This is a genomic window from Kitasatospora sp. NPDC051164, assembly GCF_044455625.1.
GTDB lineage: Bacteria > Actinomycetota > Actinomycetes > Streptomycetales > Streptomycetaceae > Kitasatospora.
Genome location: NZ_JBITFB010000008.1, coordinates 187,940 through 298,920, shown reverse-complemented (window position 1 = coordinate 298,920; position 110,981 = coordinate 187,940). Strand labels below are relative to the sequence as shown.

At 71.2% G+C, this 110,981-nt stretch carries 117 protein-coding genes and 2 pseudogenes (2 of these 119 running past the window's edge); 47 read left to right on the top strand and 72 right to left on the bottom strand.

The features are described from left to right. On the bottom strand, positions 1-1,558 hold the 5' portion of the coding sequence (locus ACIBEC_RS15060; protein ID WP_360507226.1) for a M9 family metallopeptidase. It extends 743 nt beyond the left edge of the window; only the first 1,558 of its 2,301 coding nucleotides appear in the window; its start codon is at positions 1,556-1,558; its stop codon lies off the left edge, out of view. A gap of 330 nt (positions 1,559-1,888) precedes the next feature. After that, positions 1,889-2,461, bottom strand: a complete 573-nt coding sequence (locus tag ACIBEC_RS15055; RefSeq protein WP_360507229.1) for a DoxX family membrane protein — start codon at positions 2,459-2,461, stop codon at positions 1,889-1,891. Between the two features lie 210 nt (positions 2,462-2,671). On the opposite strand from ACIBEC_RS15055, the gene ACIBEC_RS15050 reads away from it, so the two are divergent. Beyond that, positions 2,672-3,268 (top strand): TIGR03086 family metal-binding protein, encoded by a 597-nt coding sequence (locus ACIBEC_RS15050; RefSeq protein ID WP_360507231.1) that lies wholly within the window; start codon positions 2,672-2,674, stop codon positions 3,266-3,268. A gap of 147 nt (positions 3,269-3,415) precedes the next feature. Further along, the gene (locus ACIBEC_RS15045) at positions 3,416-3,868 is read left to right on the top strand and encodes a hemerythrin domain-containing protein (RefSeq protein ID WP_360507234.1); all 453 of its coding nucleotides are present in this window, start codon (positions 3,416-3,418) and stop codon (positions 3,866-3,868) included. Between the two features lie 108 nt (positions 3,869-3,976). On the opposite strand, the gene ACIBEC_RS15040 is transcribed toward ACIBEC_RS15045, so the two are convergent. Together ACIBEC_RS15040 and ACIBEC_RS15035 are read right to left on the bottom strand one after the other, a co-directional pair. Then, the gene (locus ACIBEC_RS15040; RefSeq protein ID WP_360507237.1) at positions 3,977-4,762 is read right to left on the bottom strand and encodes a VOC family protein; all 786 of its coding nucleotides are present in this window, start codon (positions 4,760-4,762) and stop codon (positions 3,977-3,979) included. Between the two features lie 318 nt (positions 4,763-5,080). After that, entirely contained in the window at positions 5,081-5,530 is a 450-nt protein-coding gene (locus ACIBEC_RS15035) for an SRPBCC family protein (protein ID WP_360507240.1), read from the bottom strand. 125 nt (positions 5,531-5,655) lie between these two features. Between ACIBEC_RS15035 and ACIBEC_RS15030 the strand changes: the two genes are divergently transcribed. From ACIBEC_RS15030 to ACIBEC_RS15010, 5 genes are all read left to right on the top strand, one after another. After that, a complete protein-coding gene (locus ACIBEC_RS15030; RefSeq protein ID WP_360507243.1) occupies positions 5,656-6,126 on the top strand; it encodes a MarR family transcriptional regulator in 471 nt (156 codons plus the stop codon). A gap of 105 nt (positions 6,127-6,231) precedes the next feature. Continuing rightward, positions 6,232-6,912, top strand: a complete 681-nt coding sequence (locus ACIBEC_RS15025) for a TetR/AcrR family transcriptional regulator (RefSeq protein ID WP_360507247.1) — start codon at positions 6,232-6,234, stop codon at positions 6,910-6,912. 193 nt (positions 6,913-7,105) lie between these two features. Continuing rightward, complete coding sequence (locus ACIBEC_RS15020) at positions 7,106-8,641, top strand: MFS transporter (protein WP_360507250.1); 1,536 nt, start codon at positions 7,106-7,108, stop codon at positions 8,639-8,641. A gap of 242 nt (positions 8,642-8,883) precedes the next feature. Then, positions 8,884-10,494, top strand: a complete 1,611-nt coding sequence (locus tag ACIBEC_RS15015; protein WP_360507253.1) for a cytochrome bc complex cytochrome b subunit — start codon at positions 8,884-8,886, stop codon at positions 10,492-10,494. Between the two features lie 29 nt (positions 10,495-10,523). Next, a complete protein-coding gene (locus ACIBEC_RS15010) occupies positions 10,524-10,964 on the top strand; it encodes a PPOX class F420-dependent oxidoreductase (RefSeq protein WP_360507255.1) in 441 nt (146 codons plus the stop codon). 153 nt (positions 10,965-11,117) lie between these two features. On the opposite strand, the gene ACIBEC_RS15005 is transcribed toward ACIBEC_RS15010, so the two are convergent. Then, positions 11,118-11,321, bottom strand: a complete 204-nt coding sequence (locus ACIBEC_RS15005; RefSeq protein WP_360507258.1) for a hypothetical protein — start codon at positions 11,319-11,321, stop codon at positions 11,118-11,120. Continuing rightward, entirely contained in the window at positions 11,318-11,587 is a 270-nt protein-coding gene (locus ACIBEC_RS15000) for a DUF1876 domain-containing protein (protein ID WP_360507261.1), read from the bottom strand. Before ACIBEC_RS15000 ends, ACIBEC_RS15005 begins: the two co-directional genes overlap by 4 nt. Positions 11,588-11,754: 167 nt before the next feature. Here ACIBEC_RS15000 and ACIBEC_RS14995 point away from each other — a divergent pair, with 167 nt between their 5' ends. The 4 genes and pseudogenes from ACIBEC_RS14995 to ACIBEC_RS14980 all read left to right on the top strand — a co-directional run bounded on the left by ACIBEC_RS14995 (position 11,755) and on the right by ACIBEC_RS14980 (position 14,522). Beyond that, positions 11,755-12,633 carry a YndJ family protein gene (locus ACIBEC_RS14995; protein ID WP_360507264.1) on the top strand — a complete coding sequence of 293 codons (879 nt, stop codon included), beginning with the start codon at positions 11,755-11,757 and terminating at the stop codon, positions 12,631-12,633. Next, positions 12,630-13,141 (top strand): annotated as a pseudogene (locus ACIBEC_RS14990) (DUF1990 family protein). The gene ACIBEC_RS14995 and the pseudogene ACIBEC_RS14990 overlap by 4 nt, the downstream one beginning before the upstream one ends. A gap of 41 nt (positions 13,142-13,182) precedes the next feature. Next, positions 13,183-13,812: a hypothetical protein gene (locus ACIBEC_RS14985; RefSeq protein WP_360507267.1), complete on the top strand. Its 630-nt coding sequence runs from the start codon at positions 13,183-13,185 to the stop codon at positions 13,810-13,812. After that, positions 13,809-14,522, top strand: a complete 714-nt coding sequence (locus tag ACIBEC_RS14980; RefSeq protein WP_360507270.1) for a hypothetical protein — start codon at positions 13,809-13,811, stop codon at positions 14,520-14,522. Before ACIBEC_RS14985 ends, ACIBEC_RS14980 begins: the two co-directional genes overlap by 4 nt. Positions 14,523-14,590: 68 nt before the next feature. On the opposite strand, the gene ACIBEC_RS14975 is transcribed toward ACIBEC_RS14980, so the two are convergent. The 3 genes from ACIBEC_RS14975 to ACIBEC_RS14965 are packed head-to-tail and all read right to left on the bottom strand — an operon-like array spanning position 14,591 to position 16,500. Beyond that, positions 14,591-15,358: a zf-HC2 domain-containing protein gene (locus ACIBEC_RS14975; protein WP_360507272.1), complete on the bottom strand. Its 768-nt coding sequence runs from the start codon at positions 15,356-15,358 to the stop codon at positions 14,591-14,593. Further along, positions 15,355-15,957 (bottom strand): sigma-70 family RNA polymerase sigma factor, encoded by a 603-nt coding sequence (locus tag ACIBEC_RS14970; RefSeq protein WP_396287933.1) that lies wholly within the window; start codon positions 15,955-15,957, stop codon positions 15,355-15,357. The genes ACIBEC_RS14975 and ACIBEC_RS14970 overlap by 4 nt, the downstream gene beginning before the upstream one ends. Before the next feature lie 3 nt (positions 15,958-15,960). After that, a complete protein-coding gene (locus ACIBEC_RS14965) occupies positions 15,961-16,500 on the bottom strand; it encodes a hypothetical protein (RefSeq protein ID WP_360507278.1) in 540 nt (179 codons plus the stop codon). Here ACIBEC_RS14965 and ACIBEC_RS14960 point away from each other — a divergent pair. The 7 genes from ACIBEC_RS14960 (at position 16,382) to ACIBEC_RS14930 (ending at position 23,560) form a co-directional block, all read left to right on the top strand. Then, entirely contained in the window at positions 16,382-17,086 is a 705-nt protein-coding gene (locus ACIBEC_RS14960) for a thioredoxin family protein (RefSeq protein WP_396287932.1), read from the top strand. The genes ACIBEC_RS14965 and ACIBEC_RS14960 overlap by 119 nt on opposite strands. A 168-nt stretch (positions 17,087-17,254) precedes the next feature. Then, a complete protein-coding gene (locus ACIBEC_RS14955; protein WP_360507283.1) occupies positions 17,255-17,989 on the top strand; it encodes an alpha/beta hydrolase in 735 nt (244 codons plus the stop codon). A 205-nt stretch (positions 17,990-18,194) separates the two neighbouring features. Next, positions 18,195-18,650, top strand: coding sequence for an OsmC family protein (locus tag ACIBEC_RS14950; protein ID WP_360507286.1), 456 nt, complete (start codon positions 18,195-18,197; stop codon positions 18,648-18,650). Then, entirely contained in the window at positions 18,647-20,113 is a 1,467-nt protein-coding gene (locus ACIBEC_RS14945; protein ID WP_360507289.1) for an NAD(P)/FAD-dependent oxidoreductase, read from the top strand. The genes ACIBEC_RS14950 and ACIBEC_RS14945 overlap by 4 nt, the downstream gene beginning before the upstream one ends. 167 nt (positions 20,114-20,280) lie before the next feature. Further along, positions 20,281-21,375, top strand: coding sequence for an exo-alpha-sialidase (locus ACIBEC_RS14940; RefSeq protein ID WP_360507291.1), 1,095 nt, complete (start codon positions 20,281-20,283; stop codon positions 21,373-21,375). A gap of 172 nt (positions 21,376-21,547) precedes the next feature. Beyond that, positions 21,548-22,327 (top strand): GNAT family N-acetyltransferase, encoded by a 780-nt coding sequence (locus ACIBEC_RS14935; RefSeq protein WP_360507294.1) that lies wholly within the window; start codon positions 21,548-21,550, stop codon positions 22,325-22,327. Positions 22,328-22,525: 198 nt separating this feature from the next. Continuing rightward, positions 22,526-23,560 carry a LacI family DNA-binding transcriptional regulator gene (locus ACIBEC_RS14930; RefSeq protein WP_360507297.1) on the top strand — a complete coding sequence of 345 codons (1,035 nt, stop codon included), beginning with the start codon at positions 22,526-22,528 and terminating at the stop codon, positions 23,558-23,560. Positions 23,561-23,639: 79 nt separating this feature from the next. On the opposite strand, the gene ACIBEC_RS14925 is transcribed toward ACIBEC_RS14930, so the two are convergent. The 3 genes from ACIBEC_RS14925 to ACIBEC_RS14915 form a co-directional block, all read right to left on the bottom strand. Further along, positions 23,640-24,674, bottom strand: a complete 1,035-nt coding sequence (locus tag ACIBEC_RS14925; protein ID WP_360507300.1) for a sphingomyelin phosphodiesterase — start codon at positions 24,672-24,674, stop codon at positions 23,640-23,642. A 239-nt stretch (positions 24,675-24,913) separates the two neighbouring features. Next, positions 24,914-25,432, bottom strand: coding sequence for a GNAT family protein (locus ACIBEC_RS14920; RefSeq protein ID WP_360507303.1), 519 nt, complete (start codon positions 25,430-25,432; stop codon positions 24,914-24,916). A gap of 355 nt (positions 25,433-25,787) precedes the next feature. After that, the gene (locus ACIBEC_RS14915) at positions 25,788-26,258 is read right to left on the bottom strand and encodes a molybdopterin-dependent oxidoreductase (protein WP_360507306.1); all 471 of its coding nucleotides are present in this window, start codon (positions 26,256-26,258) and stop codon (positions 25,788-25,790) included. Between the two features lie 271 nt (positions 26,259-26,529). Between ACIBEC_RS14915 and ACIBEC_RS14910 the strand changes: the two genes are divergently transcribed. Then, on the top strand, positions 26,530-26,895 hold the full coding sequence (locus ACIBEC_RS14910) for a YciI family protein (RefSeq protein WP_360507309.1): 366 nt from the start codon (positions 26,530-26,532) through the stop codon (positions 26,893-26,895). A gap of 160 nt (positions 26,896-27,055) precedes the next feature. Further along, the gene (locus tag ACIBEC_RS14905) at positions 27,056-28,294 is read left to right on the top strand and encodes a DUF6596 domain-containing protein (protein WP_360507312.1); all 1,239 of its coding nucleotides are present in this window, start codon (positions 27,056-27,058) and stop codon (positions 28,292-28,294) included. Here the strand turns inward: ACIBEC_RS14905 and ACIBEC_RS14900 are convergent. Next, positions 28,260-28,727, bottom strand: coding sequence for a MarR family transcriptional regulator (locus tag ACIBEC_RS14900; RefSeq protein ID WP_360507371.1), 468 nt, complete (start codon positions 28,725-28,727; stop codon positions 28,260-28,262). The two genes, ACIBEC_RS14905 and ACIBEC_RS14900, sit on opposite strands and share 35 nt — an antisense overlap. A gap of 126 nt (positions 28,728-28,853) precedes the next feature. On the opposite strand from ACIBEC_RS14900, the gene ACIBEC_RS14895 reads away from it, so the two are divergent. Then, on the top strand, positions 28,854-29,636 hold the full coding sequence (locus ACIBEC_RS14895; protein WP_360507315.1) for a class III extradiol ring-cleavage dioxygenase: 783 nt from the start codon (positions 28,854-28,856) through the stop codon (positions 29,634-29,636). A 34-nt stretch (positions 29,637-29,670) separates the two neighbouring features. Here ACIBEC_RS14895 and ACIBEC_RS14890 read toward each other — a convergent pair whose 3' ends face one another. Both ACIBEC_RS14890 and ACIBEC_RS14885 read right to left on the bottom strand, forming a co-directional pair. Continuing rightward, positions 29,671-30,318, bottom strand: coding sequence for an NAD(P)H-binding protein (locus ACIBEC_RS14890; RefSeq protein WP_360507318.1), 648 nt, complete (start codon positions 30,316-30,318; stop codon positions 29,671-29,673). Positions 30,319-30,962: 644 nt separating this feature from the next. Further along, complete coding sequence (locus tag ACIBEC_RS14885; protein WP_360507321.1) at positions 30,963-31,448, bottom strand: hypothetical protein; 486 nt, start codon at positions 31,446-31,448, stop codon at positions 30,963-30,965. 150 nt (positions 31,449-31,598) lie between these two features. Between ACIBEC_RS14885 and ACIBEC_RS14880 the strand changes: the two genes are divergently transcribed. Continuing rightward, complete coding sequence (locus ACIBEC_RS14880; protein ID WP_360507324.1) at positions 31,599-31,853, top strand: GntR family transcriptional regulator; 255 nt, start codon at positions 31,599-31,601, stop codon at positions 31,851-31,853. Between the two features lie 92 nt (positions 31,854-31,945). Here the strand turns inward: ACIBEC_RS14880 and ACIBEC_RS14875 are convergent, their stop codons facing one another. From ACIBEC_RS14875 to ACIBEC_RS14845, 7 genes are all read right to left on the bottom strand, one after another. Further along, the gene (locus ACIBEC_RS14875; protein ID WP_360507326.1) at positions 31,946-32,305 is read right to left on the bottom strand and encodes a hypothetical protein; all 360 of its coding nucleotides are present in this window, start codon (positions 32,303-32,305) and stop codon (positions 31,946-31,948) included. A gap of 34 nt (positions 32,306-32,339) precedes the next feature. Beyond that, complete coding sequence (locus ACIBEC_RS14870) at positions 32,340-33,245, bottom strand: radical SAM protein (protein WP_360507328.1); 906 nt, start codon at positions 33,243-33,245, stop codon at positions 32,340-32,342. Positions 33,246-33,526: 281 nt separating this feature from the next. Next, the gene (locus ACIBEC_RS14865) at positions 33,527-33,823 is read right to left on the bottom strand and encodes a hypothetical protein (protein WP_360507331.1); all 297 of its coding nucleotides are present in this window, start codon (positions 33,821-33,823) and stop codon (positions 33,527-33,529) included. Then, positions 33,820-34,335 (bottom strand): NUDIX domain-containing protein, encoded by a 516-nt coding sequence (locus ACIBEC_RS14860; RefSeq protein ID WP_360507334.1) that lies wholly within the window; start codon positions 34,333-34,335, stop codon positions 33,820-33,822. The genes ACIBEC_RS14865 and ACIBEC_RS14860 overlap by 4 nt, the downstream gene beginning before the upstream one ends. A 546-nt stretch (positions 34,336-34,881) precedes the next feature. Beyond that, positions 34,882-35,142, bottom strand: coding sequence for a hypothetical protein (locus ACIBEC_RS14855; protein ID WP_360507336.1), 261 nt, complete (start codon positions 35,140-35,142; stop codon positions 34,882-34,884). Continuing rightward, on the bottom strand, positions 35,139-35,423 hold the full coding sequence (locus tag ACIBEC_RS14850; protein ID WP_360507339.1) for a hypothetical protein: 285 nt from the start codon (positions 35,421-35,423) through the stop codon (positions 35,139-35,141). Before ACIBEC_RS14850 ends, ACIBEC_RS14855 begins: the two co-directional genes overlap by 4 nt. Before the next feature lie 2 nt (positions 35,424-35,425). Then, entirely contained in the window at positions 35,426-35,983 is a 558-nt protein-coding gene (locus tag ACIBEC_RS14845; protein ID WP_360507342.1) for a hypothetical protein, read from the bottom strand. A 48-nt stretch (positions 35,984-36,031) separates the two neighbouring features. Between ACIBEC_RS14845 and ACIBEC_RS14840 the strand changes: the two genes are divergently transcribed. After that, entirely contained in the window at positions 36,032-37,372 is a 1,341-nt protein-coding gene (locus ACIBEC_RS14840) for a tetratricopeptide repeat protein (RefSeq protein WP_360507345.1), read from the top strand. A 55-nt stretch (positions 37,373-37,427) separates the two neighbouring features. Here ACIBEC_RS14840 and ACIBEC_RS14835 read toward each other — a convergent pair whose 3' ends face one another. The 33 genes from ACIBEC_RS14835 to ACIBEC_RS14675 form a co-directional block, all read right to left on the bottom strand. Next, entirely contained in the window at positions 37,428-37,712 is a 285-nt protein-coding gene (locus tag ACIBEC_RS14835) for a hypothetical protein (RefSeq protein ID WP_360507348.1), read from the bottom strand. Continuing rightward, entirely contained in the window at positions 37,709-37,909 is a 201-nt protein-coding gene (locus ACIBEC_RS14830) for a hypothetical protein (RefSeq protein WP_360507351.1), read from the bottom strand. Before ACIBEC_RS14830 ends, ACIBEC_RS14835 begins: the two co-directional genes overlap by 4 nt. A gap of 705 nt (positions 37,910-38,614) precedes the next feature. Next, positions 38,615-39,415, bottom strand: a complete 801-nt coding sequence (locus tag ACIBEC_RS14825) for a sigma-70 family RNA polymerase sigma factor (protein WP_360507353.1) — start codon at positions 39,413-39,415, stop codon at positions 38,615-38,617. Between the two features lie 476 nt (positions 39,416-39,891). Then, entirely contained in the window at positions 39,892-41,718 is a 1,827-nt protein-coding gene (locus ACIBEC_RS14820; protein ID WP_360507355.1) for a DNA polymerase, read from the bottom strand. Between the two features lie 72 nt (positions 41,719-41,790). Further along, a complete protein-coding gene (locus ACIBEC_RS14815; RefSeq protein WP_360507358.1) occupies positions 41,791-44,226 on the bottom strand; it encodes a phage/plasmid primase, P4 family in 2,436 nt (811 codons plus the stop codon). Beyond that, positions 44,213-44,728 (bottom strand): hypothetical protein, encoded by a 516-nt coding sequence (locus tag ACIBEC_RS14810; protein ID WP_360507361.1) that lies wholly within the window; start codon positions 44,726-44,728, stop codon positions 44,213-44,215. Before ACIBEC_RS14810 ends, ACIBEC_RS14815 begins: the two co-directional genes overlap by 14 nt. After that, positions 44,721-44,846 (bottom strand): hypothetical protein, encoded by a 126-nt coding sequence (locus ACIBEC_RS14805; RefSeq protein WP_360507363.1) that lies wholly within the window; start codon positions 44,844-44,846, stop codon positions 44,721-44,723. The genes ACIBEC_RS14810 and ACIBEC_RS14805 overlap by 8 nt, the downstream gene beginning before the upstream one ends. Positions 44,847-44,870: 24 nt before the next feature. Continuing rightward, complete coding sequence (locus tag ACIBEC_RS14800) at positions 44,871-45,188, bottom strand: hypothetical protein (RefSeq protein ID WP_360507366.1); 318 nt, start codon at positions 45,186-45,188, stop codon at positions 44,871-44,873. A 242-nt stretch (positions 45,189-45,430) separates the two neighbouring features. Further along, the gene (locus ACIBEC_RS14795) at positions 45,431-46,024 is read right to left on the bottom strand and encodes a DNA cytosine methyltransferase (protein WP_396287931.1); all 594 of its coding nucleotides are present in this window, start codon (positions 46,022-46,024) and stop codon (positions 45,431-45,433) included. Positions 46,025-46,076: 52 nt separating this feature from the next. Continuing rightward, the gene (locus ACIBEC_RS14790) at positions 46,077-46,769 is read right to left on the bottom strand and encodes a hypothetical protein (protein WP_360508120.1); all 693 of its coding nucleotides are present in this window, start codon (positions 46,767-46,769) and stop codon (positions 46,077-46,079) included. Between the two features lie 92 nt (positions 46,770-46,861). Beyond that, on the bottom strand, positions 46,862-47,653 hold the full coding sequence (locus ACIBEC_RS14785; protein WP_360508118.1) for a hypothetical protein: 792 nt from the start codon (positions 47,651-47,653) through the stop codon (positions 46,862-46,864). Between the two features lie 176 nt (positions 47,654-47,829). Next, positions 47,830-48,414 carry a hypothetical protein gene (locus tag ACIBEC_RS14780; RefSeq protein ID WP_360508115.1) on the bottom strand — a complete coding sequence of 195 codons (585 nt, stop codon included), beginning with the start codon at positions 48,412-48,414 and terminating at the stop codon, positions 47,830-47,832. Further along, positions 48,411-48,674 (bottom strand): hypothetical protein, encoded by a 264-nt coding sequence (locus ACIBEC_RS14775; protein ID WP_360508112.1) that lies wholly within the window; start codon positions 48,672-48,674, stop codon positions 48,411-48,413. The genes ACIBEC_RS14780 and ACIBEC_RS14775 overlap by 4 nt, the downstream gene beginning before the upstream one ends. Before the next feature lie 67 nt (positions 48,675-48,741). Further along, a complete protein-coding gene (locus ACIBEC_RS14770; protein WP_360508109.1) occupies positions 48,742-49,551 on the bottom strand; it encodes a LysM peptidoglycan-binding domain-containing protein in 810 nt (269 codons plus the stop codon). Positions 49,552-49,632: 81 nt separating this feature from the next. Further along, on the bottom strand, positions 49,633-49,851 hold the full coding sequence (locus ACIBEC_RS14765; RefSeq protein ID WP_360508107.1) for a hypothetical protein: 219 nt from the start codon (positions 49,849-49,851) through the stop codon (positions 49,633-49,635). A 10-nt stretch (positions 49,852-49,861) separates the two neighbouring features. Next, complete coding sequence (locus tag ACIBEC_RS14760; protein WP_360508104.1) at positions 49,862-50,140, bottom strand: hypothetical protein; 279 nt, start codon at positions 50,138-50,140, stop codon at positions 49,862-49,864. A 16-nt stretch (positions 50,141-50,156) separates the two neighbouring features. Then, positions 50,157-50,570, bottom strand: coding sequence for a hypothetical protein (locus tag ACIBEC_RS14755; RefSeq protein ID WP_360508101.1), 414 nt, complete (start codon positions 50,568-50,570; stop codon positions 50,157-50,159). An 88-nt stretch (positions 50,571-50,658) separates the two neighbouring features. Further along, positions 50,659-51,756 carry a hypothetical protein gene (locus tag ACIBEC_RS14750; protein WP_360508098.1) on the bottom strand — a complete coding sequence of 366 codons (1,098 nt, stop codon included), beginning with the start codon at positions 51,754-51,756 and terminating at the stop codon, positions 50,659-50,661. A 10-nt stretch (positions 51,757-51,766) separates the two neighbouring features. Further along, the gene (locus ACIBEC_RS14745) at positions 51,767-52,879 is read right to left on the bottom strand and encodes a hypothetical protein (RefSeq protein ID WP_360508095.1); all 1,113 of its coding nucleotides are present in this window, start codon (positions 52,877-52,879) and stop codon (positions 51,767-51,769) included. Between the two features lie 10 nt (positions 52,880-52,889). Then, positions 52,890-53,702 carry a phage distal tail protein gene (locus ACIBEC_RS14740; protein ID WP_360508092.1) on the bottom strand — a complete coding sequence of 271 codons (813 nt, stop codon included), beginning with the start codon at positions 53,700-53,702 and terminating at the stop codon, positions 52,890-52,892. A 45-nt stretch (positions 53,703-53,747) separates the two neighbouring features. After that, positions 53,748-56,108 (bottom strand): phage tail tape measure protein, encoded by a 2,361-nt coding sequence (locus ACIBEC_RS14735; RefSeq protein WP_360508089.1) that lies wholly within the window; start codon positions 56,106-56,108, stop codon positions 53,748-53,750. Between the two features lie 388 nt (positions 56,109-56,496). Beyond that, the gene (locus ACIBEC_RS14730) at positions 56,497-56,808 is read right to left on the bottom strand and encodes a hypothetical protein (protein ID WP_360508086.1); all 312 of its coding nucleotides are present in this window, start codon (positions 56,806-56,808) and stop codon (positions 56,497-56,499) included. 53 nt (positions 56,809-56,861) lie between these two features. Beyond that, positions 56,862-57,425: a hypothetical protein gene (locus tag ACIBEC_RS14725; protein ID WP_360508083.1), complete on the bottom strand. Its 564-nt coding sequence runs from the start codon at positions 57,423-57,425 to the stop codon at positions 56,862-56,864. Beyond that, the gene (locus ACIBEC_RS14720; protein ID WP_360508080.1) at positions 57,422-57,835 is read right to left on the bottom strand and encodes a hypothetical protein; all 414 of its coding nucleotides are present in this window, start codon (positions 57,833-57,835) and stop codon (positions 57,422-57,424) included. Before ACIBEC_RS14720 ends, ACIBEC_RS14725 begins: the two co-directional genes overlap by 4 nt. A gap of 13 nt (positions 57,836-57,848) precedes the next feature. After that, a complete protein-coding gene (locus ACIBEC_RS14715; protein WP_360508077.1) occupies positions 57,849-58,118 on the bottom strand; it encodes a hypothetical protein in 270 nt (89 codons plus the stop codon). After that, entirely contained in the window at positions 58,115-58,459 is a 345-nt protein-coding gene (locus tag ACIBEC_RS14710) for a hypothetical protein (protein WP_360508074.1), read from the bottom strand. Before ACIBEC_RS14710 ends, ACIBEC_RS14715 begins: the two co-directional genes overlap by 4 nt. Next, positions 58,456-58,998, bottom strand: coding sequence for a hypothetical protein (locus ACIBEC_RS14705; protein ID WP_360508072.1), 543 nt, complete (start codon positions 58,996-58,998; stop codon positions 58,456-58,458). Before ACIBEC_RS14705 ends, ACIBEC_RS14710 begins: the two co-directional genes overlap by 4 nt. Positions 58,999-59,191: 193 nt before the next feature. Next, positions 59,192-60,136 (bottom strand): major capsid protein, encoded by a 945-nt coding sequence (locus ACIBEC_RS14700; protein WP_360508069.1) that lies wholly within the window; start codon positions 60,134-60,136, stop codon positions 59,192-59,194. A 98-nt stretch (positions 60,137-60,234) separates the two neighbouring features. After that, on the bottom strand, positions 60,235-60,822 hold the full coding sequence (locus ACIBEC_RS14695) for a hypothetical protein (protein ID WP_360508067.1): 588 nt from the start codon (positions 60,820-60,822) through the stop codon (positions 60,235-60,237). Between the two features lie 11 nt (positions 60,823-60,833). Continuing rightward, positions 60,834-61,688: a hypothetical protein gene (locus ACIBEC_RS14690; protein ID WP_360508064.1), complete on the bottom strand. Its 855-nt coding sequence runs from the start codon at positions 61,686-61,688 to the stop codon at positions 60,834-60,836. Between the two features lie 122 nt (positions 61,689-61,810). Then, positions 61,811-63,232 carry a phage portal protein gene (locus tag ACIBEC_RS14685; protein WP_360508061.1) on the bottom strand — a complete coding sequence of 474 codons (1,422 nt, stop codon included), beginning with the start codon at positions 63,230-63,232 and terminating at the stop codon, positions 61,811-61,813. 75 nt (positions 63,233-63,307) lie between these two features. Beyond that, a complete protein-coding gene (locus ACIBEC_RS14680; protein ID WP_360508058.1) occupies positions 63,308-65,011 on the bottom strand; it encodes a terminase TerL endonuclease subunit in 1,704 nt (567 codons plus the stop codon). Further along, entirely contained in the window at positions 64,986-65,462 is a 477-nt protein-coding gene (locus ACIBEC_RS14675; protein ID WP_360508056.1) for a P27 family phage terminase small subunit, read from the bottom strand. Before ACIBEC_RS14675 ends, ACIBEC_RS14680 begins: the two co-directional genes overlap by 26 nt. Before the next feature lie 683 nt (positions 65,463-66,145). On the opposite strand from ACIBEC_RS14675, the gene ACIBEC_RS14670 reads away from it, so the two are divergent. Then, complete coding sequence (locus tag ACIBEC_RS14670) at positions 66,146-66,583, top strand: DUF3307 domain-containing protein (RefSeq protein WP_360508054.1); 438 nt, start codon at positions 66,146-66,148, stop codon at positions 66,581-66,583. 5 nt (positions 66,584-66,588) lie between these two features. Here ACIBEC_RS14670 and ACIBEC_RS14665 read toward each other — a convergent pair whose 3' ends face one another. The 6 genes from ACIBEC_RS14665 to ACIBEC_RS14640 all read right to left on the bottom strand — a co-directional run bounded on the left by ACIBEC_RS14665 (position 66,589) and on the right by ACIBEC_RS14640 (position 70,798). Next, on the bottom strand, positions 66,589-66,936 hold the full coding sequence (locus ACIBEC_RS14665; protein ID WP_360508051.1) for an HNH endonuclease signature motif containing protein: 348 nt from the start codon (positions 66,934-66,936) through the stop codon (positions 66,589-66,591). A 465-nt stretch (positions 66,937-67,401) separates the two neighbouring features. Then, positions 67,402-69,120: a recombinase family protein gene (locus tag ACIBEC_RS14660; RefSeq protein WP_360508048.1), complete on the bottom strand. Its 1,719-nt coding sequence runs from the start codon at positions 69,118-69,120 to the stop codon at positions 67,402-67,404. Further along, a complete protein-coding gene (locus ACIBEC_RS14655; RefSeq protein ID WP_360508045.1) occupies positions 69,117-69,536 on the bottom strand; it encodes a VOC family protein in 420 nt (139 codons plus the stop codon). The genes ACIBEC_RS14660 and ACIBEC_RS14655 overlap by 4 nt, the downstream gene beginning before the upstream one ends. 5 nt (positions 69,537-69,541) lie before the next feature. Further along, positions 69,542-70,093 carry a GNAT family N-acetyltransferase gene (locus ACIBEC_RS14650; RefSeq protein ID WP_360508042.1) on the bottom strand — a complete coding sequence of 184 codons (552 nt, stop codon included), beginning with the start codon at positions 70,091-70,093 and terminating at the stop codon, positions 69,542-69,544. Continuing rightward, positions 70,090-70,551 (bottom strand): group II truncated hemoglobin, encoded by a 462-nt coding sequence (locus ACIBEC_RS14645; RefSeq protein ID WP_360508040.1) that lies wholly within the window; start codon positions 70,549-70,551, stop codon positions 70,090-70,092. The genes ACIBEC_RS14650 and ACIBEC_RS14645 overlap by 4 nt, the downstream gene beginning before the upstream one ends. A 43-nt stretch (positions 70,552-70,594) precedes the next feature. Further along, complete coding sequence (locus ACIBEC_RS14640; RefSeq protein ID WP_360508037.1) at positions 70,595-70,798, bottom strand: hypothetical protein; 204 nt, start codon at positions 70,796-70,798, stop codon at positions 70,595-70,597. Between the two features lie 75 nt (positions 70,799-70,873). Between ACIBEC_RS14640 and ACIBEC_RS14635 the strand changes: the two genes are divergently transcribed. The 3 genes from ACIBEC_RS14635 (at position 70,874) to ACIBEC_RS14625 (ending at position 73,686) form a co-directional block, all read left to right on the top strand. Continuing rightward, a complete protein-coding gene (locus ACIBEC_RS14635; RefSeq protein WP_360508034.1) occupies positions 70,874-71,638 on the top strand; it encodes an SDR family oxidoreductase in 765 nt (254 codons plus the stop codon). A 62-nt stretch (positions 71,639-71,700) separates the two neighbouring features. Further along, entirely contained in the window at positions 71,701-72,099 is a 399-nt protein-coding gene (locus tag ACIBEC_RS14630; RefSeq protein WP_360508126.1) for a MerR family transcriptional regulator, read from the top strand. Positions 72,100-72,150: 51 nt separating this feature from the next. Then, complete coding sequence (locus ACIBEC_RS14625; protein ID WP_360508031.1) at positions 72,151-73,686, top strand: AMP-binding protein; 1,536 nt, start codon at positions 72,151-72,153, stop codon at positions 73,684-73,686. Between the two features lie 65 nt (positions 73,687-73,751). On the opposite strand, the gene ACIBEC_RS14620 is transcribed toward ACIBEC_RS14625, so the two are convergent. Next, positions 73,752-74,534, bottom strand: a complete 783-nt coding sequence (locus ACIBEC_RS14620) for a LuxR C-terminal-related transcriptional regulator (RefSeq protein WP_360508028.1) — start codon at positions 74,532-74,534, stop codon at positions 73,752-73,754. Positions 74,535-74,681: 147 nt separating this feature from the next. On the opposite strand from ACIBEC_RS14620, the gene ACIBEC_RS14615 reads away from it, so the two are divergent. Beyond that, the gene (locus ACIBEC_RS14615; RefSeq protein WP_360508025.1) at positions 74,682-75,497 is read left to right on the top strand and encodes a TIGR03084 family metal-binding protein; all 816 of its coding nucleotides are present in this window, start codon (positions 74,682-74,684) and stop codon (positions 75,495-75,497) included. A 49-nt stretch (positions 75,498-75,546) separates the two neighbouring features. Next, on the top strand, positions 75,547-76,161 hold the full coding sequence (locus tag ACIBEC_RS14610) for a hypothetical protein (RefSeq protein ID WP_360508022.1): 615 nt from the start codon (positions 75,547-75,549) through the stop codon (positions 76,159-76,161). Positions 76,162-76,178: 17 nt separating this feature from the next. Here the strand turns inward: ACIBEC_RS14610 and ACIBEC_RS14605 are convergent, their stop codons facing one another. The 3 genes from ACIBEC_RS14605 to ACIBEC_RS14595 form a co-directional block, all read right to left on the bottom strand. Then, positions 76,179-79,493, bottom strand: a complete 3,315-nt coding sequence (locus ACIBEC_RS14605; protein WP_360508019.1) for an error-prone DNA polymerase — start codon at positions 79,491-79,493, stop codon at positions 76,179-76,181. A 133-nt stretch (positions 79,494-79,626) separates the two neighbouring features. Further along, positions 79,627-81,372: a DNA polymerase Y family protein gene (locus ACIBEC_RS14600; protein WP_360508016.1), complete on the bottom strand. Its 1,746-nt coding sequence runs from the start codon at positions 81,370-81,372 to the stop codon at positions 79,627-79,629. Position 81,373: 1 nt separating this feature from the next. Continuing rightward, positions 81,374-82,192: a hypothetical protein gene (locus tag ACIBEC_RS14595; RefSeq protein ID WP_360508013.1), complete on the bottom strand. Its 819-nt coding sequence runs from the start codon at positions 82,190-82,192 to the stop codon at positions 81,374-81,376. Positions 82,193-82,395: 203 nt separating this feature from the next. On the opposite strand from ACIBEC_RS14595, the gene ACIBEC_RS14590 reads away from it, so the two are divergent. The 8 genes from ACIBEC_RS14590 (at position 82,396) to ACIBEC_RS14555 (ending at position 89,580) form a co-directional block, all read left to right on the top strand. Next, a complete protein-coding gene (locus ACIBEC_RS14590; RefSeq protein ID WP_360508011.1) occupies positions 82,396-83,097 on the top strand; it encodes a helix-turn-helix domain-containing protein in 702 nt (233 codons plus the stop codon). Further along, complete coding sequence (locus tag ACIBEC_RS14585; protein ID WP_360508008.1) at positions 83,094-83,831, top strand: SRPBCC domain-containing protein; 738 nt, start codon at positions 83,094-83,096, stop codon at positions 83,829-83,831. The genes ACIBEC_RS14590 and ACIBEC_RS14585 overlap by 4 nt, the downstream gene beginning before the upstream one ends. 104 nt (positions 83,832-83,935) lie before the next feature. Next, the gene (locus tag ACIBEC_RS14580; protein ID WP_360508005.1) at positions 83,936-84,508 is read left to right on the top strand and encodes a dihydrofolate reductase family protein; all 573 of its coding nucleotides are present in this window, start codon (positions 83,936-83,938) and stop codon (positions 84,506-84,508) included. A gap of 122 nt (positions 84,509-84,630) precedes the next feature. Beyond that, the gene (locus ACIBEC_RS14575) at positions 84,631-85,221 is read left to right on the top strand and encodes a DinB family protein (protein ID WP_360508003.1); all 591 of its coding nucleotides are present in this window, start codon (positions 84,631-84,633) and stop codon (positions 85,219-85,221) included. Between the two features lie 85 nt (positions 85,222-85,306). Then, positions 85,307-86,257, top strand: a complete 951-nt coding sequence (locus ACIBEC_RS14570) for a hypothetical protein (RefSeq protein ID WP_396287930.1) — start codon at positions 85,307-85,309, stop codon at positions 86,255-86,257. Positions 86,258-86,410: 153 nt separating this feature from the next. Further along, positions 86,411-87,532: an SUKH-4 family immunity protein gene (locus tag ACIBEC_RS14565; protein WP_360509369.1), complete on the top strand. Its 1,122-nt coding sequence runs from the start codon at positions 86,411-86,413 to the stop codon at positions 87,530-87,532. A gap of 139 nt (positions 87,533-87,671) precedes the next feature. Next, a complete protein-coding gene (locus ACIBEC_RS14560) occupies positions 87,672-88,676 on the top strand; it encodes a DUF2332 domain-containing protein (RefSeq protein WP_360509367.1) in 1,005 nt (334 codons plus the stop codon). 145 nt (positions 88,677-88,821) lie between these two features. Next, entirely contained in the window at positions 88,822-89,580 is a 759-nt protein-coding gene (locus ACIBEC_RS14555) for a MerR family transcriptional regulator (protein WP_360509365.1), read from the top strand. A gap of 126 nt (positions 89,581-89,706) precedes the next feature. On the opposite strand, the gene ACIBEC_RS14550 is transcribed toward ACIBEC_RS14555, so the two are convergent. Beyond that, positions 89,707-92,100: an FtsX-like permease family protein gene (locus ACIBEC_RS14550; protein ID WP_360509363.1), complete on the bottom strand. Its 2,394-nt coding sequence runs from the start codon at positions 92,098-92,100 to the stop codon at positions 89,707-89,709. Between the two features lie 37 nt (positions 92,101-92,137). Continuing rightward, positions 92,138-92,851: an ABC transporter ATP-binding protein gene (locus ACIBEC_RS14545; protein WP_360509361.1), complete on the bottom strand. Its 714-nt coding sequence runs from the start codon at positions 92,849-92,851 to the stop codon at positions 92,138-92,140. Positions 92,852-93,129: 278 nt separating this feature from the next. Here ACIBEC_RS14545 and ACIBEC_RS14540 point away from each other — a divergent pair, with 278 nt between their 5' ends. The 4 genes from ACIBEC_RS14540 (at position 93,130) to ACIBEC_RS14525 (ending at position 97,916) form a co-directional block, all read left to right on the top strand. Further along, positions 93,130-94,581 (top strand): histidine kinase, encoded by a 1,452-nt coding sequence (locus tag ACIBEC_RS14540; RefSeq protein ID WP_360509359.1) that lies wholly within the window; start codon positions 93,130-93,132, stop codon positions 94,579-94,581. Further along, positions 94,533-95,180, top strand: coding sequence for a response regulator transcription factor (locus ACIBEC_RS14535; protein ID WP_360509357.1), 648 nt, complete (start codon positions 94,533-94,535; stop codon positions 95,178-95,180). The genes ACIBEC_RS14540 and ACIBEC_RS14535 overlap by 49 nt, the downstream gene beginning before the upstream one ends. Before the next feature lie 367 nt (positions 95,181-95,547). Beyond that, positions 95,548-96,591 carry a 2-oxoglutarate and iron-dependent oxygenase domain-containing protein gene (locus tag ACIBEC_RS14530; RefSeq protein ID WP_360509355.1) on the top strand — a complete coding sequence of 348 codons (1,044 nt, stop codon included), beginning with the start codon at positions 95,548-95,550 and terminating at the stop codon, positions 96,589-96,591. A gap of 557 nt (positions 96,592-97,148) precedes the next feature. Then, on the top strand, positions 97,149-97,916 hold the full coding sequence (locus tag ACIBEC_RS14525; RefSeq protein WP_360509353.1) for a MerR family transcriptional regulator: 768 nt from the start codon (positions 97,149-97,151) through the stop codon (positions 97,914-97,916). A gap of 69 nt (positions 97,917-97,985) precedes the next feature. Here the strand turns inward: ACIBEC_RS14525 and ACIBEC_RS14520 are convergent, their stop codons facing one another. The 4 genes from ACIBEC_RS14520 to ACIBEC_RS14505 all read right to left on the bottom strand — a co-directional run bounded on the left by ACIBEC_RS14520 (position 97,986) and on the right by ACIBEC_RS14505 (position 103,955). Then, on the bottom strand, positions 97,986-100,181 hold the full coding sequence (locus tag ACIBEC_RS14520; protein WP_360509351.1) for a 3-hydroxyacyl-CoA dehydrogenase NAD-binding domain-containing protein: 2,196 nt from the start codon (positions 100,179-100,181) through the stop codon (positions 97,986-97,988). 57 nt (positions 100,182-100,238) lie between these two features. Further along, a complete protein-coding gene (locus ACIBEC_RS14515; protein WP_360509349.1) occupies positions 100,239-101,453 on the bottom strand; it encodes an acetyl-CoA C-acetyltransferase in 1,215 nt (404 codons plus the stop codon). Positions 101,454-101,583: 130 nt separating this feature from the next. Next, entirely contained in the window at positions 101,584-102,726 is a 1,143-nt protein-coding gene (locus ACIBEC_RS14510) for an acyl-CoA dehydrogenase family protein (RefSeq protein WP_360509347.1), read from the bottom strand. 2 nt (positions 102,727-102,728) lie between these two features. Then, entirely contained in the window at positions 102,729-103,955 is a 1,227-nt protein-coding gene (locus ACIBEC_RS14505) for a CaiB/BaiF CoA-transferase family protein (RefSeq protein ID WP_360509373.1), read from the bottom strand. Positions 103,956-104,242: 287 nt separating this feature from the next. Between ACIBEC_RS14505 and ACIBEC_RS14500 the strand changes: the two genes are divergently transcribed. The 5 genes and pseudogenes from ACIBEC_RS14500 to ACIBEC_RS14480 form a co-directional block, all read left to right on the top strand. Next, entirely contained in the window at positions 104,243-104,800 is a 558-nt protein-coding gene (locus tag ACIBEC_RS14500; RefSeq protein ID WP_360509345.1) for a GNAT family N-acetyltransferase, read from the top strand. 112 nt (positions 104,801-104,912) lie between these two features. Continuing rightward, positions 104,913-105,893: a hypothetical protein gene (locus tag ACIBEC_RS14495; RefSeq protein WP_360509344.1), complete on the top strand. Its 981-nt coding sequence runs from the start codon at positions 104,913-104,915 to the stop codon at positions 105,891-105,893. After that, positions 105,890-107,161: a histidine kinase gene (locus ACIBEC_RS14490; protein ID WP_360509342.1), complete on the top strand. Its 1,272-nt coding sequence runs from the start codon at positions 105,890-105,892 to the stop codon at positions 107,159-107,161. The genes ACIBEC_RS14495 and ACIBEC_RS14490 overlap by 4 nt, the downstream gene beginning before the upstream one ends. Continuing rightward, positions 107,158-107,931, top strand: coding sequence for a response regulator transcription factor (locus tag ACIBEC_RS14485; protein ID WP_360509340.1), 774 nt, complete (start codon positions 107,158-107,160; stop codon positions 107,929-107,931). The genes ACIBEC_RS14490 and ACIBEC_RS14485 overlap by 4 nt, the downstream gene beginning before the upstream one ends. 144 nt (positions 107,932-108,075) lie before the next feature. Next, a pseudogene (locus ACIBEC_RS14480) lies at positions 108,076-108,666 on the top strand (Pr6Pr family membrane protein); the annotation flags it as partial. Positions 108,667-108,724: 58 nt separating this feature from the next. On the opposite strand, the gene ACIBEC_RS14475 reads toward ACIBEC_RS14480, so the two are convergent. Next, positions 108,725-110,332, bottom strand: coding sequence for an ABC-F family ATP-binding cassette domain-containing protein (locus ACIBEC_RS14475; protein WP_360509336.1), 1,608 nt, complete (start codon positions 110,330-110,332; stop codon positions 108,725-108,727). Between the two features lie 532 nt (positions 110,333-110,864). Between ACIBEC_RS14475 and ACIBEC_RS14470 the strand changes: the two genes are divergently transcribed. Continuing rightward, positions 110,865-110,981, top strand: partial view of a hypothetical protein gene (locus ACIBEC_RS14470; RefSeq protein WP_396287929.1) — the 5' end (the start) only. 1,107 nt of this gene lie beyond the right edge of the window; only the first 117 of its 1,224 coding nucleotides appear in the window; its start codon is at positions 110,865-110,867; its stop codon lies beyond the right edge, outside the window.

Sequence of the window (110,981 nt, the reverse complement as noted above, 5' to 3'; positions counted from 1 at the left end):
GGCCGTCGAGGTAGTGGGTGTACTCGTGGTTGAGGTTCCAGATCTCGAAGGACGGACGGGCCCACTCGGCCTCGTAGCAGAGGAAGCGCGGCTGGTTGCCGGCCTTCGCCGGGTCGCCCTCCAGGTACATGCCGCCGTTGTTGGTGTCGATGCCGTAGATGGCGGCAGCCAGCACCTGGTAGTCGCGCGAGGAGTGGAAGACCACGACCTCGATCGTGTTGTTCCCGTCGTCCTTGACCGGGCCGTTGTCCTTGACCACCGAGTGGAAGTAGGCGTCCTGGCCGGTCAGGCTGGTGCAGGCGGTGCCCAGCTGGGTGCTGTCCAGCGCCTGGGCGATCAGCTTGATGCTCGGGCTGCAGGTGTGGTTCACCGTCAGCACGCCGGCCTTGAGCTGGTCGGCGGCGTTGCAGGTGCCGTAGTACGAGCAGTTGCCGGCGTCGTAGAAGCCGACCGCCTCGGCGACCGCGGCCCACTGGAAGACGGTGCGTCCGTTCGGCGCCGCCTTGTCCACCAGCCCCTTGGCCAGCGGACGGACCTTGGCCTGGAGCGCCGTGTCCTTCAGGAAGCGGCCGAGCTCCTTGGTCGCGTTGTAGACCAGCACCCCGAAGTCGCCGCCGAGCAGGTCGTTGTTGCGGGCGGCGAAGGTGGAGAGGGTGTCCAGGACGCTCGGGTCGGCCTCGACGGCCGCGTCGAAGCCGGCCAGCTGGTGGCCGCGGAACAGCACGGTGAAGACCGGGTTGACCGACCAGGCCATGCCGGCCGGGTTCCAGGTGGCGCTGTTGTAGTCGGTCAGCAGCTGCTTGACCACCGTGAGGTAGCGGACGTTCTCCTGCGCGCTGTCGATCAGGGTGACGGCCTCGCCCAGGATGGACCCGTTGCCCGCGGCGACGTCACGCGAGTGCGCGCTGCCGAAGAACGCGTCCAGACCGGAGCGGATCGCCGTCTGCAGGGCGGTGCCGTACGTGCCGACGTCACCCGGGTGGTACCACTGCGCGAAGTAGCCGGCGCGCAGGAAGAGCACCAACTGCTCGACGGAGGTGGAGTTGTCGCCCGGGTAGCTGCCCGCCGCGTCGCGCAGCGCGTACGCCACCGTGGTCATCTGCTCCTCGCGGAACGCGCCGCGCGCGTCACCGCCGGTGAGCTGGAAGAGGCTGTTGATGCACTGGATGTCGGCGGCCTTGATGTGCTGGACCAGGTCGCTGCCGGTCCGGCCGGTGAAGTCGCCGGTGGTACAGGCCTGTTCGGCCGCCGCGCCGAGCCGGAAGGACTTGGTGTTCGGCGCCGTGGACGCCTTCACCTCGGCCGGCCGGGTGTCCAGCGACAGCGGGGCGCGCTGGTCGGCGGAGGCGAACTGCCGCTCGCCGTCGCCGCGTTCGGGCGTGCCGGTGGCCGGCTGGGGCGCCGGTCCGGCGGGGGTGGTGGGGGCGGGCGCGCCGCCGGGGGCGGCGGGCGCGGCCTGGCTCTGCGGCGCGAACAGGCCGACCGCCAGGAACAGGGACAGGACGAGCGTCAACAATCGTGCCAGCTGCGGGAGTCGCAGCAGACGTGAGGGACTCACGTGAGGGCCTCCGGGCCGTCGTCGGCCGCGATCGGGGCGCGACCGGTGGGGGAATCGAGGACCGTTGGCGACGGCGCCGCGTGGGGGCGACTCCGTCGGGAACCGGTGGGGAGTGTGACATGTACCATGGCACACATCACATACCCTTGGGAACCCTGGGCGTTGTGCGCAGTTCGCGGGGAAAACGCGAGGAGACCGTGGTGACGAATCGTCACCACGGTCTCCAGGACGTTCAGTTGCCGCACAGCCGGCGAACCGGCCGTTCGCGGGGTGCTACGTGCGGAGCGCTCCGTGCAGCGCGCAGCGTGCGGGGCGCAGCGCGCCGAGCCGCTACTTGCGGAGCAGCAGGATCACGCCCGCCGTCGCGAGGCCGACCACGACGGCGGCCACGCCGTACGCCAGGCGGTGCGCCCGCACCACCGGCAGGAAGCGGTCCACCGCGTAGCGGCCCGGACCGGTCAGCGCGAGCGCGGCGGCGCCGGCCGTCAGCAGCAGCTCGTACTCGCTGCCCTTCGGGGCGAAGAAGCCGCCGCCCCAGGTGACAGCGATCGCGTTGACCATCGTGCCGACGATCGCGGCGCCCGCCAGCGGGGTCAACAGGCCGACGGCGAGGCCGAGTCCGCCCAGCGTCTCGGTGAGGCCGGCCACCACGGCCATGGCGTGACCGGCCGGGTAGCCGCTCATGGTGAAGAAGTGACCGGTGCCGTCGATCCCGCCGCCGCCGAACCAGCCGAACAGTTTCTGGCTGCCGTGCGCGGCCATGGTCAGGCCGAGGACCAGGCGCAGGAGCAGGAGTCCGACGTCATAGGCGTGCGGGGAGGTCGTCGCGGACCCGGAGTTCTCCCGGGCCGGGCTGACGGTGGGGCTGGTGGCGGCGGTCGTGCTCGGGCTGCTGCTCGGCATGCGCGTCTCCATCGATCGAGGGTCGGTCGTCGCCGGCCGGGGCCGGCGTGAGGGGGTGCGGTGAGGCAGCGGGCGGGGGTCGTCACCCCGATGCCATTGTTCAAATTTGAACTGGCCGCTCCCCCGACCGTACCGTGGAGTTCGAATTTGAACAACTGACGCTTCGTGGGCGACTCGCGACCCCCGCCCGAACCGGGGCAGGGTGGAGACATGGCTCAACGCAGGCAACACCAGCGGGGCGCGCGCACCGGCACCCCGTACCCCGAAGCCCTGGCCGCCTTCGACGAACGCGTCCGGCTGATCACTCCCGACCAGTGGGACTCCCCCACCCCGTGCGCCGACTGGTCCGTCCGCGACCTCGTCAACCACCTCACCGGCGAACAGCTCTGGGTGCCCGAACTGCTGATGGGCGCCACCATCGCCGAGGTCGGCGGCCGCTTCGACGGCGACGTACTCGGCGACGACCCCGTCGCCGCCTGGACGGACGCCGCCGAAGCCGCCCGACAGGCCTGGGCCGTCCCCGGCGCCACCGAGCTGACCGTCCACCTCTCCTTCGGCGACCTCTCCGGCCAGTACTACCTGGACCAGCTCACCACCGACCTGACCATCCACACCTGGGACCTCGCCGAAGGCATCGGACGGCGCACCCGGCTCCCCGCCGAGCTCGTCGACTTCACGCTCGGCGAGATCTCCGGCTACGGGGACCTCTCCGGCAGCGGGCTCTTCGACCCGCCCCTGCCGGTGACCGAGGACGCGAGCCCCCAGACCCACATGCTCGCCCTCACCGGGCGGCGGGACGCCGGGTGACCGGACGGCGGGGCAGCCAGGACGGAGAGTGACCGCACCACGGCGTGACCGGGACGGAGGGTGACCGGGAGCCCAGCCGGCCGAACCGCCCGACGCCGGATACTGGAAGGTACGGGGGTCAATTTCCGTGCGAGAGGCGGGCGCGCCATGAGCCGCAGGCCGGACATCCTCGGCGAGTTCACCGCCGACCACCGGGCGGTCACCGAACTGCTCGACGCGATCGAGGCCGCCCCGGCCGGCAGCCCCGGGCGCGGCCCCCTGGTGACCCGGCTGACCGACCTGCTGTTCGCCCACTGCGCCGCCGAGGAGGAACACCTCTTCCCGCTCGTGCAGCACGACGTGCCCGACGGCGGCGCACTGGTGTTCAGCAGCATCCACGACCACCTGGCGATCGGGCAGTACCTCTCCGACCTGCAGGCGCTCCGCCCCGACGACCCAGTCTTCGACACCCTGCTGCACGGCCTCGGCGACACCCTGCGGCGGCACCTGCTCAGCGAGGAGAAGCAGCTCTTCCCCGCCGCCCGCAAGGCCCTGCCCGCCGCCGAACGCGCCGCACTCGGCGACCGGCTACGGGCGGACCGCGAGGCGCTCGGCTCCTGACCCCTCCGGTCAGCCCTTCGCCGAGTCCTTCGCCGGCCCCTCGTCGTCCTTCGTCAGCCTTTGGTCAGCCCCTCGTCAGCCCCTCGTCAGCCCCTCGTCAGCCCCTCGTCAGCCCTCCAGGCTGATCACCGCGAAGCGGGCGCCCTCGTGGTCCTGCAGCCGGGCCACCCGCCCGTACGGGGAGTCGAAGGCGGGGCCGAGCACCGCGCCGCCCAGCTCGACCGCCCGGGCCAGCGCCCGGTCGGTGTCCGGGACGGCGAAGGACACCTCCCAGTGCGGTGGCATCCCCGCCGGGCCGCCCGCCTGCTCCCTGGCCAGCGCCGCGACGTTGTTCCCCTCGGCCCGCAGCACCACCCGGTCGTGCTCCCAGCGGACCTCGAAGCGCTCCGGGTCGCGGCCGTCCCAGCGGAACACCTCGCCGTAGAACAGCGCCGCCGCGAACGGGTCCGGGGTGCGCAGCTCGATCCAGACCGGCGCGCCGGGCAGCTCCAGCTTCCGGGCCCGGCCCAGCGGGCCCTCCCAGATGCCGAACATCGCGCCCGCCGGGTCCGCCGCGAAGGCCACCCGCCCGGCGTCGAAGCCCAGCGGGCCGACCGCCAGCGTCGCGCCGCGCTCACGCACCGCGTCGGCGGCCGCGTCGGCGCTCTCCGTCCCGAAGTAGCTGGTCCAGGCGAGCGGGATCGCCCCCTCACCCGCGACGCCGAGCCCGGCCACCGCCTCCCCGCCGACCACCGCGTGCACGTACGGGCCGAAGCGGTCCGGCCCGGCCTCGAACTCCCAGCCGAGTAGCGGCCCGTAGAACCCCTTGGCCCTCTCCAGGTCCCGGGCCATCAGGCTCACCCAGCACGGAACGGCCGCCACACAACGCACCCTGGCGGTCTCACCGCTGCCCATCGCGAACCTCCTCGCCCACCCGGCCGCCGGGCCCCTCCCGACTCCCACGGCCCACCGGCCGCCCGGGACGCCCACAGCCTAGGCCGCCACCCCGGACACCCCGGGGAAGCCATGCCCGGGATCAGCGCACCCAGTTCTTCAACGCCTCGGTGTCCTACGAGATGCCCACCGGGTCCGGCAGCCGAACGGTCCTGCCGAACGGGAGGGTCCGAGCGTTCGTTTAGCGCACCCCGTCGGGCTCGCTGAACACGGTGACCTCGGCGGAGTCCCGGTCGACCAGCGGAGCTGAGCCGACAGCCCGGTGGGCGACGCGAGGGGTCAGGCGTTCCGGACGACCTCGCGGGTGAGCTTGAGGGTGGTCTGGATGGCCAGCAGGTAGCCGCCGTGCATGCGGGTGGCGGCGGCTTCCTCGGCTTCTCCGCCGCCGAGGTCGAGTTCGCCGCGGAAGGTGAGGGTGAGGCCGTGCTCGTCCTCGTCGATGTCGTTGTGGATCACCCAGCGGGCGGCCTCGTCGTCGCGGAAGAAGCTGACGCGGGTCTTCGGGTGGAAGACGATCTCCTCGCGCACCCGCTCGCCGTGGAAGACGACCTCGCGGATCAGGCCTCTCTCGGTCCGCTCGAGCACGGTGCACTCGTCCATGGCGGCGACGACGGGCACCGCGTTCTCGGCCTTGCGCACCAGGCCGGCCCAGACGTCGTCCCGGGTGAGGTGCACCTCGTCGGGGTTGGCCGGGTCGTTGACGCGCACGGTCTCGCTGATGACTCGCATGACGGATCCCCCAGTTACTTGTTCGGCCAAGCAATTTGCTTGCATGGCCAAGTAAACGCTTGAGGCTTGCCCAGCGCAAGAGGCGGCCCCAGAAGAGAAGAACTGATTGCGCATACAATGAACCCATGCCTGAACTCCCGAACCCCCTCGCCGAGGCCGGCGGCATCAGCCAGGCCATCGCCCGGGTCTCCCGCCTGCACCGGGCGAACGCGGAGCGCCTGCTGCGCCCGCACGGCCTGCACGCCGGGCAGGAGCTGCTGATGATGCTGCTCTGGGAGCGCGGGGCGCTGCCGCAGGCCGCGCTGATCGAGGAGCTCGGCACGGACGCCTCCACCGTGACGCGGATGGTGCAGCGGCTGGAGCAGGCCGGGTTCGTCCGGCGCCGGCGCAGCGAGACCGACCGGCGAGCCGTGGTGGTCGAGGCGACGGCGGCGGCCTGCGCCCTGCGCGATCAGGTCGCGCAGTCCTGGCGGGAGCTGGAGGCGGTCACCCTGACCGGGCTGGACGAGGCCGACCGGGCCGCGCTGGCCCGCCTACTGGGGCGGCTGGAGCTCAATCTGAGCCCCGCCGTCGACGCCGGCGACCCCGCAGTGTGACGCAGGTCACATGGGTGGCGGAAATTCCGGGGACAGATTCCCCGTTTCCGACTACGTTGGCAGAAGCGGGGAGAACTTCCCCGGTATCCTGAAGGAGCAGTCGTCGTGACCACCGTAGCCGCCGAGTCGGTTCGTCCCGCGGGGAGTGTCCGCACGCCGAAGTTGCGTGCGGATGCGAGCCGGAACCGGGAGCGGATCGTGCTGGCGGCCCGGGAGGCGTTCGTCGAGCACGGTGCGGATGCGCCGCTGGACGAGATCGCCAAGCGGGCGGGGGTCGGCAATGCCACGCTCTACCGGAACTTCCCGGATCGGATGGCACTGATCCGCGAGGTGGCACTGCTGGTCAAGAACCGCATCCTGGCTCTCGCCGAGACGGCGACGGCGGAGGCGGACGCCGCTGACGGCGGTGGCCCGTTCGACGCTCTACAGCGGTTCGCGCACGCGACCGTCGCGGAGAAGGTCGGCGGTCTGTGCGCGCTGTTCACCAGCCATGTCGACCCGCACGACCCGGAGTTGACCGAGATTCGGGAGCGCCTGCGGTCCGCCGTGAGCGGACTGATGGAGCGCGCCCGGGCGGCAGGCGAGCTGCGGCCGGACGTCGACCACGGTGACCTGTTCATCGCGATGAGCCAGCTGACCCGACCGCTGCCGGGCACCTCCTGCCGGCTGCTGGACGAGTTCGTCCACCGGCACCTGCAGCTGTTCCTGGACGGCCTGCGCGCGCCGGCCCGTTCGGTCCTGCCCGGCCGGGCCGCGACCTTCGAGGACTTCCTGACCCAGAACTGACCGATGCACCACACCTGATCCGACCGGCACACCTGATCCGACCGGCGGCACCGGGCGACCCGCGCTCCTGGGCGGCGCCGACCCGGCCTGCCCCCGGCATGCCTTCGAGCACCTTTCACCGTACGGCAACCAGCCGTTCCCGTACGGCAGTTGACCGTTCACGCACACCACGCACCGTGAAGTGAGTACCCCCATGCCTCAAACCGACGCCCGACCGGCGACGCTGCCCGATCCCCGCCGCTGGAAAGCGCTGATATTCATCGGCCTCGCCCAGCTGATGGTCGTCCTCGACGCGACCATCGTGAACATCGCCCTTCCGTCCGCCCAGAAGGACCTGGGCATCACCGACGGCAACCGCCAGTGGGTGATCACCGCCTACGCGCTGGCCTTCGGCGGCCTGCTGCTGTTCGGCGGCCGGATCGCGGACCTCTGGGGCCGCAAGCGGACCTTCATCGTCGGCCTGAGCGGCTTCGCGCTGGCCTCCGCGCTCGGCGGCTTCGCGGTCAACACCGCGATGCTGCTCGGCGCCCGCGCCCTGCAGGGCGTGTTCGGCGCACTGCTCGCGCCGGCCGCGCTGTCGCTGCTTGCCGTGACCTTCACCGAGGCGAAGGAGCGCGCCAAGGCCTTCGGCATCTACGGTGCGATCGCCGGTGGCGGTGGCGCCATCGGTCTGATCCTCGGCGGCCTGCTGACCGAGTACATGAACTGGCGCTGGACCTTCTTCGTCAACATCCCGTTCGCCATCGCCGCCGCCGCCGGCGCGGTGCTGGTGATCCGCGAGCCCGCCGAGGGCCGCAACCGCAGCAAGCTGGACGTCCCCGGCGTGCTGCTGGTGACCACCGGCCTGGTCTCGCTGGTCTACGGCTTCACCAGGGCCGAGACCAGCGGCTGGACCGCCGGCAGCACCCTGGGCCTGTTCGCCGCGGCCGCCGTACTGCTGTTCGCCTTCGTGATGGTGGAGCTGAGGGTCAAGGCCCCGCTGCTGCCGCTGCGCGTGGTGCTCAACCGCAACCGCGGCGGGGTGTACCTGTCGCTGGGCATGGCCGTGATCGGCATGTTCGGTCTGTTCCTCTTCCTGACCTACTACCTGCAGATCGTGCTCGGCTACAGCCCGGTGCTGACCGGCGTGGCCTTCCTGCCGATGGTGGCGGGCATGATCACCGGCTCGACCCAGATCGGCGCCCGGCTGATGACCCGGATCCCGGCCCGCTACCTGATGGCGCCCGGCTTCCTGGTCGCCTCGGCGGGCATGTTCCTGCTGACCCACATCAGCCTGGACACGTCCTACCCGGCGCTGATCCTGCCCGGCCTGATCCTGATGGGCCTCGGCATGGGCACCGCGTTCATGCCGGCCATGAGCCTCGCCACGTACGGCGTCCAGCCGCGCGACGCGGGCGTGGCCTCCGCGATGGTCAACACCTCGCAGCAGGTCGGCGGCGCCATCGGCACCGCGCTGCTGAACACCATCGCGGCCAGCGCGACCACCAGCTGGCTGGCCTCGCACGCCACCGCCGCGGCCGCCGCCTCCCCGGAGGCCGCCAAGGCGCTGCAGTTCCAGGGCATGGTGCACGGCTTCTCGACCGCGATCTGGGTGTCCTTCGGGATCCTGGTGGCAGCCGCCGCCGTCGCCTTCACCTTCATCAACGCCGGTCGCCCCGACGCGACGTCGGGTGCGGGCGCCGGTGCGGGCGCCGCGAAGGCCGACGAGGTGCCGGTGCTGGTGCACTGACGCCCAGGGGTTTCACTCGGGTGCGTACGCGGCCCGTCCGGTGTCTCACGACACCGGGCGGGCCGCTCGCCGTTTCCGCCGCTTCACTGCTTCCGCCTCCGCCTCCGCCTCCGCCTCCGCCTCCGCCCGATGCTCACCTCACCCGACCCCGACTGGAAGTGGGGATGACCCCCCGTTTAGGGTGGACCCCAGTGCGAATCGGGGACATCTCCCCGTTTCCTTCGGACCGAGGTGCGTGCGACATGACCCGGAATCAGAGCCCAGGGCGGGGGCAGCGGGCCGCCGACTGGGCGGACGGCCGGCTGGGGATCTACACCCTGGCCAGGGCGAACCTCCGCAAGATCTTCCCGGACCACTGGTCCTTCATGCTGGGCGAGATCTGCCTCTACACCTTCCTGATCATCATCCTGACCGGCGTCTGGCTGACCCTGTTCTTCAAGCCGTCGATGGGCGAGGTGGTCTACGCCGGCTCGTACGTGCCGCTCAAGGGCATCGCGATGTCGGAGGCCTACGCCTCCACCGTGGACATCAGCTTCGAGGTGCGCGGCGGCCTGCTGATCCGGCAGATCCACCACTGGGCGGCGATCGTCTTCGTCGCGGCCATGTTCGTCCACATGATGCGGGTGTTCTTCACCGGCGCGTTCCGCAAGCCGCGCGAGATCAACTGGGTCTTCGGCTTCCTGCTGCTCTTCCTCGGCATGCTGGACGGCTTCTTCGGCTACTCGCTGCCGGACGACCTGCTCTCCGGCACCGGCCTCCGGTTCATCGAGGGCGCGATCCTCGCCGTCCCGCTGATCGGCACCTACGTCCAGATGTTCCTGTTCGGGGGCGAGTTCCCCGGCCACGACATCGTGCCGCGGTTCTTCACGATCCACGTGCTGCTGATCCCCGGCATCATGCTCGGGCTCCTGGTGGCACACCTGATCCTGGTCTTCTACCACAAGCACACCCAGTGGGCGGGCCCCGGCAGGACCGAGAAGAACGTCGTCGGCATGCCGCTGATGCCGGTCTACCTGGCCAAGGCCGGCGGGTTCTTCTTCCTGGTGTTCGGCATCATCGCGCTGCTGGCGGCGATCGCGACCGTCAACCCGATCTGGGCGTACGGACCGTACCGTCCCGACCAGGTGTCCACCGACGCCCAGCCGGACTGGTACATGGGCTTCGCCGAGGGCCTGATCCGGATCATGCCGGGCTGGGAGGTCGGCCTGTGGGGCCACACCCTCAACCTCGGGGTGCTCATCCCGTTCACCCTGTTCCCGCTGGTCCTGGGCGCCATAGCGGTCTACCCGTTCGTGGAGAACTGGCTCACCGACGACAAGCGGGAGCACCACCTGCTCGACCGGCCGCGCAACGCGCCCGTCCGCACCGCACTCGGCGCCGCCTGGATCAGCCTGTACCTGGTGGCGCTCGTGGCGGGCGGCAACGACCTCATCGCCACCCACCTGCACCTGTCCCTCACCGCGATCACCTACGCCGCCCGCGTCGGCTTCTTCGCCGTCCCGGTGATCGTCTTCATCGTCACCAAGCGCTGGTGCCTCGGGCTGCAGCGCCGGGACCGCGACAAGGTGCTGCACGGCCGCGAGACCGGCGTCATCAAGCGACTGCCGCACGGCGAGTTCACCGAGGTGCACGCCGGGCTCACGCCCGCCGAACTCCACCGGCTCACGGCACACGAGCAGCCGCGCCCCCTCGAACTGCCCGCCCCGGTGGACGAGAATGGAGTCGCCCACCCGGCAGGGGTGCTCACCCGCACCCGCGCGAGGCTGTCCCGCGGATTCCACGGCGAGCACGCACAGATTCCCAAGCCCACCGTCGAGGAGTACCGCGAGATCACCGAGGGCCACGGGCACTGACCCGCCCCCGACGCCAGAGGGAGGACATCGTGCACGACCGCACCGACCGACTCGCCGACAGCAGACACCTCCTGCTCACCACCTTCGACGAGGACGGCACCCGGATCGACTCCCAGCTCTGGGTGGTGCCGGACGGCACGGCGCTCGGGGTCTGGACCCCCGCCCACTCGGGCGAGGCCGAACGGATCCGCCGCCACCCCCGGGTGCTGATCGGCCCCTGCGACGCCCACGGGCGCCCGACCGGCCGCAGCGTCCCGGCCCGCGCCCGGCTCTGCGACGCCGACGCGACCGCGCGCTACCGCACCTCGCTGATCAACAAGTACGGCCTGACGGCCCTGATCGTGCTGGCCCGCAGCCGGTTCCGGGTCGGGCTGGACGGGACGGTCGGGATCCGGATCACCCCGAACACGCTGGAGCAGCGGCTGGTCGGGCCGGAGTGGCGGCCGCCGGGCACGTACTGCGTCAACTGAGACCGCCGCCAGGGCAGCAGAGCCCGCCGAGCGCCGGGACCCGGGGACAGGGTCCCGGCGCACGGCGTTTCCGGCGCACGGCGTTGTCGGCGTCGGCGTCGGGTTCGCCCGGGGGCCTGCGGCTCGGGGCTCGACAGCCCGGGCCCCGGCGGCTCAGGTGTCGTCGTCCGGCGCCCGCGCCAGGTCCCCGGGCTCGCAGGCCTCGCGGCCGGTCCCGACGTGGACGACCTTGATCGCCCGGTCCGGACCGCCGGGCACGACCTGCTGCTCGTGTCCGCAGCGCGGGCAGATCAGCGGGATCCGTGGACGGGACGGCGCCGGTCCGGTGCCGCCGCCGTCCGGGTGCGGGGCACTCACGTCAGCGGGTGGGTCGGGATCGGGCTGACCTCCTGGATCTCACCGTGGGCCTTGGTGAGCAGTTGGGAGGCGAGGTCGTTGAGCGCGCGGGCGCCCGCGACCTCTTCGCCGACCCGTAGCTGGTCCGGGTCGGAGGGGTGGCGGCTGCTGTAGCCGTGGGCGCGCAGTTCGGTCCCGTCGCCGAGCCGGAGCAGGGCGGCGGCGCTGGTGCGCGGACCGTCCTCACGGAACTCCATGTCGATGTGCCAACCGACCAGAGTCTGCATGGCGGATCACCTCCATCGGTTACTCCTCCAGAGTGCGCCGCACCCACCGTGAACACCAGGCAGCCGGGACCGGGCCTCCGTCGGGGGCAGGTTGAACGCGTTCAAGTCAGCGGCGTAGAGTCGGCCGCGAAGCTCATTTGAACGCGTTCAAGGGGGGTGTGTCCGCCATGGGCAAGGGCACCACCGAACTGGTGGACCTGCTGGTCCTGCTCGGCATGGGCGCCGTCGTCCCGCTCGGCCTCGCCCTGATCGACGAACCCGGGCTCGCCCGGGTCCGCCGCTTCTGGCCACTCGCCGCCGTACCCGGCGCGCTCTCGCTCTGGCTGCCGCGCGGCGGCCTCGCCGCCGGGCCCGCCGGCGTCTACGCCCTGGGCACCCTGGTCATCGCCCTGCACGCGCCGCTGCGGCTGGCCCGCACCCGCTCACTGGTGCCCGCCGAGATCGCCGTGCTCACCGCGCTCGCCTCGCCCTCGGTGGCCGGGGTCGCCCTGGTCGCCGAACGCTCCGGCTACCCGCTGTTCGGCTTCGAGCCGCACGTCCTGGCGCTCACCGTCCCGCACTTCCACTACGCCGGCTTCACCGCCGCCCTGGTCGCCGGGCTGGTCTGCCGCGCCGCCGCCCCGGCCGCAGGCCTCGGCTCCACCGCGACCTCCGCCGCGACCTCCACCGCGGCCCGCTGCGCGGCGCTCAGCGTCCCGGCGGGCACCCTGCTGGTGCTGGCCGGGTACTTCCTCGGCGACTGGTGGCAGTTCGCCGGGGCCCTCGTGCTGACCACAGGCATGTGGCTGGTCGGCCTGGTCACCTGGCGCGAGCTGCGCCCCCGCGGCGGCGACGCCGCCACCGCCCGACTGTTCGCCCTCTCCTCGGCCGTCCTCGCGCTCACCATGGTGCTCGCCCTCTGGTGGGCCCTCGGCCGGGCCGCCGGACTCCCCCACCCCACCCTGACCTGGATGGCCGCCACCCACGGCGTCGGCAACGCGCTCGGCTTCGCCCTCTGCGCCCTCCTAGCCTGGCGCCGGCTCAACACCCCGGAGGCCCACCGGTGAACGACTGCAGCTACCCCGAACAGGGCGCCAGCGCCACCGGCGCACTGCCCGACGGCTACCACCACCTGCGGCACCGGGCGCTGATCGGCCGCGGCCACGCCGTACTCGGGGTCGCCGGAGCCGCCCTGCTCGGCTGGCGGATGCACCGGCTGGCGGGCGTACGGATCGACACCGAGGCGGACCAGGCGGCCCCCGGCGTCGCCGTCCACTGCGCGATCGGCGTCGGCCCGCAGCGGGCCGGCGCCCCGAACCGGGTCCTGACCGCCGTCGACGGCCCGGACCGCTACGGCTTCACCCCCGGGACGCGGCACGGCCATCCGGCCCGCGGCGAGGAGACCTTCCTGGTCGAGATGGGCCGGACCAGGCAGTCTGGTTCACCGTCACCGCCTTCAGCCGACCCGTCGCCCGGCACGCCCGGCTGGCCGGCCCGCTGCTCCCGCTCGCCCACCGCGCCTTCGCCCGGCGCTGCGGGCGGGTGCTGGCCGGGATCGCGGCGGACGCGGCGTAAATGCCGTGCCCGGCGCAGCCGCCATCCGGCATGATCGCCGGATGATGTCGATGCAGCCGGTCCTGGAGATCTTCGCCCCCGACGACTTCGCGCTCTGGCCCACGGGCGAACACCAGCCCTGGGGATACCTGGTGCTGAACGGGGAGTTGACGCCGGCCGAGGTGGGCACGGCGGTGTGGCGGCTCACCGACTGCAACGACGTCGACCCCGACGAGGACGACGAGCGCGGTCCGCGCCCGGAGGATCCGCTGGGCGCCTTCCTGCACGGGCTGCTCACCATGCCGGACCTCTTCGCCCCCGGCGGGTTCCGGGTGACCGACCCCGCCACCGGCGCCGTCTTCCAACCGGGCTGCTGCACCGGCCTGGAGGAGTGGCGCCAGTGGCTGACCGTGGCCGACGGCACGGGCACGGCCTGGTTCGGCCACGACCCGGACGCCCGGGCCGAGTGCGTCGGCCGGGTCGTCCGGCTCACCCAGGACGCCGAGGACGCGAACAGCCCGGTCATCGAGCTGCCGCTGGACGAGTTGCGCCGGCTGCTCGCCGGCGCCGAACAGGACCTGCGCGACTTCCTGGCCCTGGCGACGGGTTGGGCCGAGCGGCAGCTGCCCGACCACGCCGCCGCCGTCACCGCCGCCCTCGCCCGGGCACTGGACCTGGAGCCACCGGCATGACCAGCTTCCACACCCACCGCGCCCGGGTGCACGACACCTCCCTCCCGCTGTACCGGCGGCACAGCGCGCTGCGGACCTGCCTGACCTGCTTCGCCCCCTACGGCCTGCGGGCGACGTACCACCACCTCACCGTCAGTGCCCGGATGCCCCGGTACCTGGAGACGGACCCGGACTCGCTGCTCCGCGCAGTGGAGGAGCTCCACGAGGCGCGGGAGCTGTGGCGGGCCCGGGCCGAGGAGTACCGGGCGCAGCGCCGGGCGCAGAAGCGGGCCGGACTGCGGGAGCCGCCGGTGACGCCGTGGTGGGACCGGTACCGCTACCGGTGGGGCTCGCCGGACACGGCGTGGCACCACGACCCCTTCCTGCACCCGCCGTTGAGCCTGCCCGACTACGTCCGGCGGCAGAACGCGCTGCTGGACGGCGCCGAGCTGCCCGGCTGCCCGGCCTGCGGGGAGGAGGGCCCGCCGGTGTCACTGCCGAGCTGCGACGGCCACGCCGAGCTGTGCCGCTCCTGCGCGCGGGTGCTGACGCCCTGCCCGTGCGGGCGTTGGCACAGCTTCGAGCCGACGCTCCGGGTCGGCTGGAGCCGCACGTGGCGGCGGGAGCACATGTCCGGCACCGGCGAGCCGAATCCGCACTGGCCCGGGGTCCGGGGGACGGCCCGGATCGAGCGGCTGGCCGCGTACCACTACGTGCACGGGCCGTACTGAGTCGGGCCGCGTAGGCGGGGCGGGTCGGGGAGGCGGGGCAGGTCGGGCCCTCGTGGGCGGGGTGCGGATCAGGCCTGGTGGGCGGGGACGGCGACCAGGAGGGCGCCGGTGGTCTGGACCCGCACCTCGAAGTGGTCGATGTCGCCCGGCTGGAGGGCCGCGCCGCCGGTGGTGCGCAGCACGCCGCCGTGGTCCCCGTAGCCGCTCGCCGGGACGGTCCAGGTGTTCACCGTCTGCTGTCCGCCGCTGTGCGAGACGGCGACCAGACTGCAGGTCAACGGGCCCTGGACACCGGAGAGTTGCATGCTGACCCGACTGCCCCAGGTGGCGCCGTCCACGCCGACGGTGGCGTGCGCGCCGGTGGCCTGGTCGGTGGCGCTGAACTGCTCGGCCACGGCGACCACGGCGGGGGTGCTGTCGGCGGTGAGCACCGCGGCCGTGACGGCGGGGCCCGCCGCCACCATCGCGGTCGCGGCCAGGGCCAGGACGAGTCGCCGCACCCGGCCCCGCCGCCGGACGGTGCCGACCTCGGCGACCAGCCGGTCCAGGAGCCGCGGGTCCGGGTGCGGGGCGGGGCCGGCCGGGTCCAGCCCGGCGGCCGTCGCGGAGGCCGCGTACTCGGCCAACAGTGGTTCAACGAAGCCGAGTTCGGACACCTGCTCGGCGCACTGCGGGCAGTCGGCCAGGTGCCGTTCGAAGGCGGCGCGCTCGGCGGGCTCCAGCAGGCCGAGGACGTAGGCGCCGGCATCGGTGTGCTCCGGGCCGCCGGGCACGCCGTCCGGCCCGCCCGGAATGTGCTCCGGGCGGCCGGGCTCGGGGCCGGGGCGCTTGGTCACGATGTCACTCCCCGTTCCTCCAGCGCGAGCCTGAGCGAGCGCAGTGCGTAGAACACCCGCGACCGTACGGTCCCGGCCGGGATGTCGAGTTCGGCGGCCGCCTCGTTGGCCGTGCGGCCCTTCAGATAGGTCTCGACGATGATCTCGCGGTGCGCCGGCGAGAGGTCGCCGAGCGCGTCCGCGACGGTCATCATCCGCAGTGCCCGGTCGAGCTCGTCCTCGGCGGGCAGCAGCTCCAGGGCCGACGCGTCCACCTCGCGGGGCCTGGCCCGGGCGCTGCGGTGCTCGTCGATCACGATCCGCCGGGCGACCGTGACCAGCCAGGGCCGCAGCGACCCCGCCGCCGGGTCGAGGCGGTGGATGTTGCGCCAGGCGCGGACCAGCGTCTCCTGGACGACGTCCTCGGCCCGCTGCCGGTCGCCGGCGACCAGGTGGAGCACGAAGCCGAAGAGCGGACCGGCGTGCTCGTGGTACAGGGCGCGCATCAACTCCTCGTCGGACGCCCTCGTGCCGTGGCCGGCCGTGCCGTCGACGGGGTGCTCCTCGGTCACCACTTCATCGTTGCGCACCCGGGCCTCCTGGTCGAGGGCGGTCGACATCGGTCAGTAGCCCGGGGTGCTGGGCATCGGGTTGGAGTTCGTGCCGGTGCCCGCCTTGCCACCGCTCGGGGTCACCGCGAACCAGGTGCCGCCCACGCCCTGGCCCTTGGTGTCGCCGGGCTTGGCGTCCGGCGAGTAGCGGTAGACCGGCCAGCCGTTGACGGTGACCTGCTTGGTGCCGTCGGAGCGGGTGACCGTGCCGACCAGCTTGCTGTCGATGCCCTTGACCGTGACGTCGCCGTTGACGTGCTCGGGCGGCCAGGTCGTGGCACAGCTGCCGTTGCAGTAGGACTCCGGCGGGTTGCTCTCGTCCTGGTCGAAGCGGTAGAGCGTGAAGCCGGCGCTGTCGGTGACGATCGTGCCCAGCTTGGGGTCGGTGGCGGTCTGCAGGGTCGCGCTCGCCGGGGCGGTCGGGCTGCCCGACATGCTCGGCGTACTGGACTTGCTGCCTCCGGACGACCCGCAGCCGGCGATCAGGGCGGCCACCGCGATGCCGGAGGCGGCCAGCACGGCGGCCCGGCGGGTGCGGGGTGTGCTGCGCATGGGGTGCCTCCCGCGGTCTGAACGGACTGGACACCCTTCTGTACGGGCGGTGGCGGCCGGTTGCTCAATGCCGTGCGCCGGATGGCCGCAGGCCGGCCACGGAATGCCGGACACCCCCGGAATACGGTGCCGAGCAGCACCGTTGTCGCGGGCACATGGCCTGTACCGCAGCCTCCGGAAGGGAAGGAATCGCGAGATGAGCAGCACGGTCGAGCTGACCAAGGAGAACTTCGACGACATCGTCCCCGGCCCGGAGGGCAAGGACTTCGTCTTCATCGACTTCTGGGCCGGGTGGTGCGGTCCCTGCCGCCAGTTCGCCCCGGTGTACGAGAAGGCGGCCGAGCGCCACTCCGACCTGGTCTTCGCCAAGGTGGACACCGAGGCGCAGCAGGAGCTCGCCTCCGCGTTCGGCATCCAGTCGATCCCGACACTGGCGATCATCCGTGAGGGCGTGCTCGTCTTCTCGCAGGCCGGCGCGCTGCCGGAGGCGGTGTTCGAGGACCTGATCGGCCAGGCCCGCAACCTGGACATGGCCGAGGTGAAGCGCAAGGTCGCCGAAGAGCAGGCGGCCGGCGGCCAGGCCTGAGCCGCGAGCGGTCGGCGGGGGCCCGGGGAGCGTCGTCCCCCCGGGCCCCCGCCGTGCCCGCTCCCCGCTTCCGGGACCACGGCCGCGGGTGCCGATCGGGATCCGCTCCTAGAGTCGTCGGTGACAGCGGCCTCCGCGGAGGCCCCGCCGACGAAGGAGTGATCCGCCATGAGCACGTTCGTACTGGTCCCCGGGTTCTGGCTCGGTGCCTGGGCCTGGGACGAGGTGGCCGCGCCGCTGCGCGCCGCCGGGCACCGCGTCCACCCGGTGAGCCTGCCCGGGGTGGCCGAACGGGCGGGCGAGTCCGGCGAGTTCGGCTTGGAGGAGCACATCGCCGACCTGGCCGACCTGCTGGTCCGCGAGGACCTGTGGGACGTCGTGCTGGTCGCCCACAGCGGCGCCTGCGCCCCGGTGGGCGGGCTCGCGGACCGGATGCCGGAGCGGATCCGCCGGGTGGTCTACCTGGACAGCGTCCCGCTGGTCGACGGCTCCGCGCTCCACGACCTCTGGCAGCCCGACTACCGGAAGATGGCCGAGGCCTCGGTGGTCGACGGCCGGTTCCCGATGCCGTCCTGGGAGTACCTGGACACCCACGGCGCCGGCCTGGGGGGCCTGGACGAGGCCACCCTGGCGCGGGTCCGCTCCCTCGCCACCCCGCACCCGGCCGGGGTGTACCGGGACGAACTCCGGCTGACCGGCGCCGGGGCCGCCCTGCCGCACGCGCTGGTGTCCTGTTCCTTCCCGCTCTCCCAGGTCCGCGAGCTGATCGCGGCGGGCCACCCGTACTTCGCCGGGATGGCCGCGCCGAACTGGGAACTGCGCGAACTGCCCACCGGGCACTGGCCGATGTTCTCCCGTCCGGCCGACACGGCGGCGGTGCTCGCGGAGCTCGCCGCGATCTGAGCCCCCGGCCTGTCCGCCATGCCCGGGCCTGTCCCCGCGTGTCCTGGGTGCCCCCGTGTGCCTTGGGTACCCCCGCGTGCGCAGGCCTGTCCCCCGCGTGCACGGGCGTGTCCCCTGCGCGTCCTGCGCGTGTCCGACCGTCGCCAAGGCACGCCCGACCCGGCAGGATGGGCCCAACGCCGTACCCGAGCGGAGAGCGAGACTCATGAGCGAGCAGACCGGCCGTACCGAACCGCCTGCCGCCGGGCCCGAGTTCGGACGGGTCACCACCGCGCTGGTCACCGGGAGCGCCGCCGACCCGCCGTACCACGTGGACGTCAAGGCCGGCACCCACGCGCTGACCTCGGACGAGCCGGTGCGACGCGGCGGCTCGGACAGCGGGCCGGAACCGTTCGCGCTGCTGCTCGCCTCCCTCGGCTCCTGCACCGCGATCACCCTGCGGATGTACGCCGACCGCAAGAAGTGGCCGCTGCAGGCGGTCCGGGTGAGGCTCGGGTACGAAACGGACGGCAGCCGGGGCCGGATCTCCCGCCGGGTCGCCCTGACCGGCGACCTGGACGGGGCCCAGCGCGCCCGACTGCTCGACATCTGCGAACGCACGCCCGTCACCCTCGCCCTGCGGGCCGGGGTGGCCATCGAGACCACGGAGGACCGGGCATGACCAGCACCGCCGAGGAGTACGACGTCATCGTCCTGGGGGCCGGCCCGACCGGCGAGAACGTGGCGGACCGGACGGTCGCCGCCGGGCTGCGCACGGTGATCGTGGAGGCCGAGCTGGTCGGCGGCGAGTGCTCGTACTGGGCCTGCATGCCGAGCAAGGCGCTGCTGCGCCCGTCGGCCGCGCTGGCCGACGCCCGCGCGGTGGCCGGCTCCCGGGAGGCGGTCGGCGACGGACGGCTGGACCCGGCCGCGGTGCTGGCCCGGCGGGACTCCTTCGCCTCGCACTGGAGCGACGACGGCCAGGTGCGGTGGCTGCGGGACACCGGCATCGACCTGGTCCGCGGCCACGGCCGGCTGGCCGGCGAGCGGACGGTGACGGTGGAGGCCGAGGACGGCAGCGAGCGGGTGCTCACCGCCCGGCACGCCGTCGTGGTGTCCACCGGCAGCCGTCCGGTGCTGCCCGGGCACGTGCCGGGGCTGACCGAGGCCCTCCCGTGGACCAACCGGGAGGCCACCGGCTCGCCGGCCGTGCCCGGGCGGCTGGCGGTGGTCGGCGGCGGGGTGGTCGGGGTGGAGATGGCCGCCGCCTGGCGGGCGCTCGGCGCCGAGGTGGTGCTGCTGGTGCGCGGCGAGGGGCTGCTGCCGCGGATGGAGCCGTTCGCGGGCGAGCTGGTCGCCGAGGGCCTGCGCAAGGCCGGGGTGGACGTCCGTTTCGGCACCGAGGTCACCGGGGTGCAGCGGGCGGACGGCTCCGGGCCGGTGACCCTGACGCTCAGGAGCGGCGCGGAGGACGGCGCGGAGGACGGCGCGGAGCTGACCGCCGACGAGGTGCTGTACGCGACCGGCCGGGCCCCGCGCACCGCCGACATCGGGCTGGAGCAGGTCGGGCTGAAGCCGGGCGACTGGCTGGAGGTGGACGACAGCTGCACGGTGCTCGGCGTGGACGGCGAGTGGCTGTACGCCGCCGGGGACGTCAACCACCGGGCGCTGCTCACCCACCAGGGCAAGTACCAGGCCCGGATCGCGGGCGCGGCGATCGCCGCCCGCGCCCAGGGGCGCCCGCTCGACACCGCGCGCTGGGGCGCGCACGCCGCGTCCGCCGACCTCGCGGGCGCGCCGCAGGTCGTGTTCACGCAACCGGAAGTCGCTGCCGTCGGCCTGACCCTGGCCGCCGCCGAGGAGGCCGGGCTGCGGGTCAAGACCGTCGACCACGACCTCGGCGCCGTCGCCGGGGCCTCGCTGTACGGCGACGACTACCGCGGCCGGGCCCGGGTGGTCTTCGACCTGGACCGCCAGGTGCTCGTCGGCGCCTCCCTGGTCGGCCCCGGCGTGGCCGAACTGCTGCACTCGGCGACCGTCGCGGTGGTCGGCGAGGTGCCCATCGACCGGCTCTGGCACGCGGTGCCCGCGTACCCGACGATCAGCGAGGTCTGGCTGCGGCTGCTGGAGGGCTGCCGGGGGTAGGGCCCCTGGGCGCAAGTGCGGCCCCCGGCCGGGCGAACGGCCTTCCGGGTCAAGGACGGCCTCCCGGGTGAACGGCGCGGCGAGATGTGACCACCGGTGGACGGCGGGACACTGGCAGTCGGGGGCCGTCCCGGGGGGCCGCGCTCGTGACCAGGGTGGTGTGAGGCATGACCGAAGTGCTGTTGGCCGTCGGAACCGAGAAGGGCCTCTTTCTCGGCCGCAGCCGCGACCGGCTGACGTGGGAGTTCAGCGGGCCGCACTTCCCGATGAACGCGATCTACTCCGTCTCCGTCGACCGCCGCGAGGGCCGCACCAGAATCCTGGTCGGCGCCGACAGCAGCCACTGGGGGCCCTCGGTCTGGCGCTCCGACGACCTCGGCGCGCACTGGTACGAGCCGCCGCAGCCGGCCATCCGCTTCCCCGAGTCCACCGGCGCCTCGCTCACCCGGGTCTGGCAGCTGCAGCCCGCCGGCGGCGAGGCCCCCGGCGTCGTCTACGCGGGCACCGAGCCCGCCGCGCTGTTCCGCTCCACCGACGGCGGCGAGACGTTCGCCCTGGTGGAGTCGCTCTGGGAACACCCCCAGCGGCCGCAGTGGGGCGCCGGCTACGGCGGCCAGGGCCTGCACACCATCCTCACCGACTCGAGCGACCCGCAACGGCTGCTGGTCGCCGTCTCCAGCGGCGGCGTCTACCGCAGCAAGGACGGCGGCGACAGCTGGGAGCCCTCCAACACCGGGCTGCGCGCCGAGTTCCTCCCGCAGGAGAGCCAGTACCCCGAGTTCGGCCAGTGCGTGCACAAGATCGCCCCGGACCCGGTCAACCCCGACCGGCTCTACCTGCAGAACCACGGCGGCGTCTACCGCAGCGACGACTGGGGCGCCAGCTGGCGCTCGATCGTCGACGGGCTGCCCGCCGAGTTCGGCTTCGCCGTCGCCGCCCACCCCCGCCGGGGCGACACCGCCTACCTCTTCCCGCTCGGCGGCTCCGACGACCGCATCCCGCCCGGCCGCCGCTGCCGGGTCTTCCGCACCACCGACGGCGGCACCAGCTGGCAGCAGCTCGCCGACGGCCTGCCCGGCGAGGACCACTACGGCATCGTGCTGCGCGATGCCCTGCGCACCGACGACGCCGACCCGGCCGGGATCTACTTCGGCAACCGGACCGGCGACGTGTACGGCAGCCGGGACGAGGGCGAGAACTGGTCGCTGCTGATCTCCCACCTGCCGGACGTGCTCTGCGTCCGCGCCGCGGTGGTGGCCTGAGCCCGGCGCCGGCCGCCGCGCTTCCCGACGGCCTGCCGCCCCCAAGTCCGCTGTCCGAAGCCCGCTGTCCCGACGCCCGCTGCCGGAAAACCGGTTGCCCCGAGCGCCCGGTTCTGGCCAGCATGAGCCGCCGACGAACGATCTCCGGCGAACTCGCGAAAAGGGGTGGGCCATGGCTGAGGCCGACTGGGTGGTCAGGCACGACGGCGACGGCAATCCGGTACTGCGCTACCAGCCGGGCGAGCGGGAGGGCCTGCCCTGGGCCGACCTGCTGCAGGTGCTGGACGAGTCGGTGGACGCGGCCGGGTTCATCCGGGCCGAGCTGCCCGGGTGGGTGGTCTCCGGCAGCCCCGAACTCGGGCAGCGCCTGGCGGCGGACGGCGCGACGGTCCTGCGGCACGCCCACACCTTCCGCCGGGACCTGCGCGCCGACCCCCCGCCCGCCGACTGGGCCGGGGCGCCGCTGCCCGACGGCCTGCGCGGGGGACTGCGCGACGGCCTGCGGGCGGTGCCCTGCGACCGGGCGCCCGAGGAGCTGTTCGAGGCCTGGCGGGCCGCCTTCGGGCCCGGTCACGTCGACCGCTTCCCGGGCGACGACGCCCAGGCGCTCTCCGACCGGCTCGGACTGCTGCTCGCCGGGAAGGCCATCGGCCCCGTCCTGTCGTCCAGCCTGCTCGCCGTGGACGCCGAGGACCGCGTGGTCGCTGCGGTGATCCTGACCGACCGCGACGGCCGGCCGTGGGTCGCCGAGGTCTTCCGCCACCCGCAGCGCGGCTACCGGGGCCTCGGCGCCGACCTGCTGCGCCGGGCGGTCGCGGACGCCGCCGCGCGCGGGATCGCCGACCTGCACCTGGCGGTGACCGAGGGCAACCCGGCCCGCCGCCTCTACGAGTCGCTGGGCTTCCTGCTGCAGGAGACCTCGCTGACGGTGCTCGTCCCGGACGCCGACTGAGCCCGGGTGCGCTCAGGACCGGGGCTGCTCAGGGCCGGGGCTGCTCAGGACCGGGGCTGCTCAGGGCCGGGGGTGATCAGGGCCGGGGGTGATCAGGGCCGGGCCAGTGACGGCCGGGCCGACTTCGGCAAGCCGATCGGGGACCGCCGGACCCACGGGAAACCGGCTGGTCGGACGCGGTGTGTAGGCTCAACGGTCATGGCAAGGGTGACACGGGACGATGTGGCGCGGGCGGCGGGGACGTCCACGGCGGTCGTGAGTTATGTGATCAACGACGGGCCGCGGCCGGTGGCGCCGGCGACCCGGGCGCGGGTGCTCGCGGCGGTCGAGGAGCTCGGCTACCGGCCCAACCGGGTCGCCCAGGCGATGGCGCGGCGGCGGACCAACCTGCTCGGGATGGTCGTGCCGGACGCCCGGCAGCCGTTCTTCGCCGGGCTCGCGCACGCCGTCGAACAGGCCGCCGCCGAGCACGGCCGGCTGCTGCTGATCGGCAACTCCGACTACGCCGACGAGCGGGAGGCGCACTACATCCGGGCCTTCCTCGGGATGCAGGTGGACGGCCTGATCCTGGTCACCCAGGACCCGGCCACCCCCGGGCTGACCGGCTTCGACGTGGCCGACGGCACCCCGGTCGTGCTGCTGCACCACCGTGCGGAGAGCGCCGACGGCGTCGCCGTGGTCGCGGACGACGAGGGCGGTGCCCGCGAGGTGGTCCGCCACCTGCTCGGGCACGGGCACGCCGAGGTGCACTGCTTCGGCGGCACCCGCGCGCTCAGCCCGCACGACCCGGTCACCGGGCGGACGGCCGGCTGGGTCGCCGCCCTGGAGGACGCCGGGCTGCCCACCGAGGGGCGGCTCACCCCGGCGCCGTTCGACCGCGTCCGGGCACACGCCGAGGCGCTCGCCCTGCTGGCCCGCCCCGACCGGCCGTCCGCCGTGTTCTGCGCGACGGACGACCAGGCGATCGGCCTGCTGCGGGCCGCCGACGACCTGGGGATCCGGGTGCCGGAGGACCTCGCGGTGGCCGGCTTCGACGACATCGCCGAGGCGGTGATCGCCGGGCCCGCGCTGACCACCGTCACCACCGCGCAGGACGAGATGGCCCGCGCCGCGCTGGAGCTCGTCCTCGGCGGGTCCGAGCGCCGCGCCACCGGCGCCCGGACCTTCCCGGCCCGACTGGTGGTGCGGCGCTCCTGCGGCTGCCCGGCACCGGACCGGGCAGCCCTGGACTGACCGCTGCTCGACCTCGCCGGGCGTCGGTTCAGCACCGCGCGTCGGTTCGGCCGCCGGGCGTCGGTTCGGCCGCCGGGCGTCAGTTCAGCTGGAAGGTGGCCTCGACCGGGTAGTGGTCGCTGGGCGCGTTGGTGTCGAGCTGCCCCGGCGCCCAGCCCGCCTGCGGGTCGAAGTCGACCTTCACGGTCGACATCCCGGTCGGCACCGGGCGGTCCGGGGCGTTGAGGTAGCCGATGTAGTCGAGGTCGTCCCGGTAGTCCTTGGGGAAGGTCTCGACGCCGGACATGTACTGGCACCAGGCGGAAACCGAGCAGTCCATGGTGGTCAGGTTCTGGCCCGGGTCGGTGGCCGGGGTGCCGAGCACGCCGTTCACCGCGTTCTGGGCGTTGGTGTAGTCGCCGCGGCCCCGGCCGTGGACGTACTCGACGTTGAGGTCGCCGCCGATCAGCACCGGCGCGCCGCTGCCGACGATCCCGTCCACCCAGGCGCGGATCTCGGAGAGCTGGCCGAGCCGGGTGGACTGGGTGGTGTCGGTGGAGACGTCCGACTCGTCGGCCTGGAGGTGGGTGCCGACCACCCAGGCGGCGCTGCCGTTCTTGGTCACCTTGACCAGCGCCGCGCCCTTGTTGGCGTGGTAGTCCCAGGTGCCGTACGTCGAGTTGGCGAAGACGTGGGCGTACTGGGCGGCGATCGGGTACTTGGAGAGGATCATCGTGCCGCCGTTGATGACGAACCACGAGTTGGAGCAGTTGCCGCTGATGCCCGTCCAGCCGCCGGAGCAGGTGCCGCCGACCACCGGGGTGCGGTACGGGTAGAGGTCGGCGAGCTTGGCGTTGATGTCGGCGGTCGAGCTGTTGTTGAACTGCTCGTCCAGGATGACGACATCGGCGTTGTGCTGACGGACGATCTGCTCGATCACCGGGGTGCGGCGGGCGGCCTGCTCGTTCTGGGTGCTGTCGACGACGGCGGTGCCGAGGTCGACGTTGAAGGCGAAGACGGACAGCGTGGTGGGGCTCGCCGGGGTGCCGGCGGTGGCGGCCGGGGCGGTACCGCCGACCAGCAGTGCGGCGGCGGCCGCCGAGGTGAGGGCGGTGGCCGTGCGACGCGAGAGCATGGGCGTTCTCCTGGGGATTCGTCTACCCTGCGGGGCCCGGCGCCGGGGTGGCCGGCGGTCGGGGACTGGCGGACGAACGCTAGCTACCGACCGGTACGTCGGGAAGAACGCCAGGAGATCAGTTCCGGCCGATCATGTGGCCGCGAGATGTCTGTACAGGTCCGGGCGAGTAGGCGACAAGATGTCTGTACACCCTTGCACCGCCCACGCGCCGCCCGCCGGGCCCGCGCGAACCGCCGTCAGCCGTCGAGCAGTTCGTCCGCGAGCAGATCCATCAGCAGGTTGTCGTGCCAGGTGCCGTCCGAACCGCGCTCGTACTGGCGCATGGTGCCGACCGTACGGAAGCCGACCTTGGTGTAGCAGCGGATCGCGGCGAGGTTGTCCGCGGCCGGGTCGATCACCAGCCGGTGGTAGTGGTGGTCGTGCACCAGGTACCGGGCCATGGTGCGCACCGCGTCCGTCCCCAGACCCAGGCCGTGCACCGTCGGATCGAGGTAGAGGTCCATCCCGGCGTGCCGGTACTCGTCGTCGTTGTTGGCGTACCACTGGATGGCGCCGACCACCTGGCCGCCCAGGTCGATCGCAAACGTCTCCGTGTCGGGTGATTCCAGGTCGTTGGCGACCTCGGCGGGCAGGTCGTCACCGCCCCGCCAGCGGGCGAACACCTCCGGCGTGCCGCGGATGGCCGCCAGGGCCGGGATGTCGTCGGTGGTGGCCGGTCGCAGCGTGACCAGGGCGCCGTGCAGAATCGTCCCCATATGGGGCATGTTGGCACGGAAACCCGGCTCCGGCGAGTGCTTTTACCGCATTGCCCGGACCCTCGCGACCAGGGATGATGCTGCGCCGTGGCCCACCTCGTCCTCGGCCTGTCGGGCATCCTCGGCTACGCCGCCGTGGTCATGATCCGAAAGAACTGGGCCCGGAGCTGGACACAGGCCGATTTCGACGCGCCCGCGTACGGCGTGCGGAACGTCGCGGCCGCCCTGGCGCAGGCCCCCCGGACGACGGGCGGCTGCCGATGCTGCGGCACCTGCTCGCCCACTACGCGGGCAAGGCCGGGCCGTACCGCATCGCGCCGGAGCAGTTCCGGGGTGCGACGTGCACTGCGGCGCGTTACGCGGTGGGGTGCGCCGGGTCGCCGAGGGGGCCGAGGGGGCCGAGCCAGACGGTGGTGACGGCACTGACGTAGCGGGCACCGCAGTGGTCGTCCGGGACGACCAGCTGCGGGCCGACGGCGTCCAGCGGCGCGCCGTTCATGCTGGTGGCCAGCAGGATCCGCCGGCCGCCGAAGTCCGGGTCGATCTCGGCCCAGGAGACCACCGCCCGGTGGCCGTCGGCGCCGACCACGGAGAGCAGGAAGCGCAGCCGCTGCTTGCGGCCGGAGAAGTCGATCCGGGGCCGGGCCTCGCGCAGTACGTCCAGCAGTGCCGGGCCCTCGTAGCCGTGCCGCTGCTCGCCCTCGGTCCGGCAGTCGAAGCTGACCTCGACCCGGTGGGCGGGGAGGTCGCGCAGTTGGTCGACGGTCAGCTCGGCGGGCCGCTCGAGGTGGCCGTGCAGCCGGATGGTGGGTCTCGCCGGGGTCATGGTGCTCCCTCTTCCCGGGCCGCTGCGCCGCGGCCCGGGAGGAGGACTACCCGAGGGACCGATCGGACATTCGCAGCTGCCAGGCTGAAGACGGATATTCATCGCAATTGCGATGACTGATCCCCTGTTCCGATCGAATCTGCGCTGCTGCCGACCTCGGGCGCGGAACCTGCGGAAAATTTTTCGTGGCGAGTGTCGATCCGGCGCCGGCCCGTTCGACGCAGGGGTGAGAGGCGGGGAGAGGCCCCGCCCGACCGACCGAGGAGTCACCATGCCGCGCTTCATGACACTGATCCGGATCGACGAGCAGGCCCGCGCCGACTGGGAGCCGGACCCGAGCTTCGAGCAGCGGATGGGGGCCCTATTCGAGGAGATCACCAAGGCCGGGGTGATGCTGGAGACCGCCGGGCTGACCCCGACCTCCCAGGGCACCCGGGTGACCTGGAACGACGGGAAGGTCGGCTACACCGACGGGCCGTTCACCGAGACCAAGGAGGTCGTCGGCGGTTACGCCATCCTGCAGTGCAAGGACCAGGCCGAAGCCCTGGAGTGGACCCGGCGCTTCCTGCAGACCCACCCGGCGGGGTGGAGCGTCGAGGCGGAGGTCCGGCAGATCGAGGAAATGCCTCAGCCGTAACGGTGAGTGCGTTTGCCTCCCCCGCCGTCGGCTGCTCTGATGGGTCGCCGTGACGGAGAGGGCTGCGAGAAACGGCACTGCGACGAACGGCACTGCGACGGAGGACACTACGCCGGACGGCGCTGCGCCAGCCAGGACCGCGGCGGCGGCCGTCGAGACGGTGTTCCGGATCGAGTCCGCGCGGATCATCGCCGGGGTAGCCCGGATCGTCCGGGACGTGGGCATCGCCGAGGAGCTGGCGCAGGACGCGCTGGTGGCCGCGCTGGAGCGGTGGCCGCAGGAGGGCGTCCCGGACAATCCGGGCGCCTGGCTGACGGCCACCGCCAAGCACCGGGCGATCGACCTGGTCCGCCGCCGGGAGGTCTACGCCCGCAAACTCGCCGAGGTGGGGCGGTCGGCGGAGGACGTGGCGCCCCCGGAGCCGGCCGAGCCGGACGACATCGACGACGACCTGCTGCGGCTGATCTTCACCGCCTGCCACCCGGTCCTGTCGGCGGAGGCGCGGATCGCGCTCACCCTCCGGCTGCTCGGCGGGCTGACCACCCCGGAGATCGCCCGCGCCTTCCTGGTGCCCGAGCCGACGGTGGCGCAGCGGATCGTCCGGGCGAAGCGGGCGCTGGCGAAGGCGGCGGTGCCGTTCGAGGTGCCGTACGGGGAGGACCGGGCGCGGCGGCTGTCGTCGGTACTGGAGGTCATCTATCTGATCTTCAACGAGGGGTACTCGGCGACGACGGGGGACGACCTGCTCCGCCCCCAGCTGTGCGAGGACGCGCTGCGGCTGGCCCGGGTGCTGGCCGCGCTGATGCCGGCCGAGCCGGAGGTGCACGGGCTGGCCGCGCTGCTGGAGTTCCAGGCCTCGCGCACGGCCGCCCGGACCGGCCCGGACGGCCGGCCGGTGCTGCTGGCGGACCAGAACCGGGCCCGCTGGGACGGGCTGCTGATCCGGCGCGGCTTCGACGCCCTGCAGCGGGCGGGTACCGGGCCGTACTCGGTGCAGGCCGCGATCGCCGCCTGCCACGCGAAGGCACGGCGCTACGCGGACACCGACTGGGCGACCATCGCCGCACTGTACGAGCGGCTGCTGGCGCTGTCGCCGTCCCCGGTGGTGGCGCTGAACCGGGCGGTGGCCGTCTCGATGGCGCGGGGTCCGGCCGCCGCACTGGAGTTGGTGGACGCGTTGGCGGCGGAGCCGGCGCTGCGCGGCTACCACCTGCTGCCGAGCGTGCGGGGCGATCTGCTCGCCCGGCTGGGGCGGGCGGACGAGGCCCGGGCGGAGTTCGAGCGGGCGGCGGAACTGACCCGCAACGAGCGGGAGCGGGAGCTGCTGCGGGAGCGGGCCGCGGGCCTTGGGCGCCCGAGGAAGACTAGGGGGTTTCGTCCAGGCGCAGCCGGGCGCTGACCTCGCCGAGGCCCTCGGCGAGGACGGCCAGCTGGTCGCGGGTGAGCACGTCGATCAGCAGCTCGCGGACCAGGGCGACGTGCCCGGGCGCGGCCTGGCGCAGCACCTCCCTTCCCTGGTCGGTGAGTTCGGCGAAGACGCCGCGTACGTCGCTGGGACAGGAGCGGCGGGAGACCAGGCCCATCCGCTCCAGCTGGGTGACCTGGTAGGTCAGGCCGCTCTTGGAGGTGACCAGCTTGTCGGCGAGTTCGGTCATCCGCAGCGAGTCGCCGGGGGCGGCGGACAGGTGCACCAGGATCTCGTACTGCTGGTGCGAGAGGCCGGAGTCCTCCTTGAGCTGGCGCTCCAGCCGGCGGTTCAGCAGGTTGCTCGCGGTGACGAAGCCCCGCCAGGCGGCCATCTCGTCCGGGTCCAGCCAGCGGGGTTCGTTCAGTGAGGACATGGATGAAGCCTACTCCTGTTGTTCAAATTCGAACAAAGGTGTACCGTCGATCGAAGTAGACGTTCAAATTTGAACTACCATCGAACGAACGGTCCCACCGGTCCCGAGGAGGACGCCATGAACACCGCGGCCCCCGAGCGCATGCCCGCTCTGTACCTGTCGCACGGCGCTCCGCCGCTGGCCGACGACCCGATCTGGCCGGGCGAGCTGGCCGCCTGGTCCGCCGACCTGCCCCGGCCCAAGGCCGTGCTGATGGTCTCCGCCCATTGGGAGGAGGCGCCGCTCGCCCTCGGCGCCGTCACCACCACACCGCTGGTCTACGACTTCTGGGGCTTCCCCGAGCACTACTACCGGGTCCGGTACGCCGCCCCCGGCGCGCCGGAGCTCGCCGAGCGCGTGCGCAAGCTGCTGCGCGCCCCCGGCACACCCGTCCAGGACATCCCCGACCGCGGACTCGACCACGGCGCGTACGTCCCCCTGGTGGAGATGTACCCGGACGCCGACGTCCCGGTGCTCCAGGTCTCGCTGCCCACCCTCGACCCGCAGCGGCTGCTGGAGCTCGGCCGCAAACTCGCCCCGCTGCGCGACGAGGGCGTGCTGATCGTCGGCAGCGGCTTCTTCACCCACAACCTGCGGGCACTCAGCAACGACGGCCGGGTCACCTCGGTGATGGCCGAGTTCGACGACTGGGGCCGGCGCGCCCTGGCCGCCCACGACCTGGACGCACTGCTCGACTTCGAGCGCAAGGCCCCCGCCGGGCGGCTCGCCCACCCGCGCACCGAGCACTTCGCCCCGCTGTTCGTCACCCTCGGCGCCGGCGAGGCCGACCTGGACAGCCAGCGCAGCGTCATCGACGGGTTCTGGATGGGACTGGCCAAGCGCTCGATCCAGCTGGGCTGAACGGACTCGACGGATCACAGCGAGCAGCAACGGATCACAGCGAGCAGCAGGTGAAGCGCTCGCCGATGTGCTCGGGCTGCTCGATCTCGTCCACCAGGACGACCGCGTAGTCCGGCACCGAGATCCGGCTGCGCCCCTCGGCGTCGGTGAGCAGCTGCTCCAGGCCGGTGCGGTAGCGGCCGGTCCGCTCCCCCGGGCCGATCTCGGCGGCCGGGCTGAGCACCGTCCAACGGAGGTCGGAGACCGTCCGGTAGTAGTCCAGCGCCGCGCCGTGCGCGTGCATGATCTGCAGGACCGTCTCCGGCAGCCCCGGGGTGTCCCAGACCCGTACGCCCGGCGCGGTCTCCAGACTGCCCGCACCGCCGACCGCGATCAGCCGGGGCGCCGCGCCGTCGAGCCTGCGCAGGCCCTCGACCAGGGCGCGGGCGGCGGGCTCGATCAGCGCCAGGTGGCCCGGGCCGTCACCGCCGCCGACGGCGCTCACCAGGACGTCGCAGCCGGCCGCCACCCGGGCCACGTCCGCCGGGTCCAGCACGTCCCCGCGCTCCACGGCGGCGGCCCCGCCCCGGTAGCGGTCCGGATCCCGGACCACGGCGGTGACCTCGTGGCCACGTACCGCCGCCTCCGCGACGACCGCACTGCCGATGCTGCCGTTGGCGCCGATCACGGCGATCCTGGCCATGGGGTACCTGCCTGGTGGCTCGGTGGGGGCTGCGTGTGCCGAAGGGCGTCGGACAGGGTCGATTATCGGGCGGATCCCCGGCGCCGGCCCGGGGCTTGGGCCTGTCGTGTGACGGCTTGGCGCAGCTGCGTTCGACGAGCGGCCGAAAGAACGGCCGAGAGTACGGAACGGCCGCCCGCGCACGTCCTCGTGGGACTGACGGGCGGCCATGGGCCAGTGGCCGGTACAGCCGGACGGCTACGCGTCCCCGGTGGCGGCGCGCTCGGCCTTGCTGCGCTCGACACAGAACTCGTTGCCCTCGGGGTCTCCGGAGGCTCTTGACTAGCTGTTCTGCGGCAGGGCCGCGAGAGCCCCGCCCGGATCGGTCCCGGACGGGGCGAGGGGGTTCTACTCGGGGCAGGACAGCGAGCATGCCCACACGGTGTGCCCGGGGCCGCTCGCGGCTTCCTGGTGGCCGATCGGGACCGGGATGGGGGCCGGGCCACCGCACCGGGCGCAGCGCACCGGAGCGAGGCGGGGCCACGTTTCGCCGAGGGCGTTCGCGTGGTCGTCCCGGTGGAACGGGTCACGGCTGCACGGAGCGCCGTCGTACTGCCCGGGGCGGGGGGAGCCGCATACGGGCTTCCTGGTGGCAGCGAGGGTCATCACGCCACCGCCCCGGCCATGGCGGGCGCGGCGTCGGTCAGCTCGGCCCAGCATTCGGCCGGGTCGGGAAGCTCGTAGGCCGTGGCGAACAGGGATACCCGTCGCGCCCGGCGAGCCTGCTCCTGGTCCTCCGCCTGATCCTTCCGGCGGATCATCTCGGCGTGGTAGGTGCGCTGCCACCGGGGCCAAGCCGCCTCGGCCAACCGGGCCCGTTCTTCGCGCTGCTGCGCCTCGGGGGTGCGCTCCCACAGCTCCAGCCACCGCGGAACCAGGCGACCAGGGGCGGGGAGCGGCATCGTGCGGGCGAGGACGTGCGCGGGGATCGGCCGAGCCGATGCGCAGATGACCCGCTTCGGCACAGTGAGCTGTACGGGCTCGGTGGGGCCGCAGATCACGACCAGGGGGCGGGGTCGGCGGTGCTGGCCCCGAGCCGACAGGACCAGGCGCAGGGCGGCCCGTAGGGCGAGGGCGATAAGGTGTCGCATGTCGGCAGCTCCTCGAAAGCTGTTTGGCGGGCCCCGGTGACTGGTCGCACAGTCCCGGGGCGTTTCTTTTCCCGAAAATACTAGGGTTCGCTATAGGTGTCTACAGACAACTACAGGCAGTGAATCCCCACCGCTGTGTACGGTCCTGGTGTGTTCGAGTTCGATGACAGCCGCCCGAAGTGGCCACAGATCGTGGCCGAGGTGCACAAGCGCATCCGCGAGAGGGCTTACGTGCCAGGACAGCGGATCACGGCGTTGGCGCTGGAACGCGAGTTCGGCGTGACTCGGGTCACCATGGGGAAGGTCATGGCGTCGCTTCGCCGTGACGGGTATGTGCGCACCGAGCACGGGATGGGGTCGTTCATCACGGGGAAGGTGCCCGCTCCGCCCGCTGGTACGGAGTAGGCCCCGCCCTGCCGGAGTTCACCAGCGGGACGGGGCCAAGGGGCGCAGCGAAGGCGGGGGGTCGTAATCCCAGGAACCGCCGCGCCCCGGTCTCACTCTATCGGCGCCCGGTCGGGGCCCTTCGCCCGGAGTTCGTCCAGCCTGCCGCGGAACAGAGTCTTCGCCGCCCACACGCCGTACTCCTGCGTGGGTACCGCCGTCTCAATCACGTGGTGCGCCCTCGCCTTGAGTTCGGCGCCCCAGATGACCGCGTGCTGTTGGGCACTGCGCCCGCACTCGTTGGGCTCGCCGGGCAGGCACAGCGGCAGATCCTCGCCGAGCTTGTTCGCCGAGTGGCGGACGTACCGGGCCACGTCGAGCCACTGATCCGGCGTCTTCGCCGGCCACCCGTTGGGCCCGTCTCCGGGCCACGGCATCCAGTCGTCGCCGTAGTGGTCGCCGTGGTTGTCCATGCCGCTCCCTGGTCGCCTAGATGGGGCTCCGATGCTATGCGGTCACGGCCCCGGGCGGGTCGCAGTGTCCCACCGAGGGCACGCACGGCTGACACGGCCCGCACATCGGAAGGAACTGTGGCGGGGTGCAGCTCTGCGCGGTGTCGCACTCGCGCCCGATCTCGGCGAGGGCGTCGGCGAGTCGGTCACCGGACCAGATCGCCGAAAGCGGCTGTTCGAGCACGTTGCCCACCGGCAGGAAGCGGCCGAGCACGCACGGCACCACGTCCCCGTTCGGCAGGATGGCGCACTTCTCGTGCGCGCAGTGCCCGCACAGGTCGGCCACCTTCGGTTGAACCCCGCGGCTCGCCCTGCCGAATGCCCGGGTCCGGTCGCCGCCGATCTCGACCACGCCGAGGCTCTGGAGATCGGTCACGGCCTGGTCGACGCGCTGCCCCGGGTTGACCGTGATCACCCCGCCGCGCACCGGGATGCCGAGGGCCACCGCCTTGGCGATGTTCGCCCGGGTCTTCCGGTGCGATCCGCGGTGCCGGGTCACGGTGTCGTGGTCGTCGGCCTGGTCGCTGTAGTAGGACGTTGCGAGGCTCGCCCCGGTCGACTTGAGCACGTCCCACAGCGCGGGCGTGATGTAGGTCATGTTCGAGAAGACCTCGACCGCGAGTCCCTTGCCCCGGGCGTAGATGATCAGGTCCCCGAGGTGCGGGTAAAGCGTCGGTTCGCCGCCGATGAACTGCACGTTCCGCGTGCCCATCTCGGCGAGCTGGTCGAGCACGGACCGCCAGTTGTCCGCGGTCATCTTGCCGTGCGTGCCCTGCGGGCCGGAGTCCGCGTAGCAGTGATCGCACTCCTCGTTGCAGAACCCCGTCACCTCCAGCCACGCGAAGTCGAGCGGCGCGGGCGGGCGGGACCGAACGTCGGTCTCGATTGCGGTGATGGTCACTGGTGCTCCCTCCGTAGAGTCGGCCGCCGGCTCGGGTGGCTCGGCGGTGTCTCGCTGGTGGTGCAAGGGCCCGCCCTGGTCGGTCTCGGTGGGGGCGACCAGGGCGGGCGGTGCTGTTCCTCACCCCGTGGGAGGGGCATCCCGTCGGACGGGCGAGGCGGGGCCGGGGTCGGTGCTCCCGTCCACGTCTGACGGGTAGGCCGTGCTCCGGATGCGTGATCCTCGCCGGGGAACAGCGGTTGTGCTCCCGCTGCACTCCGGAGTGCAGCGAGCCACCTGCCTTACAGCAGGGATCGGGCCCCGTTGCGGTAGAACGCTTCCTTCCGCCGCTTCGGGAAGTTGAGGGCAGGGCTCAGAACGGGCGGAGCCGTGCCGGGCGGAGTGCGCCCGAGGGGAACCACCAACGGCTCACCGGGGAACAGGTCGGCCCATGCCTCGGTGAGTACGGCCCCGTACCGGCCGCAGGTCTCACAGCGCCAGACCGGACCGTCCGGACCGTGTTCCGGCACCTCGGTGTGCGGGGTGACCGCCACCCGGTGGCGGGGCCCCTCGGGGCACTCGGGCGGACTGGTGGTCACGCGGCGACGTGGACCCCCGCGGGCTCGCCGATGAACAGCAGCGGCAGCCCGTGACCGGCCTCGCGGGCGTCGAGCGCGAAGCCGATGCGGTCGGCCTGGTACTTGGCGAGCTTGCCGGCGAACTGTTCCGGCTTGATCCATACCAGCTCTCGGATCTCGTCGTCCGCCCTCGCCGGGATGGACAGGCCCTCGGCCTCCTCGGCGGTCAACATCCCGCCGTCCACCACAACGTTCAACCCCTCGTTGGCGCCGGTCGCCTCGTTCGCCTCCATCTGGTCGACCGCGAGGGCGTGCGTCAGGGTCCGGCGCAGCCCGGTTTCCTCCAGCAGCTCCCGCGCGGCGGCATCGGCGATCTTCTCCCCCGCGTGGGCGCCGCCACCGGGCAGGATCGGCCGGTCCTTGTACGTGGTCTGCACCGTGAGTACGGCCCCGGTGTCCTCGCGGGTGATCAGCACCACGCATCCGAGGCGGCGGCGGGGCTGCATGTCGTGCTGAATTTCGTTGTGCGTCAAGGTAGTTCCCCATCATCGGTAGTAGAGGTTCGGCCCCGCCGCTCGGTCGTCCGTGGTCCACTGGTCACGTCACCGAGCGGCGGGGGCTGTGCAACCCGCCGGTTCAGTCGGCCGACGGGAATCAAGGGGGTCGCCCCGGCCCGAGTCCCGACAACCAGGACCAGGGCGACCGGCGCGAGCACCGCAGCACGCGCCCTTCCGCCGAACAGCCTCGGCGGGTACTGCCCCGTCCCGAGCCATGTCACGTGAATGGCCACGCTCGGGACGGGTGTTGGTGCCCGGGGGTGCCGCGGGGAGGAAAGCGGCAGCCCCGGGAGATCAGGGGGGACTACACCGCGGCGTCGACCTGCGCGGGGCGCTGGCGGCGGAGCGCACCGGCCCACGTGTTCAGCTTCGGCCCGAGGTGCAGACGGCGGACGTACCGCCGGTGGTGCCCGCGGCAAACGGTCATTCGCTTGCGCCGGGGGGTGGACGGTATCTCGGTCACCTCGGCCTCGGACCCACACGGCACGCACCAGCCGGCACGCCACCCGGACGGTTCGCCGGTCACCGGGCGGCCCGCCGTTCTCCGGCCTCGCGGCACAGCGCAGCACGGACCCGAGCCCGCGCACGTCGTCGGCGCTGCCACCCTTCGAGCCAGTCGGGGCCGTAGGACATGCCGATCATGGCGACCGCCAGGGCGACGAAGGACCACACCCACTTCCGCGCGTCGTTCGGGTCCGCCAGGGCGACGCCGAGCACGACACCAGCGGGCAGGGCACCGAGGCCGAGCGTCACCAGGCCGGTAACCAGGGTCAGCCGGGTCACGTCGGTTCCTCCGTGGGCGTCGTGATCATCGGCCGGTAGGCCAAGTGCCCGTAACTCCGGTGCTCCGGCTCGTCGGCCGCGTGCTCGAACGCCCACAGTTCGGCGGTCTCTCGCTCAATGTGCTCGCCCGAGTCCGCACCGCACGGGGTGCCGTCCTCGGCTTCGCCCTCGCAGTAGACCAAGTGCACTTCGTCGCGGTCGGGGTCCGGGCCGAACTTCCAGAGCAGGAAGCGGAACAAGCGCCGCTTGCCGATCTCGCGGGCGGGTACTTCGAGTACCACGGTCAACCAACCTTCTGTGTGCTGTCGGCGCTTTCGGTGGCCATGACCGCCCGTGCTCGCTCGTTGCTGGTCGGCACCCGCACCTTGAGCGGATCGGCCGTCCACGTCTCGCCGGGGCTCGGCCACGGGGAGAGGGTCCACCCGGTGTCGGTCGAACCCTCGAACTCGCCGACCCGTTCCGACTCCGTGTCCACCACCAGGTCACCGACCCTCGGCCGGAGCAACGGGGTAACGGGGCTCGACTTCGCGGCAAGCGATTCGAGTCCGACCCGGAGCACGTCCACCAGGTTGGCGACCGACTCGGGGCGAGCCCATCCGAGATCCACCAGGACTTCCCCAGTGATCAGCGATGCGCCCGGGACCACCCCGAGGGACGGGAGCGGGCACCCGGCCGCCGCGGCGACCTCGCGCAGCTCCGCGCACGCCTCGCGGGCGGCTTTGCGCTGTCGCTTAGTGATCTTGCGTAGCTTTCTGTTCGCCACGGTGACCCCTCGAACGTTGCCGGTTGGCTTGTTGTGCTCTACGCAACCGCATGACCACGCTCCGCGGTAGGCTCGCAACGCTTGCGCGATATACGACCCATAAAAGCGGAGCGGGGAGTTCCACCGATGGCGAAGCGACAGCCAAACCCTTCCCTGGCACGGCTCTTGACGGAAGCGCAGTTCACACAGGGAGCCTTTGCGCGGGCCGTCAACCTGGTGGGTACCGAGAGCGGTAGGCCGACGAACTACAGTCAGCCGAACGTCTCGCAGTGGGTGGCCGGAACAGAACCCGAGGCTCCGGCCCAGACTGCCATCCTTGAAGCGCTTGCCCGCCGGCTAGGTCGACTGGTGACACACTCCGAAGCCGGGTTCCCCTCGCCGCCCGATCTGCCGACCGGCCCAACGGGTACGGTCGAAGCACTGATCGAGTTGGGGAGGGCGGATATGGACCCCTCGCGGCGGAGCGTGCTCGGCGCGTCTCTCTTCGCTGTGGCGTTGACGGTCCCGGGGTGGCAGGACGTGCTAGCTCGCGCCGAGTCAATCCAGCGTGGCGAGACCATCCGGATAGGGATGCCCGAAGTGGCATCCGTGATCGCCATGACCGAGGAACTGAGCAGTATTGACGACAAGTTCGGGGGTAGAGCAGCGCGACCGATGGCGGCTAGCTACCTGGTAAACACGGTGGGGCCGTACCTACGTGCCGAGGCCCCAGAAGCCGTTCGACAGGCGATGATGTCGGCCGCCTCGGATCTCTGCTACCTCACGGGGTACATGGCGGTTGACGAAGGGCTGCACGGCCTCGCACAGCGCTACTACGTCAAGGCGTTGGAGTTGGCCGGTATCGCCGACGACCACCTGACCTACTGCACCACGCTCCGCGGCATGAGTGTGCAAGCCGTTGACCTCGGGCACGGGAAGCGTGCAATGCAGCTCGCGGACGCTGCCTCGGCTGCTTCCCCCGTAGCCGGTCCCCGGATGCGCGCGTTCCTCGCTGGCCAACAAGCACACTCGGCGGCACAGATCGGCGACACGGCAACGGCAATGCGGCTGATCGGCGAGGCAGAGCGGGCGATGGACCGAGCGGAGTCGGAGAGTAAGGCTTTCGGCTCCTACGACCCCTCATCACTCAACTACCACATCGGCCAAGTTCGTTACGAACTAGGCGACTTGACTGGTGCGGTCGAGTCGCTAGAGCTGTCCGACAAGCTGCGCCATGACGTCTACCGGCGCACCCGAGTCCGGTACGGTGCGCTGCTGGCCGAATGGCAGCTCAAGGCAGGAAAGTCCGAACAGGCATGGGCGACGTGGCACGGCGTCCTAGACGACTATCCGCTAGTCCAGTCGGGTCGAGCAGATGCGAAGATCCGGAACATGCTCGGCTTGCTCACCAGCCACCCCACCAACCCGGATGCCCGGGATCTCTACGAACGGGCCCGGACCCTGGTCCCGGTCCGCCTCGCCGCATAGCCGAGCCCGCCGAGGCCCCGCCGCTCTGCCACGGAGCGACGGGGCTTCGTCATGCCTACGCTGCGAGGCCGACCAGCTCGGCCACCAGAGCAGACGTGTGCCGGACCGTGGTCACCAGGGCGAGCCCGGCCGGGGTCGGCGCGTCCGCCTCGCGGTCGACCAGGTACACGCCCCATGCGGGTGCAGCTCGCCGGCCGCCCGGGATGCGCTGCACGGACACGCCGTACCGCTCGGTGATCCCGGCACGGACCAGCACACCGCCGAGGCGGAACGCCACGTCGTAGGCGTCGGCCTGGTCGTCACGGGACAGCAGGAAATGGCGCTCTCTGGTCATGGTCACGCTGCCACCACCAGGGGGTTGCCGGGGCGGTGCTGCCCGGCGTCACAGACGGTCCACGGGGCGTCGTGCATCCGCCAGAGCCCGGTGTCCGGGTCTTGCATCCACTCGACCATGCCAACCAGGCCCCGGCTGGTCGTCTCCCGTGCGACCAGCCTGAAACTGCGGTACCGGATGACGGTCGTCAGCCGCTTCGCCACGATTCCCCCTTGTGTTTCCAAAATCGGGGGCAGGTCGCCGCAGGTGCGTACGTGGGTCGCTGCCAGTACTCCGCTCGCGCCCGTGCACACCTCCAAGCCGCCCCCTCGGCCGTCCCCGTCACAGTTACGGGGAGTTACGTAGATAGTGGTGGATACCTGCCATTCGCTGCGGTGCGTGACCATTCGCTTACCTTAGAACACTCGTTCGATCCGCGGAAGGGGGTATTCCGGATGGGCTGACCTGGTGTGCACATGACGCATTTGTCCTAGTCCCCCCTTGGTTGTTAGGACGCTCACCAGGCGCCCAGGTTGCGCACGTCACACCAGATTCTCAAACTAGTTTTTGTACTGTCGTGTACACGGACGCAAAAAAGGGCCCCCGCCGAAGCGGGGGCCAGTAACACACAGTCAGTTCAAATCCAAACATCTCCTCGGCGAGTCGGGCACTCTGAGCAACCGTCAGCTAGAGGCTTGACGCTCCCGTATCGCTCCGTTCACGCGCCGACGGCCGAGGGAGATCCTGTGTCGGCGGGGTGCCGATCCTGCGCCTTGTGATGGAACGGGGGCCGGAGAGCAGTAGGGCAGCCTCGCCGGCTCGGCGGGTGACGGTCGAGACCGTGCGCCCCTCGGCGTCCCGCAAGTGGAGATCCACCAGAGCCCCGCAACGGGTGATCTCCAGCGTCCCGCCGTCTGCAGTCTCGATGGTCAGCACTCGCGGGCCCCCTCGGTGTACACCTCGGCGAACCGCAGCCCGCCCCTGTATCGGGCCATCTGCACTTGAGCCGGGGTCGCGCCGAGTTCCGCGGCTAGCTCGGAGTCGTCCACCGCCACGCGGTACAGCGCAAGGGGTGCGATTCCATACCCCGCCTTGAGCACGGTCCGTTGGCGCTCTGACAGGCGACCGAGGGCAAGGTGAACCCGCTCGCGGACCACCTTCCGGCGGTGTGCTGCCACGTCGCGCGGCTCGACCAGGTCCGCGGGCATCTCAATCTCGCGGGCGACCACGTCCCCGAGGCTCACCGATTCGCCCGTGATATCGACGTTGAACGGCCTGTCGAGCGAATCCATACCGGCCCAGGAGAGGCGAGCGGCGAACGCGAGTTCTCGGGAAAGCCGATCCTTGCCCATGGCCTCGGACGCGGCAATCTGCTCGGCTTCGTAGGGGTCGCCGGCGGCCTGCGCCAGTGCCTCCCCGAAGACCTTTGCGGCGTGCGGGCTCACTCCGCGCATCATTTCCTCTCGGCGGGCGTCGGCCATGGCGCCGAAAATAGAGCGGCCGATGAACGCCACGAACTCGGCCAGGGTCTCACCCTCGAACCGCTTGATTCCCTCCCAGACAGCCATGCGTCCGGCTTGTGCGTAGTCATCCACGGACGCCACGTCGCTACCCGCAACACGTCGGGCTCGACTCATCACCAGGTCTTCGGTTGCGGCGACCACGGCGGCGACCGCGGATATGTCGTTGTTCTTAGCGGCAGCAAGGGTCTCGGCAGAAAGCTCGATCATTGGGGGGCTCCGGTTCCTCGGGTTGGCTCCCCCTTGGAAGAGGGGGACGATATCCCGGGCCGGGGCTGAAAAAGGGCAGACTTCACCCCTTGACGGCTTTGGATTGATTTGGAAGAGGGCATAGAAATGCCCCGTCCCGGGCTAGCAGGACGGGGCGATGCATTCACTCGGTCGCTGCGATGCATTCGAACTTAGGATTTGAATTGCGCGCGGCCAATGTGGTTAAAGCAGGACAAGCTACTCACATACCGGGACATAACCTCGGGACTGTCACCATGAGCGTTATATTTCGTCACCCATGGCCAGATCGTTACGCCGAATATCACGCAGCGTGAGATCAGCGCTGCCTAGAGCCCCGAAACAGCCGCCAAAGTAATCTAACCGTTATCTAACAAGGCACAACCCTTTACCGGAATTAGGCGTCTCGATGGGGCTTGCATAGCTTCGGCAAGTGTGTATGGGGTTCGCTTGACAGATCAGTAATCAGACCCGTACAGGCTCCCCCATGACCGCCCGCCTATCTCTGCCTCGCCCTCGATCGGCACCCCCATGAGGGGCCACGTCATGCACCGCTCGACCTCCCGCGCCACGTCGGCAGCCTCGCCGGCCGGAGCCGAAAGGAGGCATTCATCATGAATAGGCAAACGCAACATATCGAGCAATCCGGCTTCCTCGATATTGAGAAGCGACTGCCCGAGCACGTCACGGGCCGCGCTTTGACACATATAATTTGTCACGGCGTAAACTCGGTCCCGGTCCAATGGAAGCCGTCGGCCGGTCACCGAAATGGACACCATTCCGGTTTCCATTGCCTCACGCTGCCACCTGCGGGCCGCTCGCTTGATCTCCGGGTACAGGCGGTCGTATGCCCGGATAGCCCGCTGTACGTCCTCGACCGGGACGCCGGACTGTCGTGCAATCGTCGCCGCCCCGCCGCCGTAGACCTTTCCGAGGCCGGTCGACTTGGAAAGCTTGCGTTGCTTCGGCGTGAATCCGTCACCGAAAAGAATGCTGGCAGTGTAGTCGTGCAGGTCCCGCCCATCAGAAATTGCGGACTTCATGGCCTTGACGTCTGCCAGGGCCGCCAAAACCCGGAGTTCGACGGCCTTGAAATCGCAGGAGATTACGACGTGCCCGGGGTCGGCGAGCAGCGCACGCCGGATCATCTGGTCCGTACTCGGGAGCGTCTGCAGTGCCGGGCGCGTGATGCTCATCCGGCCGGTTCGGGCTTGCAGGCTGTTGATGAACGGGTGGACCCGGCCGTCAACGTCGACCGTCTCAAGGAACGTGCTGGTGTAGGCCGATCGCCACTTGCCCGCCCGCTTGCTCTTGAGCACCGCGGCGGCGAGGGGGTTCGGGGTCCGCAAGCCCAGCGGCTCGCCCTGCAAGCTCAGATCGGCGAGGCCGTGCAACACGCTCTTGTCGACCCGCAGGGCGCCGCTCGCCGTCGTCTCGGTGAGCACTTCACCCATCCCGACCAACGCCGCGGAGAGCTGTGCAGTCGAGTTGACGTTGTCGACCCCGTACCGCCGAGCAGCCTCGGCGTAGGTCAGCGCGTCGGCGCCGAGCTGGTCGTCAAGCGTGAGGGTGTACGGCACGTCCAGCACCAGGCCCGTGCGCTGCATCGTGGTGCAGATCCGGGCTATCTCGTGCTCGTACGGCACCAGAGCCGGCCGAACCTCCAGCCGGGCGAGCTCGCGCCGTAGAATGGGCTCCAGCCTCGCCGTGAGGATCACGTCAAGTCCGGCGTAGAGCAGAAAAGTTGGGTCCGTGAGCGGAATTCCGGCCCACCCGGTCTCTTTGGTCAACCCGTGGGATCGGAAAACCGCCGTAAGCCCTGCCTGTGTGTCCGGCGCCGAGGGGTCGACCCAATACGCCGAAAGGGGTTTCAGGCCAACGCCTATGCCGCCTTCCTGTGGCTGCCTCGGGTCGATAAGTGCGGCGAGTAGACGGGTGTCCGTGGTGTGCGGTGCGAGGTCTTCGAGTGGGATTCCGGCATGCCGGTCCAGGACCAGCCAGTCAAACGGGGCGTTGTGGATGAGCATTTCCGGGATTCGCCGCAGGGCATCCCGGGCGTAGGACTCGAAGTACCCGCCTCGCTCCCACAGGATCACCCACGCCTCGCGGGCATCGCCGAATTGTACGGTGCGAATTCGGTAGCCGGGCGAGAAGATGTTGAGTCCGGTCGTCTCGGTGTCGACGGCGATAGGACCAGCGTGCCGGACCCGGTACAGCCATTCCCAGAACTCGCGTAGGTCGGCGGTGTCCTCGGGGACTCGAATGGTGACCGTCTCTCCGGCCACCTGGTGTCGGAAGGTCTGCATAACCCCCGAAAGAGGGCCGCCCGCACAAAGGCGGACGACCCTGTTTCGGGACTAGTCGGAGAAGATCCCCGGACCCTTTGCATCGGGGCTTGCACTGGCGAGCCGGAGCCCGACCAGGGCGATACCCTTCTTAGTCTTCTTACGGCTTACTCCGCGTTCCTCTAGCGCGTCGTAAAACGTCTTCCTGGTCCACCTCTCCTTAGCGGGCAGGTTCTCGGCTTCGCACCACGTCAAATACTCGTTGAATGCGTCGCTGCCGTTGAGCTGGTGGGAGTCGTCGGCGCGTTCCAGGATGCCCGGCAGGAAGCCCGCGAGGCTGTCGGACGTCTCCCTGTACTCCCGCGAGGCACCCGTGATGACCTGCGGGTCTCGCAAGCCCTCGCGGTACCATTCGCCGGCTCCGCGGACCGCCCACGCTGCGATGCCCTGGCGCTCCGCGGCAAGCTTGCGGGGAAGGTCGTAATCCCGCTCACCCGGCGCGAAATAGCGTAGGAAGGGAATCATGCGTACGCGCCGCCACAGGCCCTCATCCTGCGACCGGAATTTCGGCCGGTGATTGGTCGCCAACAGCAGCAGGAAGGCGGGCCGGAACTCGAAGAATTCCCGGTGCAGAAAACGCGCCTGCATCAGGTCGCCACCGGTCGAGCGCTTAATGATCGCCTCGGACATTGGACGCCCTGCCTCGCCCTCGGAAGCCATGACCAGGCGGGCCGCACGAAGGGCGGCGAGATCGTTCGGGATACCGCCCCCCTTCCGTTCCTCGAACGTGCTAAATGAAGTGGTCTTTGTGATGGCTCGGAACACGTCTGTAAGGGCGTCGAGAAACACAGACTTCCCATTCGCGCCCTTCCCCCACAGCACCATGAAAATCTGTTCCCGGGTGTGCCCGGTGATGCCGTAGCCGATCACGCGCCGAATGTAGTCAGGCATGTCCGGCGAGTCCGGGAACACCTCGGCGAGGAATCGGAGCCACCGCGGGCACTCTGCCTCGGGGTCGTAGTCGAGATCAAGGCAGTACGTCAGTAGGTCGGCCTGGTCGTGCGGTCCGAGTTCGCCGGTCTTGAGATTGACGACACCGTTCCGAAAGGCGATCAGATCGGGCCTCGCGTCGAACTCCTCGGCGGCAACGTGAACGCCGGGTATGGACTTGAGTTCGGTCATGAGATTGTCAATCCGAGTGGTCATGGTGTAGCCCTTGGCGGACTTCGGATCACCGGACAGAACAAGTGCGGCGCCCATGCGGTGGATTTCCTGCCGGACCCGCACATCAGAGCGCACCCATACCCGGCCGTCCCACACGTGGAATCCGAGTCCGGGGGCATACCGGATCGTGCCGCTCGACCAGGCGGCGAGGGCTGCAGCGTTGAGCGCGTCGGACTCGCCGTACTTGTCGACCAGCTCGCGGAGGATGCCCGCAGCGTCGGCGGCGCCGTCCTGGTCGAGTACGGCACCAGCCGAAGCCAACTCCCGCGAGGGGGAACGAACTTCGGCAGGCTCGACCACCGGCAGGGGGCGGGCAGTAGCGACCGCGCGGTGAAGCTCGGCCGGGAACCCGAGCGGGTCGGCCTCGCGCCACTCGGTCAAGTCCCCTACACCCTGCGGGATTTCGAGTACCAGCACCGTGACACCGTGCTCGGCGAGACCGTCGGCGAGACGGCGGGTGAACCCGGCCCCGGCTTCGTCCTGGTCGCCGGCGAGGATGACCAGCGAGCCGCGCAAGCCCTCGGCGAGTTCGGCGACCAGCTCGGGCGAGTGACTGAGCGAGGCACCCCGGATCGCCACCGAGTCGTACCCCACGGCCACCGCGGACAGTGCGTCGGACGGGCCCTCACAGACCAGCCACGTCCCGTACCCGCCGGCTCCGCGGAACACCCCGAAGGGCGACCAGCGGAAGCCGCGCGGGTTGGCGAGGCTCACCCATCGGGCAGGGTCGTCGCCGCTAAGGTCCCGCCCCTGCAGTCCGCGGGCGATCCCGTCGAAGCCGACCAGCGGCACCACCAGCCGGGGGTATGCGCGGTACCCGCGGGAGAGGTGCCGGAAGTCGGCGCCCTGGTGCCCGCTGTCGGCGCCGAGCTGCAGATCCGCGGCCGTCTCCGGGTCGATCCCGAAGCGGGCCCGGAGATACCCGAGGGCGATCCGGCCCGTGTGGTTGTCGTCGGCCTGGTCGACCAGGGCGGCCGAGGCTCGGTCGACATAGGCGGCGAGGGCCGCAACGTGTCGCACCTCGACCAGCTCGGGGCGGGCGCTGGTGACGGTCGCGCCGGGGCCGGTCGAGTCGAACAGGTCGGGCCAGTCGAGCCGAACGGCCCGGATCACGTCGTCCGTACGGCAGCCGGCTCGGCAGGTGAGCCGAACCGTGCCGTTGTCGCCGCGCCAGATTCGAAGGCTCGGCCGTGAGTCCTGGTGCGCGGGGCAGGCAGCGATGTACCCGCCGTCCTGGTGCTCGCTCACGTCGCCGAAGCGGCCGAGCAGATCAGCGAAAAGCACGATGCGCCCCCCGAATGTCGCTCAGCAGATCGGCGAAATCCGCGAGCGAGACAGTCACGTACCAACGGGCGGTGTCGATTCCGCGGGCGGTGTACTCGGCGCCGTACAGGCCGACCGCATCGTCTACGGGCATGCCGAGGGAATCCCGGATTGCCGTCCACGTGCTTACGGAGAAATGCACGCGAGCGGTAGCCGTGCCCGAGTTCCGGCGCTTGTGCACCACGGCGGAGAGAGGGAATCCGGCGTTGTCCGCCTCGGCGAGCCCCTGCCGAATCCACGTGGGGACGGCGGAGCCCTTAACGTCCTTACATTCGAGAATGAAAGGGGCCGCGTGGATATCGCCTACGTCTCGGGCGCCTTCCTGTGCGGCCCGGCGGATATTCTCGCCGTTCATGGGGGCGAGAAGCTTGCCCGCGGAGTCGACCAGGCCGAGGCGCCGGTTCAGGAAGTCCCGAACGGCGCTCTCCCATGCGGTGCCGCGTGCCTTGTTCGGATTACTCATCGTCGCCGCCTCGCCCCCAGATGATCGCCACCACGCCGAGGAACACGGCACAGAAGATGACTCCCGCCATTGCGGCGATCATGAAAAAGGCGAAAGGCTCATCGGTGATCACGATCATGATTCCCCCTAAGAATGCTGGTGATTAGTCGCAGTCGAACCCGTCCGGGTCGTCTTCGTCGTCGCCGTACAGGTCCGCCACGTCGGGCAGGACAAGCCGCACGTGCTCGCTGGAAATCCACTCGGCTCGCAGGCTCTTACGCCGGGTGAATCCGGATTCGGTGCCGGTCGGCCGGACCAGCAGCATCGGGCGGAGACGGCCGTCAACCAACTTCGTGGTGACCCGCTCCACAATTGCGTCAGCGAGCCGCACGCGGTTGCCCTGGCGGGCCGCATAGGCAATCAGGTCGCCGGGGTGCAGCTCCTCGCCGGCGTAGTCCACAATGACGCCACGCTTACCCATTTAGTCGTCCTCCTGGTAGTCAAGTAGTGAGGTGAAAGCCGCGTATGCCTGTTGCGGCTGCACGGCGTTTCCAATGGCCTTGAGCTGTTGGCCACGGGTGAGGCCGGGCACGTCGGTGACCCAGCCCGGGACAAAGCCCATGAGCCACTCGGCGAAACGGGCCGTGACTCGGATGCCGCCTCGCGGACCCTTTTCCGTCGGTGCCGGAGCGGCGAACCCGAAGAGGGTTTCCCAACGGCGGATCACGGGGTGGTATGCGCCCCACCATGCGGGAGGTGAATAACGAGAGTCCGGAGATTCATCCCGCCCGCCCGATTCGGCGAGTGCCCCGGGCCGCCCGTCCCGTCGGAGTCTTGAGGAACCGCGACACAAAACCACCTATCCCGGTGGTGTGCGGCTCCGATATCCGACGCTCGAATGCAACTCCATCGAGCGTCATACCCGACCGAGGAAAGCCCGGCGAGGACTTCCGCGAGCCCACGACGGGAAATCGCGGAAACGTTTTCCAGGAAGACGACTCGGGGTCGTAGAACGCGAATCGCTTCAAGAACGGTGTACCAGAGGCCCGACCGCTCATCTTCCAACCCCTTTCGAAGTCCGGCGTTGCTGATCCCCTGGCACGGGAAACCGGAAGTGATAATGTCGACCTCGCCGATTAGCGAGGCCCAGTCGATTTCGGTGATATCGCCGAGGTTCGGGGCGTCGGGGTAGTGCTCGGCGAGCACCGCGGACGCTGCAGGGTCGATCTCGGCGACGTATCGGACCTGGTCAGAGGTGATGTGCTCGGCGACCAGGCCGAGGGCGCCGACCCCGGCGCACAGCTCAAGGATTGGCATTCAGATCCCCCCAGAGGGGCCCCGAGGAATTACCCCCGGGGCCCCGGCCGGCTCAGAACTTCGGGTCCGCCACGGCGTCGTTCCAGGACTTAAGAACCCGGATTACGGGCTTGACGTACGAAACGTCCCGGCCACGCTTAGTGGTGTATTCCACGCGCTCCAGCTCCAGCGAGCACAGAGCCTCGCCGCCGATTCGGTCGAGCGCGTTTTCCACCTCGTAAAGGACCTCGGCGAGCTTCCACGAACCGGACTGGAATCGGAAGATTCCGAGATTCGGGTCATCGGCCAGACGGAAAAGCACGGAGATAGACGGGGACGGACCCCGCTTGACCTTCGCCGCCGCCTTTCGGTCGACCATCAGCGAGGGGCAGCGGCACGGCTTACCCTTGTCCTCCTCGGGCGACAGGAACTCGATTCCGTCGCAGTGGTGAATCAGGTTGCTGCCGTTCCACAGCTTGAGATCCGAGGAAATCGCCGAGGCGCCGTCAATGACCACCTTCACCTTTGCGGTGCTGGTGTCAACGACAATGAAATTCTCCTTGTCGGTCTCGGTCTCCTCGGGGGTGCCGCCGAAAAGCTGAGCGACCGCGGACGCCACCTCGGGGTCACCCGTGGAAATCCGCCACTCGTCAAGGGCGACCGGGGTACCGTCCTCGTCCTGCTTGCCGGAGTGGAACCGGCCCACCGTGTCATCCGAGAAAGTGCCCCGCGGCTTCGCGTCGGGGTCGGTCTCGAAGATGCGCATAGCCATACTGAAATCCCCCTGATTTTGGGCATGAAAAAGGGGCGTGGCCCGGATTGAGCCCGCCCCTGCAGTGACGTTCTTCGGTTATGTGGTCAGCGTGCGCGCCGCTCGGTACCGGTGATCAGCCGGCGAGCCGACTTAGCGATAGCGCGGCCGAGCACGGTCTTACTGGTCTCGCGGTCCCAGACGAAGACCTTTCGCAGCGTGAGGAACACGCCGAAAACGTCGTCGTCCGCGCGGACCGGCTTAAAGCTCCAGTCCTCACCGGTGATGTGGAGAACAGCCGCGCCGTCGAACTCCGGCATGGGCTCGCTGGTGCCGTCGGGCGCGATGATCAAGTCAGCGTGGGAGTAGGCAGCCATCTGCAAAGCCACGTCCGGATACGCGCTCTTGCTGGTCTTCCAATCGACAATCAGCAAGTGCGGAGTTCCCGAGCGGTCCGCGGTCGGCTTGCCCTCGGCGTCGAGCCAGACACGGAGGATCGCGTCAAAACTGCCCGCGTACTCATGGGTGCTCGACCAGGCCACGTCTTCGGCGCGGACCAACTCCGGGTTAACCACCTTGAGAAAGTCGGCGAACCCGGTCCGGTACGGCTCTAGGTCAGGGTGTACGCGGTTGACGTACTCTCCTCGCGCCATGCGCTCGAAAAGGTCATGGGCGTCAGATCCGATCTTTGCGCGGGACTTCGTGTATCGCAGGTGGGCGTTTCGCACGTAGTCAATCGCGCCCTCTTCGTCCCGCTCGGCGATGGACTGCACAGCGGCGAGGCTGGTCACTGCGGTCTCGGCAGCCATGCGGGCCGCCCAATGGACAAGGAAAGGCTTCGGGAGCATCGCGATAACGCTTGTGACTCCCGGGTACTTGACGGCGGTGTCCGGGTCCACGTACCACCGTGAGCCCCCGCGCTGAATGGTCCGGATTCGTCCGGCCATGTATTCCCCCTAGGTTGGTGGGGGTGGCGGGGTGACGCTGGTGAGGCAAAATCCTGTTTCTCTTAGCACTTGAACAGCTAGAGAAAACCAGATTCGCCGTCTCCAGCGTCACCCGTCACCACCCGCTGTCAGTCCCGCCGGACGGCGAGCGAGTCGGCGAGGCGGTGCAGATCCTCGACCGTGCCGGAGTTGGTCACGGTCACGTCGGCCTCGGCCTGGTCTAGGGCGGTCTCGGTGACGTGCTGCCCCTCGGGGCCGGCGAGCTGGTCGACGCCGGGGCGGACGACCCGGACCACCAGGGCGCCACGGGCCCGCAGGGCGTCGAGTTCGTTGACGTGGCGTACGTCGGTGATGACGGTCGGGATGTTCCACCGCTCGGCCACGTCGACCCGCTCAAGAGCGAGCCTCACCCAGTACTCGGGGTCATGGGTGCGCACGGCCTCGCCGAGTCGCTGCAGGGTCCGCCGCACCTCGGGGTATCGCGTCTTCGCGGTCTCCCACCCATACCGGCCGACCAGATCAGACAGGCGGATCGGAAGATGCCCGTAGCTGGTCGACTCGGCGCCCACGATCGGGTCAAGGTCGAGCGCGACGGAGCGCAAGGGGTCGGCGAACGCGACCCGGACGAACGAGAATTCCCGACCGAGCCGGGCCCCGATGGTGTCCTTACCACTCCGGGCCCGGCCGATCAGTGCCACATGGCGGAAGGTCACTCGCCGTCCGCCTCGAACGGAAACGCGAGCTGGTCGACGCCCTCGGCCTGGTCGACGGTCTCGGACGGCGCCGGAGTCGCCAGGGCCTCGGCGGTCTTGCCGTCCTCGACCCGCTGCACCGCCTCGCCCGCACCGAGAACCGCCGCCGCCAGGGCGAGCACCAGGACGACGGGCAGGGACGGGACGTAGTGGGCGACCAGGGCGACCGAGGCCGCAACGATCGCGTACAGGCGGGCCGGGCTGGTCTTGATGAACTGCACTGGGAATCCCCTTAGTTGAGTGTTGCGAGAAAGCCCGCGGGGCCACGTCGACCCCGCGGGGGACGTGCTACGGCAGGCGGAGAACCTGGCCCGGCTGGATCACGTACGGCGCCGGGATGCCGTTCGCCGACGCGATGCGCTGCCAGCTGATACCGAGGCGGGCGCCGATCACGGACAGGCTGTCGCCGGAGCGCACGGTGTAGGTGCCGCCGCCGGAGCCGGGCAGGCGGAGAACCTGGCCGATCTGGAGTACGTAGGGCGACCGGATGCCGTTGGTCTCGGCGATCTTCTGCCAGGAGATGCCCAGCTTCTCGCCGATCTCGGACAGGGTGTCGCCGGAACGCACGGTGTAGGTGCCGCCGGTCGAGCCACCGCCGTTGTTGCCGCCACCGCCCGGAGCCGGCATACCGGCCTGCACCCAGGAGTAGAGACGGCCACCCGGGCACTCGGTGGCGAACCCGTCACGGTGTCCGCGCTTCGCCAGGGTCCGGCCGGTCTTCGCACACGCTTCGTCGTACAGCGCACGGGCCGACCGCAGGGCCGCATCCGTCGGGGCCTGGTCGCCGCCGATAGCGATCTGAACGCCGATCCCCGACCTGTTGTGGTTCGGGCAGTGCGCGCCCTGCAGGCCCCAGCCTCGGCCCTCATAGACCGAACCATCCTGCGCCACAACGAAGTTGTAGCCGATCCCACTCCACCCGTTGCCCAGGTGCTCGGCTTCGATCGCCCGCGGGATCGAGTTGCCGGTTCGGGTGACCGGGGTTCCGCCGTCGTAGTGAACGAAAAACTCCGTGCGCTCCGACAGCGGAACGCCCGCGACTCCGTTGGTCCACGGCCGCGCACCCCAGGAAGCGCGGGAGATGATGTTGACGCTCAAGATGCCTCCAGGCATGAAAGAACCCCGCCCGAGTACGCCCGGACGGGGCTCGCTGATTTGTCAATTCGGTTGTGTGGTGGCCTACTTGGCGACTGCCTGCACGATGGCCACCAGGGCGCCGCCTACGCCGGTAAGGGCGGCAACGGGTAGTGCGTACTTCCACGCTTCGAGAGCGCGCAAGCGGGCTTCGTGGTCGTCCAGCTCCTCGCGCACGCCCTCGGCTTGCTGGCCGATCGAGCGGACTTCGCTCCGGAGCCCGATCACCTCGTCATAGATTTCACGGGCGCCGATGCTGACCACGCCGAGCTGATCAGGCGGGGTCTGCGGGTCCGGGGGTCGGGATGGGTGCATTCGGGTCCACCCCCTCTGTGCGAATCGACACGGCCGCGGAGAGCGGACGGAAGTCAACTGTGCGTCGCAGTAAGGCGGTTACCGCAGCCTCGGCCACCCGCTGCACTTCCTCGCCCGCTCTGCGGTGCGCCTCGGCGGTCGGCGGTCCCGGGTCGAGCCCGGTCGCATAGGTCACGATCGCCCGCACGTCCTCGGGCGGCAGGATGATCGTTAGCGTGTACGCCTGTGCGTCTGCCATATATAGGTGTCTCCTCTCAGTAGCCGGCCGGGGCGGACACCGCGGACCATGTCCCTCCGGCGGTCGCCCCCGGTGCCGAGCTGGTCGACACCCCCGAGGCGAGGCCGAGCCCGATCGAGAGCGCGGGCGCCCCGACCGACTGCCTTGCCTGCAGCAGCAGACGGCGCCACGTGCCCGCCCTGGTGTGCGGCGGGTCGAGCGTGTGAAGCCACTCGCACCGAAGCCATTGGCCGGGGGCGATCCCCACCGATACCGGGGTGGTGGTTGCGCGGCCCGAGTCCACGTCGAACAACCGGAACTCCACGAAGCCGCTCCCGCTGGTGCTCGCCCGGAAGTCGACCCGGACCACCGAGGCGTTCAACCCGCCGATCCCGATCTGAGCAACCGCGTGGAACGTTGTCCCGCCCGGCCACCCTTCGTACGGCGTCATGGGCAAAGGCTCGTCCCGGGCGCCCCGGCCGGGGTTGCGCTCCAACGTGTCGAGACGGCGGCGAAGCTCGGCGAACTCGCGGCCGAGGCTAGGGGGTTGAAGCGCTGCCGACATTGGCGAACACCCCCTCCGGCACCAGCGTGACCGTGCATTCCTCGCCGCCGTCGGTCACCTTCACCGAGACGGCCGTGACCTTGTACGCGCCGTCCAGCACCAGGCGCCCGCCCGCCCTAGCCCGCACCCGCACCAGGTGCCCCGGCTGTAGGTCACCGGGCCCCGGGTAGGCGTCCGGGTAGAGCCGAACAGCGGGAAGGATGACGGGAGTTGAGCCCTCGCTGACCGCCTGCTGTGCGTACCCGGTGAGCGTGTCCGTGCTGGTCACGTCCTGCCGGGACGACACCGACGACAGCCGCGGGACTCGCCGGCTCGGGCTGGTCTCGGCGGGCAGGTCGACCCAGACGGCGGCAAGTTGGTCGTCCCCCTCACCACCACCGGTCACGGTCGCCTCGGTGGTACGGGCGGTGCCGTCCACGGTGAACGACGGAATATCGCAATTCGCGCCATGCTCCAGCACCACATCCGTAGGGATTCCGCCCTGCGGGCTGAACCGGAACGAATTCAGGATGCGGCTGCCGGACCACCCGTAGTAAATCCCGAAATCAAAACCGTCCCGCACCCCCGCCAGATCCTCTACGGCCTGACCGAGGTTCTTGTATTCGTACCGTGCGTACGTCCGGTCCCGGATAACCCCGGTAACCGCGGAGCCGTCCCACGTAAGGGCTTTCGGGCCCGGAAGGTATCCGGTCCCAGTCCCGTCGCCGAAGCTCGACACCAGAGCCCTTGTGATGGCGCCCTGGTCGAGTTGGGCATAGCTGACGCTCATACTGATCAGTCGGCGACGGTAGTACCCCCACAGCCCCGTTGCGCTAAGGGTGGCGTCCTCGGTCTCAAGGTCGACGGCGAACGCGAGCAGGGGCCCGCCCCAGAGGATCTGTTGCCCTCGCTGGATATAGACCAGCACCCGCCAAGGCTGTAGTGCCTGCCAGTCGAAAGCCCAGAGAGGGACTTTCAGCGAGGCGGACCCCGGCGCGTTGATCTCCATTGAGAAGCTGAGATCGGATATCGGAAGCTCGCCCCAGATATCCCCGCTGACGAACTCGGCGAAGATCACCCGATAGTCGGTCATCCTCGCCCCCTCACTCCAGCGGAATCACGGTCATTTGCGAATACGACTGCCACTCGTCGAACTGTGCAAAGCCGCCCTGTGCGTAGAGGGAGTGCCATACCTTGAGCGGCTTGTTCTTCGGGATGAGAACCTGTGCCGCTCCCCAATGCGGGGTCAATCCCTGGTTAGCCCGTTCGTACATGCGCAGGGATTCCCAGTAGACGGCCGTGTCGGACCACGTCCAGATGGAATGCCAACCCTCGCGGTCCGCGGGAGCGGTAACCCGAATCTGATAGGTCACGATCCCCACACGGTCGTACGCAACGGCTGGCCCGTCGTACCGGAGAACCATCCCGGACATGTCCGCGCCCGGGGCGTCGACACCCCACCAGCCGCTAGAACCCCGGCCGGTCTGGCCCGTCAGGAACGCTCGGTTCACCAGCGGTTTCGCGTCCGTAGTGCCCTTGACGTACACCCGGTCTTCGTCGGCCGAGTAGATCAGGCCGCCTCGGGCCTGGTTGGCGGCGACAGCGGCGACGCCCTGCCCCGCTGCAGTCCGCAGGGGGACAATCGGGGTCGGGTCGCCCTGGCCGGCTGTCGAGTACCGAAGGTCTTCGATATCGGCCGCTGAAACCGATGTGGCGCCCTTCCTGACGCGCACCTTGGCGAGGGCAAGATAGGAGTCATAGGGCACGCTCGGTGCCGCCGCTCCGTCCGTTCCGCGGACCACGTCAATGCACCAGCCCGGAGCGAGATTGCCCGGCGCGTAATTCGCTAGGGGCACCTCGGCGTACGCGGTCACGTCACTGTCGTCGGACACCCGGGCCACGATCACGTCATAGCGGTCAGCAGTAGCCGAGGCGGTGCCCAAATTGAATTGGACTCCGGGACTCGGCAGGTCGACGTAATAGGCGTGTCGCGGATCTCGCACAGCGGACTTCGTCAGCGGCACCCACGCACGGCCACCAGCCACCGCCACACGGGCCGAGCTGCCAGAGACAGCAGTCACCTTGAGCCCGTCGCCGGCCGATCCGGGGATCACCCCGATATTCAGGCCCCGGATATCCGACAGAACGGCCCGGAAGTCCGCCGAGTCGTATTCGCCCTTGTGCAGATAGATTGGCGCCCGGATACCTCCTGCCATGCCTTACCCCCTAGATCCACGCGGAGCGCCAACGCACATCGGCACCCCGGTTCTTGTCGCCCAACAGGTCATCAAATTCGAGCCTCGCCGTGCCGGGCCGGAGCGGAAACCAGACGGAATCCGGGCTCAAAGCGCCGTACCGCGAGGCCCCGTTGAGAAGCACAGAGCGAGTCCGTGTCTCAATCGTCAGAACCTCGGCGGTCGGCACCGTGAGCTGTACCGTGATCCGCTCGCCCGTTGCGCGGTTGAGTACGGTCGGGTTCACGACCGGCCCGGTAATCGTGTAGGTCGGCCACGTCGGCGTATTACCGTCCACCGTGATATCCGCGGGCGGAGCGATGAACGCCGCTCCCGCTTTCATCACGCCGAACGGGAACCGGAACGGGAATAGCTTCACCGACCCGCGGGCAGCCACGGGCAGGACTCGCGCCGTGGACTGCTGGTCGCCGTACAACAGCGGGTCCGCGGCGTACAGCTCCACGTCGAAGCGGACGGCGCCCGCGGCGAACACGGCGCCGGTCGGGGTCGCCCGCTTCCGGGTTCGGGCCGTGAGCCGGCCGAGCCCACCGGCCACCCCGGGGACGGAGAACCGCAACAGGCGATCCCCGCCCCCGGGCTGGAACACACGGAGCACGTCCGCGACGGTCCCGGGGTCGTCAAGCACAGTGAGCCCGAGGTGCACCACACGGGCCCCGAGGTAGTCGGTCCCGGCGCTCGCTCCGTGCCGCTGCAGTAGCAGCCGATCGGCCGTCCGCACTTCGGGCGAGTCCAGCAGTCCGGACGGCTCATGCAGTACGACGGAGCCGGGGCCGCCGAGCAGCACGCCCCCGTACTCCATCGTCCACGGCTGCCCAGTGAAAGCAGCCAACTACGCACCCCCTACTCTGAGTTGCCATGCAAGCTCGCGGCCGATCTCGTACGGGCTCGCCTCGGTGCGGGCGTTGACCGTGATGGACGGCGCCGAGCTGGTCGCCGCGGAGCCCGCCAGGGCGAGCACCGGAGCGGGCACCCGGACGGGCGGGACGGTCACCAGGGCGCGGAGCCTCGCGGTTAGGTCCGGCTCGGCCTGGTCGACGCCCTCGACAATTCCGGCGGGAATCCACCGGCCGACTCGGGCCGCCATAACGCGGGACGGAGATTTGATTCCGAGCGCGTCGGCGATGGGCCCGGGAATTGCACTTTTGGCCCAGCCGATCAGCTTGTCTTTCAGCCAGCCGCCCATGCCGGAAATGCCGTCCCAAATTCCGCGAGCAAGATCCTTGCCCTTTTCGACAAGTAGATCCTTGAAATTTCCCGCGGCTTCCTTGATCCGGTCGGGAAGGCCCTTGATGTAATCTATGAACTCGCCAAATTTCCCGGCCGATTCCTTGACGAAGTCGACTACTGCCTTGCCCGCATCCTTGATGCGGACGGCGATCTTGCCCACCCACTCGATAAAGTTTCCGACCCAGCCGATGGCAGTTCCGAGGGCTCCGAACAAGTCGGAGAAGATCGGCCCTGCAAATCGGATAATCACGGGAATCACGGCGCCGAGAATGTCGGCGGCGAGGCGGCCAAGCCAAGAAATCAGCGAGGTCACCACGGAAATTACGGGCTGTGCCTTGTCGACCAGCTCCCGCAGCTTGCCGCCGATCAGCTCGGCAGCCGGCGCGACCCGGTCCCGCATAAAGTCCGAGACGGCCGAGAAGATGGGTTGCAGATTTTCGGCGAAAGCGGCGTAGATCCGCATTGCGGCGGGCCAGACAGTTTCGAGCAGGATTCGAGCGAGGCCGGACAGGATTGGCACGACCGCCGAGGCGACCGCTGAATAGACGGTCATCATCGCGGGGAAAAGCTCCTGCGCGACAACCCGTCCGAGACCCTGCAGCGCAGGGAGAAGGGTCGACTGTGCCACGTCGACAATGCCGCGGAGTCCGGGCATGAGATCGTCCCGGACACCGCCCGCGAGCCCGACCACGGTCTGACCGAAAGAGCCGACGGCGGAAGGTCCCGGGCCACTGAATATCCCGAAGAACCCCGAGGCGAGTTGCTTGCCGTAATCCAGCGCCGGACCGAAGACGGACGCCACTACGGCCCCGCCTCGTTCCAGCACGGGAATCACATTGTCACCTATGAAGTTCGAAACTCCGACTTCAAGGCTCCGCTTGAATCCCTCGATTTTGGCTTGCGCATTGTTGTGCAGCGCGTCGCCCATTTTGTCGGCGGCTCCGGCGGTATCTCCGAGAGCCTTTACGGCCGTACTGGGATCGAGCGCCCAAAGGGCTTGTCCCATGTCCTCGGCCTTAGTTCCAAAAAGCCCGACAGCAGCCGCCGACCTTTCGGCCGGGTCCTTAATTCCCTTGAGCCCGTCTAGGACTTGCTGCAATCCTTCTCGGGCACCAGGGCCGCCCTTAGCGATCTTCGCCGTCATTGCCTCGGCGTTAAGGCCGATAGCCTCGTATGCCTCGGTGCTTGCCTTACTGCCATCGGTGGCCCGGATTTGAAACTCTTTAAGAGCGTCAGCCACCACATCGGTATCACGTGCGCCCGCCGCCATGCCCTGAGACATAAGCCCCATGGCGTCAGCAGCCGAAAGCCCGAGATCCCGGAACTTGGTTGAATACTCGTTCATGGTGTCGGCCATGTCGTCGGCACGCGGGCCCATCTGCTGCATTCCCTTGGTGAGAATGTCCAGGGCTTCCGTGCCGTCTTTGGCCAACCCGTTTTTGAGCATCTGCCCGACCGCGTTACTGGTCTGGCCCAAGTCCAGCTCAAACGTGTTGCTGAGATCCGTTACCTTCCCGGTAATGGATTCGATCTGTGCATTCGTTGCATCCGGGGGCAGGATGCCTGACCGCATTACCCCGGAGATTGCCTGTGCGGCTTCCTCGACATTCTCTGTGACGCCGTGTGCGTAAAGCTGCCCGGCAGCCTTTCCGTACCGGGCTGCCTCCTCGGGCGTGCTACCTAGGGAAGCTTGGATCTTCCCATTGATGGCGCCCTGGTCGAGAGCGTCTGAGAAGCCCTTTACAAGAATTGCCGCGGCAGCCAGACCGACCGCCAGGAGAGACCCCTTAAGGACCCCGCCCATCTTGCCGGTGAAACCCTCGCCGGCTGCCTGTCCGCCCTGCTGCCCGGCCGCCTCGCCCGCTTGCTCCGCAGGGCCTGTGACCTGCTGCTCTAGCTCTCGGGCGAACCCCTCGACCTCGGGCACGATGGACAGATAGCCCATGCCGACTTCGACGGCCATTAATCACCCCCGGCGGTCGGCTGGAATCGCTCCAGATAGGCGGCGACTTCCTGCGGGCTCCGGGTGGTCGAGCCGATTCGGCCGGGCGCCGTAACGCCAGGGCGGGGAATCGGATCGGGTCGCCGGCTCGGGCTCTTGGCTCCGGCGTTACCGCGCTGCCAATTTGCCTCGGACAGCCGGTCGTGGACGGCGGCGAGTAGCTGTGTTTCCAGCGTCCACCCGACGTCGGGACCGGCAAGCGATCGGGCCAGTGCGGAATCCGGCGGGAGGCCCGAGAGAAGCGCTCGGAAGCGGCGCCATGTCAGTCCCGAGGCGGGCCGCCAAAGGTCCCGGATATCGGTCCCGTAGTACCTTTGGAAGTCGGCTTCGATAGCCTCGCCGTGCTCGGTCAGGAATTCGGCGAGGGCTCGGATTCCCCCGGCATCACGCCCTGGTGCCGCTGCCACCGACGGAACAGCTCGCCGACGGCGCTAATAGGCACGGGCAGCGCGTCGAACTCCTGCCACTGGTCGCCGAGACCAGCCCGCAACAGCGCGACGATATCGACGGCGGAAGGGCTGTCGACGTTCACCGCGGCGAGGATGCCCTTATCCAGATCACCGGCCGCCGGAAGGACGAACGTCGTCCCGCCGAGGGCAAAGCGAAAGGGCTCGCGCCGGGCTTCGGCCACCCATACGTCAAGGTTGAAAACGTCGCTCAAGGTTCTACCTCACGATCTTGCAGAAACGTTCCTGCGAAAGGGCAAAAAGGGGGTTACGGCGCCGGAGTGTTGAGCCATGCCGGGTCGTCGCTGAACTTGATGCACACGGTGCCGTCAGCCGCCGGGTAAGCCGTGATGGTGAGTTCGTAGGAAAGGGCCTCATCGCCCTTGTAAACCAGGTCCCCGACCTCGGTCACCTCACCATCCGGAACGACGATTCGGATATGGCTGGTGCCGTCGACAACGTCGAATCCGAACATCCTGCGATCCGGACCCGGCGCCTTGATTGCGAGCACAGCCTTACCGCTTGTGCCGGTCACCTTAGAGCCCCGGTGGTAAAGCTCAAGCGTGGTCTTGCTGGTCTCGATCGCCGTAAACTTGAACGTCATTTCCGAGCTGGAAACGACCTTCCGGACCGTGGCCCCGCCCTGCCATGCCTTGATCTCGGTCGTGTCGGCGGAGTTGGATTCGGTGATTCCGTCATCCGAAATCCAGCCGATATCGACTGCAGCAGCCGGCCATGCGGTCGTTGCGTCGACCGGTGCCGTGGTGCCCTTCGACGCGGAATAGGCAGCGCCGGTAATGGCCACGCGGACCTGATTTGCGTTGAGCGTCATTCATCCCCCTTGGAAAGATTCAGCGCGGGGAGCACTCGGCCCCGCATGTGGATTTCGACGGCGAAGGCGTACCGAGGGCTGCCGGACTGGTCGTCAGGCATCCACATGAGCCCACCGACTTCGGTAATCCGATACACCGTGACTTCGTCGCGCACGCCCGGGATCGAGTCGAGCAACGCCCGCACCAGGGCGGCGAGATCGTGCGCCCCGGATTCCGTCGGCGACCAGGCGTGGATATCGAGCCGGGCCCGGTCGGATACCGGCGTTGGCCGGGTGCCCCCGACCCGCTCGACCCGGATGAATTCCGGCGGGCGGGGCGAGGGGACTCGGGAGACAACGGGGACGGGTCGGCCCGCCAGGGCGAGGGCCTGCCGGAGATATCCGGTAACCACGGCGACCGCATCGGGCATGAGGACGACGGGCCTACTCATTGGCACCATCCAGCCCGCGGAGCAAGTCCCGGCGGGAACTCTCGCGGTCCGCGTTCGCCGCCGGGAAGTCGTAGTTACCCATGACTGCCGAGCGGATTCGCTGACGGCCGGTTTCCTGGTCGGTCTTGTAGATACCGCCACCCGAGCCCGCCGAGGCAGCGATACGCCGGGCGATTTTCCCGAGTTCGGCCCCGACTTCGGGCAGCTTCATAAGGCTTTTGATCCCGGATTTGTTGGCCTTGAACTTCCGGAACTTCGTCACCCGGTCACCGCCTTAAGACGAACCTCGGTGTGGTGGTGGCGGTCGCCAAGCGGGTAGCGCATCGGCTCGCCCTCGACTTCGAGCAGCCGGCCGAGGGCGGTCACCCGGTCCCCCGGCAACAGGTCCACGTCGACCCCGCGGCGGGTGATCAGCCGCCACCCGGTGACCACCACGGGCCGGTCTCCGGTGTCCTCGGTGGACACGTCCGGCAGCACCTCGACCCGGGGCACGGTCGTGCTGGTCGCCCTGGTCCAATCGCGCTCGCTGGTCGTGTTGCCGTAGCGGTCAACTACGAACGGGGCGCGGTGAGTTACGGCAGTCTGTCGGTAGCGGAGCGTCATTCGAGCCCCACCATGGACACCCGGCGCCGGTACCGCGAGAGCTGGTCCCGCTCGGCCTCGGCGAGGGACGCCCCGATGGTCTCCGAGGCGTACGTGACGGAAACTCCGCCGACGGCTTCCTGTCGCAAGTCGGCCGGGTTGTTGATGATCCGGGCGGCGAGCGTGAGCGTCACGGCGAGCACGTCGCCCGGCACCACGGAGTACCCCGAGGTGTAGGTGACCAGAGCCGGAGTGTGCGGGTACCGCAGTACCCGAAGCCGGTCGCCAACCAGCAGCCAACCCGAGGGCTCGACCACCCCGCCGGCGACCGTCACGGCGTCCACCGAAACGACCGGCCGGAGCGGAAGCCGGATCACTCCGTCCCGCGGGTTGAACATGGCGGTGGTCGAGCGACGGGTGAAGTCAGACCGGGCCTCGGTCCGTACGATCCGGCTTGCCACGTCGAGCACCAGGGCGGCGCCCTCGGGCAGTTCGGCCGGGGTCCGCTGCAGCCACGTGGCGAGCTGATCGACAGTGGCGAGCGGGGGAAGTGCGGTCACGGCGTCCCCCTCGGCTGGTCGTCGGTGATGATCTGCGCGCCGCACTCCAGACACCGCGTGACGGTCCGGGCCGCCCCGCCCGTCTCGGGCACCGGAAAGCGCTCGAAACGGGCGGAGGAACGGCAAGAATCCGTGTGCGGAATTCGAGAGGGCGGCACCGCAGCGCGCTTACGCGGCGGCATTCCGACCCCCCTTACTTGGCCTGAACGCCGTTAAGGCGCGCGGCAGCCTGGCCACCGAAAAGGGCGACGCCACAGAAGAACTCAATTCGAGTCCGGAAAGCGGGCTTGCTGTCCAGCTCGCCGAGGTCCCGAACGGTCACGCCACCGTTGGTGAGACCGGTCACGGCCTTGTCGCCCTCGGAGCGGCCGAACTTCACGGCGTAAATGCTGCTGGCGTCGGTGGCGGTGCCCTGCGTCTCGGTGGTCGGCAGAATGTCGACGCCCGCGGCAGTCTGGCCCGGGTCGAGCAGCGGAATGCCCTGGTACGTGGCGACGCGCTTACCGGTAAGGGCCTCCTGTACCATCTCGTAACCGCCGAGGCGACGGGCCGAACTGGCAATCTTGGCGATGATCTTCCGGTTTGCGTACAGGGCGCCGTTACCCGCGGACAGGCCCGGGACCTGCGCAATCAGGGCGTCAAGCGCGTCGAAGAAATCGTGACCACCGGCGATCGGACCCATGCCGTTGGTGCCCGCGGAAAGGACCTGAGCGCCAACCAGGCGCTTTCGCAGGCCGTCAAAGCCCTGCGGGTCCGTGGCGGTGTCGCCGTTGAAAAAGGCGTCCTGAAACTTGTAAGCGGACGCCTTGACCTTGAGCTGTTCCTGAATGGCTCGCTGGTCATTCAGGTTACCCCTGGTCTTGGCAATGAACGTATCCACATCGGCGTCACCACCGAGGATTACCAGAGACTCGGTCTTGGTGTTCACGGTGCCGGTGGACTCGCTGTACGCGGCGTTCACGGCTCGGAACTCAACGCCCGGCAGCGTCGCTTCGGAGTTGTAGGCGTAGGCGTTTCCCTCAATGGTCATGAGGGGCAGCCGGTCGAGAATGGGAGACTCCTGAACGAAAGTCTCGATAACGCCGCGCTGAAGGTCGGTCGTGCTCAGCTTCGCGGCCTCGGCAAGGCTAAGAGCCATTTACATTTCCCCCTGATTTTGGGCATGAAAAAAGGGCCGCCTCCGCCTAAGCGGAAGGGCCCTCGCCTGTTTGCAGAAACGTTTCTGCGCGAGTTGATCTAGCTAGCGCGCTGCACCCGGCGCAGACGCTCGTACGGGCTCGCCGGCTCGGCGTCGGCGGTCTCCCGCGGACCGGCGCCAACGTCGCCCCAACGGCCCGGCTCGGCCGAGGCGGAGAGGTACGGCTTTTCCTGAATGAGCTTGTCCAGCGCGGCAGTTACGGCCTCGGGCTTCACCGTGCCGTCGGAGCCGGCGAGGGCGGCGAGGTCCACCAGGGCGAGCGCGTCGGCGGGGTCGCGGAACTTGCCCGCAGCAGCCGCGCGCACCTCGGCGCGTGCCAGCTCGGCAGCGAACTCGCTCCGGATTTCGGCCTTGAGCGCGTCAAGGTCGGTCCCCTTACTCGCGGCGTTCGACCGACGGAGCCGGTTCGCCTCGGCCTCGGCATCGGCGGCCCGCTTCTCGGCAGCCTCGCGGGCGGACTCCGCGGCGGCGAGGGCGTCGGCCTGGTCGCTGGTCTTCGGCTTCGGGTCGCCCTCGGGGCCGGTCGGGCTCGGGTTGCCGCCGGTCTTCGCCGGGTCCTGGTCGGTCGGCTTCGGGTCGCCGGTCGGGCCAGTCGGGTTCGGGTTGGAATTCGGGTCGGTCGGCATGGCTGCCCCTCCTAGAAGATGTATCCGTGTTTCTTGAGCAGAGAAATTTCCGCCTCGCGGTTTCCCTTCGCCCGGCGGAAAATATCCTCGGGCATCATTCGCGTCTCGCCTCGGCGGGCGTACCTGGTCTCGCCGGTTTTCTGCAGTTCGCCGAGGTTCTTCCCGCCGAGCCCGCGCCGGGTAGTCGACTCGGAGGTGATGAGTACCTTCCCGCGGGTGGTGGTGATGGTCTGCATCCCCCTGCGGGCATTCACCACCATGTCGATATGGGCGCCCTCCTCGATCGCCTTGACGGCGGCAGCACCGAACCGCTTGTGTTTCTCCTCGGCGGTCATCTGGTCGAAGACCGATTTCGGGTCCGGGAACGCGCGGTCGGTGTTGTCGGCGAGCGGGTCCATTCCGCAATCACACTTCGGATGCCGCTGAAAACCGGTGCTGTGCGAGTACTGGCGACCCGCGAGCACGATGCACCGAGCACACGCCGGAGCGTGGACCACCCGCACGTACCCCTGACACCGCGGGTGCGCGGTCATGGCTACCGAGGTCGCCGCCCTGGCGGTGTCGGCAACCGTCGTGCTGGTCAGCATGGCCATTTGCGTCAAGCCCCGCAGAGCAGCCATTTCGGCAGTCTCGCCGGCTGCCAGGGATTGGGCCGTGGTGATCGCTGGCATATACAGCAGCGAGGCGAGCGGGCGCCCGTCCATGGCAATCCCCACCAGGGCCGAGGCGTCAAGCTCCGCAAGGGGTGCGGCAATCGCCCCTTGCGCCACCATGGACGCCCCTACAAAGGCTTGTGCGCCCTCGGCCACCGAGAGCTGACCGGCGACCACGGCACGCAGGATTGCCGCGCCTTCCTCGCCCTGCATTGCGGCTAGGATTCGGTCTGGCGTGACACCCCGCCAAATGCCCTGTACTGCCGTGACAACGCCCCGGGAGACTGCCTGTACCTCTCGGTACCGAACGTCCGCCAGAGTGGCACTGTCGACCATTACGCGGCCTCGGGGATCGGCTCGGCGTCGACTTCCTCGGCGGGGTCCGGCTTAGGGCCGAACATCCCGGCAAGGTTCCCGCCGAGAATTGCCGCGGCCTGGTCCTCCCGCATCGCCTTCCACCGCGCGATTTCCTCCGGAGTGACACCGGGGATTCGCTCCCACAGAGCCTCATCGGGAACATTGATCGCCTTGAGCTTCGTCAAGGCGTCCGCGTACTGCGCGTCCGATCGGAATTGCGGATCTCTCCAGATCACGTCACCGAGGCGGAGCGCTTCGGCTCGCTTCGGTTCGCCGGCCGCGAGGGCTTCGATTCGCATGATCTCGCGCAGGGCAGCACCGGTATAGCGGTGCCTCTCCCGCACCTTGGCGACTAGTCCGGCTTCGTTCTGAGCCAACCCGTCCACGCCCACGTTCACCAGACGGCCCACCAGGTAATGCCCGGGGGTGCGCGTCTGCGCGGCGATGTGGTCGACCAGCTCGCGGATAAGCTCGATGAACCCGGAGAGCGGAGCGGCCGAGAATTCGGCGATGCTCGCGCCCGGCTTCTCCAACCAGAGCAGCCGGTCACTTCGAAACTTGGCAATCGGTTCGTCTTCCTCGCCGACGACTTCGCCCGTCTCCGGGTCAAGGATCTCCCGTACCGGTCGGTCCATTCCGAGCACGGCCCGAGCGGGCAGGGCGACGGAATCCGCTGCAGTCAGCACGTGAGCCCACAGGGCATTGACGGCGTTCTGCAACGGGATGACGTTATGGATTTCGGAGACCGGCGAGGCGACCAGGCGAGTCCGGTTAGGGATCTCGACCAGCGGCACTAGGCCGAGGGGATTCCGGAAGTGCGCGGATTCGGACCGCAGCAGCCCCGCTGTCCGGTCCGTCCATTCGCCGCCGTTCACGTTCCGCTGATAGCGGTAAATCATGTCCGGCAGGAACAGTGTTGCGAACTCTAGATCCCCGTCGCGCCAGACCTTGAGCCCCGCCGCGCGAACCCGTCGGCGCCCCGGGACGTACTCCACGATGGCCTGTGACTCGGGCTCGAACGTAATTTCTGTCGTAACCCCGTCGGGCTTCCACACCAGCGCATAGCAGCGGGCAGAGACTAGGCTCTCAAGCATTGAGAGACCGATCTCAACATCGCATTCGGACGCTCGCCAGGCTCGGCCGGCTGCCTTGTCTATGCTGCCGTCTTCGAGCCGGAAACCGAGCGGGCTCATTCGCTCGATCATCGCGTTAGGGACGACCGAGCACCAGTTGTCAGAGAAGCCCTCGAACAGCCCGCCCGTCTGTGCCCTGAATTCGGGGCTTGCGAACTTGAGCGGGTGGCGACCGTCGTAGTAGTCGCCCCAAAGCCGAGCCTTGATCTTCCGTTTCTCAAGCTTGCGCCGCAAGCGGGTTGTCATCTGTAGTGGCGTTTCGGCCACGCGCACCCCCTCGGGCATGAAAAAGCCCCGCCCGAGTACGCCCGGACGGGGCTGGATTGAATGCGCCGAAGGGCGCTATGCGCTCGCCGCGCGCGGCTTCTTAAGGGGCCTGCGGACATAGCCGTCAAGCGCCATTACAAGGGCGGCTATTCCGTCGATACGGGCCGAGGACTTATCCCGGTCCGGCTTGACGGGGCGAAGGTTGTCATTACCGTCTCTGTAGACTTCGACCACGCTTGCATTCCAGCGCAAGACCGGATTGCCGCCGTGGTGGATCTGCCCTTCGCGCAAGAGGCGTTCAAGCTCTTTGCTGCCGGGGCTCATGCCTAGGTAGGTCTGCGCAATCGGCACGACTTCGACCCCGCGGGTCTTTTGCTCGACCCGCTGCACCAGGTGCCCGGCAAACATTCTGTCGTAGCTCACGCGCTGCACGTCGAGCCGTCGGCAATCCTCGATGATCTGCCGCTCAATGGCGCCATAATCAATCGCGTCGCCCTCGGTCAGCATGAGCAAACCGCTATTCACCCACTCGCCGAGCGGGACCATTAGTTGCTGTTCGAGATCGGCTAGCCTCTCTTCCGGCAACCAAAAGCGCGGGATGATCTCCAGCTCTACACCGGGTTTCCGGGATTCGACCACCAGCACCCAAGCCGATAGGTCAGAGACCGCGGACAAGTCGACCCCGCCCCACGCTCGGCGGTAGCGGAAAGACTTCTCGTCAACGACCCCGTCATTCTCGTCCCACAGCGAGAGCGGGAGCCACCGGGTACTGTTCCGCATTCGCATGTTGAGCGACAGCCTGCAGAACGTCGGGAAGTAACTCGGCGTGCTCTTAGCCTTAGCGGCCTCACGGCGCATATAGGCGAGGCTCGGCGAGACCCCGAGGCCCGGGTTAGCCTTCCGCCAAGTAGCCTCGGCGAAAGGGTCGTCTCCGGGCTCGGCAGCCCAAATGACGCCGTAGTGTCCGGGGTCGATTACAACCCCGTCGGCGACCCTGCGGGTATACGTGTGTTTCTCATCGTAAATAGAACCCTCGGTGCCCTCATCCGCGGTTGTGATGAACACAACAAGTGGTTGATCTCGGGCACCGGTTCCGGTCTCGATCGCGTCGACCAAATCGCGCCGCTTATGCACGTGGACTTCGTCCACCAGGGCGCCGGAGACATTCAGACCGTGGGCCGTTTCCGCGATTTTGGAAAGGGCCCGGAACACACCGCCGGTGCGAGGTACGCGGATTACGCCGCGGAGGACTTCGACCCGCCCTCTGATTGCCTTACTCGTAAGGGCCATCCGCTTAGCGTCGTCAAATACTCGTTCAGCCTGCGGGAGCGAGCCGGCTGCCGCGTAGACCTCGGCGCCTATCTCCCGATCTGCCAGTAGCAGCACCAGGCCGATACCGCTTGAGAGCGTCGACTTACCGGCCTTACGCGGTACCTCGATCCACACGGTTCGGGTCACGCGGACGGCTCGGCCTATCTCGGGGTCGTGCCAGAGCCAACCAAATACCGGCGCGATGATCCACACGATTTGCCACGGGGCGAGCTTGAGTTTCGTCCCGCCCCATCGGCCCTTCGTGTGTTTCATGCTCTCGATAGCGCGCACAGCACGGCGGGCAGCCTCTACCGAGTAGAACGCGCCCGACTGCTGGTGCTGCTGGTTGGCGACCACCAGGGGCCGAGATTTCAGAGCCTCGGCTATGTCGTCATCAGAGAGGCCGAGTTCGCGCAGCGCTTCGAGCGGGACCGGCAGGGCGTCAGTCGAAGATATCTCCGTCATCATCGCCCCCGTGTTCCGGCGGGGTAATCCTGGTGGCCGAGGCGGGCGAAAGCCCCAACTCTCCTACCAGCGCCCGCAGATGAGATCGGTACTGCCCGAGGATGGTCACCCACGGCGATTTGACGTTGCCTCGCTCGGTCTCGACCACCAGGCCGGTACGGCTCAACTCCCGCTCGCCCTGCCAGATCCGGGCGGACGTAATGCAGTACTCCACCGCGACTTCCCGCTGTGAGTCGACCAGGCCGGCGGACACCACCAGCGCCGGAACGACCCGAGCCCAGACACCCGCGGCAAACTGCCGCACGTCCTCGGCCTGGTCGCCGGGCAGCAGCTCGGACCAGTCCGGTTCGATCGGGTCCGCGGGGGCGAAGCGGGCGCCCTCGGTGTGCCGGTCGGGGCGGTAAGTCCCCTCGCGGACGGCGGCGATGTGTGGTTTTGGCTTCCGGCCTGACATGGACACGCTAGGTCACCCCCACAAGAATGGTTGTATTAGCCATCGGAGTTTTTTCCCTCCCTGCCGCGCTGGGTGGGGAGGGAGGGGAGTCACCCCCCTGGGTAAAACCGCAGGTCAGAGGCCCTTTATGGGCTTTTGGCGCTCCGAGGCCCATCCTCCGGGCTGGTGAACGGCGGTCTCGCGGCTGTGACACTGCGTACACAGCGGGCGGAGCCGTGACCAGGCATCCGGATCGGGCACACCTCGGGCGACCAGCGAACGACGCGACTCGGGGAAGTGGTCGGCGACCACGGCGACGCGAGCACACAGCACGCACCACGGATGTTGGTAGAGGTAGGCGCGTCGGATGCGTGGCCACCTCGGGCCGTACGCGCTCCCACCTGGTGTGCCTCGCTGTGCATCAGCCTCGGCCTGGTGGCGCGGGCAGCGTCCGCCCGTGGTCAGCTCGGGGCACCCCGGGACCGAGCACGGGGGGCGTGGTTTGCGTGGCATGCGCCCCCAATCTATGTGTCGTGCGTCACATGTTCTGCACCTCGGCCACGCGGACAATCCGGGGCATTCGGCAGTGCATCCCTGTTCACGGCTAGTGCTCGACCCTTAGCGATCTGTAACAATCCAGTTGACACGTGGCCCCTATAGGCGGCGACCATGAGGGGTCGCCCTTCCGTTCCGGAGGGGACACGATGCACAGCACTGCAAGCACGTTCGCCGCCCTGTTCGTCACGTTGCTGACCGCCCATCAGTGGGGCGATCACTGCGCGCAGACGGACCACCAGGCGGCCCACAAGGGCAGGCCCGAGGCCGACAGCGGAACGACCAACGCCGAGTCGTGGCGGGCCCTTTGTGGCCACCTGGTGAGCTACCACGCCGTAATGGTCGTGATGCTCGCCGCCGCGGTGGTCGCGCTCGACCTGCGGGTGAGCCTCGCCGGCTGCACGGCCGGAGTCGGGTTCTCCGCGGTGAGTCACGGATTCTGGGATCGGCGGTGGCCGGTCCGGGCGTGGATGGTCCGCACGGGCTCGGAGAGCTTCGCGGAACAGCCCTTCGGCCGGTACACGGTCGACCAGGGGTGGCACGTCCTGTGCCTGTGGTTCTCCGCGCTGCTGGTCGTCCTGGTCTGAGCCCGCTACGGGCCGACGGCGAACAGTCCGAAGTCCCGCACGGTCTTCCCTTGGTGGCAGGTGCGGCACAGCGCTTGAACGTTGCTGTCCGTGTCCTCGCCGCCGAGGGCCAGCGGAGTCCGGTGGTCCACGTCGACCAGCTCGGCGGGGAAGTCCTCGCCGCACAGCCCGCACCGCGCGGAGCCCGCTCGGTCGACTCGCCGGCGAAGCCTCTCGGCGCCGCTGTAGTGGCGCGAGACAAGCCGTTGCAGCCGTCTGCGGGCTCGAACACTCGGCCGGGCTTCGTAGGCCCTGTGATGGGCCGCGCAGCGCCCTCGGTAAGTCGGGGGCTCGGGGCAGTCAATACAGCGCACGGTGCCCCCTTAGGTCTGTGGTGCCCCTCGCGGGGCGGTGGGGACCGCACCTCGGTGACCCGGTTCGGCTCGCCCTGGCGGACGGGTTACTACGGGCGGTGCGGTCCCCGCGCTCTGCCTCACGACTCCGGCGGCCACCCCCGAGAGGGTGCGTGGTGCACGGGCAGAGCAGCGAGAGAGGAACGCGCGGGCACTCGGTCCGCCTGTTCCCATCGGTGGGGTGCGCGGTAGTCCTGCGCTCCCTCTCTCGGAAGTAGAAGAGGGGGACGATATCCCGCGGCCCGCCGAGCGGCGCCGTCGGGGCGTTCCGTTCCCTCTTCCTGGGAATAGAAGAGGGGGACGATATCCGGCGGTGGTGATGGGGTGACGCTGGTGAGGCAAAATCTGGTTTCTCTTAGCGTTCGAGTGTCTAAAGAAACCTGATTTTTGCGTCTCCAGCGTCACCCGTCACCACCCCCGCTGGTGCTACGCGGCTGCCTTGGCGGGCTTGGCCAGCCGGACGCTGCTGCCCGACGCCGGAGCGGTCCCGAAGGGCACCGAGAGCACGTCCCGGAGCCCTGCCATCTCCTCGATGGCCGGATCAAGCTCGCCACTGATTATGAACTCGACTCGGCGCATGTCCAGCTTCCGCCACCCGCCGCGCGTGCCCCGCTTGACCTCCAACCGTGCGCCAACTTCGACCAGCATTGCCCGTCGGGCGTTCGTGTCGGCCTCGGCCCACTCGTCCGCGTAGGTGCGACCCGTGGGCGTCACCACACGCTGTGGCTCGCGCTTCTCGCGGGTCTCCAGATCGGCAATCCGGTTGTCTAGCGCATCGGCGAGCGTCTGCCACTCGGCCGCAGCATGCTTGGACTTCTGGCGCCCCTTCTGCTGCTGGTGCACGCGGAACTCTTCGACCGTGGCGAGTAGTTCGGGCTCGGGGTCGTACCCGGGTATCTCAACGACGTGCTTGGTCGGGACGGGGCCGACCAGGCGCAGGAACTCCGCGGACACGAAGTCGTCCACCCAGTCACCGCGCACGCTCGCCGGCAGCTTGCACAGATCGCCCCGGGCGTGGCTGTTGCACTTGTACGTCGCCGTCTTGCCCTCTTGCTTGTTCAAGTACATACGCCCGCTGCAGGCGTCGCAGTGGATCACGCGCAGCAGCAGCGCATCCGTGTCCTGGCGGTCCCCGGTGGTGATGCTGCGGGAGTTGAGCAGCGCGCCGATTCGGTCGAACTCCTCGCGGGTCATGATCGGCTGTTCCGTCGCCATGATCGGGTTGCCCGCGGTGTCCCGGACAGGCTTGCTCCGGTGCATCTTCCAACCCAACAGGGTTTCGTTCTGCAGCATCTTCGTGATGACGTTGGGGGTCCACTGGAAGGCGTCGCGGACGACGTGAGAGCCCTTCGCCCCGCCCGTCTTACCGCCCCGCTCGCGGCCCATCTTGTCGGCCCAGTAGTCCCGCGGGCTCAGCACGCCATCAGCGTTGAGACCGGCCGCCACCGCGGAAGCGGTCTTCTTGTCCAGCAACTCACGAACGATGCGCTCGATCACCTCGACCGCGTCGGGGTCGGGTGCCAGGGTCCAGCCGACCCCGCCGTGTTCCTTCGGCATGGGGGCGGGCATGTAGCCGTATGGCGGACGACCACCGCCGCGCCAGCGAAGCGGCATCTTGCGCATGGCTGCCATGGCGCCGGTCACGCGGTCGCTGATGCTCTGCGATTCGACCTGCGCGGCAAATGCCAACATGAGCATCTGCAACTCGGCCATGGGGTCCATGGGGTTGCGGAAGTCGAAGACCAGACGCCCGCCGCCGATACCCTCGGCGAAGACCAACACCTTTCGGTGTTCTCGCGCCCACTTGGCGAGTTCGTGCATGTGGGCCATGGACCGGATAGCGCGGTCGAAACGCCACCAGACAAGGGCGTCGAAGCTGTCCGGGTTGCTCAGCCACCGGCCGAGCTGCGGGCGGTCAAAGGGGCCGGTCTTGCTCGCCGACACGTCAAGGTCGACGGCCTCGCGGAGTGCGTCACCCTCGCCGAAGTCGATCCCGAGCGCCGCGGCGACTATGTCGTCGGCTTCGCGCTGCCGCTCGGGAGAAGTGGTCTCGTCCGTCAGGACGGACAGTCGGATAGCTCGGACGCCTCGCAGCGTCCCGGTAAATACGGTGCCCTCGGTCCCGGGCAGGCTGCCAGTAGTCATGCCCTCCGGAGAGGGGGACGATATCCGCTGGTCACGGGTAAGGGTGGCGGTCGACACCGGGGACTACTCCAGAACTGGTAGTCCGGAGTGTTCGGGTCGGCCAGGGTGAACCAGCCCTTGCCGTCCGGGGTGCGGCGGTCGGCCAGCACGGTGGCGCCCAGGGCGACCAGGCGTTCCACCTCCTCGTCCCGGCTGCGGTCCTGCGGCTGCAGGTCGAGGTGGACCCGGTTCTTCGCCGACTTCCCGTCGGGCACCCGGATGAACAGCAGCGAGGCGCCGGCCGACTCCACCAGCGCCTCCTCGTCACCCGGGTTGTCGTCCTCGCCCAGGGTGCCGTCCAGTGCCTGCGCCCAGAACGTGGCCAGGGCGTGCGGGTCGGCGCAGTCGATCGTCACATGCCGTGCCAGAGAAGCCATGCCCCCTACTCTGAACTGCGTCGTCCGGATCCGTCCAGCCGTTTCCGGGAATGCCGGTGGCCGTCCCTCGGGTACGGCGGGAAGGCCGGGACGACCTCCGTGAACGCGTAGCCGCTCTTCTCCGCGACCCGGCACGAGGCGTGGTTGTCGCCCTCGTGCAGCAGGTCGATCCGGCACAGGCCGTCCTCGGCGAAGGCGGCGAAGGCCCAGGCGGTGAGGGCCTCCACCGCGCGCGGGGCCACGCCCCGGCCGCGCGCCGGGCCCGCCGTCCAGTACCCCACCTCGGCCGTCTCCCCGCCCGGGGTGCCGCGCTTGAGCACGACGTTGCCGACCAGCTCGCCGGCGTCCAGGACGGCGAAGGCGTACCGGGTGCCGGCCGCGCGGCCCTCGTGCTGCGCGGCCAGCCAGTGCGCGGCCCCTTCGGCGCTGTCCACCGGGTTGCGGGTGAAGCGGCGCAGCGTCTCGTCCCGGTAGGCCTCGATCAGGGCCGGCGCGTCGGCGTCCTCGAAGGGGCGCAGCTGCAGGCCATCGGCCGTCGGGTGCGCGGTGACGGTCATTTCTCCAGCCCCTCCCAGTTCCAGCGCGGGGTCGGGCCGGGCTCGCCGAGGTCGGTGCCGGCCGGGGAGGCGGAGACGTCCTCGGCGATCTTCGTGCCCCAGTCGAAGTACTCCAGCACCCGGCGGCGCAGCAGTTCGTCGGCCGGCAGCTCCTGGCGGACGGCCTCGGCCATCAGCTCCATCCAGCGCAGCCGCTGTTCCTCGGTGATCTCCAGGCCCAGGTGGGCGTGTAGCAGGGCCCGGTGGCCGCCGAGCTCGTCGGTGAAGGCGGTCGGGCCGCCGAAGACCTCGGCCAGCCAGACGGCGACGTGCTCGATGTGGGTGGGGGTGAAGTCGGCGAAGACGGGCGCGAGCAGCGGGTCTGCGAGGACGCCCCGGTAGAAGGTGTGGCTGAGGCGGCGCAGGGCGTCGATGCCGCCGACCGCGTCGTAGAGGCTCTCGGGCCGTTGGTCGCTCATGGGTGTGCTCCCCGTAGGTGGTTGACCGTGCGTTGCGACCTTCCTAGCAGGCGGGCGGCGGCTCGGCAGGCGCTGCGGGCCCGTTGTTCGCGTCGGGCTCAGCAAGTGGAGGGCTCGGCTCCTGTCCCCCGGCCAGGGAGCGGTTGTACGCCTCCCGGACGGTCAGCGGGGTGTCCTCCTCGGCAGCGGGCGCAGGCGCGGGCGCGGGCGCGGGTACGGGCGCGGGCTCGGTGTCATGGTCGGTCATGCGCCGCATTGTGACGGTCGGCTCCGACACTCCCGCTTGACCCTGCCGCTGGCGGCAGGGTCGGAGGGTTGCCCCATGGACACTGTGAACGCAGCAGAGGGTCGGGGCGTGGTGGTCACCGGCGCCGGAACGGGGATCGGGCGGGAGACCGCGCGGGCCTTCGCGGCCGAAGGGGCGCGGGTGCTGGCGGTCGGGCGGCGGCCGGAGCCGCTGGCGGAGACGGCGGCCGCGTACCCGTCGCTGATCGAACCGCTGGCCGTCGACGTGACCGGGCCGGACGCGCCGGAGGCGATCGTCCGGGCGGCGCTGGAACGGTTCGGGCGACTGGACGTACTGGTCAACAACGCGGGCATCACCGGCAGCGGCGGGCAGCTCGGCGGGTACACCCGGGACGGCGTCGAGGCGCTGCTGGCCACCAACCTGGTCACCCCGGTGCTGCTCGGGCAGGCCGCGCTGCCGGCGTTGGCGCACAGCCGGGGCGTGGTGGTCAACGTCAGCACCGCCGTCGGGCAGCGCGGCTGGCCCACTGGCTCGGTGTACGCGGCGAGCAAGGCCGCACTGGAGACGGTGACCCGCAGTTGGGCGGTGGAGCTGGCCCCGCGCGGGGTCCGGGTGGTGGCGGTGGCACCGGGGGCGATCGAGACGCCCATCGGCGAGCACGCGGGGCACGGCCCCGAGCGGCTGGCGGCGCTGCGGGCCTGGCAGCTCGCGCACACCCCGTTGGGCCGGATCGGCCACCCGGCGGAGGTGGCCTGGGCGATCGTGCAACTCGCCTCGCCGCAGGCCTCGTTCGTGACCGGCGTAGTGTTGTCCGTCGACGGGGGCGCGCTGGTGCGGTGACGACCGGTGAAGTGGCAACCGGTGAAGCGATGCCCGGTGCAGGGACGATGGGGGCCGTACGGGTGCGGATCGGCGAGCTGGCGCGGGCGACGGGCGCGACGGTCCGGGCGCTGCGGCACTACGAGCAGGCCGGGCTGATCGACTCCGAGCGCGAGCCGAACGGCTACCGCGACTACGCGGAGTCGGCGGCCGCCCGGGTGCGCAACATCCGCGCGCTGGTGGGTGCCGGGCTCACCCTGGACGACGTCCGGCCGCTGCTCGGCTGCCTGGACGGGGACGTGCTGGCGAACCGGCCGTCCGAGCGGGTGCTGGCGGTCGCCCGGGAGCGGCTGGCGGTGCTTGAGCGCCGGATCGCCGCCCAGACGGAGGCGCGGGACCGGCTGGCGGCGGCCCTGGCGGCCGCTCCCGAAGCGACCGGAGCGGCCGTCCCGACGGCGACCGGAGGTGCTGCGGAAGGGTGACACCCCCGATCGGGGGTGTGCAGGGAGCAGGTGGGAGAGGACAGTAGGCGCATGCAGATTCCACTCTCCGTGATGGACTTCCTCGACCGGGCCGAGCTGGTCTACGGCGACCGGGTCGGCATCGTCGACGAGCCGGTGCAGCCTGCCGAATCCTGGGGCGAGCTGAGCTACCGCCGTGTCGCCGAACTCGCCCGGGCCCAGGCGGCCGGGCTGGACCGGCTGGGCGTCGGGCCCGGCGAGCGGGTCGCGGTCGTCTCGCACAACTCGGCGCGGCTGCTCACCTCCTTCTTCGGCGTGAGCGGGCACGGCCGGGTACTGGTGCCGGTGAACTTCCGGCTGAAGGCCGAGGAGGTGTCGTACATCGTCGAGCAGAGCGGCGCCTCCGTCCTCCTGGTCGACCCCGAACTCGCCGACGCGCTGAGCGGGGTGGTGGCCAAGCACAAGTTCGTGATCGGCGCGGACAGCGACGCCCTGCTGTACGACTTCGACAACTCCCCCCGGCGGTACGCGGTCTCCGAGAACGACACCGCCACCATCAACTACACCAGCGGAACCACCGCCCGCCCCAAGGGCGTTCAGCTCACCCACCGCAACGTCTGGCTGAACGCGACGCTGATGGGCCTGCACTACGGCGCCAACGACCGGGACACCTACCTGCACACCCTGCCGATGTTCCACGCCAACGGCTGGGGCCTGCCGTTCTCCCTCACCGGGCTCGGCGCCCGGCACATCGTGCTGCGCAAGGTGGACGGCGCGGAGATCCTGCGCCGGGTCGAGCGGCACGGGGTGACATTCCTGTCCGGTGCGCCCGCCGTGGTCCAGATGGTGCTGGACGCGGCCGCCGACTGGGACGGCCCGGTGCCGGGCCGCGACCGGGTGCGGATGATCGTGGCCGGCGCCCCGCCGCCGACCTCGGTGGTCCAGCAGGTCGAGGAGCAGCTGGGCTGGGAGTTCATGCAGCTCTACGGCCTGACCGAGACCGCGCCGATCGTCACGGTGAACCGCTCGCGGGCCGAGTGGGACGCGCTGCCGGCGGCCGAGCGGGCCGAGAAGCTGGTGCAGGCCGGCGCCCCGGCGCTCGGCACCCAGCTGCAGGTCGACGGCCAGGGCGAGGTGCTCGTGCGCTCCAACACCGTGCTGGACGGCTACTGGCAGCAGCCGGAGGCGACCGCCGAGGCGCTGCGCGACGAGTGGTTCCACACCGGCGACGGCGGCACCCTCGTGGACGGCCAACTGACCATCTCGGACCGGAAGAAGGACGTCATCATCAGCGGCGGGGAGAACGTCTCCTCGATCGAGGTGGAGGACTGCCTGTACAGCCACCCGTCAGTCGCCGAGGCCGCGGTGATCGGGGTGCCGCACGAGAAGTGGGGCGAGACGGTGAAGGCGCTGGTGGTCCTCCGGGAGGGCCACGGGCCGGTCAGCGAGGCCGAGTTGATCGCGCACTGCAAGCAGCGGCTGGCCGGCTACAAGGCGCCCACCTCGGTGGAGTTCCGGGACGCGCTGCCGCGCACCGCCACCGGGAAGCTGCAGAAGTTCCGGCTGCGCGAGCCGTACTGGACCGGGCGGGAGCGCCAGGTCAACTGATCCGGCGGCTCACGCGATGCGGCGGCCCACCTGGTGCGGCGGCTCGGCAGCGGCTTGGCCGCGACTCAGTGGACGAGGCCTGATTCCCTGGCCGCCAGGGCGAGTTCGGTCCGGTTGCGGACACCGAGCTTGTGCATCGCGGACTTGAGGTAGCCGGTCACGGTGTTGCAGGTCAGGCCCAGTCGGGCGGCGATCTCCGGGTTGGTCCGGCCGGTCGCCGCCCAGCGCAGCACCTCGTGCTCGCGCGGGGTCAACGGCCGTACGGGGCCGGCCGGCCGGGGCTTCGCGCGGCTCCAGGCGGCGGCCCCGGCGAGCGCCCGGGCGGCGGCCCGGGCCAAGGTGCCGACGGCGGAGATCCGGACGTCCCCGAACGGAACGACGGCGCGCACCGAGGCGTACACCACGCCGTGCACGGTGTCGCCGTCCATCAGCGGGACGGTCAGCATCGCGTACAGGTCCTCGGCGGCGACGGCCGGGTCGTACTGGTGCGAGATGGTCGTCGCCGCACGGTAGTCGGGCACCCAGGTGGGCGCGCGCTCGGCGAGCGCGCGTCCGCCGAGACCGAGCCCGGCCGGAACCGCCACGTTGTGCAGCAGGTCCGCCCGGGTGCCGGCCCAGTGGCGCAGCACCATGCCCTCGCCGCCCTTCCCACGCCCGGGCAGCGGCTCCGGCACCCCGACCAGCCCGACATCCACGCCGCACTCCGCCACCACCCGCCGCGCGAGGTCGCCGAGCACGGCGTCCCGCACCAGCTCGGCGGCCCGCACGGCGACGTCGGGGTCGCGTTCGGGTCGCGCGGCGTCGTCGACGGGTCGCGCAGCGGCGAGGGAGTCCGCAGCCCTGGTCATCGCGGAATTGTCACACGCGGTACGGCCGGTGGCGAGAGTCCTGACGTGGGTGTTTCGTGGAGTGGCGGACGCCGTCGGCCCGCCGGGCATAGGGTGCGGGCGCAGGCTACCGACGGGTAGCAACTGCCGTGCCCCGGAGGGAAGACGATGACCGACCCGAACGCCGTCCTGCGCGGCCTGTTGGCCGACCTGCGGGCCGAGACCGCCGTCCTGGACGCGCTGGTGGCCGGACTGCCGGCCGAGGACTGGGCCCGGCCGACCCCCGCCGAAGGCTGGACGGTCGCACACCAGATCGCCCATCTGGCCTGGACCGACGGCTGGACCGCGCTGGCCGCCCGCGACCCGGAGGGCTTCACTGCCTCACTCGGCGGCCGCTTCACCGAGCTGCTGGCCGCCGGGGCCGACCCCGTCGAGGAGGGTGCCCGGGAGGGCGCGGCCGCCGAGCCCGACGCCTTGCTCGACCGCTGGCGTACCGGTCGGGAGGAGGTGCAGGCCGCCCTGGCCGCCGCCCCTGCCGACGTCCGGCTGCCCTGGTTCGGGCCGCCGATGAAGCCCACCTCGATGGTCACCGCCCGGCTGATGGAGACCTGGGCGCACGGCCAGGACGTCGCGGACGCCCTCGGCGCGGCCCGGGAGCCCACCGACCGGCTGCGGCACATCGCCCATCTGGGCCTGCGCACCCTGGGCTTCGCCTTCGCCGCACACGGGCTACCCGCGCCGGAGGCCCCGGTCCGGCTCGAACTGACCGCCCCCGACGGGAGTTCGTGGCCCCTCGGACCGGCCGACGCCACGGACGTGGTCACCGGCCCCGCCCTGGACTTCTGCCTGCTGGTGACCCAGCGCCGCCACCGCGACGACCTGGCCCTGACCGCCACCGGCCCGGTCGCTACCGCCTGGCTGCCGATCGCCCAGACCTTCGCGGGGCCTCCCGGCAAGGGGCGGCAGCCGGCCTCCGGCGCCTGAACGGCCCCGGCCGTCAGGGGTGTCTGGCCTTTCGGGGACAATGGCGGGCATGAACGACCTGCTCAGCCGCCTGCCCGACGTCCCTGCCCTGCGCGACCGCTGCCGCGGCCTCGCCATGCTCGACGCGATCCTCAGCCCGGACGACTGGGAGTCGCGGTACCACTCCTTCGACTCCCGTTGGGACGAGGGCGAGGAACTGGCCTCGATGCGCAACGGCCAGGGCGACGACTGGTGCGTGATCTTCTCCCCCGTCGGCGCCTACGGGCGGGCCTTCGACCACGAGGCGCCCAACGCCCCGGAGCTGCTCGCGGCCGTGCCCGAGGAGTTCCGCCGCTTCGCCGAGGAGCCCGCCCTCGGAGACGAGGACGGGCCGACGGTCACCCGCTGCTTCTGGCGCGGCCAGGGCGACGACTCCTGGCGGGGTGCGGCGGCCGAGCGCGGCGCGGACCACCTGTTCGAGCTGCTCGCCGACGGGTCGGCCGAGGCCTACCGGCAGTGGGCCGAGGACTACTTCGAGCCGGAGCAGGCGCTGGACCTCGCCGCGATCGGGCACGTCCTGGCGCTGCGCCCGCTCACCCCGGCCGTGGTGGCGGCGCTCAACGCGGAGACGGACCTGGACGAACTGGCCGAGGACCTCGCGGAGATCGGCTACCCGGCGGGCTGATCCGTTCGGTGAGCCGATCAGAGGCCGATCCGCAGCGGGGTGAGCCGGGTGGCGATCAGGTTGGTGGCACCCCGGTCGCGCTCGATGTGGCCGTGGACCAGCAGTCCGGCCCGGTCCAGGGCGGTGCGGCGCTGGGACTCCCAGACCGGGCGGTTGCAGATCACGTTGATCAGGCCGGTCTCGTCCTCCAGGCTGAGGAAGAGCACCCCGCCGGCCGTCGGCGGCCGCTGCCGGTGGGTGACCAGGCCGCCGATCACCACCGCCGTCCCCGGTGGCACGTCCGGGAGCTGGGCGGCCGACAGCGCTCCGCCGCGTTCCAGCTGGGTGCGCAGGTGCTGGAGCGGGTGGCTGGTGGCGGAGGTTCCGGTGGCCCACAGGTCGGCGATGGTCTCCTCGACCGGGCTCATGCCGGGCAGGTCCGGCGCCTCGGTGCCGGGCGTGGTGCCGGGGATCAGTTCGGCCGAGATTCCGGCGAACGCCCCTGCAGTCCACAGCGCCTGACGTCTCGTCAGGTCGAAGCAGTCGAAGGCGCCCGCCGTCGCCAGTGCCTCCAGGACGGGCGCGGGCAGGCCGGTGCGGCGGGCGAAGTCCTCCAGGTCGACGTACGGCTGTCCGGCCACGATCGTCTCGGCCTGCGGGGTGCCGATGCCTCGGACGGTCTCCAGGCCGAGCCGGATGGCCGGCTGCGGGCGGCCGGCGGTCAGCGGCGGCTTCGGGGTCGGCCCCCGGTACGGCTCCAGGGTGGGGCGCGCCCCGCTGGCGTTGACGTCCACCCCGCGCACCCGCACGCCGTGCCGCCGGACGTCCGCGACCAGGCTGAGCGGCGAGTAGAAGCCCATCGGCTGGTTGGCCAGCAGGGCGCAGGTGAAGGCCGCGGGGAAGTGGTACTTGAGCCAGGCGCTGGCGTACACCAGGTAGGCGAAGCTGATCGCGTGGCTCTCCGGGAAGCCGTAGTGGGAGAAGGCCTCGATCTTGCCGTAGACGTCCTCGGCGACCTCCGGCGGGATGCCGCGCTCGGCCATCCCGCCCAGCAGCCGCTCGCGAAGCCGGGCGACCCGCTCGTGCGAGCGCTTGGCGCCCATCGCCTGCCGCAGCCGGTCGGCCTCGGCGGGGCTGAACCCGGCGCAGTCGATGGCGAGTTGCATCATCTGCTCCTGGAACAGCGGCACCCCGAGGGTCTTGCCGAGCGCGTTCTCCATCAGCGGGTGCGGGCAGCCGGGCGGCTCCGCCCCGGCGCGGCGGCGCAGGTACGGGTGGACGGATCCGCCCTGGATCGGGCCGGGGCGGATCAGCGCGACCTCGACCACCAGGTCGTAGAAGTGGTCCGGCTTGAGCCGGGGCAGGGTCGCCATCTGCGCGCGGGACTCGACCTGGAACACGCCGACGGTGTCGGCCCGACGCAGCATCGCGTACACGCCCTTGTCGTCGTCCGGGATGGTGGCCAGGTCGTGGCGCAGGCCGTGGTGTTCCGCCACCAGGTCACAGGCGTCGTGCAGTGCGGCGAGCATGCCGAGGCCGAGCAGGTCGATCTTCACCAGTCCGGCACCGGCGGTGGACTCCTTGTCCCACTGCAGGACGGAGCGCCCGGGCATCCGGGCCCACTCGGTCGGGCAGATCTCGCCGATCGGCTCCTTGGCGAGCACCATGCCGCCCGAGTGGATGCCCAAGTGGCGTGGCAGGCCGTGGAGTTGGGTGGCGAGCGAGAGCACGTCGGCGGGGATGACGGCGTCCGCGCCGGGGGCGGAGCGGAAGTCGGTCTGCCGACTGAACGCGTCCACCTGCCCCTGCGGGTAGCCGAGCACCCGGGCGGCGTCGCGGATCGCCAGCCGGGGCCGGTAGGTGATCACATTGGCGACCTGCGCGGCGTGCTCGCGCCCGTAACGGCCGTAGACGTACTGGATGACCTCCTCGCGGCGGCGGTTCTCGATGTCCAGGTCGATGTCGGGCGGCCCGTCCCGGGCGGTGGAGAGGAAGCGTTCGAACAGCAGCTTGTAGTGGATCGGGTCGACGGCGGTGATCCCGAGGGCGTAGCAGACCGCGGAGTTGGCGGCCGAGCCGCGGCCCTGGCACCAGATCTCCCGGCTCCGGCAGAAGTCCACGATGTCGTGCACGATCAGGAAGTAGCCGGCCAGGTCGAGGTCCTCGATCACGTCCAGCTCCTTGGCGAGCTGGCGGCGGGCGGCGGCGTTGCCGGGGCCGAAGCGGGCCGGGCCGCCGGCCGCGACCAGGGCGCGCAGGTGGCCGATCTCGGTCCCGCCCTCGGGGACGGGGAAGCCCGGCAGCTCCGGGTCCAGTGCGGCGAAGTCGAAGGCGCAGGCCCGGCCGAGTTCGACGGTGGCCCGCTGCACGCCCGGGAAACGGGCCAGCCGACCGGCCATCTCGCGGCCCGAGCGCAGGTGCGCGGTGCCGGCCGCCCGGGTCCAGCCCACCGCGTCCTGCAGGGTGCGGCGCTCGTGCAGCGCGGCGAGGCTCTGCGCGAGGCGGCCCTGGGCGGGGCCGGCGTGGTGGGCGTTGGTGGAGGCGACGGCGGTCAGCCCCTGCCCGGCGGCGAGCGCGGCGAGGGCGTCGTTGCGCCGGTCGTCGCCGGGCAGCCACTGGTCGATCAGTTCGACGTACACGTTCTCGCGGCCGAACGCCTCGGTGAGGGTGCGCAGTCGCTGCTCGGCCGCGCCCGGATCGGCGCCGCGCTTCCCGGCGAGGGCGGCGGGGACCCGGCCGAGGCGGCAGCCGGTGAGCACCGCCCAGTGGCCGCCGTGCGCCTGGGCCAGCGCCGCGAAGTCGTACACCGGGCGGCCCTTCGCGCCGCCGGCCAGCTGGGCGGCGGCGATCGCGGCGGAGAGGCGGCGGTAGCCGGCCGGGTCGCGGGCGAGGACCAGCAGGTGCTCGGTCTCCGGGTGCTCGCGCTCCGGGTGTCCGGTCTCCGGGTGTCCGGTCGCCCCCGGGGAGTGGCCGGCCGCTTCGTGGCGGAGGGTCAGCTCGGCGCCGAACACGGTGGCCACACCGGTGCCCCGGGCCGCCTCGGCGAGCCGGACGGCGCCGTACAGGCCGTCGTGATCGGTGATCGCGAGGGTCTCCACACCCAGCCGGGCCGCCTCGGCGACCAGGTCCTCCGGGTCGCTGGCGCCGTCCAGGAAGCTGAAGGCGGAGTGGACGTGCAGCTCGGCCCAGGGTTCGGCGGAGCTCTTCGGAGCGGCCGGGGGGTCCTCCAGGCCGGGGCGGCGCAGCGGGACGACCGTACGGTCCGGCGCCGCGGGTGTACGGTCCGGCGCCGCGCCGGTCAGTCGGCGGTGCAGCTCGCTCCAGGGGAGGGTGGGGTGGCTGGTGAAGCCCATCGGGGGTCGCCTTCGTCGTTCTCGTGCTCGTCCTGCTCCCCCCTGCTCCGGGTTCCGGCTTTCGGGCTCCGGCTATCGGGCCCCGGCTATCGGGCTCCGGCTTTCGGACCCCGGCTTTCGGGCCCCGGGGCCGCTAGTCGTAGCCGGCCTCCAGGTACCACGCACCCCCCTCCACGGTGAGCAGCAACGCCCGGCCGCCGCCCACCACGACCTGGAACCGCGCCCGGCGGCGGGCGAGCGACTGGTCCCACCAGTACTCGACCGCCGGCCAGGGCCCGGTCCAGCCGTCCACCGGCTCCTCCCGCCCCCGGACCACGACCAGGGCCGGCCGGGCCGACACCCCCGCCCGGCCGTCCACCGTGACCGGCAGCCCGGCCTCGTCCAGCACCCGCACCGGCGTGGGCTCCCGCAGCACCACAGCCGGCCACACCTCCGGCAGCCGCCCCGGCCAGGGCGCGTCGGCCGGCACCGCCGCCCCGTACGGCTCGCCCCACGGCACCTTGACCGCCTGCTCCCCCGGCCCGCGCCCACCGGCCGGTTCGATCCGGCGCAACCCGGCGTGCCCGAGCACCGCCTGCACCCGGGCGACCGCACGCTCCACCCGGTCGTCGGCGACGGCCTGGCCCCACAGCGCCAACTGGCGGCCCTGGTCCGGGGAGAGGCCGTCGGGCGCCAGGCGGAGTAGGACGAAACCGGTGTCGGGGCCCTCGTCTGCGGCCGCGAAGACGCCCGCACCCTGCCAGGCCTGCAGCTGCCAGCGGACCCGCTCGGCCAGCGCCGTCGCCGACAGCCGGCCCTCGTGGCGCCACAGCCGGGAGGCCGTCCGGCCGTCCGCGCAGGCCACCTCGACGGCCACCCGGCGGCAGGTCAGCCCGGCCCCGGCCAGCCGCCGGTGCAACGCCTCGGCCAGCGTGCGGGCGACGAACACCAGCGGCTCGGCCAGTGGCTCCGGCGGGTCGAAGCGCTGCTCGACGGCGAGGTCCGGCTCCTGGTCGCGCGGCACCAGCGGGCGCGGTTGCAACCCGCGGGCCAGCCGGTGCGCGGCCGTCCCGGACGGGCCAAAACGGTCCGCGACCGCCTCGGGCGGCAGCGCGGCGAACGCTCCGACGGTGGGCAGGCCGAGCCGCCCGAGCAGCTCGGCCGGCGCCTCGTCGCCCAGCGCGCTCACCGGGTACGGGGAGAGGAACTCCGCCGTCCGGCCCGCCGGGACCAGCACCCCGGCACGGGCGGCCAGCACGGCGGCGAACAGGCCGTCGGCGACACCGACCTGGACGTGGGGGGTGTTCGGCGGCGCTGCGTCAGGGGTCTCGGGAGCCTCGGGGGTATCAGGGGTCTCGGGGGTCACCGGGGCCTCGGGGGTCGCCGGGGCCTCGGGGGTCGCCGGGGTCTTGGGGGCCCGGGGGGTCACCGCGCCCGGGACGGCGTCCGGGACGGGCGGCCGCCCGAGAGCGTCCGCCACCGCCGTACGGACCTTGGCGGCCAGCGCCTCCTCGCCGCCGAAGTAGCGGCCCGGACCCTTCACCGGGATCGCGCACAGACCGGGACGGATCACCTCCACCCGAGGTGTGAACGCCTCCACCGCCGCGACCACCGGCTCGAAGCGGCGGGTCTCCGCCTCCGGGTCGCGATCGCGCAGCTCCAGCTCCGGGCAGAGCCGCTGGGCCAGCTTGAGCCGCTGCCCCTGCCGCACCCCGGCCGCCCGGGCGCCCGCCGAGCAGGCGAGGATCCGCCCGCCCTCGGTCACCGCCACCGGGTCGTCGCCGGTGACGGCCGCCACCGGCCAGTCCGGGCACCAGACCACCAGCACCCGGGGGGTTCGGTCCTCGGCGGTCCCGGACAGCTCGCTCCCGGGCACCTCGGACCACTCGTTCCCGGGCACCTCAGACCACCGCCGCGACGTGTGGTGCTGCCGGTTCCGTCACGGGCTGCAGCTGCAGCTGCGGCTGCTCCTGGGCCGGACGCTCTTGGAACGAGCGTTCCTGGAATGGGCGTTCCAGGAACGTCCGTTCCTGAAGCGGGCGCACCGCGCCGTGCTCGTCCGGCAGCCAGAGCCGGGCGGTCCGGCCGCGCACCGCCGAGCCGCGGCCCTCGGCCACCACCTCGACCTGCCGGCCGACGAGCTGCCCGTAGCCGTCGCCCAGTCCGAACCAGCGTCCGGACCGCACTCCCAGCCGCAGCGCCGCGCCCGGCCACGGTCCGGCCACCAGCAGCACGCAGCCGCTGCGCCGCAGTACCGCCGCCAGCCGGGCGGCCAGCTTCGGCGGCACCGGCCCGTCCGGACGCAGCATGACCAGTTCGACCGCGCCGGCCAGCACCGACACCACCTCGGCCCAGTGCGGCCCCGGGTCGTCCGCGACCAGCAGTCGGCGCAGGTCCAGCCCGTATCCCTCGGCGGCGGCCAGCCCGAGGTCCGGCAGCCCGACCGCCGCTGCCCAGCCGCCCTCGGTCTCCCGTACCCCGGCGGCGAGCGCCAGCAGCAGCCCGGTGTCCCCGCCCGCCACCGACACCGCGGTGCCGCGTCGTAGCCCGCCGTCCGGCAGGACCTCCCGTAGCGCGGGTGGCACTGGCAGCAGGCCCCGGGCCTGCACCTGTCCGTCGCCCGGTTCCCCCGGCACGGCAGCCGGGAGCGCCACCGGCCGGAGCACGGGTCGTGCGGGCTGCTCGGCGGTGGATTCGAAAACAGATTCGAAAACGGACACAACCCCAGGATCGAACATCCGTTCGTAAAGATTCAAGTCCGACCCGGTAGCCCCTCCCGTCACTCTCCGTACCAGGTCGCGGCAGGTGCGGCCGACGGGCGGGCGCAGGCGGGGGGCCGGACGGGCGATATCACTCGGCCGACCGGGCTACCGACAAGTCTTTTTTCCTTGACAAATTTTTTTGTCGCACGGACCCTGGAGGGGTGCTGGACGTCGCTGTGATCGAAGACCCCGCCGCGGCCGAGGCGTCCCTGGACCCGATCCGGGCCCGGATCCTCGCCGCCCTGGCCGAACCCGGCTCGGCCGCCATGCTGGCCGGCCGCCTGGCCCTGCCCCGACAGAAGGTCAACTACCACCTGAAGGAACTGGAGCGGCACGGACTCGTCGAACTCGCCGAGGAGCGCCGCAAGGGCAACGTCACCGAACGGGTGTACCGCGCCACCGCGGCCTCCTACGTGATCTCCCCCGGCGTCCTGGCCGCCGTCAGCCCGGATCCCGACCGCTCCCCCGACCAGCTCTCCGCCCGCTGGCTGCTGGCCCTGGGCTCCCGGCTGGTGCAGGAGGTCGGGAGCCTGCTGACCGGCGCCGCCCGGGCCCGGCGGCGGGTCGCCACCTTCGGCATCGACGCCCAGGTGCGGTTCGCCTCCGCGGCCGACCGGACCGCCTTCGCCGAGGACCTGGCCCAGGCCGTGGCGGCCCTCGTCAGCCGCTACCACGACGAGTCCGCCCCCGGAGGCCGCAGCCACCGGGTGATCGTCGGACTCCACCAGATCCCCGCGGCCGCGCAGGCGGCGCCACCCGCCACCGCGCCGGAGCCGGCCAGGACCCCGGCAGAAACGACCGGGACCGCCGGGACCGCCGCAGAAACGACCGGGACCGCCCCGGAACAGGAGGACCCACGATGACCCACCCGTTCGAGATCGAGCTGGAGACCGCCCTGCCGGCGAGCCCGGAGCAGGTCTGGGAGGCGATCGCCACCGGGCCGGGGATCGACTCCTGGTTCATGGGCCGCAACGAGCTGGACCCGCGCGAAGGCGGCACCGCCACCATGGAGACCGGAGGCCACCGCGAAGAGGCGGTGATCACCGCCTACGAACCCGGCAAGCGCCTGGCCACCCGCACGGCCACCGCCGAGGACGGCCGCTTCATGGCCTTCGAGTACCTGATCGAGGGCCGGGACGGCGGCTCCACCGTGCTCCGCGTCGTCCACAGCGGCCTGCTCGGCGACGACTGGCAGGACGAGTACGACGCGCTGCGCCGCGGCTGGCCCTTCCACCTCCACACGCTCCGCGAGTACCTCGCCCACTTCCCGGGACGCACCGCCGTCCCGGTCTTCGCCGCGGCACCGTCCGCCGGACGGCCGGAGCCGGAGGTCCGGACGGTCCTCGCCGGCGCCCTGTCACTGCCCCTCCCGGTCGCCGTGGGCGCACGGGCCCACGCCGAACCGGCCGGCCTGCCGCCACTGGACGGCGAGGTGGTCTGGTCGGACGACGAGCGCTTCGAGGTCCGCACCGCCGACGGGCTCTACGCCTTCCACCACGGCTCCGGCCTGGTGCTGATGTTCCACCACCTCTTCGGCCCGGCGCCGGAGGGGGCCGAAGCCGCCTGGCAGCGGTGGCTGACCGGGCTCCTCGCCTGAAGGCCCGAGCCTGAGCGCCCTTGCCGGCCCGGACACCTGAGCGCCACGCCTGAGCGCCCGAACCACCCGAACAGACACGAGAACGAGGAACAGAGGAACCACCGATGCGCACCCTGATCAGCACCGCCTTCATCTCGCTCGACGGCGTCGTCGACTCCCCCGGCGGCGAGCCCGGCTACCGGAACTCCGGATGGACCTTCAAGGACATCGAGTTCGTCCCCGAGGCCTTCGAGATCAAGGGCCGGGAGCAGGAGGAGGCCGGCGCGATGCTGCTGGGCCGGGTCAGCTACCAGGCGTTCAGCCCGGTGTGGCCGGACATGGCGGAATTCGCCCGCTACAAGGCCCTGCCCAAGTACGTCGTCTCCACCACCCTCACCAACGACGACCTGGTGTCGAACTGGGGCGAGACCAGCATCCTGCGCTCGCTCGACGAGGTCGCCGCCCTGAAGGAGACCGAGGGCGGCCCGATCATCGTCCACGGCAGCGCCGCCCTGAACCGGGCCCTCTCGGACGCCGGCCTGATCGACCGCTACCACCTGATCGTCTTCCCCCTGCTGCTCGGCGCGGGCAAGCGCCTGTTCAGCACCACGGACAAGGACGCCCAGAAGCTGAAGCTGGTCGAGCACGAGGTCTACAGCAACGGCCTGCAGAAGCAGGTCTTCGACGTGGTGCGCTGACTTCCGCCCCCGCAAGGATGATTGACGGTTCGTCAATTCCTCCTGTGGGGGCGCCTGTCGAACACCTCGGACCGGCACCGGAAATCGATGGACAGACCTCCGGCAATCAACAGACTGGTCCCATGACTGTGACGGACGACAAGACCGACCTCCGGATCTACCTCCAGGACGCCCGCGACGCGCTGCTCTGGAAGCTCGACGGCCTCTCCGAATACGACCTGCGCCGCCCGCTCTCCCCCACCGGGACCAACCTGCTGGGCCTGGTCAAGCACCTCACCGGAGCCGAGGCGATGTACTTCGGCGACACCTTCGGGCGCCCCTTCCCCGAGCCGACCCCGCTGTGGTTCACCGGCGACACCGAGCCGAACGCCGACCTGTGGGCGCGGCCGGACGAGACCACCCAGGAGATCGTCGGGCGCTACCGGCGGGTCTGGGCGCACTCGGACGCCACCATCGAGGCCCTGCCGCTGGAGGCGACCGGCCGACTCCCGTTCGGCGACCGCCCCGAGCAGACCCTGCACCGGGTCCTCGTCCACATGATCGCCGAATGCCACCGCCACGTCGGCCACGCCGACCTGGTCCGCGAGCTCGTGGACGGCGCCATCGGCCAGCGCCCCGACGGCATCAACACCGCCGAGGGCGACGCGGACTGGTGGCAGGCCCACCACGACCGGGTGGAGCAGGGGGCCCGCAAGGCCGGCGGGCTCGCCTGACCCACTCGCCCGCCCTCCGGCTCGTCCGGGGAGCGCCTCGTCCCGGCGCCCTGCCACGCCCGGTGATCGCCGTAGGGTGTCGGGCATGACCGGTGCGGAACAGGGTGTGCAGATGACCGTCCGATGCGGGGCCTGCGGGGGCACCGCCATCCGCAGCGTCGGGCAGTTCCTGATGCACGGGCGGGAGTTGTGGTGGGACGCCGACAGTTCCTGCCCGCACTGCGGCACCACCCTCTGCGAGTACTGGGGCCCGGCGACGGTACCGGAGGACGTCCGCGAGGCACTGCTGACCACCCACGGGCCGGCCCGGCTCCGACTCGCCGGATCGCTCACCGACCCGCTGGCGGCCCTGCGGACGCTCCGCGAGGGCTCGGCGTCCTCCCTGCAGCGGACCCGTGAACTCCTCGCCGAACTCAGGAACTTCGGGCTCCACGGGACAGCCGTCGAGATGGCGTACTGGAAGGTGCGGCTGGCCGAGCGGGGCATCGCCGCGGAGGTCGCGGACGGCTTCGGCCGGGCGTACCGGTACGTCGGGCCGCCGGAACTGCGGTCGGCCGCCGGGCCCGGCGGCCGACCGGTCCGGACGGCGGACGAGTTCACCGCCTGGGTGGACGGACAGACGGCGGAGGAACTGGCGGAGCCGTTCACCTTCGTGGTCGACCTGGGCGGCGCGCTGCTGCTCGCCCCGCGCCGCAGCGAGCACGTGGCCTGCGCGGGCGGGCGGTTGGTACTGAGCGCCGGAGAGATCGGGTTCCGGCGGTCGGGCGGGGGCTGGGAAGTCGAGACGATCAGCAACCACTCCACCGGCTACTGCCCCGACACCACCTCCTGGCCCGCCGTGACCGCCGCCCTCACCCGCGTCGGCCTGCCGCACCCGGGTGCCTTCACGTACGCGGCGGTCTTCCGCCGCTGCCCCCGGTGCACCGCGTGCAACCTCGTCCGCGAGGAGCACTACGCCTGCGCCTTCTGCGACGCGGACCTGCCCGAGCACTGGAACGTGGACCCGGCGGCAGGAACGCAGGCGGCAGCGGCGTAGGGGCCGGAGGTGCGGGAGCCGACGGTTCAGGAGCTGGAGGTGTAGCAGCCGGACCGGGGGTGTGCCCCGAAACCCGCGCGGCGATGTCGGGCCGGGCCGCTAGGGTCTGGGGGTCAGGGCCGGGGAAGGGTGGGGTTCGTGGGGTGTGAGCAAGTGGCGGGTTCGCCGGACGGTGTGGTGCACGCGGAGAGCCGGGAGTTCCTGGCGCGGGAGGGGTTGCCGACCGCGGGGGCGTTCCTGGAGTTCGGGGTGCTGCGGCCGTTCCCGGCGGACGCGGAGCGGCTGTTCGTCCTCGGCGAGACGGACTACTGCACCCCCTTCGCCGCCGTCGGCAACCTGGTGCTGCTGGACGGGGCGACCGGTGAGGTATTCCTGGACAACGGCGGCCCCCGTCGGGATCCGCTGGCCTCCGATCTGACCACGCTGTCCGGCCTGATACGGGAGGTCGAGGCGGTCGCCGAGGCCGCCCGGCGGCCGGAGGCCCTGGACGGGCGGCGCGGCCCGGCCGTGGTGGCCGAGGTCATGGCGCAGGCCGAACGGCGGATGCGGGAGGTCGATCCGGGCCTGTTCGCGAGCGACTCCACGCCACCGGCGCACTGGGGCACCGCGCTGCTGGTGCACGCGCTGGGCTGGGGCGCGCTGCCGGGCGGTCCGGGCGGGCCCGCGTACGAGGTCGGCCCGGAGCTGGTGGCGGAGCTCGCCGCGCTGACGGACGAGGACGACGGCCCCGGCCAGGTGCACCGCTTCCGGCCCGAGTACCTGCCCGCCGCCCTGGTGCACGAGCCGACCCGGCGGCTGCTGACCGAAGTCGGGCTGCCGCTGGGCGGGGCGATGTTCGGGGTGTGCGAGGAACCGCTGGTCACCATGGGCGAGGCGTACCCGGAGTACTTCGACGGCGAGGAGGACCGCCCGTACCAGCGGGACTTCATCGCACTCGGGGACTGGCCGACGGACCTCACGATCGCCCTGGACGGCGCCACCGGCCGACTCGAACTGCCCGACTGGTACGACGACGGCCAGCCCGAGGCCTACCTGAACCGCGACCTGTCCGCCCTGCTCTACGCCCTCTGGACGTACGAGCGGCTGCGCGCCGAGTGGGAGCGCTGGGACTACGGCCGGGGCCACGACACCTGGGCGGTGTTCGACCCGCAGTCACTGCTGAGCACGGTGGTGGACCGGCTGGTGGAGGCCGTCGACCCGGAAGCCTTCGCCTCGCCGGGCTGCTCCTGGCGGCTGCTCGCCGAGGACGGGCACATGGGCGGCATGCTGGGGTGACAGCGCGCGGGGTGCCGGCGCTGTCCACCGCTGGGGCAGCGTGCCGGCCGCGGGAAACGCGGCCGGGAGGGGCGCCGGAAGGCGCGGTGGGCCGGGCGTAGGCTGTGCCGATTCGATCACTCGAAGGGGTGCAAGAGAGATGCACAGCGATACGGGGGACCTCTACCGCGCGTTCGCGGAGCGAGAGGCTCGCGGCAACTCCGCGATCTACCAGGACCTGGCCGAGCACCTCGCCGAGGACGGGCAGTTGTGCGCGATGCTGGACGGGCTGCCGGCCGTGAAGCGACAGCCGAACCTGCTGTTCGGTGCCGTCCGGCACCTGGGCGGGCCGGTGTCGGAGGGCTGGCCGGCCTTCCGCGACTGGGTGACGGCCCACTGGGACGAGGCGTCGGCCACCATGCTGGAGCGCCTGACCCAGACCAACGAGTCGGGCCGCTGCGCCACCCTGCTGCCGCTGCTGGCGACCCTGCCGCAGCCGCTCGCGCTGATCGAGGTGGGCGCCTCGGCCGGGCTCTGCCTGTACCCGGACCGGTACCGCTACCGCTACCTGCCCGCGGACGGGGTGGGCGCCCCGCCGGCCGAGTTCGGCGACGCGGCGAGCCCGGTGACGCTGGACTGCGCGGTGAGCGGGCCGGTGCCGCTCCCCGCGTCCCTTCGGGAGCGGCTGCCCGCGGTGGTGTGGCGGGCCGGGGTCGACCTCAACCCGCTGGACGTCCGGGCCGAGGAGGACATGCGCTGGCTGGAGTCGCTGGTCTGGCCGGAGCAGACCCACCGGCTGGACCGACTGCGCGGCGCCGTCCGGGTCGCCCGGGCCGAGCCGCCGCTGCTGGTGCGCGGCGATCTCAACGCGACGGTACGGGAGTTGGTGGAGCGGGTGCCGGCGGGGGCGACGCCGGTGGTGTTCCACAGCGCCGTGCTCGCGTACCTGCCGCCGGAGGCGCGGGAGGAGTTCGCGGCGACCATGCACGAGCTGCCCGGGCACTGGATCTCCAACGAGGCGGTCTCCGTGCTGCCGACCGTCGCCCGGCGCCTGCCCCGACCGGCCCCGGCCGGATCCGGGCTGTTCGCGCTCGCCCTGGACGAGCGGCCGGTGGCCTTCACCGGGCCGCACGGACAGTCCCTGGACTGGTTCGGCGAGGCGTAGCCGGCCGGGCTGGGACGGGGTCGCGGGCGGCCCCGGAAGTCCGGGCTTGAAGCTGCCGCAGCGGCAGCTTCTACCGTCGTACCGGGGCCGGAGGAACCGGCCCCGGTACGACGAACGTGGGGACCCGGAAGCGAGGGAGGCGGCCATGACCTGGCCGATTGCGGAGGTCGCCCGGATGTCCGGGGTGACCGCCCGGACGCTGCGGCACTACGACGAGATCGGACTGCTGCCCCCGGCCCGGATCGGCACCAACGGCCACCGCTACTACGAGGAGCGGCAGTTGCTGCAACTGCAGCAGATCCTCGTACTGCGGGCGCTGGGCGTGGGGCTGACCGAGATCGCCCGGATCCTGGGCGAGCAGGTGGACGAGTTGCACGCCCTGCGGGGCCACCACCGGCAGCTGGTCGCCGAACGCGACCGGCTGGACGCCCTGGCCGCCACCGTTTCCCGCACGATCGCCGACCTGGAACGCTCCCGGAAGGACGGCACACTCATGACCATCAACCGCCCCGAGAACCTGTTCGAGGGCATCCAGCCCGCCGATGTCGACGCCGGCCTGCGCGACTTCCCCGAGCACGCCGAGGCGGCCCGGCGTGCGACCGCCGCGATGAGCCCGGACGAGATCGCGGCCGGGCAGCGCGAGCGGACCGCGCGCATGGTCCGGCTGGCCGAGCTGGTGGCGTCCGGCCACCCGGCCGGCGCCGAGCCCGTGCAGAGCATGATCGACGAGGAGTACCGGCTGCTCGGCACGATCCGGTCGGTCTCGGTGGAGGAGTACCGCGCGATGGCGCGTTCCTGCACCGAGAACGAGCAGTGGCGCGCCGCGTACGAGGCCATCGCCCCGGGCCTGGCCGCGTACCAGCGGGCCGCCATGGAGGCGTACGCGGCGGCGCGGTTGTCCTGAGCGCGGTTGCCCCTGAGCGCGGTTGTCCTGAGCGCGGTTGCCCCTGAGCGCGGTTGCCCCTGGGCGGGCCGCTCCTGCGGGGGACCAGCCCGCGGGAGCGGCCGCCTCAGGAACGGCCCGCCGCCGTCACTCCGTCCGCAGCGCCGTGACCGTCCGGGTCCGGGCCGCCCAGGTGGCGGGGAGGGCGGCGCCGAGCAGGGCCAGCACCAGGCCGCCGAGTATCAGCGGCCCCACCACCGACGGGTCGAAGACGCCGAGGTCCGCGTCGGGCACGCCGATCCCGGCGGCGCGGGCCATCGCGGGCATCACCTGGTGGTGCACCGCGATCCCGATCGGCACCCCGATCAGCCCGGCCACCAGCCCGCTGCCGCAGACCGAGGTGAGCACCATGCCGACGGTCTGCCGGGGCGACATTCCGAGCGCTCTGAGCACCCCGAGGTCGTGCACCCGCTCCCGGGTGTCCAGCAGCACCGTGTTGAGCACCCCGAGCCCCGCGACCACCGAGAGCAGCAGCGTGAGCGTCCCGGCCAGGGTGTTCATCGCCAGCACCACGACGTTGATGTGCTGCTCGCCGGGCTCAGCGCTCAGTCCCATCGGCTGGACCGCACTGTCGAGCGCGTCGGCGTACGCCTTCGCGTCGGTGCCGGGGGTGAGGTCGATGTGGAAGGAGATCGCCTCGGCGGCGACGGCGCCGCCGAGCGGGGCCAGTGCGGCCCGGTCCAGGAAGACGAAGTCGTTGGTGGCCAGGACCTCGCCGGTGATCTTCGCCGGGGTGGTGCGCCCGTGGTCGGTGAGGGTCACGGTGTCGCCGACCTTCGCCTGGTTGGCGCGCAGGTAGGCCGATCCGACCACGATCTCGCCGGGGCCGTCGAACCAGCGGCCGGAGACCAGCTGGTAGCCGCTCCACGAGACGTCGCCGGTGAACGCGACCATCTCGGAGCGCCCGGTGTTCCCGGCCACGGACGCCGGCGTCGGGACGCTGCTGTACCAGGCCCGGGTGCCCGGGCGGGCGCCGATCGCCCGGGCCACGGCCGCCTCGTCCACGCCGTCGGCGGACTTCGCGGTGCCCTCCATCGGGGTCTGGACCACGACCTTGCCGGCGCGCCCGGCCTCCAGGCCGTCCTGGAGGAGGCCGAGCGAGAGCGTCAGGCCGACGCAGAGGGTGACCCCGGCCGTGCCGAGCACCACCGCGGCCCCCGTGGTCGCGGACCGGGCCGGTCGGTTGAGCGGGCTCGCCAGTCCGAGGCTCAGCGAGCGCGGCACCGGAAGTCGGCCGATCCCGTTCCGAACTCTCGTCAGGAGGCCTGCCGACGCGGCCCGGCCCCGGTCGCCCTGGGCGGCGGCCCGTTTGGCGCCCGGCGCCGTCCGGCCGACCGTGAGCGCCTCCACCGTGCGCAGTCGTCCGGCCCGCAGCGCCGGCACCAGGGCGGTGCCCGTCACGGCGGCCAGGGCCGCCGCCGGGACGGCGAGGTCCACCCAGAGCGGGATGCCGAGCAGGCCGCCGTGCAGGGCCTTATGGGCAATGCCGAGGACCGGTACGGAGAGCAGGTTGCCGCCGAGCACGCCGAGCGCCGTGCCGATCCCGGCGGGGATCAGGGCCTGCCCGACGTAGGCGCGCGCGACCTGGGCCGGCGTGAAGCCCAGGGACTTGAGGATGCCGATCCGCCGGGTCGCGGCGGTGACGGCGCCGCTGACCACGACGCCGATGATCAGCACCGACATGGCGAGGCCGAGCACCCCGAAGGCCGTGACGAACGGGACGAAGGTCGAGGCCGTCCGGTTGGCCTCCTCCTGGGCGGGCCGGTAGGAGGTCGCCTTGGTGAGCGCGCCGGCCGGCACCGAGGCGGCGAGCGCGGCGTGGTCGGCCTCCACCTCGGCGTCGGTGTCGGCGTGGGCGAAGCGGTATAGGTACTGGGCGGCGGGGGTGGTGCCGGGCGCGGTCAGCCCGGCGACCTGCTCGGGGGCGACCCAGCCGTCCGCGCTCCAGGAGACGGAGGCGGCGAGCCCGACCACCTTGAGCGTCGGGTGCCCGGGCAGGTCCGGGAACTGCATGCTGTCACCGACGGTCAGCGGGGAGTGGCCGTCCAGGAACACCACTTCGCCCGGGCCCGCGACCCAGCGGCCCTTGGTGATCCGCAGGCCGTCCATCGGGCCGTCCTGGGCCCGGCCGACCAGGGTCATCGGCGGGAGCAGGCTGCCGGGCGGCGGAAGCTCGGTGTCCTCCCCCGAGCGCGGCTGGACGGTGACCGCCGGGTACGGGCCGGCCGTGGCCGTCACACCGGCCGCGTGGGCGGCCGCGGCGAGCTGGGCGGGGCTCGCCTTGGCCGGGTCGTACAGCGCGTTGAGGTGCGCGCCGTGTTGGGCGGTGAAGGACCGCTGGTACGGGCCCTGGGCGGCGACCAGCAGCCCGACCGCGAGGATGCACGCCGTCACGGACATCATCGTGGTGAGCACCGTGACCAGGGTCTGCACCCGCTTGCGGCCCACCCCCGCCCGGACCACCTTGCCGAGCGCACTCATGCGTCCACCCCGCTCCGCCACTCGCTCCGCCGCTCGTTCACAGGGCGCTCCCGGGGGCCGGCACCGCCGCGGTGTCCCGCACCAGCCGGCCGTCGAGCAGTTCGATCGTCCGGTCCGCGCAGGAGTCGGCGAGCGCGGTGTCATGGGTGACCAGCAGGATCGTCTGGCCCTCCGCGTTGAGCCCGCGCAGCAGGTCGCGGACGTCGGCGGCCGAGGCGGTGTCCAGCGCGCCGGTGGGCTCGTCGGCCAGCAGCAGCGGCGGACGGTTCATCAGCGCCCGGGCCACCGCGACCCGCTGGCGCTCGCCGCCGGAGAGCCGGCCCGGGAAGGCCTTGGCGTGCCGGGCCACCCCCAGCCGCTCCAGCAGCTCATCGGCCCGGGCGCGGGCCTGCTCGCGCCGCATCCCGGCGAGCTGGGCCGGGAGCAGCACGTTGTCCTCGACGTTCAGGTCGTCCAGCAGGTTGAAGAACTGGAACACCATGCCGATCCGCCGGCGCCGGTACTCGGCCAGCGCGGCCTCGCCGAGTTCGTGGACGGCCACGCCGCCGACCTCCACCGCGCCCTCGCTCGGGCGGTCGAGGCCGGCGATCAGGTTCAGCAGGGTGGACTTGCCGCTGCCGGAGCGACCGAGCACGGCCAGCGCCTCGCCGGCCCGTACCTCCAGGTCGAGGTCGGCCAGGGCGGGGCGGGCGGCGTCGGATCGGTCGTACGTCTTGCTGACGCCGCGGATCCGGATGATCGGCGCGTTCACGGGCCCTCCACGGTTCGGGGTCCGGCACCGGGGAGACCCGGGACCGGCTGACGGGACATGACGCTACGAATCGCGGCCGGGGTGCGGACAGCCGTCTGGACGGCCTCTCCCAGGTGTATTCAGATACACCCCGAACTGGGTGTTCAGGCCTAGAGCACCGACCGCCCCGGCCAGGCAGACTGAGCCACCGACAGATCGGAACCGGGTCCGCGAGGGCTCCGGAGCCGAGTGCTTCGAGGCCTCCGGACGGGGGCTCCGGGACGGCGAGGGGGCGCGTCATGACGACGGAAGTGCACACGGGAGTGGTGGACCGGGTGGGCCGGGCCTGCGTGGACGGCGTGCGCGCCTGGTACGTGGTGACGCTGGCCGTGACGGGCCTGGTCTCGCTGCTGGCCGGTCCGCTCCTGCTGGCCGCCGCGCTGTTCGGCCCCGACGAGGCCGGGAGGTTCGGGCCGGGCGGCCCGTTCATCCTGACGGTGCCGCTGGGGCCGGTCGCCCTCTGGGCGCTGTGCTGGGCCACCGGGGGCGGCGGCCGGGCGGTCGGGGCCGCCCTGTTCTCCCCGGGCGCGCTCGCGGTGATGGCGACGCACCTCTACGGCGGCGCCGCGCCCGGCGGCCGGTCCGTCTCCCTCTGGCTGGCGCCCTCACTGCTGGTGCTCGCACTGTTCGGCGCGCGCTGGATCGCGACGGAGACCAGGCGGGTGGTCGGGAAGTGGAGCGGGCGGCCCGTCCCGGTGCCGTACCGCCGCCCGCCCGGCACCGCCGGCCCCTGGCAGCGGCTGCGGGCCGGCGGCTGGCTGACCGACCCGGCGGTCTGGCGGGACCTCGCCTGGGCGCTGCTCACCGGCTGCGCGGTGCTGCTCACCGCCGTAATCGTCCTGGTGGCCCCGCTCGCCCTGGAGGTCTTCGGCCGGAACGGGCCGTTCTTCCCGCTGGGCATCGTCTACGGGATGGGCCTGTGGGTTGCACCGGCGGCCGCCCTGTGGGCATCCCCGCCGGTCCTGCGGGTCCACGAGCGGGCCGCCCGGGCCCTGCTGGGCCCCTCCCGGCGGGCCGAACTCACCCGCCAGGTCAGCCACCTGGCGCGGACCAGGGCGGACACCATCGACGCCGGGGCCGCCGAGCTGCGCCGGATCGAGCGGGACCTGCACGACGGGGCGCAGGCCCGGCTGGTGGCCCTGGGCATGCTGCTGACCGTGGCCGAGCAGCTGAAGGACGACCCGGACGCCATCGGCCCGCTGCTGGCCGAGGCCCGGACGTCCTCGGTGAAGGCGCTGAGCGAGCTGAGGGACCTGGTCCGCGGCATCCACCCCCCGGTGCTCGCCGACCGCGGACTGGCCGACGCGGTGCAGGCGACGGCGCTGGACCTGCCGCTGCCGGTCACCTTCACCGGCGCCCTGCCGGGGCGGACGCCCGCCCCGGTGGAGTCGGCCGCCTACTTCGCGGTCACCGAACTGCTCGCCAACGTGGTGAAACACGCGGGCGCCTCGCACGTATGGATCGAGATAGGGCACAGTGACGGGCTGCTGCGGATATCGGTCACCGACGACGGGCACGGCGGCGCCGACCCGTCCCGGGGCACCGGCCTCAGCGGAACCGAACGCCGACTGGCCGCCTTCGACGGGGTGCTCGCGATCAGCAGCCCCTCCGGTGGTCCGACCATCGTGAACCTGGAGATCCCGTGCGCGTTGTCATCGCCGAAGACCTCTTCCTCCTCCGGGACGGCCTGACCCGGCTGCTGGAGGCCAACGGCATGAAGGTCACCGCGGCGGTCGAGAACGGCGACCAGTTGCTCGCCGCGGTGGCCGCCGACCGGCCCGACATCGCCGTGGTCGACGTCCGGCTGCCGCCGAGCTTCACCGACGAGGGGCTGCGGGCCGCGCTGGCCGCCCGCCAGGCCCACCAGGGCCTGCCCGTCCTGGTGCTGTCGCAGTTCGTGGAGCAGCTGTACGCGCGCGAGCTGCTGGCCGGCAGCACCGGCGGGATCGGCTACCTGCTCAAGGACCGGGTGATGGACGGCGACCAGTTCATCGACGCCGTCCGACGGGTCGCCCAGGGCGGTACCGCGATGGATCCGGAGGTGATCACCCGACTGCTCACCCACAACTCCTCGGCCGGCCCGGTCTCCACCCTCTCCCCGCGCGAGCGGCAGGTGCTGGCACTGATGGCGGAGGGCCGCTCCAACGCGGCCATCGCCCAGCAGTTGGTGATCACCGAACGGGCGGTCGCCAAGCACACCGCGTCGATCTTCGTCCGGCTCGACCTGCAGCCCTCCGACGACGACAACCGCCGGGTGCTGGCCGTCCTGGCGTACCTCAACAACTCCTGAAAGGGGACGCAGCACCACCTGCAACGGGACGCCGATCGCAGCACGCCGCGATCGAGCAAACCTCATTTGACAGATCACCGACAAATGATGGGCGGCCCTCCGCCGCAGGGGGCTCGCCCACCGCCGAACCGGTCATCTAGGCTGGTGCCGTGCTCATCCTTGTTCGCCGCCGCCACGTGGACCTGCTCCGCGTGACCAGCATGTCCTGTCGACGCTCCGGCTGAACCTCGCTCCAACCACCTCAACGGCGGCCCCACCCGGCCGCCCCCGCCTCCCGGCCCCCGAGCACCCGCCGCACCAGGCACTGCTCCGGCGCCCCCGGTCGACCACCGGGCCCGGCCGGGACGAGACCCAGCGGATGTCACACATGACGCAGCAGCACACCCCCATATCCGAAACCGGATCCGGCTCCACCCTCGCGGACGCCCTCCCGGTGATCGACCTCTCGCTCGCCGACGGCAGCCCGCAGGACCGCCGCCGCCTGCATGACGAGCTCCGCGCCGCGGCCACCGGCGTCGGCTTCTTCCAGCTCGTCGGCCACGGCGTCACCCCGCAGGAGACGGCCGCGCTCACCCAGGCCATGCGCGCCTTCTTCGCCCTCCCCGAAGCCGACCGGCTCGCCGTGAGCAACCTCAACTCCCCGCACTACCGGGGCTACACCCGCACCGGCGACGAGCGCACCGGCGGCAGCCAGGACTGGCGCGACCAGCTCGACATCGGCGCCGAGCTGCCCCCGCACGTCCCCGGCACCGGCGAGCCCCCGTACTGGTGGTTGGAGGGCCCCAACCAGTGGCCCGAGGCGCTCCCCGAACTGCGCACCGCCGCACTCGGCTGGATCGACCACCTCGGCGGGGTCGCCCGCCGGCTGCTGCACGAACTCCTCACCTCGATCGGCGCCAGCCCCGACTTCTACGACGAAGCCTTCGCGGGCCACCCCCACCTGCGCCTCAAGCTGGTCCGCTACCCCGGCACCGCCCCGGACGGCGCCGGCCAGGGCGTCGGCGCCCACAAGGACTACGGCTTCATCACCCTGCTGCTCCAGGACACCGTCGGCGGCCTCCAGGTCGAACGCCAGGACGGCACCTTCCTGAACATCCCGCCGCTCGACGGCGCCTTCGTCGTCAACCTCGGCGAGCTGCTGGAAGTGGCCACGGACGGCTACCTCAAGGCCACCAACCACCGCGTGGTCAGCCCGCCCGGAGCCCGCGAGCGCTTCTCCGTCCCGTTCTTCTACAACCCGCGCCTCGACGCCCACATCGCGCCGCTGGACTTCCCGCTCGCCCACCACGCCCCCGGCGCCACCGAGGACCCGGACAACCCCCTCTTCGCCGACTTCGGCCTCAACGAGTGGAAGGGCTACACCCGGGCCCACCCCGAAGTCACCCGCCGCCACCACGCCGCCCTCGCCTGACCAGGGCGGCGCCGGCGAGAACCGGGGAGACCCAGGGAGACCCTGGGAGACCCGGTTCGGCCCCAACGAGTGGACGGGCTACACCGGGGCGCACCCCGAGCCCACCCGTCGGCACCCGACTCCCCTTGACCCACCCCGGCGGCGCCCCCGGGTGGGTCAGGCGACGCCCTGACGCGACGGGCCGGGGCGTCGACGTACCCGGCCCCGCGGTGGAGGATCCTCCTCCCTGCCCTTCGCGCCTGCTCAACCTGCCGATGTTCGGCCCTGCGAGCAGCCCTGACCGCTGCCACGACACCGGCCCGGGGACGCGCATTTTGCGGACATCCCGCCGGCGGCCGGGCCGGCATCCGGCCGCCCTCGGCACCCGGTCCGCACCCAGCCGCCCCGGCATCCGTCGGCATCCCGGCTCTCGGCGCGCCAGCGGCAGCGGCAGCCAGCGGCCACCGGCGGGCCACCACGACGGGCGGCCGGTGGCGGTCCGCCGGTGGACCGCCACCGGCCGCACTGTCACACTGCTGCTGTCACAGCAGGAGTGTGCCAGCGCGGGAGGGAAGCAAATGGGGGAGCACGGCGCCGTGACGGGCGGGGTTCGGCTGACGGTGGACGAGCTGGCGGCGCGGGCCGGGGTGACCGTGCGGACCGTGCGGTTCTACGGGACGAAAGGATTGCTGCCGCCGCCGGAGTTGGGGCCGCGGCGGGTGGGGCTGTACGGGGCGGCGCACCTGGACCGGCTGGGGCTGATCGAGGAGTTGCAGCGGCAGGGGCTGACGCTGGCGGCGATCGAGCGGTACCTGGCGCGGTTGCCGGAGGACAGTACGCCGCTGGATCTGGCGATCCACCGGGCGCTGGTGGCGTCCTGGACGCCTGAGGCCGCCGAGGAGCTGGGGCGGGCGCAGCTGGAGCGGCGGGCCGGTCGGGGGCTGTCGGAGGCGCAGGTGGAGCGACTGGCGGCGATGGGGGCGTTGGAGCGGACCGACGACCCGGAGGTGTTCCGGGTGGATCCGGGCCTGTTGCCGCTGGGTGTGCGGATCCTGGACGTGCCGATCCCGCTGGAGACGCTGCTGGCCGCCCGGGCGGTGGTGCTGGAGCACAGCCGGGCGACGGCACGGGAGTTGCAGCGGCTGTTCCGGGAGACGGTGTGGAAGCCCTACCGGGAGAGCGAGCCGGCACCGGAGGAGCTGGCCCGGATGAAGGCGTTGACGGACCACATCCAGCCGATGGTGGCGCAGGCGCTGGTGACGGCGTTCCAGCGCTCCCTGCGGGAGGAACTGGGCCAGGAACTCGACCAGGAACTGGACCAGGAGCCGGGCGAGGAGCCGAACTAGGAGAACGCCAGGAGCCGGGTGAGGCCATGCGGGACACGGCCTCACCCGGAACCCGGGCAGCACCCCGGGTCAGTCCGTGAACGTCCGCCCCTCCGCGGCGATCCGCTCCAGCAGCGCCGGCGGCGCGAACCGCTCGCCGTAGGCGGCGGCGAGTTCGCGGGCGCGGGCCGCGAACCCGGCCGGTCCGCCCTCGTAGCCGTTGATGTACTGGAACACGCCGCCGGTCCAGGCCGGGAAGCCGATGCCGAGGATCGAGCCCACGTTGGCATCGGCGACCGAGGTCAGCACGCCTTCCTCGAGGCAGCGCACCGAGTCCAGGGCCTCGCTGAACAGCATCCGCTCCTTGAGGTCCTCGAAGGGCACCTCGGCGCCGCCCGAGCCGTCCGAACCGGAGCCGGAGCCGGAGAAGTGCTCCAGCAGCCCGGGCCAGAGCCGCCCGCGCTTGCCGTCCTCGCCGTACTCGTAGAAGCCCGCGCCGCCGCTGCGTCCCGGGCGGGCGAACTCGTCGACCATCCGGTCCACGACCGCGTCGGCCGGGTGCGGCGTCCAGGTGCCGCCGGTGGCCTCGACCGAGCGCCGGTACTCGTCGCGGATCTTGCGCGGCAGGGTGAGGGTGAGCTCGTCCATCAGGGAGAGCACCTTGGCGGGGTAGCCGGCCTGGGCGGCGGCCTGCTCGATGGAGGCGGGGTGGATGCCCTCGCCGACCATGGCGACGCCCTCGTTGAGGAACTGGCCGATCACCCGCGAGGTGAAGAAACCGCGCGAGTCGTTGACCACGATCGGGGTCTTGTCGATCTGCCGGACCAGGTCGAAGGCGCGGGCGAGGGCCTCGTCGCCGGTCTGCGGGCCGCGGATGATCTCCACCAGCCGCATCTTGTCGACCGGCGAGAAGAAGTGCAGGCCGATGAAGTCGCCGGTGCGCCGGACGCCTTCGGCGAGCAGGCCGATCGGCAGGGTGGAGGTGTTGGAGCAGAGCAGCGCGTCGGGGGCGACGACGTCCTCGATCTCCTGGAACACCTTGTGCTTGAGTTCGGTGTTCTCGAAGACCGCCTCGATCACCGTGTCGCAGCCGGCCAGGTCGGCGGCGTCGCCGGTGGGGGTGATCCGGGCGAGCAGTTCGTCGCGCTTGGCCTCGGTGGAGCGGCCGCGCGCGATGGCCTTGTTCAACAGCCCTTCGGAGTAGGCCTTTCCGCGCTCGGCGGCCTCGACGGTCGTGTCCTTGAGGACGACGTCGAGGCCGGCCTTGGCGCAGGCGTAGGCGATGCCCGCGCCCATCATCCCGGCGCCGAGCACGGCGACCTTGCGGACCGGCCGCCGCTCGATGCCCTTGGGGCGCCCGGCACCGGAGTTGACCGCCTGCATGTCGAAGAACAGCGTCTGGATCATGTTCTTGCTGGTCTGGCCGCAGGCGAGTTCGGTGAAGTAGCGGGCCTCGATCACCATCGCGGTGTCGACGTCGACCTGGGCGCTCTCCACCGCGGCGGCGAGGACGTTGCGCGGGGCCGGGTAGGGCGCGCCGTTCAGCTGCTTGCGCAGGTTGGCCGGGAAGGCGGGCAGGTTGGCGGCGAAGGCCGGGGTGGCGGGGGTGCCGCCGGGGATCTTGTACCCCTTGACGTCCCAGGGCTGGACGGCGATCGGGTTGGCCTCGATCCAGGCGCGCGCCCGGGTGGTCAACTCCTCGGGGGTGTCGACGAGTTCGTGCACCAGTCCGTGGTCCAGCGCCTGCGCCGGGCGGTACTGGCGGCCCTGCAGCAGGAACTTCAGCAGGGCGTCGGTGATGCCGAACAACCGCACCGTACGGACCACTCCGCCGCCGCCCGGCAGCAGGCCGAGGGTGACCTCGGGCAGGCCGATCCGGCTCGCCGGGGTGTTCAGCGCGATGCGGTGGTGGCAGGCGAGGGCGATCTCCAGGCCGCCGCCGAGCGCGCTGCCGTTGACGGCGGCGACGACCGGCTTGCCGAGGGTCTCCAGCGTGCGCAGCGCGCGCTTGATCCGCATGGACTTCTCGAAGACGGCCTCGGCGTCCTCGGGGCGGGCGGCGGAGAGCATCCGCAGGTCTCCGCCGGCGAAGAAGGTCTTCTTGCCGGAGGTGATCACCACGCCGCGCAGGGCGTCCCCGAGTGCGGCCAGCCGCCCGACGACGGTCTCGAAGTCGGCGGTGAAGGCCTCGTTCATGGTGTTGACGGACTGGGTGGGGTCGTCGAGGACGAGGGTGACCACGCCGTCCTGGTCCTGCTCCCAGCGGATGGTGGTGGTGTCGCTCATGAAGTTCTCCAGGTCTGCCAGGTCTACCAGGTCTACCAGGTCTACCGGGGGCCGGACTCAGATGCGCTCGACGATGGTGGCGATGCCCATGCCACCGCCCACGCACAGGGTGATCAGGCCGTAGCGCAGGTCGCGCCGCTCGAGTTCGTCGATGACGGTGCCGAGCAGCATCGCGCCGGTGGCGCCGAGCGGGTGGCCGAGGGCGATCGCGCCGCCGTTGACGTTCACCTGGTCGTGGCGGAAGCCGAGTTCGCGGATGAAGCGGAGCGCGACGGCGGCGAAGGCCTCGTTGATCTCGACCAGGTCGATGTCGGCGGCGGTGAGCCCGGCCTTGGCGAGCGCCTTGTGGGTGGCCGGGGCGGGGCCGGTGAGCATGATGGTGGGCTCGGAGCCGGAGACGGCGGCGGAGACGATCCGGGCGCGCGGGCGCAGCCCGTACCGCTCGCCGACCTCGCGGTTGCCGATGGCGACGAGGGCGGCGCCGTCCACGATGCCGGAGGAGTTGCCCGCGTGGTGGACGTGGTCGATGGCCTCCACCCAGTGGTACTTCTGCAGGGCGACGGCGTCGAAGCCGCCGGCCTCGCCGATGGCGGCGAAGGAGGGCTTGAGGCCGGCCAGGGTCTCCACGGTGGTGCCGGGGCGGATGAACTCGTCGCGCTCCAGCACGACGAGGCCGCTGCGGTCGCGCACCGGGACGACCGAGCGGTCGAACAGGCCGTCCGCCTGGGCCTTGGCGGCGCGGGCCTGGGACTCGGCGGCGAAGGCGTCCACGTCGGTGCGGGAGAGGCCTTCGATGGTGGCGATCAAGTCGGCGCCGATGCCCTGCGGGACGAAGTTGGTCTCGTAGGCGGTCATCGGGTCGGCGAACCAGGCGCCGCCGTCGGAGGCCATCTTGACCCGGGACATCGACTCCACGCCGCCGGCCAGGACCAGGTCCTCCCAGCCCGAACGGACCTTGGCGGCGGCCAGGTTGACGGCTTCCAGACCGGACGCGCAGAAGCGGTTCTCCTGGACGCCGGCGACGGTGTCGGGCAGACCGGCCGCGACGGCGGCGATCCGGGCGATGTCGGAGCCCTGGTCGCCGACCGGGCTGACCACGCCGAGCACGATGTCGTCGATCGCGGCCGGGTCCAAGCCGGGGAAGCGGCTGCGCAGTTCGTGGATCAGGCCGACGACCAGGTCGATCGGCTTGGTGCCGTGCAGCGAGCCGTTGGCCTTGCCCCGGCCGCGCGGGGTGCGGATCGCGTCGTAGACGTACGCTTCGGTGGTCACGATGGGAATGCCTTTCGGGGGCTTCGGACTTCGGACTTCGGGGTTCGGGCTCGAGCTTCGGACTTCGGGCTTCGAGGCGGGCGGGCGGGCGGGGCGGGGCCTCGGCGGGGCAGGGGATCGGCGGAGGGGGTCAGCCGAGGATGGAGCGGCCCACGATCTCCTTCATGATCTCGGTGGTGCCGCCGTAGATGGTCTGGATGCGGCCGTCGGTGAACGCCCGGGCGACCGGGAACTCGCTCATGTACCCGTATCCTCCGTGCAGTTGGAGGCAGCGGTCGGCGGTGCGCTTCTGCAGTTCGGTGGCCCACCACTTGGCCATCGAAGCGTCGGCCGGGGTGAGCGCGTAGCGGTTGTGCTCGGTGATGCAGCGGTCGACGAAAGCCCGGGTGACGGCGCACTCGGTGGCCAGCTCGGCGATCTCGAAGCGGACGTGCTGCAGCTTGGCGAGCGGCCGGCCGAAGGCCTCGCGCTGCTTGACGTAGTCGGTGGTGATCTCGACCAGGTACTCGGCGCCGGCGATCGCCGAGGCGGCGATGGTGAGCCGCTCCTGGGCGAGGTTCTGCATCAGGTGGACGAAGCCGCCGTTGAGCTCGCCGATCAGGTTCCCCTTCGGCACCCGGACGTCCTCGAAGAACAACTCGGCGGTGTCCTGGGCCTTCTGGCCGATCTTGTCGAGGTTGCGGCCGCGCTCGAAGCCGGGCATCCCGCGTTCGACGGCCAGCAGGCTCAGGCCGTGCGCGCCGCCCTCGGGGGTGGTGCGGGCGACCACGATGACGAGGTCGGCGAGGATGCCGTTGGAGATGAAGGTCTTGGCACCGTTGAGCAGGAAGTGGTCGCCCTGGTCGACCGCCTGGGTGCGGATGCCCTGCAGGTCGGAGCCGGTGCCGGGCTCGGTCATCGCGATCGCGGTGATCAGCTCGCCGGAGCAGAACCCGGGCAGCCAGCGACGCATCTGCCCCTCGGTGGCGAGGGAGGTGAGGTAGGGGCCGATGATGTCGTTGTGCAGGCCGATCGCCAGCCCGGAGGCGCCGGCCCGGGCGAACTCCTCGGCCAGCACGGCGGCGTAGCGGAAGTCCGGCGTGCCGCCACCGCCGTACTCCTCGGGGACGGCGAGGCCGAGCAGGCCCTGGCGGCCGGCCGCGACCCAGGCGGAGCGGTCGACGATGCCGGCCTTCTCCCAGCGGTCGTAGTGCGGCAGCACCTCCTTGGCGAGGAAAGCCCGTACGGCGGCCCGGAAGTCGTCGTGCTGCTCGGTGAAGATCTCGCGCTGCAACGCTACTCTCCTTGCTCTGCTGCGGAGTTGCCCGCCTCGAAGGTGTCTGCCTCGGGGTTGCCCGCCTCGAAGGTGTCTGCCTCGGGGGTGCCCCCTGCGGGGTTGTCTGCCTCCGAGCCGTCCGCCCCGGAGGTGAGGGATGGCACGGCCCAGTCCCGGGCCACCTCGGCAGTGTCCGCGCCGGGGCGGGCCGGCGGGCGGCGCAGCGCGCCGGGGGTGGCGGAGAAGCGCGGGGCGGGGGCGGGCTGGGTGACGCCGTCCACCTCGACGTACGTCCCGCGCGCCGACAGGTGTCCGTCGCCCGCTGCCTGACGCATCGTCAGCACCGGTTCCACGCAGGCGTCGGAGCCCGCGAAGACGGCCTCCCAATCGGCCCTGGTCCGGGTGGCGAATCGAGCCGCGATCCGGGCGCGCAGTTCGGGCCAGCGGTCGAGGTCGTACTGACCGGGCGCGTCCGGGCCGAGTTCCAGCAGCCGGGCGAATTCGGCGTAGAAGCGCGGTTCCAGCGCGCCGACGGCCAGGTGTCCGCCGTCGGCTGCCCGGTAGACGGCGTAGAACGGCGCGCCGCCGTCCAGCAGGTTGACGCCCCGGCGGTCCTGCCAGTGGCCGGCCGCGAGCAGGCCCCACAGCATGCTGCCGAGGTGTGCCGCGCCGTCGACGATCGCGGCGTCCACCACCTGGCCCGTGCCGGTGGCCCGGGCGTGGTGCAGCCCGGCGAGCAGGCCGACGACCAGGTAGAGCGAGCCGCCCGCGTAGTCGCCCAGCAGGTTGGCCGGGATCCCGGGTGCCTCGTCGGCGCCCCCGGGGGCCGCCACCAGCCCCAGCACCCCGGCCACCGCCGCATATCCGAGGTCGTGTCCGGCGGTCGCGGCCCGGGGACCCTGCTGCCCCCAGCCGGTCATCCGCCCGTACACCAGCGCCGGATTGCGCGCCAGGCACGCCTGCGGCCCGACCCCGAGCCGCTCGGCGACACCCGGCCGGTAGCCCTCGATCAGCAGATCGGCCCGCTCCACCAGGTCCAGCACCAGCCCGGGCCCGTCGGGCGACTTCAGGTCGACCAGTACCGAGCGCTTGTTGCGGTTGCTGAGGTCGTACGCCGGGTCGGCCCCGAGCGGCGACGGCTCGGGGCGGTCGACCCGCACCACGTCCGCCCCGAGGTCTCCCAGCAGCATCGCCGCGAACGGCCCCGGCCCGATTCCGGCGAGTTCCACCACCCGCACACCCGCCAACGGGCCCCGGGCGCCCTCGCCCACCGGACTGCTCGTGTCACGCACTGGCCGCAGAACCCTTCGGGGTTTGACAGTAAAGCTGTAACACTCGGGATGATAGGCAAGCGACCCGCCGGTAACAAGACCTCCACCGCCACCCGCGCCGCCCTGCACCGCACGCGTGCAGCCCAGTGTGCGGCCGGCGAAAGGGATCCGGGGAAAAAGTGTCGGACGCCTGTCGCCGTAATGGCCTAGGGTGCGAGTCAGCCATTACGGCAGACAGACAAACAGACAACGGGGAAAGCGTCATGACCACTGCCCAGCACCCTGCCCAGCCTCATGCCCAGCACCCTGCCCGCACGGTCGTCGCCGTCTCCGAACGACTGGTGCTCACGCAGCCGCAGCAGGGGGACGCGGGGGCCATGTTCGCCGTCCACGGGGATCCGGAGACCAACCGGTACAACCCGCACGGGCCGCAGCGGGACATCGCGGCGGCCCAAGAGGCCTTGGACGGTTTCGTGGCCGACTGGATGCGGGACGGCGTGGGGTACTGCGCGGTGTCGACGCGGGAGGAGCCGGAGGTGATCATCGGGTTCGCCGGGCTGTACCTGCACACGCTGGACGGGGAGCGGGTGTTCAACCTCTACTATCGGTTCCGGCCGTCCGCCTGGGGTCAGGGGTACGCGGCCGAGGCGGCGCGCGCGGCGATGGCGCAGGGGCGGCCGCGGTTCCCCGGCATCCCGGTGGTCGCGCTGATCCGGTCCGACAACCTGCCCTCCCGCCGGCTCGCCGAGCGGCTCGGACTGGTGGCGGACCCGGACGGCCGGGTCGACGACGAGGACCGGCTGATCCATCGGATGGCCTGATGCTCTGACGGCTGACCGCCTGACCGCCTGAGCCGAAGATCCCCCACCGGGGGGAGACGGATCCCGCCCCGGGCGGAGGACCGCGGCCGGGGCGGGACGCGACCGTGGAGGCATGAGGATCAACGAAGGCTTCGTACGGGCCGGAGCGGCATGGACGGCGGTGGCGGCGACAGGGCCCTACCTGACGCTCAAGCTGCTCTGGCTGACCGGCCATCCGGTGGGGGCGGACGATCCCGGCTCGATGCACAAGCTCTGGCTGCTGAACCTGCTCACCTTCGGGATGGACGCGATCGCCGTCGCCCTGGCGCTGGCCTTCGTGCGGCCGTGGGGGCGGCGGGCGCCCGCCGGGCTGGTGGCGTTCCCCATGTGGGTGGCGACCGGGCTGCTCGGCACCATCCTGGTGGCACTGCCGCTGTTCCTGCTGAGCGCCCTGGTGCTGGGTCCGGAGCACAGCGCCGACCCGAACGACAAGGGCCTCGGCGACTGGGTCTTCCTCGTCGTGTACGGCGGGTTCACAGTGCAGGGACTCGCGCTGATCACCGCCTTCGCCCTGTACGCCCGGCAGCGCTGGGCCGGGCTGCTCAAGGAACGGATCGGCGACCTGCCGGACTCCCCCACACTGACCGTGCAGCGCGCCCTCGCCTGTGTCGCCGCGCTGCTCGCCGCCGGCGTCGCGGCGGCCCGGGCGTACTGGGCGGCGGGCGGCACCGCCGGCATGCCGATCGCGATGACGGAGGACGGGAACCGGGGCGCGGCGGTGATGGACGGGGTGTTCGCCGTGATGGCGGTGGCCGCGGCGACGGCGCTGCTGGTCCTGGTCTTCCGGATCCGGCCGCGGCGGCGGCTGCTCGGCCCGCTGCTGGTGGTCTGGACCGCGGCCGGCTCGCTGTTCAGCTGGGGCAGCTGGCAGATGGTGGCCTTCGGAGCGACCACGACCCGGGTGAGCGACCTGCGGATGGCCGTGCCCGGGCTGATGCCCCTGGTGCAGACCGCCCAGGTGATGACCGGGGTGCTGGTACTGGTCGTCGGGGCGATGGCGCTGACCGAACGGGGAGCCCGGGCCGGCGCCCCTGACGTAAAGTCACCCGGGTGATCACGGGGGCGGGCACGCGGCTGCGGCGTGCGGTGGAGGCGGTGTTCGGGCGGCGGGCCCGGCTGCGCTGGGCACACCTGGTGCTAGGCGCCGCGCTGCTGATGCCGTACTGGCTGCTCTCGGTGGTGATGCTCGGGGCGCTCAACACCGACCAGGCGCCCGGCCGGCAGGTATTGCTGCAGGTCCTCTCGCTGTTCACCTCGCTGCCGATGGCCGCCGTCACCGCGCTGGTGCCCACGGTCCGGGGGCTGGAGGGCGCGGCCGCGCGGGCGCTGTGCACGGCCCCCCGACCGGAGGAGCTGGCCACCGGGCCGGCCCGCTCGTGGCCGGCCCGGTGGCGCACCGCGCTCTGGTTCGTGCTGCACCTGTTCTTCGGCGGGGTGGTCGCCGGGATGACACTGGCCGGGACGCCGTTCGCGGTGGTACTGATCTTCTCGTTCGGCGGAGCCCAGGACCTCATCCGTTTCTGGGAGGACCGGTTCCCCGGCTGGATGTTCACCGGCCCCACCCTCGGCATCGCCGTCCTGCTGCTGATCGTCCTCACCAACGCCGCCTGCGGCGCACTGCTCGCCCGCTGGGCACCCGCCCTGCTCGGCCCCACCCCGGAGGAGCGGCTGGCCGCCGCCGAGCGCCGGGCCACCATGCTCGCCCAGCGCAACCGGCTGGCCCGCGAACTGCACGACTCGGTCGGGCACGCGCTCAGCGCCGTCGGCATCCAGGCCTCGGCGGCCGCCCGGGTGCTGCGCACCAACCCCGACTTCGCCGCCGAGGCGCTGCAGGCGATCGAGGAGACCTCGCGGGCGGCCGTCGCCGAACTCGACACCGTGCTCGGCCTGCTACGCGAGGAGGACCCGGAGGCCGCCGGACCGGCCGGACCCACCCTCGCCGGGCTGGACGACCTGCTGCGCCAACTCGCCCGCACCGGGGTGGCGGTGGACGCCGACTTGGCCCCCGGCCTGACCGGCCTGCCTGCCCCGGTCTCCCGCGAGGCGTACCGGATCGTGCAGGAGGGCCTCACCAATGTGCTGCGGCACGCCGGGCCGGCCCCGGCCGGGCTGCGGGTCGGCCTGGCCGACGGCCGGCTGGAGATCGAACTGACCAACCCGCTGGGCCCCGCCCGCCCGAGCCGCCCCGGTGGCGGGCGCGGGCTGCGCGGGATCGGGGAGCGCGCGACGGCCCTGCGCGGCGGCAGCACCGCCGGGCCGAGCGCGGACGGAACGACGTGGCGGCTGGCCGTCTGGCTGCCGGTGGGAGGGACCGCACGATGAGAGACAGGGACACGGTGAACGGCGGACACGGCAGGAACAGCGGCGAGCGCGAAAGCGGGGACGGGCGCGAGGACCGCCGCGCGGACGACGGCAAGGACGGCCGCCAGGACGGCATCCGGGTGGTGATCGCCGACGACGAACGGCTGGTCCGGATGGGCCTGCGGGTGGTGATCGACGCCGAGCCCGACCTCACCGTGGTCGGCGAGGCCGCCGACGGCGCCGAGGTCGTCCCGCTGGTGCGCGAACTGCGGCCGGACGTCGTACTGATGGACGTCCGGATGCCCGGCATCAACGGGATCCGGGCCACCGAGCAGCTGGTCGGCGGCATGGCCGAGCCGCCGAGGATCCTGGTGGTCACCACCTTCGAGCACGACGACCACGTGTACGACGCGCTGCGCGCGGGCGCCGCCGGGTTCCTGCTGAAGCGGGCCCGGGCGGAGGAGATGGTGCAGGCGGTACGGCTGGTCGCGCGCGGGGACTCACTGCTCTTCCCGGCGGCCGTCCGCGAACTCGCGGTGCGCCACGGCACGGACCGCCGCAGGGAGGCCGCGGTCGAGCGGGGGCCGATCGGGCGGCTGACCGAACGGGAGGGGCAGGTGCTGCGGCTGATGGCCACCGGGCTCAACAACGGCGAGATCGCCGCTCGGCTGGTGGTGAGCCAGGAGACGGTGAAGACCCACGTCGGCAGTGTGCTCGCCAAGCTCGGCGCGCGGGACCGCACCCAGGCGGTCATCGCGGCGTACGAGTCCGGATTCGTACTGCCGGCCTGAGTCGGACATCCGACCTGAGCGTCCGGCCTGAGCTCCGCAGGGGTCGCACACAGGTTCCACCTCGCCCGTACCAGCGAGTAGAGTGCGATTTTCCCCTCAGCCGTCCGATACCTCCCGTATCGCCTGAAACGAACTGGTGGCCGCATGACAGTCCGGACCCGACCCGCGCTGTGGTGGCGCATGGGAATCGTGCTCTCGGCGGGCCTCGGCCTGACCCTCGGGACGGCACCGCTGGTGTACTTCACCGTGCAGAGCAACGTGATCGTGCTCGGCTACTTCATCGGAGCGGTGTACTGGATGACCCAGCGCGGCACCGTGGACGCGCCCGCGCCCCGGCTGCGCGGTGCCGCCACCCTGTACATCCTGATCACCGGGCTCGTCTCGCACGTCCTGCTGCAGCACGGCGCCAGCCCCCTGCCCGGGCTGGTCAGCGGGCCGGACAAGCTGGCGCACTGGTCCTCGTTCTTCCTGCACTACGTGACACCGGTGATGGTGATCGTCGACTGGCTGGTGCTGAAGCCGCGCAACGCGGCGGCCTGGAAGGACATCCCACTCTGGCTGGCCTTCCCGCTCGGCTACGCGGCGATCGTGCTCGCCCGCAACGCCCTGTTCGCCGACTACCCACTGCCGTACCCGTACTTCTTCTTCGACCCGACCACCAAGGGCTACGGCTACGTCTGGGGCCAGATCGCCCAGTTGACCGTCGAGTTCGTCGTGCTCGCCGCCCTCGTCGTCGGGCTGGACCGGCTTCTCTGCTGCCCCGGCGGAGCGGTGTTCGCTACATCGGTGTTCGCTACATCGGATCCACCGCCCGCAGGTCGCCGTCCAGCTCCAGCCACCTCGTCACGCCCAGGCCGCGCAGGAACGGCAGGTCGTGGCTGGCCACGATCAGCGCGCCCCGGTAGGCGGCCAGCGCCTGGGTGAGCTGGTGGACGCTGGCGAGGTCCAGGTTGTTGGTCGGCTCGTCGAGCAGCAGCAGCTGCGGCGGCGGGTCGGCCAGCAGCAGGGCGGCCAGCGTGGCGCGGAACCGCTCGCCGCCGGAGAGGGTGGCAGCCGGCTGGTCGGCCCGGGCGCCGCGGAACAGGAAGCGGGCGAGCCGGGCGCGGATCGCGTTGTCCCCGGCGGCCGGGGCGAACAGTTTGACGTTCTGGACGACGCTGAGCTCGTCGTCCAGCAGGTCGAGCCGCTGCGGGAGGTGCCGCAGCGGCACCGGGGTGGTGATCTCTCCTTCCAGTGGGGCGAGTTCGCCCGCGATGGCGCGCAGCAGGGTGGACTTGCCGGCCCCGTTGCGGCCGACCAGGGCGATCCGTTCGGGGCCGCGCAGGTCGAGGTCGGCGGTGCCGCCGTGCGGCAGCCGGAGCTTCTGCAGGGTGAGGACGGTGCGCCCCGCCGGGACCTCGGTGCGCGGCAGGTCGATCCGGATCTCGGCGTCGTCGCGTACCGCTTCCTCGGCCGCGCTGAGCCGTGCCTTGGCGTCCTCCAGCCGCTCGGTGTGCATGCCCTGGAGCCGCCCGGCGGTCTCCTGGCCCTTGCGTTTGAGCATCCCGGCGAAGATGTGCGGGTCGTTGCGGGTGACCGAGCGCTTCTTGCCGTACGCGGCGCTGCGGTCCAGCCGGCTCCGGGCTTCGACCAAGTCCCGTTTCTGGCGCTGGACATCGGCCTCGGCGTTGCGCAGCAGGCGCTCGGCGGTCTCCTGCTGGGCGGTGAGGGTGCGCTCGTAGTCGGCGAAGTTGCCGCCGTACCAGGTGACGTCGCCGTCCCGCAGGTCGGCGATCTGGTCGACGTGCTGCAGCAGTTCGCGGTCGTGGCTGACGATCAGCATCACGCCGTGCCAGCCGGCCACCGTCTCGTAGAGCCGCTCGCGGGCGGCCCGGTCGAGGTTGTTGGTGGGTTCGTCCAGCAGCAGGACGTCGGGGCGGGCCATCAGCAGGGCGGCCAGCCGCAGCAGCACCGCCTCGCCGCCGGAGAGTTCGCCGGTGGTGCGGTCGAGGCCGAGGCGGCGCAGGCCGAGTCGGTCGAGCGTGGCGCGGGCGCGCTCCTCGACGTCCCAGTCGTCGCCGACGGCGTCGAAGTGGCGCTGGTCGGTGTCGCCGGACTCGATGGCGTGCAGGGCCTCGCGGGCGGCCCGGATGCCGAGTGCCTCGTCCACTCGCAGGGTGGTGTCGAGTGTCAGGCCCTGTGGCAGGTAGCCGAGTTCGCCGTCGACCCGGACGGTGCCGCCGGTCGGGGTGAGGTCGCCGGCGATCAGCCGCAGCAGGGTGGACTTGCCCGCGCCGTTGAGCCCGATCAGGCCGGTGCGGCCGGGGCCGACGGCGAGGTGGAAGCCGTCCAGGACGGGCTTGCCGTCGGGCCACTCGAACGCGAGGTCGGTGCAGAGGACGGCGGTGGTGGGTTGTGCCATGAAGGCCTCCCGGGATGGTTGCCGATGGGGTGGTGAGCAACACGGGGAGACACCGCTGGTGCGGAACCGGTCCGGCCGGAGGGGGACGAAGGGGTGGCGTCACATGGAGGATCGCCACGGGGCCGTGACTGAGGTCGCACACGCGCGCACCACGCGGCAGCAGGGCCTGCGTGGCGGGGCGGTGTCCCGGGACCTCAGTAGAGCAACGGCCTTCTCCTTGTCTGGCTGATGACCCGAACCACGCTAGGCACACCGGGGGACGTGTGCAACCGATTTTCCGGCCGCGACGGGATCCCGACGAGGCCTCGACGGAGGCTCCCGACAGAGGCTCCCGACGAGGCCCTGACAAGGCAGCGACGGAGGCTCCGTGCCGATCCCGTGCCAATCCGGTGACAGCCTCGTCCCGGTCAGGGGTGGGTGTAAGGAGTTCCTTATCCACATGGCAGACTCCTCACCGCCATACCTGCGGCGAAGTGCAGCCGTACCCGCGGAACGGGCCGTATGGCGGTAGTCAACAGGGGGATTTGAACTCATGTCACCGATATCCCGGCCGAGCCGTGCCGTCCTGGGCGCCTCCGTCGCCGCACTGACCATGGTGGTCGCCACCGCGTGCGGACCGGACAACAGCGACCCGGCCGGCGCCCAGACC

Excerpts from the sequence above, each read along its gene's own strand:
- ACIBEC_RS14790 (WP_360508120.1), bottom strand. The coding sequence starts at position 46,769 with ATGCGCATCTTCGAGACCGACCCCGACGCGAAGCCGCGGGGCACTTTC.
- ACIBEC_RS14695 (WP_360508067.1), bottom strand. The coding sequence starts at position 60,822 with ATGCCGACCGACCCGAATTCCAACCCGAACCCGACTGGCCCGACCGGC.
- ACIBEC_RS14965 (WP_360507278.1), bottom strand. The coding sequence starts at position 16,500 with ATGCGCAGCACACCCCGCACCCGCCGGGCCGCCGTGCTGGCCGCCTCC.
- ACIBEC_RS14970 (WP_396287933.1), bottom strand. The coding sequence starts at position 15,957 with ATGTCGACCGCCCTCGACCAGGAGGCCCGGGTGCGCAACGATGAAGTG.
- ACIBEC_RS14620 (WP_360508028.1), bottom strand. The coding sequence starts at position 74,534 with ATGACCAGGGCTGCGGACTCCCTCGCCGCTGCGCGACCCGTCGACGAC.
- ACIBEC_RS14800 (WP_360507366.1), bottom strand. The coding sequence starts at position 45,188 with ATGGGTAAGCGTGGCGTCATTGTGGACTACGCCGGCGAGGAGCTGCAC.
- ACIBEC_RS14960 (WP_396287932.1), top strand. The coding sequence starts at position 16,382 with ATGCTCGGCGTACTGGACTTGCTGCCTCCGGACGACCCGCAGCCGGCG.
- ACIBEC_RS14475 (WP_360509336.1), bottom strand. The coding sequence starts at position 110,332 with ATGGCACAACCCACCACCGCCGTCCTCTGCACCGACCTCGCGTTCGAG.
- ACIBEC_RS14945 (WP_360507289.1), top strand. The coding sequence starts at position 18,647 with ATGACCAGCACCGCCGAGGAGTACGACGTCATCGTCCTGGGGGCCGGC.
- ACIBEC_RS14750 (WP_360508098.1), bottom strand. The coding sequence starts at position 51,756 with ATGACCGACTATCGGGTGATCTTCGCCGAGTTCGTCAGCGGGGATATC.
- ACIBEC_RS15035 (WP_360507240.1), bottom strand. The coding sequence starts at position 5,530 with ATGCGAGTCATCAGCGAGACCGTGCGCGTCAACGACCCGGCCAACCCC.
- ACIBEC_RS15015 (WP_360507253.1), top strand. The coding sequence starts at position 8,884 with ATGACCCGGAATCAGAGCCCAGGGCGGGGGCAGCGGGCCGCCGACTGG.
- ACIBEC_RS14755 (WP_360508101.1), bottom strand. The coding sequence starts at position 50,570 with ATGACGCCGTACGAAGGGTGGCCGGGCGGGACAACGTTCCACGCGGTT.
- ACIBEC_RS14915 (WP_360507306.1), bottom strand. The coding sequence starts at position 26,258 with ATGACCCCGGCGAGACCCACCATCCGGCTGCACGGCCACCTCGAGCGG.
- ACIBEC_RS14875 (WP_360507326.1), bottom strand. The coding sequence starts at position 32,305 with ATGGACAACCACGGCGACCACTACGGCGACGACTGGATGCCGTGGCCC.
- ACIBEC_RS14610 (WP_360508022.1), top strand. The coding sequence starts at position 75,547 with ATGAACGACCTGCTCAGCCGCCTGCCCGACGTCCCTGCCCTGCGCGAC.
- ACIBEC_RS14955 (WP_360507283.1), top strand. The coding sequence starts at position 17,255 with ATGAGCACGTTCGTACTGGTCCCCGGGTTCTGGCTCGGTGCCTGGGCC.
- ACIBEC_RS14560 (WP_360509367.1), top strand. The coding sequence starts at position 87,672 with ATGCACAGCGATACGGGGGACCTCTACCGCGCGTTCGCGGAGCGAGAG.
- ACIBEC_RS14840 (WP_360507345.1), top strand. The coding sequence starts at position 36,032 with ATGGCGAAGCGACAGCCAAACCCTTCCCTGGCACGGCTCTTGACGGAA.
- ACIBEC_RS15050 (WP_360507231.1), top strand. The coding sequence starts at position 2,672 with ATGGCTCAACGCAGGCAACACCAGCGGGGCGCGCGCACCGGCACCCCG.
- ACIBEC_RS14615 (WP_360508025.1), top strand. The coding sequence starts at position 74,682 with ATGACCGACCCGAACGCCGTCCTGCGCGGCCTGTTGGCCGACCTGCGG.
- ACIBEC_RS14530 (WP_360509355.1), top strand. The coding sequence starts at position 95,548 with ATGACGCAGCAGCACACCCCCATATCCGAAACCGGATCCGGCTCCACC.
- ACIBEC_RS14550 (WP_360509363.1), bottom strand. The coding sequence starts at position 92,100 with ATGAGTGCGCTCGGCAAGGTGGTCCGGGCGGGGGTGGGCCGCAAGCGG.
- ACIBEC_RS14655 (WP_360508045.1), bottom strand. The coding sequence starts at position 69,536 with ATGGCTTCTCTGGCACGGCATGTGACGATCGACTGCGCCGACCCGCAC.
- ACIBEC_RS14660 (WP_360508048.1), bottom strand. The coding sequence starts at position 69,120 with ATGACTACTGGCAGCCTGCCCGGGACCGAGGGCACCGTATTTACCGGG.
- ACIBEC_RS14985 (WP_360507267.1), top strand. The coding sequence starts at position 13,183 with ATGATGTCGATGCAGCCGGTCCTGGAGATCTTCGCCCCCGACGACTTC.
- ACIBEC_RS14495 (WP_360509344.1), top strand. The coding sequence starts at position 104,913 with ATGAGGATCAACGAAGGCTTCGTACGGGCCGGAGCGGCATGGACGGCG.
- ACIBEC_RS14930 (WP_360507297.1), top strand. The coding sequence starts at position 22,526 with ATGGCAAGGGTGACACGGGACGATGTGGCGCGGGCGGCGGGGACGTCC.
- ACIBEC_RS14950 (WP_360507286.1), top strand. The coding sequence starts at position 18,195 with ATGAGCGAGCAGACCGGCCGTACCGAACCGCCTGCCGCCGGGCCCGAG.
- ACIBEC_RS14940 (WP_360507291.1), top strand. The coding sequence starts at position 20,281 with ATGACCGAAGTGCTGTTGGCCGTCGGAACCGAGAAGGGCCTCTTTCTC.
- ACIBEC_RS14580 (WP_360508005.1), top strand. The coding sequence starts at position 83,936 with ATGCGCACCCTGATCAGCACCGCCTTCATCTCGCTCGACGGCGTCGTC.
- ACIBEC_RS14690 (WP_360508064.1), bottom strand. The coding sequence starts at position 61,688 with ATGCAGGGCGAGGAAGGCGCGGCAATCCTGCGTGCCGTGGTCGCCGGT.
- ACIBEC_RS14805 (WP_360507363.1), bottom strand. The coding sequence starts at position 44,846 with ATGATCGTGATCACCGATGAGCCTTTCGCCTTTTTCATGATCGCCGCA.
- ACIBEC_RS14485 (WP_360509340.1), top strand. The coding sequence starts at position 107,158 with ATGAGAGACAGGGACACGGTGAACGGCGGACACGGCAGGAACAGCGGC.
- ACIBEC_RS14500 (WP_360509345.1), top strand. The coding sequence starts at position 104,243 with ATGACCACTGCCCAGCACCCTGCCCAGCCTCATGCCCAGCACCCTGCC.
- ACIBEC_RS14745 (WP_360508095.1), bottom strand. The coding sequence starts at position 52,879 with ATGGCAGGAGGTATCCGGGCGCCAATCTATCTGCACAAGGGCGAATAC.
- ACIBEC_RS14680 (WP_360508058.1), bottom strand. The coding sequence starts at position 65,011 with ATGATGACGGAGATATCTTCGACTGACGCCCTGCCGGTCCCGCTCGAA.
- ACIBEC_RS15040 (WP_360507237.1), bottom strand. The coding sequence starts at position 4,762 with ATGGGCAGCGGTGAGACCGCCAGGGTGCGTTGTGTGGCGGCCGTTCCG.
- ACIBEC_RS14710 (WP_360508074.1), bottom strand. The coding sequence starts at position 58,459 with ATGACGCTCCGCTACCGACAGACTGCCGTAACTCACCGCGCCCCGTTC.
- ACIBEC_RS14650 (WP_360508042.1), bottom strand. The coding sequence starts at position 70,093 with ATGACCGTCACCGCGCACCCGACGGCCGATGGCCTGCAGCTGCGCCCC.
- ACIBEC_RS14795 (WP_396287931.1), bottom strand. The coding sequence starts at position 46,024 with ATGCCAATCCTTGAGCTGTGCGCCGGGGTCGGCGCCCTCGGCCTGGTC.
- ACIBEC_RS14555 (WP_360509365.1), top strand. The coding sequence starts at position 88,822 with ATGACCTGGCCGATTGCGGAGGTCGCCCGGATGTCCGGGGTGACCGCC.
- ACIBEC_RS14760 (WP_360508104.1), bottom strand. The coding sequence starts at position 50,140 with ATGGCAGACGCACAGGCGTACACGCTAACGATCATCCTGCCGCCCGAG.
- ACIBEC_RS14700 (WP_360508069.1), bottom strand. The coding sequence starts at position 60,136 with ATGGCTCTTAGCCTTGCCGAGGCCGCGAAGCTGAGCACGACCGACCTT.
- ACIBEC_RS15055 (WP_360507229.1), bottom strand. The coding sequence starts at position 2,461 with ATGCCGAGCAGCAGCCCGAGCACGACCGCCGCCACCAGCCCCACCGTC.
- ACIBEC_RS14935 (WP_360507294.1), top strand. The coding sequence starts at position 21,548 with ATGGCTGAGGCCGACTGGGTGGTCAGGCACGACGGCGACGGCAATCCG.
- ACIBEC_RS14575 (WP_360508003.1), top strand. The coding sequence starts at position 84,631 with ATGACTGTGACGGACGACAAGACCGACCTCCGGATCTACCTCCAGGAC.
- ACIBEC_RS14585 (WP_360508008.1), top strand. The coding sequence starts at position 83,094 with ATGACCCACCCGTTCGAGATCGAGCTGGAGACCGCCCTGCCGGCGAGC.
- ACIBEC_RS14920 (WP_360507303.1), bottom strand. The coding sequence starts at position 25,432 with ATGGGGACGATTCTGCACGGCGCCCTGGTCACGCTGCGACCGGCCACC.
- ACIBEC_RS14810 (WP_360507361.1), bottom strand. The coding sequence starts at position 44,728 with ATGAGTAATCCGAACAAGGCACGCGGCACCGCATGGGAGAGCGCCGTT.
- ACIBEC_RS14925 (WP_360507300.1), bottom strand. The coding sequence starts at position 24,674 with ATGCTCTCGCGTCGCACGGCCACCGCCCTCACCTCGGCGGCCGCCGCC.
- ACIBEC_RS15020 (WP_360507250.1), top strand. The coding sequence starts at position 7,106 with ATGCCTCAAACCGACGCCCGACCGGCGACGCTGCCCGATCCCCGCCGC.
- ACIBEC_RS14540 (WP_360509359.1), top strand. The coding sequence starts at position 93,130 with ATGACGACGGAAGTGCACACGGGAGTGGTGGACCGGGTGGGCCGGGCC.
- ACIBEC_RS14645 (WP_360508040.1), bottom strand. The coding sequence starts at position 70,551 with ATGAGCGACCAACGGCCCGAGAGCCTCTACGACGCGGTCGGCGGCATC.
- ACIBEC_RS14995 (WP_360507264.1), top strand. The coding sequence starts at position 11,755 with ATGGGCAAGGGCACCACCGAACTGGTGGACCTGCTGGTCCTGCTCGGC.
- ACIBEC_RS14625 (WP_360508031.1), top strand. The coding sequence starts at position 72,151 with ATGCAGATTCCACTCTCCGTGATGGACTTCCTCGACCGGGCCGAGCTG.
- ACIBEC_RS14635 (WP_360508034.1), top strand. The coding sequence starts at position 70,874 with ATGGACACTGTGAACGCAGCAGAGGGTCGGGGCGTGGTGGTCACCGGC.
- ACIBEC_RS14525 (WP_360509353.1), top strand. The coding sequence starts at position 97,149 with ATGGGGGAGCACGGCGCCGTGACGGGCGGGGTTCGGCTGACGGTGGAC.
- ACIBEC_RS14895 (WP_360507315.1), top strand. The coding sequence starts at position 28,854 with ATGAACACCGCGGCCCCCGAGCGCATGCCCGCTCTGTACCTGTCGCAC.
- ACIBEC_RS15030 (WP_360507243.1), top strand. The coding sequence starts at position 5,656 with ATGCCTGAACTCCCGAACCCCCTCGCCGAGGCCGGCGGCATCAGCCAG.
- ACIBEC_RS14910 (WP_360507309.1), top strand. The coding sequence starts at position 26,530 with ATGCCGCGCTTCATGACACTGATCCGGATCGACGAGCAGGCCCGCGCC.
- ACIBEC_RS14825 (WP_360507353.1), bottom strand. The coding sequence starts at position 39,415 with ATGATCGAGCTTTCTGCCGAGACCCTTGCTGCCGCTAAGAACAACGAC.
- ACIBEC_RS14570 (WP_396287930.1), top strand. The coding sequence starts at position 85,307 with ATGACCGGTGCGGAACAGGGTGTGCAGATGACCGTCCGATGCGGGGCC.
- ACIBEC_RS14725 (WP_360508083.1), bottom strand. The coding sequence starts at position 57,425 with ATGACGCTCAACGCAAATCAGGTCCGCGTGGCCATTACCGGCGCTGCC.
- ACIBEC_RS14735 (WP_360508089.1), bottom strand. The coding sequence starts at position 56,108 with ATGGCCGTCGAAGTCGGCATGGGCTATCTGTCCATCGTGCCCGAGGTC.
- ACIBEC_RS14885 (WP_360507321.1), bottom strand. The coding sequence starts at position 31,448 with ATGCGACACCTTATCGCCCTCGCCCTACGGGCCGCCCTGCGCCTGGTC.
- ACIBEC_RS15045 (WP_360507234.1), top strand. The coding sequence starts at position 3,416 with ATGAGCCGCAGGCCGGACATCCTCGGCGAGTTCACCGCCGACCACCGG.
- ACIBEC_RS14720 (WP_360508080.1), bottom strand. The coding sequence starts at position 57,835 with ATGCCCGATGCGGTCGCCGTGGTTACCGGATATCTCCGGCAGGCCCTC.
- ACIBEC_RS14890 (WP_360507318.1), bottom strand. The coding sequence starts at position 30,318 with ATGGCCAGGATCGCCGTGATCGGCGCCAACGGCAGCATCGGCAGTGCG.
- ACIBEC_RS14605 (WP_360508019.1), bottom strand. The coding sequence starts at position 79,493 with ATGGGCTTCACCAGCCACCCCACCCTCCCCTGGAGCGAGCTGCACCGC.
- ACIBEC_RS15000 (WP_360507261.1), bottom strand. The coding sequence starts at position 11,587 with ATGCAGACTCTGGTCGGTTGGCACATCGACATGGAGTTCCGTGAGGAC.
- ACIBEC_RS14675 (WP_360508056.1), bottom strand. The coding sequence starts at position 65,462 with ATGTCAGGCCGGAAGCCAAAACCACACATCGCCGCCGTCCGCGAGGGG.
- ACIBEC_RS14670 (WP_360508054.1), top strand. The coding sequence starts at position 66,146 with ATGCACAGCACTGCAAGCACGTTCGCCGCCCTGTTCGTCACGTTGCTG.
- ACIBEC_RS14520 (WP_360509351.1), bottom strand. The coding sequence starts at position 100,181 with ATGAGCGACACCACCACCATCCGCTGGGAGCAGGACCAGGACGGCGTG.
- ACIBEC_RS14640 (WP_360508037.1), bottom strand. The coding sequence starts at position 70,798 with ATGACCGACCATGACACCGAGCCCGCGCCCGTACCCGCGCCCGCGCCC.
- ACIBEC_RS14980 (WP_360507270.1), top strand. The coding sequence starts at position 13,809 with ATGACCAGCTTCCACACCCACCGCGCCCGGGTGCACGACACCTCCCTC.